The following is a 115,343-nucleotide window of genomic DNA, read 5'->3' as shown; positions in this document are numbered from 1 at the left end:
CCGCCGTCGGCAGCAGGGTGTCGAGCACCAGCTTGGTCACCGGCACGTCCCCGAGGCGCGGCCAGTGCAGGACCGCGTCCATCCCGCGCCGGGCGGCGGCGTGGAAGTTCTCCTCGGCCGAGCTGAAGGTGAGCTGGCTCCAGATCGGCCGGTCCGCCTCGGCCAGGCCCCGGGCCAGGCCGAAGTAGAAGGCGGCGTTCGCGAGCATGTCGACCACGGTCGGGCCGGCGGGCAGCACCCGGTTCTCCACGCGCAGGTGCGGCCGACCGTCCATGATGTCGTAGACGGGCCGGTTCCAGCGGTAGACCGTGCCGTTGTGCAACCGGAGCTCCGCCAGCTCGGGCACGCCACCGGCGTGCAGGACCTCGACCGGGTCCTCGTCCCCGCAGATCGGCAGCAGCGGCGGGAAGTAGCGGACGTTCTCCTCGAACAGGTCGAAGATCGAGGTGATCCAGCGCTCGCCGAACCAGACCCGGGGGCGTACGCCCTGGGCCTTCAGCTCGTCGGGGCGGGTGTCGGTGGCCTGCTGGAACAGGGCGATCCGGGTCTCGGCCCAGAGCTGCCGGCCGTACAGGTAGGGGGAGTTCGCCCCGACGGCGACCTGCACCCCCGCGATGGCCTGGGAGGCGTTCCAGTAGTCGGCGAAGCTGTCCGGGGCGACCTGGAGGTGGAACTGGAGGCTCGTGCAGGCGGCCTCCGGCGCGATGGAGTCGGTGTGCGTCTGGAGCCGCTCGACGCCCCGGATGTCCAGCTCGATGGCCTCGCCCCGCGCGCCGACGATCTGGTCGTTGAGCACCCGGTACCGGGCGGCGGTGGAGAGGTTGTCGGCCACCAGGTGCCGCTCGGTCAGCGTGGGCAGGATGCCGACGAGGACGATCCGCGCGTCGGACGCGGCCGCCCGCGCGTCGGCCCGGTCCAGGCTGCTGCGCAGGTCTCGCTCGTAGTCGGCGAAGCCGCTGCCCCCGATGAGCCGGGGCTCGGCGTTCAGCTCCAGGTTGAACCGCCCCAGCTCGGTCTGGAAGAGCGGGTCGGCGATGTCCGCGAGGATCTCGTCGTTGCGCATCGCCGGCTCGGCGGCCGGGTCCACCAGGTTGAGCTCGATCTCCAGCCCCGTCATCGGCCGGTCGGCGTCGAAGCCGAAGTCGTCCAGCATCAACGCGAAGACGTCCAGGCACCTCCGGACCTTCTGCCGGTAGTGGAGCCTGTCCTCTCGGGAGAAGGCGCCCTGCTCGACGTCCCTGCCCATGTGTCCTCCCGGCGCGAGGCGCGGCGGGGCATGCCGCCCGCAGCGCACATTGTGAACCTTCTACGGTAAAAGCACCCCCCGCGCCGGGCCAGAGGTCGACGCCGGACGGTCACCCCGGCGGCGACCGCGACCGGCCCGGAACGCGCTCCCGACGCCTCTCTACCCAGGTGACGGCACGCGCCACCGCCCCCGCCGAGGGGCCGACCGTGACAATTCGCACGCTCCCATTGGGAGGACCGCGGCGGGACGACTGCGGGCCCGCGTCGACTGGTGCGACGCGGGCCCGGGTCTCGGGGAGCGGGGCGGTCAGCCCTGGCGGACGCCCTCGCCCTCGATCTCGATCTTGATCTTCTTGCCGACCAGCACGCCGCCCGTCTCCAGGGCGACGTTCCAGGTCAGGCCGAAGTCCTCGCGGTCGATCTCGGTGCTGGCGGAGAAGCCGAAGATGTCCTGGCCGAACGGGCTGCGGCCGACGCCCTCGAACTCGACCTCCAGCTCCACCGCGCGCGTCACGCCCTTGATGGTCAGCTCACCGGTGAGGACGAACTCGTTGCCGTCGCGGGACTTGACGCCCGTGCTGCGGTACTCCAGGGTCGGGAAGGCCTCGACGTCCAGGAACTCGGGGCTGCGCAGGTGGGCGTCCCGGTCGGCCTGGGCGGTGCTGATGCTGGCGGCCTGGATGGTCGCGGAGACCGACGACTGCATCGGGTCCTCGGCGATCGTGATGGTGGCGCTCGCGTCGGCGAACTCGCCGCGCACCTTGCTGACCATCATGTGCCGGGCGACGAAGCCGACCCGCTTGTGGGCGACGTCCAGCAGGTAGGTGCCGGCCGCCGGGATCGTGAGGCCCTCCCACTCGCGGGTAACCGATCCGTTGCTGCTGGTCATGGTGCTGTCCTCCAGGAGAGAGTTCGTTAAGTGCCCCAACGACTGACGGAGCAACTATAGACAGAGCAATATTCCGTGTGTCAAGTATTGCTATGATGAACTCGTGGACCAGAACGTGTTCGACGACCCCCGGATCACCGCCGTCGGTCTCCTCGTCGAGGCGCACGCCGGGCTGTCGGCCCGGTTCGCCGCCCAGTTCGAGGAGCACGGGCTCTCTCCGGTCGAGTTCGAGGTGCTCACCCGCCTCGCCCGCTCGCCCGGCAACCAGCTGCGCATGACCGACCTCGCCGCGCAGACCTCGCTCTCCACCAGCGGCGTGACCCGGGTGGTCGACCGGATGGAACGCGACGGCCTGCTCTGCCGCCGGGCCTGCCCGTCGGACCGACGCAGCTCGTACGCGGTGGTCACCGCCGCCGGGTTGCAGCGCCTGGACCAGACCCTCCCCGGGCACCTGAAGATCATCGAGGAGTGGTTCACCGGCCAACTGGAGCCGGAGGAGCTGCGCGCCCTCCTCCACGGCCTCCGGCGCGTACGCGACGCGGTGCATCCCGGCGCGACCGCCGGCAGCACCGATCCGGTCCCGCCGGAGGCCGCCCCCTCCTGACGCCCCGGCGAGCGGGACCTGCACGTCGACGAGCCCGGCCGCACCGCGCGGGAGGGGCACCGGCAGAAAGACCGGCAGAACCGCCCCACCAGCGGCAACAAACGGCATTAAGCGGGCAAATCTCCCCGCCGGGAGTGGCTACTGTTCTCTCAGCGGGGGCGCACCGGGGGGTGCCGGCGCGGGCGATGAGCGAGGGGTAAAACCAGGGGGCTTCTTCGCTCGCGCCGCCCCCGCGTCAACATCTCCGGGCGGGCCCGGTCGGCTCCGGCCGACCGGGCCGCCGCAGTGGAGCCAGCACCTCGGCCTCCCGGGGCAGCAGGCTGATCCCGCTCCGCCGACAGGCGGCGTCGAGACGGTCGAGCACGGCCGCGTCCCGGGTGCTCGCCGCCAGCCCGACGAGCGCCTCCACCAGGTCCCGCCGGTCCTGGCCGGTGCCGGTGCCCTCCGCCGCGGCGGCGAACCACTCGGCGGCCAGCTCACGATCGGCCCGGTGCAGGGCGATGTTCGCCTCGATGAGCGCGCAGATCCCGTCCTCGAACCGGGACTCGCCCGGCCGGCCGCCCAGCAGCTCGGTGCCCAGCGCCGCGTCACCCGCCGCGCAGGTGCGCAGCCCCGCCAGCACCTCGGCCGCCTCGTCGGGCCGCCCGTCCTGGGCCAGCGCCAGGCCGATCGTGCCGAGGGCCCGCCGCCGGTGCCCCGGGTCGCCGACCTCCACCAGCCCGGCGGCCACCCGGTGGCCCTGCTCCACGGCGTCGGCGTACCGGCCCTCCAGGCGGGTGACCTCGGCCAGGTCGGCCCGCGCCAGCAGGCGCAACCGCCGGTCGCCGGACTGGGCGGCCAACCGGTCCATGGCCGCCAGGCGACGCCGCGCCCCGGCCAGGTCGCCCACCCGGATGTCGTGCCAGGCGAGGCTGTGCTGCGCCACGGCCATGTCGCGCAGCCGCCCGTGCCGGGTGGCCAGGGCGAGGACGGCGGCGGCCTGGTCGCGCGCCTCGTCGTGCCCACCGGTCGCGCCCAGCAAGGCGCAGAGCACCGCCCGCGCCTCCAGCTCCCCGGCCACGTCGCCGGCCCGGTGCAGGATGGCCCACGCGTCACGCGCCGCCGGCAGCTCCTGCTCCGCCGCGCCGTGCTCGACGGCGAGCCGGGCCGCGCCCAGCACCGCCCGGGCGCGCAACCCGGGATCGGCGGCGGCGGTACGCGGGTCGGCCAGCAGCCGGCGCAGCCACTGCCGCCCGACGACGTCCCGGCCCCGGAACCGCCACCAGCGGGCCAGCCCGACGGCCAGCCGGAGCGCCGTCGTCGGGTCGTCGACGGCGGCGTGGGCCAGCGCGGCGGTGATGTCGCCGGTCGCCTCGTCGAGGCGGCGCACGGCCGAGGTCAGCAGCGGGCCGGCCAGGTCGGGAGCGGTCCGGGCCACCAGCCGCGCGAAGACCTCGGCGTGCCGCCGCCGGACGTCGTGCCGTTCCCCGGCACCGATCTTCCGCTCGGTGGCGAACTCCCGGACCGCGTCGAGCAGCCGGAACCGGAACGGGCCGGTCCCCCGCACACTCAGCAGGCCGAGCTGGAGAAACCGGTCCAGCAGCGGCACCGGATCGATCGAGACCGTGCCCTCCGGGTCGGCGTCGTCGGCCAGCATCTCCTCGGCCAGCTCCACCGACCAACGGTTGCGGAACACGGAGAGCCGACGCAGGGCGGCCCGCTCGTCCGGGGCGAGGAGGCGGTAGCTGGCCGCCACGGCGTCCCGCAGGGTGACCGTCGCCCCGCCTCCCGGCGTCCACCCCGGGTCGGGCCGCTGGGCCGGCGAGGTGGCGAGGTCGAGGACGCGGTCGCCGTACCGGTCGAGCAGCTCGTTGAGGTCGAGGATGCGCCCCCGGGCGGCCATCAGCTCGATGGCGAGGGGCAGCCCACCCAGCCGGCGGGCCAGCGCGGCGAGGGCCGGCAGCTCGTCCGGGTCCGGCGGCTCCCGCCGCACCCGGGCCAGCCGCGCCGTGAACAGCGCCACCGCCGGGTAGCCGGCCAGCACGTCCGGCCCGGCCGGGTCGAGCTCGGGCGGCGGCACGTCCAGCGGCGGAACGGGCCAGACCCGCTCGCCGGGCACGCCGACCGGGTGCCGCCCGGTGACCAGCACCCGCAGCGTCGGCACCGCCCCCGCGAGCCGGTGCAGCGCCCCGGCCACCGGGTCGGGCGCCCGCTCCACCGCGTCGATCAGCAGCAGCGCCGGGCGGGCCGCCAGTTGCACCGCGAGGTCGGAGGCGCGGGCCGCGCCGAAGGCCGCCGCCGCTGCGGAGAGCACGTCGGCCGGGTCCGAGCCCTCCCCGACGAGCACCCCGGCGACCTCGCGGGGAGCCCGCCCGGCGACGGCGTGGGCGACCGCCAGGGCCAGCGCCGTCTTGCCCACGCCGGCCAGCCCGACGAGGCTGACCACCGGCGGGCCGTGGTCGGTGGTGAGCAGCTCGACGAGCTCGGCGACGTCCCGCTCCCGGCCGATCAGCGCGACGGGCGGCGGGAGCGCGATCGGCGTACCCCCGGGGTGGGCGGCCGACGACGGCCCGACGCCGACCGGGTGGGTGACCGACGGCGGCGGGGCGGCGGGTGGCTCGTCGGCCGCGCGGGCGGGGTCGGCCGGGGCCGTCCCCCGGGCGGCGGCGACGAACGCCGCCCGGGCGGGCCCGGCGAGGCCGAGTGCGCCGGCCAGCAGGTCGACGGTGGTCCGCTGCGGCCGCGCGGACCGGCCCCGCTCCAGGTCGCGGACCGTCCGCACCCCGACCCCCGCGCGGGCGGCCAGGTCGGACTGGGTGAGGCCGGCGGCGTGCCGGTGCGCGCGCAGCAGGGCGGACAGTCCGGTACGACCGTCCGCGCCCGGCGGACGGCCATGATCGGGAGCCATGGGCAGGAAGGGTACGGATCGGGTGTGACTGTCGTCAGCCAACCGTCGCCCTGCCGACGCTGACCGGCACAAATATCCGACAGCGCCCCGCGCGGGAGCTTACCGGCGTGAGAAGGGGACCCTTCTCTACCTCAGGCGTTAAGCGCCTGGCCAGAAGTTCTGTCGGTAATTGTGGGGTAGCCATGGGCTGGTCCAGGGTGCGGCGGTGGTGAGGTTCTGGTCGGGTGTGCGGTGGTGGAAGAAGGTGTGGGCTTGTCGGAGTCGGTCGTTGAGGGTGGTGACGGCGGTGTTGGCGATGTGGTGTTTCAGGGCGGCCCAGATGCGTTCGACGGGGTTGTCCTGGGGGCTGTAGCGGGCGCCGGTGATCAGGTGGAGGCGGGGATGCTGGTCGAGCCATGTTCGGGTGTGGCGGCTGGTGTGGGTGGTGTCGTTGTCGCAGAGGACGACGACGGCGGGGGCGTGGGGGTAGGTGTCGAGGAGGTGTTGCAGGAAGTGGCAGAACACCTCGGAGACGGCTTTGACGCTGGGGTGGTGGTGGAAGGTGCCGGTGGTGAGGTTGACCGCGCCGTAGATGCTGCGGCGTTGGTTGCGTCCGGGGGTGAGGATGCGGTGGCGTAGGCCGTGGGGCTGCCAGCAGGCGCGGACCTTGGCCAGGAGTTCGAGGTAGGTTTCGTCCTCGGCCAGGAGGACCGTGCCGGCGGGCAGGGTCCGCAGGTGGGCGCGGATGCGGGTGCAGATGGTGTCGTGGTCGGGGTCGGTCCGGGCGATCAGGCGGGGCCGGCGCCATCGGGCCTGTTCGCGGATGCGCCGGTAGGTGGTGTGCAGGCTGATCGCGGGGCGTCCCAGAGCCCGCCAGATGCGGATGGTGGTCCACGCTTTCGGGGTGGCCAGGAGGGCGCGGATGCGTTCGCCCAGGCGTGCGCTGCCGTGGCGGGGGCGACCCGATCGGGGCCGGTCGGGCAGGCCGGGCAGGCCCTCGGCGTGGTGTCGCCGGATCCATCGGCGCACAGTGACCGGATCGTCGTAGTGCAGGAGTTCGGCGATCTCGGCCGGGGACATGCCGTCGGCGGAGAGCAGGATCACCACCGCCCGCAGGGCAACGCGCCACTGGTGGTGCAGCACGGTGAGTAGGTCCTGGTACTCGGCGTCAGTCGGGTTGGCGTAGGTCTGTGGCGGTCGCATACTGATCGTGGCCTCGCTGGTGTTTGCACGTTGTCTGCAAACTCCATGCAAACCCAGCGAGGTCCACACCGCACGACGAGCCTCAACCCACCGGCTTACCGACTGGACTTACGGCAACCTGCTTAACAGGGGGCCCTTCCTTTCACAGGCCGAGGTCGCGGGCGATGATCATGCGCTGGACCTCGCTGGTGCCCTCGCCGATCTCCAGGATCTTCGAGTCGCGCCAGAACCGGGCCACCGGGTACTCGTTCATGAAGCCGTAGCCGCCGTGGATCTGGGTCGCCTCCCGGGCGTTGTCGACGGCGACCGTGCTGGCGTGCAGCTTGGCGATCGCCGCCTGCCGCTTGAACGGCTCGCCGGCCAGCATCCGGGCGGCGGCGTCGTAGTAGGCCAGGCGGGCGGTGTGCGCCTTCAGCTCCATGTCGGCGATCTTGAACTGGATGGCCTGGTAGTTGCCGATCGGCTGGCCGAACGCCTGGCGCTCCTTCGCATACTTGATCGACTCGTCCACGCAGCCCTGGGCGAGGCCGACGGCCAGGGCGGCGATGGCGATGCGGCCCTCGTCGAGGATGCGCAGGAACTGGGCGAAGCCCCGGCCGCGCTCGCCGAGCAGGTTGGCCGCCGGCACCCGGCAGTCGTCGAAGGTCAGCTCGTGGGTGTCCGAGGCGGTCCAGCCGACCTTCGAGTAGCCCGGGGCGACCGTGAAGCCGGGGGTGCCGGACGGGACGATGATCGTGGACAGCTCCTTGCTGCCGTCCGGCCGGGTGCCGGTGACGGCGGTGACCGTGACCAGCGCGGTGATGTCGGTGCCCGAGTTGGTGATGAACGCCTTCGAGCCGTTGATCACCCACTCGCCGGTGGACTCGTCGAGGACGGCCCGGGTCCGGGTGCCGCCCGCGTCCGAGCCGGTGCCGGGCTCGGTGAGGCCGAAGCCGGCGAGCGCCTCGCCGCTGAGCAGCCTCGGCAGCCACCGCTCCCGCTGCTCGGCCGTGCCGAAGCGGAAGATCGGCATCGCGCCGAGGGAGACGGCCGCCTCCAGGGTGATCGCCACGCTGGAGTCGACCCGGGCCAGCTCCTCCAGGGCCAGGCAGAGCGCGAAGTAGTCGCCGCCCATGCCGCCGTGCTCCTCGGGGAAGGGCAGACCGAACAGGCCCATCTTGCCCATCTGCCGGATCACCTCGTACGGGAAGGTGTGCTCCTCGTAGTGCTCGGCGATGACCGGGGCGACCACCTCGCGGGCGAAGTCCCGCACGCTGGACCGCAGCGCCTCTTGCTCCTCGGTGAGCCGGAAGTCCATCGGTTCCTCCTGTACGCAGTCCTCCGCCGGGCGCTCGTGACGCCGACGGGGTGGGGTGGCCCTGGGTCGCGGTGGCGGCGCCGGCCGGGGCGCGGCGGGTCAGACCGGGGTGACGCCGTGCCGGCGGCGGGAGAAGCTCCGGTCCTTGGTGCGGGCGGCGGCGTAGCGGCGGACCAGCTCGGCGCGCAGGTCGTGCGGCTCGACGATCGCGTCGACCACCAGCTCGCTGGCCAGGCGGACGACGTCGATGTCGCGCTCGTACTCGGCGCGCCTGGCGACGACGAAGGCGGCCCGTTCCGCCTCGTCGGCGATGGCCGCGATCTTGTTGGCGTAGACGGCGTTGACGGCGGCCTCCGCCCCCATCACCGCGATCTTCGCGGTGGGCAGGGCGATCGTCGCGTCGGGCTCGAACCCGGGGCCGGCCATCGCGTAGAGGCCCGCGCCGTACGCCTTGCGGACCACCACGCAGATCTTCGGCACCGTCGCCTCGGAGATCGCCGTGATCATCTTGGCCCCGTGCCGGATGATGCCCTGCTTCTCCACCGCGCTGCCCACCATGAACCCGGGCACGTCGGACAGGAACAGCAGCGGGACGTTGAACGCGTCGCAGAGCTGCACGAACCGGGTCGCCTTGTCGGCCGAGTCGACGAAGAGCACGCCGCCCTTGAACATCGAGTTGTTGCCGACGACGCCGACGACCTCGCCGTCGAGCCGGCCGAAGCCGATGGTCAGCTCCCGGGCCCAGAGCGCCTGGATCTCGAAGAAGCTGCCGTCGTCGAGCAGGCCCTTGACGTACCGGCGCATGTCGAACGCCTGCCGCTCGCTGGCCGGCACGAGCGCGGCCAGGTCGGCCTTGGCCGGCGCGGGGGCCGCCTCGGCGGCCGGCGGCGGCTGGGTCCAGTTGGCCGGGAGGTAGGACAGGTAGCGGCGGACCACGTCGAGCGCCTCGGCCTCGGTCTTGCAGAGGAAGTGCCCGACGCCGGACTCGGCGCAGTGCACCCGCGCCCCACCCATCGCCTCCAGGGTGGTCTTCTCGCCGGTCACCATCTCGACCATCCGGTCGGAGCCGAGATACATGCTGGCGTTGCCCTCGACCATCGCCACCACGTCGCAGAAGGCCGGGATGTAGGCCCCGCCGGCCGCGCTCGGGCCGAACAGCGCGCAGACCTGGGGGATGGAGCCGGAGGCGCGGACCTGGTTCCAGAAGATCTTCCCGGCGCCGCGCCGGCCGGGGAACAGGTCGACCTGGTCGGTGATGCGCGCGCCGGCCGAGTCGACCAGGTAGACCATCGGCACGCCGGTCGAGTAGGCGCGCTCGATGATCCGGATGATCTTCTCGACGGTACGCGCGCCCCAGCTGCCCGCCTTGACCGTGGAGTCGTTGGCCATCAGGCAGACCGGCCGGCCGTCGATGGCGGCGGTGCCGGTGACGACGCCGTCGGCGGGCAGGCCGTCGGCCAGGGCGTTCGCGTAGAGGCCGTCCTCGACGAACGAGCCCTCGTCGACCAGGAGCGCCACCCGCTCGCGGGCGAAGAGCTTGCCCTTGGCCGAGTTGGCCGCGTGGTATTTGTCCGCACCGCCGGCCCTCGCGCGCTTGCGCAGCTGCTCCAGTGCCTCACCGTCGAGCGTCACGCCGACTCCCCATCGCCGCCACCGCGCCGGCCGCCGCACGGGCACGCCGGCCACCCTGAACGATCGTTAGGTTAGCTCATCCGCCGCCCGATCGGCGACCCCGGGGCACACCCGACGCCGGCGCGCCACGAATCGACCGATCGTGATCCAAATATTGAAATGCGTAGATGATTCTCGTTAGGCTCCCGTCACCCCCTCCCGGATTGGAGTCAGCGATGGCCTCACGAATCAGCCGGACCCTGGTCGCGATGCTCGCCACGGCCGGTGCGACCCTCGGCGTCACCCTCGCCAACCCGTCGCCCGCGTCCGCTGCCATGACCATCTGCTACAACACCAGCCAGGCCCCGAGCTACGCCAGCATCGCCAACCAGGCCGCCACGATCTGGAACAACGCCACGTCGAACCTGACGCTGACCGCGAACTGCGGCACCAACCTCCGGATCTACCAGATCACCGGCGGCGGCTCGTACGCCGTGCGGACCAGCCTCGGCAACGGGCGGGTCTACATCGACACCCAGCAGGCCGCCCAGTACAGCCCGCTGCGGATCATGACCCACGAGATCGGGCACATCCTCGGCCTGCCCGACAACTACAACGGCAACTGCGCGATCCTCATGTCCGGCGGCAGCGCCGGCACGAGCTGCACCAACCCGTACCCGAGCAGCGCCGAGGCGAGCCGGGTGACCAGCCTGTTCGCCGGCACCCGCAGCACCGAGCGGGGCACGGACAGCGGGGCGACCGTCTTCCAGGACAGCTGGCCGGCCGCGCTCGCCCCGGTGAGCTGACCGAGCGGGAACACCGGAGGGGCCGGCGCACCGCCGGCCCCTCCGCCGCGTCTCCCGGCCCCTCCGCCGCGTCTCCCGGCCCCTCCGCCGCGTCTCCCGGTCCTCCGCCGCGTCTCCCGGCCCCTTCGCCCGGTCGGGCGGGCAGGGGCGTCAGGCCGGCAGGGGCGTCAGCCGGGTGCGCGGGCCCGCCCGCAGGACGCCGGAGGGCAGCTTCTTGCCGAGCAGCTCCTCGGCCAGCTCCGCCACCTCGACCAGGGCCGCCAGGTCGATGCCGGTGTCGATGCCCATGTCGTGCAGCATGTGCACCGCCTCCTCGGTGGCCAGGTTGCCGCTGGCCCCCGGCGCGTACGGGCAGCCGCCGAGGCCGCCGACGCTGGCGTCGAACTCGGTCACCCCCAGCTCCAGCGCCGTCAGCAGGTTGGCCAGCGCCGTGCCCCGGGTGTTGTGGAAGTGCAGCAGCACGGGGACGTGCGCGTCGCGGTCGCGTACCGCGCTGATCAGCTCGCGGACCCGGCGCGGCGTGCCCATGCCCGTGGTGTCGCCGAACGCGACCCGGTCCGCGCCGTCGCGGACCACCCGGTCGACGATGGCGGCGACCCGCGCCGGGTCGACGTCCCCCTCGTACGGGCAGCCGAAGCTGGTCGCCACGATCACCTCGGCGGTGGCCCCGGCGCCGTGCAGCAGGTCGATCAGCTCGGCGATGTCGTCGAGCGACTCGGCGGTGGACCGGTTGACGTTGCGCCGGTTGTGCGTGTCGCTGGCCGAGACCACCACCTCGATCTCGGTGAACCCGGCCGCCAGGGCCCGCTGCGCGCCCCGGGTGTTCGGCACCAGCGCCGAGTAGCGCACCCCGTCGACCTTCGCCGCCCGCCGCCACACCTCGTCCGCGTCGGCCATCTGCGGGATCGCCCTGGGGTGCACGAACGACACCGCCTCGATGCGGCGCACGCCGGTGCCGGAGAGCGCGTCGAGCAGCCGCACCTTGGCATCGGTCGGGATGGGCTCCTCGTTCTGGAGCCCGTCGCGCGGCCCGACCTCCCGGATCGAGACCGCCGCTGGCATCTGGCTCATGGTCACCTCGCTGTGACGTCGGGCCGCCGGTGGTGCCGCACGCGCCGCCGCCCCTCGTGAGGGCGGCCGACGGGGCGAAGCCGGACGGCCAATGGGTCCCTCCAGACAACCAGAACGCCGGGACCCGCCGCCAGGCCGCCCCGCCCCTGGCCGGACGGCGGGGCGGGGCGGTCAACAGCGGCGATCAACAGCGGCGGTCAGCGCATGCGGGAGACGATGCCCGTGTCGTAGTCGCCGGAGAGGAACTCGTCGTTCTCCAGCAGCTCGGCGAAGAACGGCAGGTTGCACTTGGGGCCGGCCACCTCGAACGCGGCGACCGCCGCGCGGGCCCGCTCGATCGCCTCCGCCCGGTCGCGGCCGTCGACGATCAGCTTGGCCAGCAGGCTGTCGTAGAACGGGGTGACCGTGTTTCCGTCGACGTAGCCGGAGTCGACCCGCACGCCCTCGCCGGCCGGCTCGCGCCACGTCGTGATCACGCCGGGGCCGGGCAGGAAGCGCTTCGGGTCCTCGGCGTTGATCCGCAGCTCGATGGCGTGGCCGCGCGGGGCGAGCGCGTCCGGGTCGAACGTCGGCGCGAGGCCGGCGGCGACCCGGAGCTGCTCCTCCACCAGGTCCACGCCGTAGACCAGCTCGGTGACGGGATGCTCGACCTGGAGCCGGGTGTTCATCTCCAGGAAGAAGAACTCCTGCGTGGCGGGGTCGAAGAGGCACTCCACCGTGCCCGCGTTGCGGTAGCCGACCGCCTCGCCGGCCCGCACGGCGGCGGCCAGGAGGCGGGCGCGCAGCTCCGGCGAGACCGCCGGGGACGGGGACTCCTCGACGAGCTTCTGGTTGCGGCGCTGCACCGAGCACTCCCGCTCGCCGAGCGCCACCACCCGGCCGTCGGCCAGGCCGAGGATCTGCACCTCGACGTGGCGTACCCGGGGGAAGTAGCGCTCGATCAGCACCGACCCGTCGCCGAACATCCGCTCGGCGAACGCGCGCACCTTGTCGTACTCGCTGCGCAGCGCCGCCTCGTCGGCGGCCACGCCCATGCCCATGCCGCCGCCGCCCGCCGCGGCCTTGACCATCACCGGGTAGCCGATCTCCGCGGCGGCGGCGACCGCCGCGTCCAGGTCGGCGGCCGGTTCGGTGGTGCCGGGGGCGACCGGCACCCCGGCCGCCGCCATCAGGTTCCGGGCGTTGATCTTGTCGCCCATCGCGGAGATCGCGTCCGCGCCGGGCCCGACCCAGATCAGCCCACTGCTCTCGACGGTACGGGCGAAGTCGGCGTTCTCCGACAGGAAGCCGTAACCGGGGTGGATCGCCTGCGCGCCGGTCGACTTGGCGGCGGCGAGGATGGCCTCGACGTTGCGGTAGCTCTGGGCCGGGTTCGCCGGTCCCACGCAGACGGCCTCGTCGGCCTCGGTCACGAACGGCAGGCCGGCGTCGGCCTCCGAGTGGACAGCGATCGCGCGGATGCCGAGCCGGTTCGCGGTTCGGATGATCCGACGGGCGATCTCGCCGCGGTTGGCCACCAGCAGCGATTCGATCATGTTCTCCTCCAGCGTCCAGGGGTGGGGACGATGCCAGGGAACCATGGGTGACGGAGCGTCCACGAGTCAAGCGCGTGGCGGCGGGGCGGGTTCAGCCGCCCGTGTCGAGCTGCTGCGGACACAGCACAGGCCCCGGCGGGTGCGAGGGCCTGCGGGTCGACGGGGTTGCGGGCGGAAGGACTGCGGGTGGAGGTGCTGTAGGCGGGAGGGCTGTGGGGCGAAGGGCCGCCGGGTGAGCGGGTCAGGCGACGCGCTTCGCCAGCGTGAGGAAGCCGCGCCAGGAGGCCGGCGAGAAGGAGAGGGTGCCGCCGTCGCGGTCCTTCGTGTCGCGGACCAGGACGACGCCGGGCAGGTTGTCGGCAACCTCGACGCAGTTGCCGCCGTTGCCGCCGCTGCGGGTGCTCTTGCGCCACTGCGCGCCGGTCATGTCCATGCTGCTGCCGCCTCCCTCAGGAGATCCAGGGACTGCGACCGTGACAGGGCCTCGCCCCGGATCCGCTCCCACCGTCGTTCGAGCGTAGCAAGTTGGGCGGCCTGATCGATGATCTGCGCCTGGGCCTGACTGTCCACGTGGGCCACCCGCGTCCCGCCGGGAAGCTCGGCGATCGTGAAGGGGCCGTCGAGCCCCGGATAGGTCGGGGCGTCGCGGGGGACGATGTGCAGTTGGACGGCCGGCAGCTCCGCGCAGGTCACCAGGCGGGCGAGCTGGGCGGCCATGATCGCCCGCCCGCCGGCCGGCACCCGGCGGATCACCTGCTCGTCGATGACGACGACGGTCATGGGTGCCCGGTCGCAGGTGAGGATCGCCTGCCGGGCGATGCGGGCCACCACCAGGTCGTCGACCTCGGCCGGCGAAAGGGGCTGCCCGTGGAACGTGGCGCGGGCGTACGCTTCGGTCTGCACCAGGCCCGGCACCCAGGCCAGTTCGAAGGCGCGCATAGCGACCGCCTCGCGCTCGATGTCGACCCACGGCCGGAACCACACCGGCTCGCGGCGCAGGGCATCCGGCCAGAGGTCTGCCACATCCTTGCCGAGGATCCTCGCGACCTCGCCACGATGCCGGGTCTGCGGAATGCGCCCGGGATTGGCCCAGCGGGCGACGGTCTTCGGGTGGAGCCCTATGCGACCTGCCAAGCTCTCGGCGGTCTCCGACGCCTCGGCGAGCGCCGTGACGAACGCATGATTCATGCCTGAGTCCCTTCAGGAACCGACGGAACGTCCGAAGGAAATCATCTAACGCTGTGTGATTGCACCGCAACCCTGGGCAGGCTGTCATCGGGACGGCGTAGGTCGGGAGGGCGGAGAAGCCCCCGCCCGCGTTCGTCGAGGGGGCCGCCCGGCCGGTCCTGCGCACCAGGCGCGGGCGGCCCCCTCTCCACCGGCCACGGACAGGGGAAGCAGATGCCGAACCGAGCAGGACCCACCGCGCCGACGACCGCCGGGGCCGGGAGACGGCGGTGACCGGCAGGCGGCGGGGCCGGGAGGCGGCGGTGACCGGCCGGTCGATCGCTCCGGGCGACGTGCTGCGCCTGACCCGCGCCGCGAGCCCGCAGTTCGTCGAGCCGATCACGGTGCGGGTCATCCGCGAGGTGCCGGACCGGCACACCTACCACGGCTGGACGTGGATCGAGGCGTACGAGCTGGACGCCCGGGGCGACGCCGTCGCCAAGCGCGAGCTGTTCGTGCTGCGCGAGGGGTTGCACCGACTCGCCGGGACCCCGCGGCAGGCCCCGCCGGCCCGGGGCACTAACCCGGCCCTGCGGCAGGCCGCGCCCGCCCGGGGCACGAGCCCGGCCCGGGTGCGCTGATGTCCCGCCCGGGTCCCCCGGTGCCCCGCGCTCGTGCCGTGATGCCCCGCCGGCACCTACCGATGCGCCCCGCCTGGCTCTGCCGGGTCTGCGCCGCTCAGTGGCCCTGCCCGGCCGCGCGGCTCGACCTGCCCGTCGAGTTCCACGGCCACAGCGTCGCGCTCGCGTTCTACCTGGCCGCCGCGATGCGGGACGCCATGGACGACACGTACCGGCTCGGCGGCCGGCCCGACAGGGCGACGATGCACGCCCGCTTCCTCGGCTGGCTCTCCCCGACCCGCCCTCACCGGACCGAGCGCCACTGACCGTCCGGGGCGATGAGGCCAGGGCTGGTGTCGACATACTCGACATACCGGGCGACGCAGGCAGAAGATCGTGCTCGATCCTGGAAAGAGTGGCATCCGCCGGGGAACGACATCACTGTTTCCCTGATCGAGCACGATCTTGTCCCGGTCGAGCCCGGCGCGGAGCGACTTGTCCCGGTCGAGCCCGGGTGGGGCAGGGGCTCAGGCGTCGGCGTCGGCCTCGGCGAGGAGGGCGGCCAGCGTGGCGGCGCGCAGCAGCGCGGCCCGCCGCTGCCGATCCACCTCGCCGCCGAGGAACGGCGTCGAGTTCATCAGGCCGAACGCCGCGTGCGCCAGCACCCGCGCCTCGCCGTCGGGCAGGCCCGGGTGCAGCGCGGTCAGCACCGTCACCCACTGCTCCACGTAGAGCCGCTGGAGGCGGCGGATGCGGCGGCGCGGCTCGTCGGGCAGCCGGTCCAGCTCGTGCAGGTGCAGGGCGATCACGGCCGGGTTGGCCAGCGCGAACTCGACGTGGAAGTCGATCAGCGACTCCAGCGCCGCGCGCGGATCGGCGGAATGGCCGGTGACCCGTTCCCGCCCGCCGTCGAGCAGCCCCTCGCTGACCGGGATCAGCGCGGCGGCCAGCATCGCCTCCTTGCCGGCGAAGTGGTGGTAGAGGGCAGGGCCGGTGACGCCCGCCGCCGCGCCGATGTCGTCCATCGACACGCCGTGGTAGCCCCGGGCGGCGAAGAGCCCGACCGCGATCTCCAGGATCTCGTCCCGCCGCGACCGTCTCCTGCCAGTGCCCGCCACGCCGCTCGCCGCTCCCCGTGCCCGCTGTTCCACCGTCACCCGGCAAGCCTAGACCCGCCCGGACGCCTAGGTTACCCGCCGGTCGGCCCCCGCCAGCCGTGGTCGCACCATCAGTCGTCGTCGACTCGTCAATCGTCGTCGCCCAGGCAGCCGCAGCCGTCGTCGGCCCGTCAGTCGTCGTCGCCCGTCACCCGTGCCGTCAGGCCCCGTCAGTCGTGCCGTCGGCCCCGTCAGTCGTCGTCGCCCAGGCCGTGCTCCGCCCGGACCGCCTCCGCCTCGTCCGGGCGGCCCAGCTCGTCGAGCACCCGGGCGAGCAGCCACGCCGCCTGGGACGCCGGCCGGGAGCCCGGGGGCAGGCCGCCGAGCACCTCCCGCAGGCGCGGCTCCGCCTCGCCCGGCCGGCCCGCGCGCATCAGCAGCTCGCCACCGAGCAGCTCCACCCGGGCCGCCTCGCCGAACGCCTCGATCGACCGCAGCCGGGCCGGCACCCCGGCCAGCCGGTCCAGCCCGTCGTCCGGCCGGTCGTCGGCGGCCAGCACCCGGGCACCGACCTCCGCCGCGAGCGCCGCCTCGTACGTCACCACCGGCGGCACCTCCGGCCGACCGGTCAGCGCGGCGGCGAGCCCGTCCACCACCCCGACGGCACGCACCGCCGCCGGCACGTCCCCGGACCAGTTCAGGGCGTCGGCCTCTCGGCGGCGGGCGCGCAGCTCGTCGACCGGCGCGCCGGCCAGCCGGTAGGCGGTGGCCGCCTCGGCGAACCGCTGCGCGGCCAGCGCGTCCCGGTCGGCGTCGTAGAGCAGGCCCCCGGCCTCCTCCAGCACCTGCGCCCGGTGCGGCAGGTTGTCGGGGCCGTCGAGGTTGCGGGCGAGCTGGTCCAGCAGGGCCAGCGCCGGCTCCAGCTCACCGAGGTCGACGTAGATCCCGGCCAGCAGGTGCCGGCAGCGGTCCGCCTCGGCCTGCGCCCCGAGCCGGTCCAGCCCGAGCACCGCCTCCTCCGCCACCTCGGCCGCCTCCGCCGGCCGCCCGGCCGCCCGGTAGGCGTTCGCCAGCTCCCAGCGCAGGAAGGCGTCCCCGTCGGCGCCCTGCTCCACGCAGAGGGTCACCGCCTCGGCGAAGTCCTCCACCGCCTCGGCCGCCCGGTCCGCGCCCAGCAGGGCCCGCGCCCGGAACACCCGCACCGGCAGCCGGGCCTGCGCCGGGGCCGTCTCCAGCGCCTCGTCGCAGGCGGCCACCCGCTCGGCCGGGTCGTCCGTCGCCCGCGCGTACGCCAGGGTGGCGGCGGTGACCAGCTCGCCCACGCCCACCTCGCGGGTGAGCCGGCGGGCCAGCTCGGCCGCCGCCCGGAACTCCTCCGGCCGCTCCAGCTCCTCCAGCACGTGCGCGCGGTGCAGCGCCACCCGGGCGGCCAGCCACGGGTCGACGTCGGCCTCGGCCGCCGCCCGGTCGGCGGCGGCCAGCGCCTCCTCCCAGCGCTGGAGGTGCGCCAGGGCGAGGGCGAGCCGGTCGTGCGCGGCGGCCCGCTCCCGGGCGTCGCCGTGCCCGGCGAGGAAGTCGGCGGCGTCCCGCGCCAGCGCCAGCCCCTCCTCGCCGTCGCCGGTGAGGCAGAGCAGCGCGCCGAGCCGGCCGGCGACCACCTGCTCCCGCACCGGGTCCGGCAGTTCCCGGTACGCGGCCAGCGCCGCCCGGTTCGCCTCCTGCGCCGCCTGCGGGCCGTCGGCGTCGGTCAGCTCGCCGGCCCGCAGCTCCAGCCGTCGCGCCGCCGTCCGGGGCGGCTGCCCGGTCGCCCCGAACCGCTCGTCGTAGGCGGCCAGCGCGGCGGCGAAGCCCGCCCGGTCGTGCGTACGCCAGCGCTCGTCGGCCAGGTCGAGCAGCTCGTCGGCGGTGGCCCCGGCCGGCACGGTGGCCGCCGGGGCCGGCGTCGCCGGCGGCTCGGGCCGGCGGCTCGGGCGGCGGCGGAGGCTGGCCGACAGCGGCAGGTGCTCGCCGTCGGGGGCGGCGGCCAGCCGCCGGGCGATCCACTCCGACTGGTGGGTCGTGCCGTTGCGGGCGTCGAACCGCGCGGCCAGCGCGGTCGCCGTGTCGGTCAGCTCGGCGGCAAGCGCGGCGGCGGACACCTCGCCCGCCGGCCGGTCGCCGGCCGCCCGCCGGTGCAGGGTGACGTCCCCGGCTGCGGCGGCGCGGCGCAGCGCGGCGGCAGCGGTGGCCGCGAAGTGCATCGCGGCGGCCGGGGTGGGCGCGCGGTCCAGCCAGTCGAGGTGCCGCTCGACGATCTCCACGGCCCGCGCCTCGTTGCCGGTCAGCGTGCAGAACTCGACGTGGTCGCCGATGTCCCACAGGTCCGACAGGTTGCCGCGCAGCCGCCGGTACGCCTCCCGGTGCGCGTCCCGCGCCGCGTCGCCCCGCCCCGAACGGAGGTAGGGCAGCAGCAGCGCGGTGAGGATCGCCTGCGGCTGCTCCGTGCAGGTCAGCCGGCCGGCGAGGACCGGCTCGGCCACCGCCACCGCCTCGTCGTGCCGGCCCGCGTGGGCCAGGTGGGCGACCTGGGTGGTGGGATCGCAGCCGGCGCAGTCGGACAGCTCGTCGCGCGGGGCGGTCAGCCACTCCTGGTACCACCGCTGCGCGGCCTCGGCGTCGCCCACGTGGTCGGCGACCAGGTAGCGGTGCTTGTGCACGGCCTGGAGGCTGTGCCCCGCGCTGGCGTACCGGCGCTGCATGTCGTCGAGCACCGCGTACGTGCGGTCCAGCGGCAGCTCGGGGAACTTCAGCATCGCGTTGACCATGTACTTGAAGTGCCAGAGGAGCTGGTGGGCGTAGCGCTCGTGGTAGGGCTGCGGGTCCCGGTCGAACTCGGCCAGGCACCAGGAGAAGGTGACGAAGGACTTCGCCGGCTCGCCGCCGTAGACGTACGCGGTGGTGGCGTGCATCCGCACCGCGAACGCCAGGTGCCGGTCGTCGCCGGTGTCGGCGCGGCGCAGCAGCTGCTCCAGGGCGGCCGTGCGCCCGGCGCCGTACGGCATGTCGCTGCTGTCGTGCAGCATCCGCCACAGCTCGTCGTCACTCATCGATGCCACTCACTCCCGTCCCGGTACGGCCCGGCCGAGCAGGCCGAGGAAGGAACTGTTCAGCAGCGCGGCGTCGGCCGCGCGGATCGGGTGGTGCCCGAGCAGCAGGGCCTGCCCGTACAGCGCCTCGACGGCGAGCCCGACCAGCTCCGGGTCGTCGAGGGTGGTGACCCGGCGGACCAGTGGGTTGCGGTGGTTGAGCACGAGCTGCGGGCGGTCCGGCGGGGCGGACGCGGCGAGCGCGTCGAGCACCCCGCCCCACAGCTCGTCGGCGGCGTCCCGGGTCGCGGCGAGCTGGTCGTTGAACGCCGCCGACCGGCTGACCAGGTAGAGCGCGGGCAGCGACACCGGGTCGTACGCCCGCACCACCACCTCGCAGCCGAGCCGCTCCAGGGCCCGCTGCGCCGCGGCGAGGAACGGCCGCAGCGCCAACTCGACGGCCGGGTCGACGGCGTCGAAGCGGGTGGTCAGGTCGCTCGGTTCCAGCCGCTCGATGAGCACCGACCGGTCCACCGTCGGCAGCCGCTCGATCAGCTCCGTGTCGTAGGTGTAGCCCGCGTTGACCACCGCCAGGTCCTGCGCGGCGGCGACCGCGGCGAGCTGGCGGAACTCGTCCAGGCTGGCCGCGTACCGGAGCACGCCGTGGCGTTGCCGGAACTCGGCCAGGGTGAGGGTGCCGACGTTGGTCTCCATCGGCCACCACCGGTCGACCAGGCGGAGCATCTCGTCGTCGTGCACGGCGAGCGCCTTCACGCCGAGGTGGTGCACCTGGAGGAACTCGCCGAGCCGGCGCGGGTCGTGCCGGGCCAGCCGGACCAGCCAGCCGCGCACCTGCTCGCCGAGGGCCTCCCGGGTGGCGGTGAGCAGGGCGTCCTCGTAGAGCGCCTCGCGGCTGGCGGTGGGCCGCAGCTCCCCGGCGTCGATCACGCAGTGGGCGAAGAACGCCCAGTCGGGCAGCAGCCCGTCGGCGTGCTCGGTGAGCAGCATCCGCTTGAGGTAGACCCGGTGGCCGGCGCGGGCCGCCGGGTTCACCGGGGTCGGCAGGATGAACGCGACGCCGGTCAGGCCGGCCTCGGGCACCGACAGCGGCACCACGTCGAACGGGTCGACGCCGAGGAGCTGCCGGGCGTAGCGGGTCAGGGCCGGCCGGTCGACGCCCGTGCCCGGCGCGGTCGGCCAGGGCGGCCCGCCGGTGGTGGTGACCGTGTCGCCGACCCGCACGGTGACCGGCAGCAGCGACCCGTAGAGCCGGGCCAGCTCGGTGACGGTCGCGGTGGCGAACCACTGGTCGGCGTCGCGGCGCGGGACCAGCGTCACCGTCGTCCCGGTCTCCGGGCGCTGCTGAGCCGCCGGGGCGACCTCGACGGCGTACCGGCCGTCGGCGTAGCCCGTCCAGAGCACCGTCGGCTCGTCGGCGTGCCGGGTGACCACCCGGATCTCGTCGGCCACCAGGAAGCAGGAGAGCAGCCCGATGCCGAACTGGCCGAGGAACTCGTGCCGGGAGAAGCCCAGCTCGTCGCGCTTGGAGCTGCGGCCGATGGTGGCCAGCAGCTCGTGCACCTGCGCCTCGGTGAGGCCGATGCCGGTGTCGTGCACCCGCAGCGTCCCGTCGCCGGTCAGCTCGGGCGGGAAGATCCGCACCAGCGCCGGGGCGTCGGGCTCGCCCGCCCGGCGCGCGGTGATCGCGTCGACGGCGTTCTGCATCAGCTCACGGACGTAGACCCGTGGGCTGCCGTACAGGTGATGACTGAGCAGGTCGACCACACCCCGGAGGTCGACCTGGAAGGTGCGGTCCAACGCTGCTGCTCCCCGGTCCGATGCCGGCGCCCACCGTACCGGTGATCACTGACGCCCGGCTGCCCCCGTTCGCCCGGAACTTGACCCTCGACCCGGTGACCCGTACCGCTCCCCTTCGCCCTCTCCACCCTCCTGCTCCTCCGCCTGCCGGGTTCGCCGCCCACCCCCAAGCGGCGATCTTGCACTTCCGGCCCCGGCGAATCCCCGCAAGCCGGGCGCAAGAGGGGCCGCAAGTGCAAGATCGCGCAGGAGGCTTTGGTGGGGGTGCGGTGGGTGGTAGGGATCCTGTCTCGGGTGGGTCGTCGGGATCGCCGCACTGACGAATCTGGCGATCGGCCGCCCGTCGCCTGCGGGGAGTCGACCCCGGCTCCCCCCGGTGATCGGCGGACACCCGGCCGGGCGGCCCCTAGCCTGAAGCCCAGAGGGGGCGGAGCCGACGGCCGGGCCGGGGGCCCTCGGGAACGGCCGGACGGGGGGCACGGTGGTCGACGGCGGCACGAACGAGCGCCCGCTGGTGCTGGCGGGGATCCTGCTCGGCGGGGCGGGCGTCTTCGACGTGCTGGCCGGCGTCGGCGACCTCGTCGGCGACCCGTACGTCTCCATCGAGGGCGGCGCGATATACCACTACGACGTCACCGGCTGGGCCTGGGCGAGCCTCGCCGCCGGGGTGCTGCTGGTGGTGGCGGGGGCGCTCGTCCCGCTGGGCCGGCGCTGGTCCGCCCGGCTCGCGTTGTTCGCCGTCGCCGCAGCCGGCGCGACGCACCTGCTGATCCTGACCTACCACCCGCTCCGGGTGCTGATCGTCCTCGGGCTGGCCCTGGCCGCCGCCCGCCTGGTGCTGCGGCACCGGCGCTCGCCGACGCGCGCCTGACCACCGCACCGGCTCATCGGGCCGGTCGGGCCCGAGCAGGGCCGGTCGGGCCCGAGCAGGGCCGGTCGGGCCCGAGCAGGGCCGGTCGGGCCCGAGCAGGGCCGGTCGGGCCCGAGCAGGGCCGGTCGGGCCCGAACACCGGCGCTACCCGGGTTCCCGGGTCGGCTGGCAGACCTTGCCGGTCAGCGCCGGGTCCGGCTGCTCGCTCTCCTCCCACACCGGGTTGGCCGAGATCGCCAGCGGGGGCGCCTGCCAGGCGGCCCCGAGCCGCTGGAACAGGGAATACTCCCGCCGGGTCCGCTGGACCGGCTCGCCGCTGAGGAAGTTGACCAGCCGGTCCTGGACGAGGGACCGGTTGAGCAGGCCGCCGTGCACGCCCGGCGTCTGGAAGACCGGGATGCCGGTGTAGTCGCCCGGCGGCGCCTCGGCGGCCGTCGTGTACGGCAGGAAGGCGACCATCCGCACGCCGGGCACCGGGCACATGAGCTGGTTGCGGTAGAACGGCGCGTCGTCGAGCAGCGACCGGATGAACGGCTCGTCCGGCCCGTTGCCGGGCGCGCCGGCCAGCCGTCCCAGCTTGAACATGGCCCGCAGCGTCCAGCCGGTGACCACGCCCCACCCGTGCTCCCGCCCCTGCGGCGGGTAGTAGGCCCGGCCGGCGTTGATCAGCGGGCTGAACATGACAAGCGCGTCCACCGCCGGATGGGGCCGCCGGGCGAGGTAGGTGCGGGCCACGATCGCCCCCTCGCTCTCCCCGACCAGGGCCACCTTCCGGCCGGTACGCCGGTGCAGCCGCTCCACCTGCGCGGCGAGCAGCCCGACGCTGTCCGCCACCGAGATGGTGGTGTCCTGCGGCCGGTAGGGCAGGGGACGGCCGTCGGGGCCCAGCCCCCGGTAGGAGAACCGTTCCACCCTCGGGTCGCGCGGCGGCTCGCCCCCGTACGCGGAGCCGTAGCCGGCCAGCACCACCACCGCCTCGGTGACCCCCGCCGGCAGCGGCCGGGTGAGCAGCACGTCCTCGGTGCGCAACTGGTTGCCGGGCACCGTGCTGACCAGCGACGGGATCAGCAGCGGCACGACGAGCGCCAGCAGCGCCGCGATCGGGGCCACCGGCACCCGGGCCCACCGCAGCCGGGGCGCGAGCACCGCCGCCCGTACCGTCCGGTTCCACAGCACGCCGTTGAGCACGCCCGCCGCCGCTGCCACCGGCACCGTCCACCAGCCGGGCACGCTCCACGCCACCGCCCCGGCCATCGTGAGCACCACGAAGTTCAGCAGCGTCCACCCCACCAGGGACAGCGAGGGCAACCCCCGCCACCACGGCCCGACGGCGGCGGCCCGTTGCAGGAACGGCGCGAGCAGGAACATCGGCAGCAGGGACGCGAGCAGCACCCAGGACAGCGCCACCACCGACGCGGCCACCGAGATCACCGCCCACGGCACGACGAGGACCGTGACCGCCACGGAGATGCCGACGTTGCGCTTCAAAAGCTGGCGTACGGGCGGCCGGGGCACCTCGACCGGCCAGGCCAGCGCGACGAGGACGGTGGTCAGCGCGCCCCGGGTGAGCGCCACGTAGACCAGCCAGAGGACGAACTCCGGCCACCACTGGTGGTAGACGAACAGCCACCGCAGGTCGTGGTACGTGTCGTACGGCCAGACCGCACTCACCTGGGGCGCGATCCCCTCGGCCGCCACGAAGCCCATGGCGACCAGGACGGTGGCCTCGACCGCCGGGAACACGGCGGTCAGCACGAGCAGCGTGACGAGCCTGCGATCCAGGGTCAACCCGGCCTCCTCGCCACCGTCGCGGATCCTGCTCCTCTCGCAGGTTCCACCGGTGGCGGGCCCGGTGGCGGCGCATCCGGCACATTGCCCACCGCAGGACCCGACCGGGACGGCGACGGCCCGGCCCGGGCCGCTGGTCGTGGCCGGGACGGGACGGCGGGTCGCGCCCCGACGGCAGGTCAGCCGGCCAGGCCGCCCGGCTGGTCGCCCTTCACGACGGGGGCCCGCACCAGGTTGCCCCACTCGGTCCACGAGCCGTCGTAGTTGCGCACCTGCGGGTAGCCGAGCAGGTGGTGCAGCACGAACCAGGTGTGGCTGGACCGCTCGCCGATCCGGCAGTACGCCACCACGTCGTCGGACGGGCTCAGCCCGAGCTGGTCGGCGTAGATCGCCCGCAGCTCGTCGGCCGACTTGAAGGTGCCGTCGTCGTTCGCCGCCGACTTCCACGGCTTGCTCACCGCGCCCGGGATGTGCCCGCCGCGCAGCGCGCCCTCCTGCGGGTAGTCCGGCATGTGCAGCATCTCGCCCGTGTACTCGCCCGGCGAGCGCACGTCCACCAGCGGCCGGCCGGCGGCGACGTGCGCCATCACCTGCTCCCGGTACGCCCGGATCGGCGCGTCGTTGCGCTCCGGCACCGGGTACGCGGCGCGCGGCCGGGTGGCCTTCTCCCGGGTCAGCTCCCGCCCCTCGGCGACCCACTTCTGCCGGCCGCCGTCGAGCAGCCGCACGTCGGCGTGGCCGAAGAGGGAGAAGACCCAGAGCGCGTACGCCGCCCACCAGTTGAAGTTGTCGCCGTAGAAGACGACCGTGTCGTCGCGGCCGATGCCCTTGGCGGCGCACAGCTCGGCGAAGGCGGCCGCGTGCAGGTAGTCCCGGGTCACCTGGTCGTTGAGCTCGGTGTGCCAGTCGACCTTCACGGCGCCCGGGATGTGCCCGGTGTCGTAGAGCAGCACGTCCTCGTCGGACTCGACCACGACGAGGCCCTCGTCGCCGAGGTGCTCGGCGAGCCAGTCGGTGGTGACGAGCCGCTGCGGGTCGGCGTACGACTGGAGGCGGGGATTCGGATCACTCGGCACAGGCATGAGCCCAACCTACGCCGGTTCCCCCGCCCCAGGGTGATGGTCGCGGTCAGGCGCGGCGGTGCACGAGGCGGCCGGCGACCACCGTGGCGAGGCAGCTCCCGTCGTCGGCGAAGACGGCCAGGTCGGCCCGGCCGCCGACGGCCAGCTCGGGCGGGCGGGCGGACGCGAGCAGCGCGACCCCGTTGCGGGCGGCGGCGGCCCGCACCCCGGGGTCGGTCACCTGGTCGGCGAGCGCCGCGGCGGCCCCGAGCCGGAACAGGGCGTGCACCCGTTCGCGCGGGGTCGGTGCGGGCGGCAGCGGCCCGTCGTGCACCAGCGCCGGCCCGAGCACGCCGGCCCACCGCCGCACCCGCGCCCCCGGGTACGCGGCCGTCAGCTCGCCCGCCGACGCCACCGCCTCGATCCGGTCCCCCGTCACCAGCACCGCGCCCTCGACGACCGGCCGGTCGTCGAGGGTGCGCCGCAGCAGCGGCGCGGCGTGGATGGTCCGCACGTCAGTCGGCGACCGGGCCGAGCACGGGCCGCTTCGCGGTGACGGAGTCGCCGGACGAGCGGCCGGTGAGCCGGCGCTTGACCCACGGGGCCAGATGCTGGCCCGCCCAGCGCAGGTCGGCGGCGCGGGCGGCCAGCCACGGCGTCGGCGCGGGGTGCGGCGGGACCAGCAGCCAGTCCTCGTCGCAGCCGACGCCGAGGGCGCTCAGCACGTGCGCGGCGACCCGCCGGTGCCCCGCCGCCGACAGGTGCAGCCGGTCGGCGCTCCACAGCAGCGGGTTTCCGAAGGCGTCGTCGGCGTAGAGGTCGACCATGATCGCGCCGTGCCGCTCGGCGGTCTCCCCGACGGCCCGGTTGAGCACGTTCACCCGGGGCGCGACGAGCCGCTGCCCGGGCAGCCGGGCCATCAGGTCGGCGAACCGGAACAGCACCACGTCCGCGCCCCCGGAACGGAGCTGCCGGACCACGTCGTCGAAGCGGGCGATCAGCGCGTCGGGGTCGAAGGTGCGGCGCAGCACGTCGTTGCCGCCGGCCGCGAAGCTGATCAGGTCGGGCTTCATCTCCAGCGCCGCCGGCACCTGCTCGGCCACCACGTTGGGGAAGAGCCGGCCCCGGATCGCCAGGTTCGCGTACCGGAAGTCGGGGCCGGCCTCGGCGGCGAGCCGGGTGGCCACCAGGTCCGCCCAGCCCCGGTAGGTGCCGTCCGGGTACGCGTCGTCCATGCCCTCGGTGAAGCTGTCCCCCACCGCCACGAAACTGCGCCAGCCCACCGAACCCTCCGCCTCGCCAGCAAGGAAGGGCCCCCTGTCAACGCATCCGGTCGTGCAGGGGCCCCTGCTCAACGTCAGACAGTCTGGCACCGGCCACCCGCGCACATCGTCCCGGCACCGGGAACGTGAGGGAGTTCATCGACGGCGAGGACGCCTCCGGTCGGCCACGCCGGTAAACCGCGTCGCCCGGCCGGTCACCGCGGCCGTACGCTGCGCTGATGTTGTTGCGCATGTCGACCCTGCTGCTCCGGACCCTGCGCGAGGACCCGGCGGACGCGGAGGTGCCGAGCCACCGGCTCCTGCTGCGCGCCGGCTACGTCCGTCGCGCCGCCCCGGGCGGCTACACCTGGCTGCCGCTGGGCAAGCTGGTGCTGGACCGGGTCACCGAGATCGTCCGCGGCGAGATGACGGCCATCGGCGACCAGGAGGTGCACTTCCCGGCGCTGCTGCCGGCCGAGCCCTACCGCGCCAGCGGCCGGTGGACCGAGTACGGCGACGACATCTTCACCCTCGCCGACCGCCGGGGCGCCGAGCACCTGCTCGCCCCGACCCACGAGGAGCTGGCCGCGCTGCTGGTGAAGGACCTGTTCACCTCCTACCGGGACTTCCCGGTGACGCTGTTCCAGGTGCAGACGAAGTTCCGCGACGAGGCCCGCCCCCGCGCCGGGCTGCTGCGCGGGCGCGAGTTCCTGATGAAGGACGCGTACTCGTTCGACCTGGACGACGCCGGGCTCCAGGCCGCCTACGGCCGGCACCGGGCGGCGTACCGGCGGATCTTCGACCGGCTCGGGCTGGAGTACACGGTGGTCCGCGCGACGTCCGGGGCGATGGGCGGGTCGGCGTCGGAGGAGTTCCTGGCCGCCACGGACGTCGGCGAGGACACCTTCGTCGGCTGCACCGCCTGCGACCACGCCGCCAACACCGAGGCGGTCGTCACCCGGCCCCCGGCGGCCGGCGACCCCGACGCGCACCCGGCGTCGGCCGTGCACGACACCCCCGAGACGCCGACCATCGCCGCGCTGGTGGACCTGGCGAACACCCGCCGGCTCGCCGGCCGCGCCGACTGGACGGCCGCCGACACCCTGAAGAACGTCGTGCTGACCGTACGCCGGCCGGGCGCGGCCGAGACCGAGCTGCTGGTGGTGGGCCTGCCCGGGGACCGCGAGGTGGACCTGAAGCGGGTCGGGGCGGCGCTCGCCCCGGCCACCGTGGCGGTCTTCGACGACTGGGCCGCCCACCCGGAGCTGGTACGCGGGTACATCGGGCCGCAGCGGCTGGCCAAGCTCGGCGTCCGCTATCTCGTCGATCCCCGGGTGGTCCCCGGGACGGCCTGGCTGACCGGGGCCAACGAGCCGGGCCGGCACGCCACCGACGTGGTCTGCGGCCGGGACTTCACCCCGGACGGGACCGTCGAGGCGGCCGAGGTACGCGCGGGCGACCCCTGCCCCGCCTGCGGCTCCGGCACCGTCACCATGCGGCGCGGGATCGAGATCGGGCACATCTTCCAGCTCGGCCGGCGCTACACGGATGCGTTCGCCGTCGACGTGCTCGGCCCGGCCGGCAAGCCGGTCCGCCCCACCATGGGCTGCTACGGCATCGGGGTGTCCCGGGCGGTCGCCGCGATCGCCGAGCAGCACCACGACGACCGGGGCCTGGTGTGGCCGGCGGCGGTCGCCCCGTGCGACGTACACCTGGTGGCGGCGGGGAAGGGGCCGCAGCTCGACGCGGCGCTGGAGCTGGGCGGACGCCTCGCCGCCGCCGGCCTGCGGGTGCTGGTCGACGACCGCACGCACGTCTCCGCCGGGGTGAAGTTCACCGACGCCGAGCTGGTCGGCGTCCCGCGTGCCGTCGTGGTCGGCCGCCGCCTCGCCGACGGGTACGTCGAGCTGCGTGACCGGGCCACCGGCGAGCGGACCGAGCTGCCGCTGGCGGGGCTGGTCGACCGGCTGCGCGACGACGCGCTACGCGCCCGGGGCGAGCTGGTGTAGCGGGCGGCGCACTGGGTACCGGTTACCGATCGGCACAGGTGTGTATTCGGAGGCGCAGATGACCGGTTACCGGGTCAGCGACGTGATGACCAGGCAGGTGGTCTACCTGCCCGCGGAGACCACCCTGGACGAGGCGGCCAGGGTGATGAAGGAGGCGGACATCGGCGACGTGGTGGTCACCGACGGCGCGAGCCTCGCCGGCATGCTGACCGACCGCGACATCGTGGTCCGGGCGGTGGCCGAGCGCAGCGACCCGGCCACCACCACGATCGGTTCCGTCATCACCCGGGAGGTGGTGATGATCGAGCAGCACGCGACCGCCGGGGAGGCGGCGGCGCTGATGCGGGAACGCGGCATCCGGCGCATCCTGGTGTGCGACGGCGAACGCAAGCTCGTCGGCATCGTCTCCCTCGGCGACCTCGCCATGCAGCTCGACCCCAACTCGGCGCTGAGCGAGATCAGCGAGCAGGCCCCGACCGTGTGAAAGGAGGGGCCCCCTGTTAACGCCTCCGGTAGAGCAGGGGCCCCTTCTTAACCACCGTCGGGCTGCCGCCGGCACCACCGTCGGGCTGCCGCCGGCACCACCGTCGGGCTGCCGCCGCCCGACCGTCGGTAGCCTGAACGGATGCCCGAGATGCCGACCAAGCTGGCCGAGATCGTCGACGAGTTCGCCGCAGCCCCCCGCGACGTGGTGCTGGAGATGCTGCTGGAATACTCCGACGTCATCCCGCCGCTGCCCGAGGAACTCGCCGGCCGGGAGGGCATGGAGCAGGTCCCCGAGTGCCAGACCGCGTTCTTCCTGCGCGCCGAGGTCAACCCGGACCGGACGGTGACCACCTGGTTCGACTGCCCGCCGGAGGCGCCGACGACGCGCGCCTTCGCCGGCATCCTCGCCGAGGGGCTGGCCGGGGCGAGCGCCGACGAGGTGCTCGCCGTGCCGGACGACCTCTACCAGCGGATGGGGCTGGCGCAGGCGATCAGCCCGCTGCGGGTCCGGGGCGGCACGGCCATCCTGGCCCGGCTCAAGCGCCAGGTCCGGGAACAGATCTCCTGATCGACGGGTTGTCGCTGGTCATGGAGATCGAGATCTACGCCGACGTCGTCTGCCCCTGGTGCTGGATCGGCAAGCGCCGGCTGGAACAGGCACTGGAGTCCTACGACGGTGAGGTGACCGTCCGGTACCGGCCGTTCCAGCTCGACCCGTCGCCGGTTTCCGAGCCGAAGCCGCTGGTGGAGGCACTGGCCGCGAAGTTCGGTGGCCGGGAGCGGGCCGAGGGCATGTTCGCCCAGGTGACCCGGGTAGCCGCCGGCGTGGGGCTCGACATGCGCTTCGACCGGGCGGTGCACGCCAACACCTTCGAGGCGCACCGGCTGATCCGGTTCGCCGCCGAGCGGGGCCGCTCCGCCGAGCTGGTCGAGGCGCTCTACCGGGCGCACTTCGCCGACGGTGTCGACATCGGCTCGCGGGACGCCCTGGTGAAGCTGGCCACCGCGGTGGGCCTGGACGAGACCGAGGCCCGGGAACATCTGGAGTCGAACCTCGACCGCCGCGAGGTGGCCGCCGACCTGGCCGCCGCGCGCGAGCTCGGCGTCTCCAGCGTGCCGACCTTCGTGCTGGCCGGGAAGTACGCCGTCACCGGCGCGCAGGAGCCGGAGACCCTGCTCGCCGCCCTGCGCGAGGTCGAGCAGCGCGAAGCCTGACGCGCAGGGTCACGACCCGGGCGGCCAACGATCAGCGTCGACCTCGTTCCACGTGAAACGACATCGAGCTACGCCGTGGGCTGGGCGGGCCTGGCCAGCCCCTCCACCACCCGGGCACCGGGGAGCGCGCCGAGCGCCGGCCCGGGCAGGGCGATCTTGCTGTGCCGCACGCCGGAGCCGACGATCACGTGCGGTGCGGCGACCACCCGCGCGTCGACCAGGATCGGCCAGTCCCCGGGCAGCCCGATCGGGGTGATCCCGCCGTACTCCATGCCCGTCAGCTCCACCGCCTCGGCCATCGGGGCGAAGCTCGCCTTGCGCACGTCCAGTGCCCTGCGGGCCACCCCGTTGATGTCGGCGCGGGTGGTGGCGAGGACGACACAGGCGGCGTACCGGGTCTCGCTCCCGCGTTTCCCGGCGATCACGACGCAGTTGGCCGACACCTCCAGCCCCACCCCGTACGCGGCGCAGAACGCGGCGGTGTCGGCGAGGTCCGCGTCGATCGGCGCGACCAGCACCTGATCGACGTCCACCGGCGCGTCGGCGGGCCACTGCCCGAGCGCGGCGGCCACCGGCGACGCCAGCAGGTCCGATCGGTTCCGGGCGGGCTCGGTCTTCAGCGTTCCCATCACGGCTGTGATCCTCGCACCCCCGGACCCCGCCCGCCCGTGGGACGCCCACCACAGGTGATGGCACCGCGGGCCCGGTCCAGCCCCGTGCCCGGACCGGCCCCGCGGTGCGTCCCCCCGCCCCGCCGGGGGAGTCGTCCGGCCCCGCCCCCGTGGGGACCGGTGCCGGGTCAGCCGTTCGCGACGAACGGGTTCTCCCGGACGAACGTCCGGTCCTGCGCGGCGGCGACCTCCTGGGAGCGCAGCAGGCCGGGCCGGCGGGCCTCCAGGTCTTCGAGGGCGTGCCGTACGGCGAGCCGGATCACCCCGTAGAGGAAGACGAAGCCGGCGACGTAGAGGATCACGGTGGAGACGAGGACCAACATGGCGACACGGTAGGCAGACGTCGAACGGGGGGACTTCTCATCTACGGTCGGTTCCCCCGTACGTGGCGGCGAGGTGGTCCGCCCAGGTTCCGGGTGCCCGTCGGGTTCGCGGCGGTGGCGGGGCCGCCCGCCCGCCGGGCGGCTCGCCGCCCGGGGCTCACGGCAGGGAGCGCGCCGCTGGCCCCGCCGGAACGACCCGGCCGGCGAGCAGGACGCCCAGCCCCGCCAGGGCCGCCGCCAGGACCAGGGTCGCCGCGTAGCTCGACCGGCCGGGATGGGCGCTCGCCGCGAGCACGGCACCGGTCAGCGCCAGCACGGTCGCCGCGAACAGCGAGTCGCCCAGTTGCAGGGAGGAGCTGTTGCGGCCCTGCTCGCCCGGGGCGGACAGCTCCAGGGTGAGCACCGACAACGACGGGTAGAGCAGCCCCATCCCGAGCCCGGCGGCGGCCCAGCCGAGCACGCACACCGCCAGCGGCACCGCCGGCCACACCGCGAGCGCCACCGTGGCGGTCCCGCCGGTGATGCACGCCAGCCCGGCGCGCACCAGCGTGGCGGGCGACCGGGGCGCGAGCCGGTCCCGCAGCCCGGGCAGGAGACCGCGCCGGGAGACCGGTGCCGTGACAGGCGCTGCGGAGCCGGGCGCGGGCAGCCGGCCCTGCAACCAGGAGCCGGCCGACCAGGAGAGCGCGCCCACGGTCAGGACCAGGCCCGCGCCGGTCGGCGTGAGCCCGCGCTCCCGGGAGAGCATCAGCGGGATCACCACCTCCGCGCCGGCGAACGCGGCCGAGGCCAGCCCGCGCAGCCCCACCACCGTGGGCAGGCCCCGCCCGGCCCGCAGGAAACCGGCCGGCAGCAGGCGTGGGGCGCAGCAGAGCAGGCCCGCCAGCGCGGCACCGACCAGGCCGACCGCGAGCACGCCGCGCTGCTGCCCCCCGTAGTGCAGCAGTGCGGCGCTCGCCCCCGCCCCGAGGGCCCAGCCGACCCGGGCCCCCGCGCCGGTCGACGGGCGGGCGACGGCGGCGGAGGAGGGGCTGTCGACCGTCGACGGGCGGGTGACGGCGGACGGTGCGAGGCTGCGCAGGCCCGGCTGGACGAGCAGCAGCGCCGGCACCGCCACCGCCGGCACCGCCAGGAAGACCCATCGCCAGCCGAGGTGCTCGACGACGAGCCCGGCGATCGCCGGCCCGACCAGCGACGGAACCACCCACGCGGCCGCGAACGCGGCGAAGATGCGCCGGTGCAGCGCCTCCGGGTACGCCCGCCCCACCACCACGTAGAGGGCCACCGACAGCAGGCCCGAGCCGAAGCCCTGCACCATCCGGCCCGCCACGAGCACGCCCATCGTCGACGTGGTGCCGGCGATGAGCAGCCCGGCCACGAACCAGGCCACCCCGTGCCACACCGGTGCCCGGGGGCCGCGCGCGTCGCACCACACCCCGGAGACCACCATCCCCACCACGCCGGAGGCGAACGCGCCGCCGAACGCGAGCCCGTAGAGGGACAGCCCGTCGAGGCTGCGGGCGACGGTCGGCATGGCGGTGCCGACGGCCAGCGCCTCGAAGGCCAGCAGCGACACCAGGGCCACCACGCCCACCGTCATGGCGCGCAGCGCGGGGGCGAACAGGTGCTCCGGGGCGGCCGGGGGCGCGAGGGCGGTCACCGCCGGCCGGCCGTGCGGAAGACCCACGCCGGTGGCGCGACCGGAGGCTTCCGCCGCCGATCGCCGGCCGGTCGTTCCCGGTTCGCCTCGATCCTCAGCAGTTCGATGAGCATGCGCCCAGCCTGCGACCTCAACCCGGATTCAGGTCAAGCCGGACGTGACCGGGCTCTCACACCCCGCGAACGGTCCACCGTCAGGCGGACTCCAGCGCCTCCCCGACCCCCTTCGCCAGCCCGGACAGGTGCTGGTCGGCGAGCAGGTGCCCGGCGGTGATGACCAGCGCGAGCGGCCACTCGATGACCTGGAGCGCGGCGAGCACCCCGAGGCCGGCGTAGTAGGCGATCTTGTCGGGCGGCGGCACGGCCACCTCGCCCAGCATCGGCACCTCCACCCGGCGGCTGTACGTCCGCACCATCTCGTGCGCCCCGCTGAGGTGTCGCGTGATCGTGCTCATCCCGGCCTCCCCTGTGTCGTCCGCGCTGGCCATGACCCGAGCCGCGTTCCACCGTCGGCCGCATCCATGCCAGCGACGGAGGAACTTCTCCGGCAACCGCCGAGAAATTCCCGGACGAAGGGGGCATGACGCCCGGGCGGGCGGGAAGTCAGCCCGCCGGGACCGAGCGTGGGAGGCGAGATGGCGTACGGCGGGAGCAGCGGCGGCACCGGGAGAGCCGGCCGGCGGCGCTCCGGCCGTACCGCTCGATGACCTCGCTGGGCCGGCTCGCCGGCCGCCTCCTGCCGTCGGTGACGATGCCCCTGGTCGGCGACGCGACCCGGACGGTGCCGCACCTGGTGGGCGACGCGTCCCGCAGCGTCGGCGGCGCCGCGACCCGGCTGGCCCGGGCGGCCGGCCTGACCAGTCGCCGGGTCTGGTCCCGGCCGGGCCGCCACCACATCGAGGTGCACGGCGTCGGCCAGGACGGCGGGGACCGGCTCGCCCGCCAGGTGGAACGCACGCTGGAACGGCTGCCCGGGGTCGCCTGGGCCCGGGTGAACTCGCCCTCCGGCCGGGTGGTCGTGGCCGTCGAGGAACCGGAACCGAAGCTGCGCGACCTCATCACCACGATCGCCCGCTGCGAACGCACCTGCGACCACGAGCCCGACCCGGAGATCCCGCCCCCGCACCCGCCCGAGGACGGGCCGCGCACCCCCCGCACCCTCGGCGCGCTCGCCTCGGACGCGCTCGGCCTGACCATCTCGGCGGCCACCCGGATCCTGCCGTTCACCCCGGTCCCGGGCGAGGTGTCCGGCCTGCTCACCGCCGTCGATCTGCACCCCAAGCTGCACGCCCTCGCCGGGCGGGGACTGCGCGCCGACCCGCGCGCCGACATCCTCTTCCCGCTCGCCGAGGCGGTCGTGCAGGGCCTCACCGGCGGCTGGGCCGGGATCGTGCTGGACGGCGCGCAGCGCGTCGTGCAGTGGGGCGAGGCCCACGCGCAGCTCAGGGCCTGGGCGAAGGCGGAGCCCCGGCTCACCGGCGACCCGGACCGGGCCGTCGCCCGCGTCCCGACGGCCGAACGCCCGAACGCGAAGCCGGACGGGCCCGCCGAGCGATTCGTCGCCCGGATGCTGGCGGCGGGCACGGCGGCCGGGGCGGCGGCGGCGCCGGTGCTCGGGGGCAAACGGGCCGCCGCGCTCGGGCTCTCCAGCCTGCCCAAGGCCCCGGGCAGCGGCCGCGAGGGGTACGCCGCCCAACTCGGCCGCATGCTCGCCCGGCGCGGCGTGATCGCCATGGACCGCAGCGTGCTGCGGGAACTCGACCGGATCGACACGGTGGTGCTGGACGCCGCCGTGCTCGGGTCGCAGCGGGCCGTCCTCGCCGACCTCGCCCCGCTGTCCGGGGCGGACACCGGGCAGGTGGCCGCCCGCGCCTTCGCGCTGTTCGACCCGGCCGCCCCCGGCCAGGTGCAGCGGGCCGACGGGTGGCGGCTCGGCCCCCTGGACGCCGTCGACGCGACCGACCCGGGCGACACCGACGACAGCCGGCGGCTGCGCTCCGGTGGCGGCACGCTGCTCGGCCTCGCCGAGGCGGACCGCCTCGTCGCGCTGCTCCGGGTGGAACCGGAGCCCGCCCCCGGCGTGGACGCCCTGCCCACCGCCGCCCGGCAGGCCGGCCTACGGCTGGTGGTCGCCGGTGACGACGACGGCCGGTACGCCTTCGCCGACGCCGTCCTGCCCGGCGGCCTGCGGACCGTCGACACCGTGCGCCAGTTGCAGCGCGACGGCGCGGTGGTGCTGCTGCTCTCGGCCGACCGGGCGGCGCTGGGTGCGTCGGACTGCGGGCTCGGGGTGGCCGGGCCCGACGACCTGCCGCCGTGGGGGGCGCACCTGCTGGTGGGCACCGACCTGCGGGTCGCCGCACTGATCATCGAGGCGGCGGGGGTGGCCCACCGGATGACCGCGCAGAACATCCGGCTGTCCCTGGCCGGCACCGGGCTCGGCGCGCTCGGCGCGTTCACCGCCGACCCCCGGCAGCTCCCGGGCCGGACGCTGGCCGCCGTGAACGGGGCCGCCGCCCTGGCCTTCCTCAACGGCGTGTGGCGGGCGGGCCGGCTGCCGGACCGGGCCGACAGCGCGCCGCCGGCCCCGACCGCGTGGCACCTGATGCCGGCCGACGCGGTGCTCCACCAGCTCGGCACCGGCCCCGCCGGCCTCGACGACGCCGAGGCGCAACGCCGCCTGGCCAGCCGCACCGGGGACACGCCGGGCCCGTCCGGGCTGCTGCGCGCGTTCGTCGACGAGCTGGCCAACCCGCTCACCCCCGTGCTCGCCGCCGGCGCGGTGCTCTCCGCGAGCTTCGGTTCGCTGGTCGACGCGGCCCTCGTCGGCGGGGTGGTCGGCGGGTCCGCCCTGGTCGGGGCCGTCCACCAGCGCAACACCGAACGGTCGCTGGCCGAGCTGCTGTCCCGTTCGGCGGTCACCGCCATGGTCCGCCGGGGCGGCACGGAACGGACCGTCGCCGCCGAGGAACTGGTCCCCGGTGACGTGATCGTCCTCGGGCCCGGCGACGCCGTGCCGGCCGACTGCCGGCTGCTCGCCACGGACGGGCTGGAGGCCGACGAGTCGTCGCTGACCGGCGAGTCGCTGCCGGTGGGCAAGTCCACCGACCCGGTGGTCGCCGCCGCCGTCGCCGACCGGCGTTCCATGCTGTACGAGGGCACCACCGTCGCCACCGGCCACGGCACCGCCGTCGTCGTCGCCACCGGCGCGGACACCGAGGCGGGACGCAGCCTCGCGCTGGCCCGGCAGTCGCCCCCGGCCAGCGGGGTGGAGGCCCGGCTCGGCAACCTCACCAAGTCGGCCGTCCCGTTGGCCGCCGGATCGGCGGTGGCGGTGGCCGGGGCGGGACTGCTGCGCGGCGTACCCCTGGCGGAGACGGCGGCGACCGCCGCGAACCTGGCGGTGGCGTCGGTGCCGGAGGGCCTGCCGTTCCTGGTCAGCGCCGCCCAGCTCGCCGCCGCCCGGCGGCTGGCCGAGCACGGGGCGCTGGTCCGCAACCCCCGCACCATCGAGGCGCTGGGCCGCGTCGACGTGCTGTGCTTCGACAAGACCGGCACCCTCACCGAGGGCAAGCTGCTGCTCGCCGGCGTCGGCGACGGCAGCGGCACCCGGTACGCCGCGCCGGAGGCGCTGGACGGGCCGCTGCGGACGACCCTGGCCGCCGCGCTGCGCGCCACCCCGGCCGGCGACCCCGACGAGCTGCCCCAGCAGACCGACCGGGCGGTACGCCGGGGCGCGGCGGCGGCCGGCGTCGACGAGCGGACCGGCGCCGACGGCTGGCAGGCGGCGGGGGGCCTGCCGTTCGAGCCGTCGCGCGGCTACCACGCCACCGTCGGGCGGACCGGCGGCGGGCTGCTGCTCAGCGTCAAGGGCGCCCCGGAGACGGTGGTGCCCCGGTGCGCCGCCCGGCGCGCCGCCGACGGGCACGACCGGCCGCTGGACGACGCCGGCCGGGCCGAGCTGCACCGGATGCTCGCCGAGCGGGCCGGCGCCGGGCACCGCGTCCTGGCCGTCGCCGAGCGTCCCGTCACCGCCGAGGCGGTGACCGACGACGACGTGACCGGCCTCGTCTTCGTCGGCCTGCTGGCGATCGCCGACGGGGTACGCGAGTCCGCCGCGCCCGCCGTCCGCCGGATCCGGCAGGCCGGCGTGCACACCATCATGATCACCGGGGACCACCCGGCGACGGCCGAGGCGATCGCCGCCACCATCAGCCCCGACCACGGCGAGCAGCGGGTGGCCACCGCCACCGACCTGGACCGGCTCGACGACGACGCGCTCGCCGAACGACTGACCCGCGTCGACGTGGTGGCCCGCTGCACCCCCGCCCACAAGGTACGCATCATCCAGGCGTTGCAGCGCAACGGCCGGACCGTGGCGATGACCGGCGACGGGGCCAACGACGCCCCGGCGATCCGGCTCGCCGACGTCGGCATCGCCCTCGGCCAGCGGGGCACCCCCGCCGCCCGCGCCGCCGCCGACCTGGTGGTCACCGACGACCGGCTGGAGACCATCATCGCCACCCTCGTCGAGGGACGGGCCATGTGGTCCTCCGTCCGGCACGCGCTGAGCATCCTCGTCGGCGGCAACCTCGGCGAGATCGCGTTCAGCGTGCTGAGCGCGGCCAGCACCGGCCGGTCCGCGCTCAACGGTCGGCAGTTGCTCCTGGTCAACCTGCTCACCGACCTGGCGCCGGCGCTGGCCATCGCGGTCCGGCCACCCGCCGACGGCCACGCCGACCACCTGCTGCGGGAGGGCCCGGACAGCTCGCTCGGCGAGACGCTGACCCGGGAGATCGCGCTGCGGGCGGCGTCCACCACGCTGGGCGCGACGGTGGGCTGGACGCTCGCCCGGTACACGGGGCGACGACGGCGGGCCGGCACGGTCGCGCTCGCCTCGCTCGTCGGCACCCAGCTCGGGCAGACCGTGTTGGCCGGCGGCACCAGCCCCACGGTGCTCGTGTCGACCGCCGCCTCCGTCGGGGCGCTGGTGCTCGTGGTGCAGACGCCGGGGGTCAGCCAGTTCTTCGGCTGCACCCCGCTCGGGCCGGTCGGCTGGAGCATCGCGGCGGGCTCGGCGCTCGGCGCGACCCTGGCCAACGGCACCCTCACCCGCCTCCTGGGTAAGGAAGGGCCCCTTGTTAACGCCTCCGGTCGAGAAGGGTCCCCTTCTCACACCTGATCACAGCGTGCGCTCGGAGATGGCCTCGATCAGATCGCCCACCGCCCCCTCGGGCAGCGCCCGGGCCACGTCGGCGACGGCGACGATGCCGACGAGGTCCTGACCGTCGACGACCGGCAGCCGGCGCACCCGGTGCCGACCCATCGTGCGCAGCACCTCCGCGGCGTCGTCGTCGGCGTCGATCGTCACCGCCTCGCCCTGGGCCAGCTCGCCCGCCGTCACCATGGCCGGGTCCCGGCCCTCGGCCAGCACCTTCACCACGATGTCCCGATCGGTCAGCATGCCCGTGAGCCGGTTGTCGTCGCCGCGGATCGGCAGCGCGCCCACGCCCAACCGGGCCATCTGCCGGGCGGCCGTCCGGAGGTCGTCCTGCTCGCTGACGCAGGTCACGTCGCTGGTCATGATGTCGCGTGCGGTCGGCATCGGCACGCACCTCACTTCCGGGAGGGTGTCCAGGGGTCGCCGCCGCTTCTCCTACCCCGGCCCCGCCGGCCCATGCGCGACCCGACCGCCCCGCCGGCCCATGCGCGACCCGACCGCCCCGCCCGCCCATGCGCGACCCGACCGCCGCGAAGGGCCCGCCCGACCGCCCCCGTCAGCCGTCCGACCGCCAGGTCGCCGCCGCCCGACCCAACCGGTCGTTGACCGCCCGCCCCACCCCGACGTCCGGCACCCGCTCCGCGACGATCTCCGCCACCCCGGCCGCGTCGAGCCGGTGCAACGCGTCGAAGAGCCGGGCCGCCGCCACCGTCAGGTCACCCCCGGGCGACAGCACCTCGACCGCCGCCCAGTCGCCGCCCGCCGGCCGCTCCCGGAAGGCCAGCAGACCCCGCCGGGCACCGTCGCCGGCCGCCGGCTCCGTGCCGTCCACCACCCGCAACGGGGTACGCGGGGCGTAGTGCGCGGCCAGCGTCCCGGGTGCCACCGGCTTGCCGGAACTGCCCGGGCGTACGGCCACCGGGCCCACCGCCTCGACCAGGGTCTCCACCGGCAGCGCGCCGAGACGCAGCACCACCGGCCGCCCGCCCCGGGCGTCCACGATGGTCGACTCGATGCCACAGCGCGTCGGCCCGCCGTCGAGCACCACGTCGACCGCGCCGCCCAGCCCGGCCACCACGTGCTCGGCGCGGGTGGGGCTGAGCTGCCCGAACCGGTTGGCGCTCGGCGCGGCCACCGGCACTCCCGCCGCCGCGATCAGCGCCCGTGCGGACGCCTCGTCCGGCACCCGCACGGCCATCGACTCCAGCCCCGAGGTGACGATCGGCGGGATCGCGGCGGGACGGTCCACGATCAGCGTCAGCGGCCCCGGCCAGAACCGCTCGGCCAGCGCCGCCACGGCCCCGGGCACCGGCCCCACCAGCCCGGCCAGGTCGGCCGCGTCGGCGAGGTGGGTGATCAGCGGATCGAAGCTCGGCCGCTGCTTCGCCTCGAAGATCCGGGCCGCCGCGCGGGCGTCGAGGGCGTTCGCGCCCAGCCCGTAGACGGTCTCGGTGGGAAATGCCACCAGCCCCCCGGCCCGCAGGACCGAGGCCGCCTCGGCGATGCCGCTCTCGACGGGCAGGACGCGCGGGGATCCGGTGCTCACCCCCCGACGCTAACCTGCCCGCCCCGGGGGCGGCGGCTCGCCCCTTCTCCTCTCCCCGCCGGTACGAAAGGATGCGGGCATGCTCCGGACACCGCGTGCGCTCCTGCTCGACTTCGGTGGGGTCCTCGCGGACGCGCCGTCACCGCCACCGGACCCGCCCGAGCTGGTGCAACGGCTGTTCCGGCTCGTCGACGGCGCGGTCCCCGCCGAGCAGATCGCCCGCGACCTGACGGCCGGCGCCCACGCGTACGGGCGGTGGCGCGACGAGGAGAGCGCCGGGGAGCACCCCGTCGAGCTGAGCCACCGGCAGGTGTGGGCCAGGTTCGTCACCGGCGGCTGGCCGGCACCGGCCCGGGCCGCCGTCGACCGGGAGGCGACCCCGCTGGCGTACGCCTGGACGTGGCACCCCGAGTGGGACGTGCGCCCCGGCATCCCCGCGGCCCTCGCCGCCGCCACGCGCGCCGGCCTCCCGCTCGCGGTCGTCAGCAACACCACCTGCGGTGCCGCCCCCCGCGACTTCCTGGCCGCCGCCGGCCTCGGCCCGCTGTTCACCGCGCAGCTCTACAGCGACGAGGCGGGGATGCGTAAGCCGAACCCGGAGCTGGCCCGGCTCGCCGCCCGGGCGCTCGGCGTGCCGGTCGCCGACTGCTGGTTCGTCGGCGACAGCCGGCACCGCGACGTCGCCTGCGCCCGCCGCGCCGGAGCCGGGGCGGCGGTGCTGATGCGCTCACCGCGCACCGACCGCGAGGAGCCCCTGCCCGAGCTCGCCCCGGACGCCGTTGTCGAGGACGGCCACGGCCTGCTCGCCCTGCTCCGCGCTTGCGAGGTCACCGAACGGCCGAATGACCGCCCTCGTTGAAGACGCCGACACGCCTCGTCACCACGGGGCGAGGGCTCGCCGCTGGACAGCTTGAAACGCTGGGCTGTACGGATGGCTGCGCTCGGGGCCGAGATCAACCAAGGAAAGTGCTGGTGGAGCCCAGGGGACTCGAACCCCTAACCCCTGCCTTGCAAAGGCAGTGCTCTGCCAGTTGAGCTAGGGCCCCGAGGGCGGGCGGAACCGCCCGGAGCTGGCAGTCGAAGAGACGGTCAGCGCAGGTCGGGCGCGGTGGTCGCCTCGTGCCACAGGGCCCGCTCGTCGTTGGAGGCCTTGACCTTGCGAGCGACCAGGGCAGCCACACCGACGACGCCGGCCAGAATCAGAAGCTTCTTGAACATGGGGCGACCCCTTGCGCTCGACAGCCGTCGGAACGATGTGCGGTGGGGCTAGCTGGAATCGAACCAGCGACCTCAGAGTTATCAGCTCTGCGCTCTAACCGACTGAGCTATAGCCCCGCGTGGCGACGGCCAAGGTTAACGCATCCGCCCGCCGCGCCCCAAATCGGGGGCCGCCGAGCAGCACGCGCCCCGCCGTACCCCCGAAACTACCCGGACGCACGACGCCGGGGCGACCGCTTTACGCGGCGCGCCCCGGCGTCGGACTCGTGTTTTGACCATCGGGGGGATTTGTGGTGGTCGAGGTCTAGCGGAATGGGGAGGACCCTGTCCATGATCTGAGTTCTCACACAAAGATCATCAATGGGCAGGGTCCTCGATGAGGAGAGTAACGGCTACTGGTGCTGGTGACGGCGAGCTGGGCCGGATCTTGTTGGATGCGTGGCGGCGGGAGTTGTACGAGGGCGTCCTGGTGTCCCGGTCACGGACGTTGTTCACGCTGGTCGACGAGCTGGCCGCCGATCAGGGCCGGTGTGGCTGTCCGGCGCATCTGTCGCTGGGCGCCGTCACCGGGCACGCCGCGGCGTACAGGGCGTTGCGCGACGGTGAGGTGGACACCGGCCGGGCGTTGCGGGCGGCGTGTCGGATCGCCGCTCGGTCCGGCCTGCCCCGGGTGTATGCCGTCGACACCACCGCGTGGCCACGGCCGAACGCGGCCACCAGCCCGGACCGGCAGCCGCAGTACACCCCGGGCGGCCCGCGTGGCGCGGCGCTGATCAGGACCGGGTGGCGGTATCAGCACGTCGTCCGGTTGACGCTGACCCCGGACTCGTGGGTCGTGCCGGTCCTGACCGACCGGATCGCCTCCGGCGACGACCTGGTGGAGGTCACCGTGGACCACATCGCCCGGGTCTGCGCCCAGGACGGGGCCCGCCCGGCCGATCCGTCGCTGTTCCTGCTGGATTCCGGCTATCCCGCGGCCCGGATCACCCATCTGCTGCGCGAGCGCGGGATTCCCGCGGACGTCCTGGTCAGGCTGGCGACCTCGCAGACCATGTGGACCCGACCCGAACGCCGGGCCGCTCACCCACTCGGAGGCCGGCCCCGCCGGCACGGGTTCCGGCTGGCCCTACGCGAACCCGACCTGACCCCGGACGCCGGTGTCAGCGGACCACTCGACATCTACGGCATCGTCACCGTTCGGGCCTGGCATCAGGTCCACCCCAAACTCACCCGCGCCAGCCGCGGATTCACCGACCCGGGTACCCTCCCGATCGTCGAGGGCACCGTGCTACTCGCCCGGGTCCAGCACCTGCGCCCCAGCCGCCGCGCCGGCGACCTCGCACTCTGGTACTCCGGCCACCGCCGCGACCTGCTCACCCTGGTCATGACCTACCTGGCCCGCTTCGACGTCGAGCACTACTTCCGCTACTTGAAAACCACCGCCCAGGCCCCGGACTTCCACCCCCGCCAGCCCGGCACCCTGACCACCTGGCTCCGCCTGCACGCCTACGCCTACCTGCACCTGTTCTGCGCCCGCAACCACATCACCCACCACCGGCTGCCCTGGGAACCCGCCACCACCACAACCCCGACCCCCGGCCAGACACGCCGACAGGTTTCGCCCGCTCTGCGCAACGCCTGGCAACCACCAGGACACGCGAAACCCGGGCACCCCGGACCCGGACGCCCTGCCGGAAGACGCCGCAAACGCCGCACTCGCTATCCGGTCATCCGCAAGAACGCCGTCCACAAGGGCAAATGACAGCCCTCAACCACACCACCACGAACACACCCACACCACACCGCCAGACCACCCTGCCCACAGAACGGTCAAAACACGAGACGACGCCGGGGCGACCGCTTTACGCGGCGCGCCCCGGCGTCGGACGCGGTCAGTCCCGCTCGGCGAGCGTCAGCTCGATCCCGCCGACCAAGTCGGCGCAGACGTTGTAGACGAACGCGCCGAGAGTCGCCAGCGCGGTGAACAACACGACGTTGACCAGGCCGATCAGGGCGGAACTCAGGATCACGCCCTTGGCGGTGATCTGGAAGGTGCTGCTGCCCTGCCCGCCTGCGGCCACCAGGTCGGTCAGGCTGTCGTTGACGCTCTGGAACACGCCCATCGCGTCGAGCGCCAGGTAGAGCACCGACGTGGCCACGACCACCACGATGAACAGCACGACGGAGACGGCGAACGCGAACTTCATCACGGACCACGGGTCGATCCGCTTGAGGTTCAGCCGGGCCCGGCGGGGCCCGCGCGACGCGGCCGAGCTGACCGACGTACGCGCCGCGCGCACCGCGTCACCCACGCGGGCGGCCCCGACGGCCGACGCACCGGCCACCCCCGGCGGCAGCCCGCCCCCGGTGGCGGGACGACCGAGGCCGGCCGGCCGGGCACCGTCCGGCTGCGGCTTCGTGGTGGTGGTGCCGCCCCCGATGCGCGGCAGGGTGCCCGTGACGGCGCTGCTGCCGGCCGCCGGCTGCCCGCCGCCGGTCCTGATCGGCTGGGTCGTCGCCGGGCGGGCCGCACTGCCCGCCGCCACGGCCGGAGCCGCCGCGGAGGTGGGCGCGTCGATGCCGGATGTCTCGGTCTTGTCGCTCGCCCCCGAATCGTCGCCGGGTGAGTCCGGCGGCGGCGCCATACCGGGCGCCCGGGTGAACTTCGGGGCAGGCGCGTCGGCGGGGACGGTTGCCCGGCCCACGGCCGCGCGGCCGGTCGCTGGTGCGCCGCCCTTCGCGGCGGCCTCCTCGTCGACCGGGTTGGCCGAGGTCCCCTTGTTCCCCGACTTCGCCTGTGTCTCCGTCATCAACTAGTCCTGTTCGTCAGGCTCGTCGGCATTGCGAGCAATCGCCACGATAGTCACGCCGTCCGGGAGGTCCATCAGCTTGACCCCCATTGTGTTCCGGTCACGCGTACGGCGTACAGGCTTCACCGGAGTCCGGATGACGCCACCGTTGCTCGTGATCGCGAACAGCTCGTCGTCCGGGTGGATCACCACAGCGCCGACCAGACCACCGCGGCGCTCGGTGATCTTCGCAGTCAGCACGCCCTTACCTCCCCGGCCCTGCACCGGGTATTCCTCGATCGGGGTACGTTTCGCGTATCCCCCGTTCGTGGCCACCAGGACGTCCAGCCCCTCGCGGACCACCTCCATGGCCAGCAGGACGTCGTCGTCGCTGAACCGCATGCCGATCACGCCCGACGTGGCCCGGCCCATCGGCCGCAGCGCCTCGTCCGTGGCGTTGAAGCGGATCGCCTGCGCGTTCTTCGACACCAGCAGCAGATCGTCGGACGGGGCGACGAGGGCAGCACCGACCAGCTCGTCCTCATCGCGCAGGTTGATCGCGATGACTCCGCCGGAACGGTTGGAGTCGAACTCCTCGAGCCGCGTCTTCTTCACCAGGCCGTTCTTCGTGGCCAGTACCAGGTAGGGGGCCACCTGGTAGTTCGGGATTTCGATGATCTGCGCGATCTGCTCGTCCGCTTGGAACGCGAGCAGATTGGCCACGTGTTGGCCCTTGGCTACCCTACTGGCTTCCGGAAGCTCGTACGCCTTGGCCCGGTACACCCGGCCCTTGTTCGTGAAGAACAGGATCCAGTCGTGCGTCGAGCACACGAAGAAGTGGCTGACGATGTCGTCCTGCCGCAGCGTGGCCCCGCTGACGCCCTTGCCGCCGCGCCGCTGCGAGCGGTACAGGTCGACCTTCGTCCGCTTCGCGTATCCCGTCCGGGTGATCGTGACCACCACGTCCTCGCGGGCGATCAGGTCCTCCATCGAGACCTCGCCGTCGAACGGCACGATCTTCGTACGCCGCTCGTCGCCCCACTTCGCGACGATCTCGCCCAGCTCCTCCGAGACGATCCGCCGCTGCCGCTCCGGCTTGGCCAGGATGTCCTTCAGGTCGGCGATCTCCAGCTCCAGCTTCGCCAGGTCGTCGAGGATCCGCTGCCGCTCCAGGGCCGCCAGCCGACGCAGCTGCATGTCCAGGATCGCGGTCGCCTGGATCTCGTCGATCTCCAGCAGCCGGATCAGGCCCTGCCGGGCGTCCTCCACCGTCGGCGACCGCCGGATCAGGGCGATCACCTCGTCCAGGGCGTCCAGCGCCTTGCTCAGACCGCGCAGGATGTGCGCCCGCTCCTCGGCCTTGCGCAGCCGGAACGCCGTCCGCCGCCGGATCACCTCGATCTGATGCTCGACGTAGTAGCGGATGAACTGGGCCAGGTTGAGCGTGCGCGGCACCCCGTCGACCAGCGCCAGCATGTTCGCGCCGAACGTCTCCTGGAGCTGGGTGTGCTTGTAGAGGTTGTTCAGCACCACCTTCGCGACCGCGTCGCGCTTGAGCACGAGCACGATCCGCATGCCCGTACGCCCCGAGGACTCGTCCCGGATGTCGGCGATGCCCCCGAGCTTGCCCTCCTTGATCAGCTCGGCGATCCGCTCGGCCAGGTTGTCCGGGTTCACCTGGTACGGCAGCTCGCTGACCACCAGCGCCGGGCGGCCCCGCTTGTCCTCCTCGACCTCCACCACGGCCCGCATCCGGATCGACCCACGACCCGTGCGGTACGCGTCCCGGATCGCCTGGGTGCCCACGATCAGACCGTGGGTGGGGAAGTCCGGACCCTTGACGATCTCGATGAGCGCGTCGAGGGTCGTCGCCTCGTCGACGTCCGGGTTCTCCAGGCACCACTGCACCGCCGCGCCGATCTCGCGCAGGTTGTGCGGCGGGATCTTCGTGGCCATGCCGACCGCGATGCCCTCGGAGCCGTTGATCAGCAGGTTCGGGATCCGCGACGGCAGGATGGTGGGCTCCTTGGCCCGGCCGTCGTAGTTGTCCTGGAGATCGACGGTGTCCTCGTCGATGTCCCGCAGCATCTCCATCGCCAGCGGGTCGAGCTTGCACTCCGTGTTGTGGCTGACGAAACCGTCGGAGACGAACGAGTGGTCGTCCGTGTCCACCCGGATGCTGTAGACCGGCTGCACCCCGGCGTCCGTGACGCTGGCCACCTCGGCGTAGTAGAACCGGCCGTCGACCAGCGGCTCGACCACGTCGAGCACCTCGCGCTCGGTGATCCGGGCCACGATCTCGTCGCGATCCCGCTCCCAGCGCTCGATCCGGTCCACGTTGTGCCGGCGCAGCCAGTCCCGCTCGGTCCACCGGGTGGCGCCGTGCTCGCGGACGAAGTCGCCGACCAGCGGCACGTAGTCGCCGGAGAGGGCGGTGCTGCTCGCCGGCACCTGGGCCAGCTCCGACTCCAGCTTGGCCTGCTTGCGGCCGAGGAAGCCGACCTGCTGGGCGAAGATCCGGGCGTCGCGGCGGTTGGTCACCACGACCTTGATCTCGCCGTTGTCGTACCGGCACTGCCGGCTGATGACACCGAACTCCAGCAGGAGCTGCTGCACCTCACGGGCCAGCCGCTCGCTGCGGGTCGAGTACGAGATCTGGATGGTGTTGCGGGGCAGCAGCGACGACGAGCCGTCGCCCTCGAAGAGCGCCTGGAGGAAGGCCCGCTTGATCGCCGCCGGCCCCCGCCAGACGAACTCCGGCACGAACTTCGCGGCACTCCGCGCCCCGACCAGCTCGCCGAGGATGCTCTCCCGCAGCGCGGAGAGGTCCTGGACATCGAGCTCGTGCAGCAGGCTGCCGGAGGCGATGGTGCGCTGGCTGACGTAGCGCGGGCCGCCGACGGCGAGGTCGTAGGCCGCGAGAACCCGGACGAAGAACTCGCGGTCGGTGTTGTTGAAGCCGGCCCGGCCCTCGGACACCCAGCCCTCGCTGACGAACGCGCCGGCGAGGACGGCCGCCTCGACGTGCTCCAGCATCGGGTAGCCGATCTCGTCCGGCACCGTCCGCTGGATGACCACCCGGTCGCCGGGGCCGATCTCGGCGAGCAGCTTCCACAGCAGGGTCGGCACGCCGGCCACGTCGACCAGGCAGAGGACCGGGTGGTTGTGGGTGCCGGTCAGCTCGTACCCCTCGCGGGTGCGCAGCCGCAGCGTCGGGTGCTCGCCGGAGTGGAAGAACTTGCTGGCGCGGACCAGGTCGCCGTTGCGGTCGCGGACCTTCAGCTCGATGTCGGTCTCGCTGCTCGGCGCGGCGTCGGGAACGACGTCGCCGATCCGGACCGCGCCATCGGCGGTACGAATACGGACATTTGCGGTGATGCAGTATCTCATCGCCGCAGCCGGGTCGTTTCCGGGCGAACCGAAGTTGCCGTTGCCGTCGACCAGCGGGTAGCGCAGCGACCAGGGCTGCGCCATCCGGACGAGCGCGTCGTAGATCGCCGAGTCGCCGTGCGGGTGGAACTGACCCATCACGTCGCCGACGACGCGGGAGCACTTCACGTAGCCGCGGTCCGGCCGGTAGCCGGAGTCGAACATGGCGTAGAGGATCTTGCGGTGGACCGGCTTGAGCCCGTCCCGGACGTCCGGCAGCGCCCGCCCGACGATGACGCTCATGGCGTAGTCGAGGTAGGAGCGCTGCATCTCCACCTCAAGGCCGACCGGCTCGATCCGGTCGTGCGCCACGACTGCGGCGGCGGGGGTCTCGGGGACCTCGGGCTCGCTCGGGGTGGACTCGGGGGAATCGGTCACTGTTAACCCTTATCAGAATCAGAGTCGGTTTCGTGCTGTGGATAACCGCTGTGGAAACCGGCCGAGCTGTGGATAACTCTGTGGATCGGCGGGCCGCCGGCGGACGGCCGGGCGGGCCCGCCGGCTCCGTCAGATGTCCAGGAAGCGGACGTCCTTGGCGTTGCGCTGGATGAACGAGCGGCGTGCCTCGACGTCCTCACCCATCAGCACGCTGAACAGTTCGTCGGCCACCGCCGCGTCGTCGAGCGTGACCTGACGCAGGGTGCGGGTCGCCGGGTTCATCGTGGTCTCCCAGAGCTCGGGGTAGTTCATCTCGCCGAGGCCCTTGAAGCGCTGGATGTCGTCCGGCTTGGCGTTGGGCTTCTTCTGCTGGCGCAGCGCGATCAGCCCGTCGCGTTCGCGGTCGGAGTACGCGTACTGCGCGTCGTCGCCCTTCTTGTTCCACTTGATCTTGTAGAGCGGCGGGGCGGCCAGGTAGACGTGGCCCAGCTCGACCAGGGGCCGCATGAAGCGGAACAGCAGGGTGAGCAGCAGCGTCTGGATGTGCTGGCCGTCGACGTCGGCGTCGGCCATCAGCACCACCTTGTGGTAGCGCAGCTTCTCCATGTCGAAGTCGTCGTGGATGCCGGTGCCCAGCGCGGTGATCAGCGCCTGGACCTCGTTGTTCTTCAGCACCCGGTCGATCCGGGCCTTCTCCACGTTGAGGATCTTCCCGCGGATCGGCAGGATCGCCTGGGTGCGCGGGTCGCGGCCCTGCTTGGCCGAGCCGCCGGCCGAGTCGCCCTCGACGATGAAGACCTCGGACTCGCGCGGGTCGGTGGACTGGCAGTCGGCGAGCTTGCCCGGCATCGAGCCGGACTCCAGCAGCGACTTGCGGCGGGCCAGCTTGCGCGCCTGCTGGGCGGCGATGCGGGCGCGGGCGGCCTGGGACGCCTTGGTGATGATGATCTTCGCCTCGGCGGGGTTCCGGTCGAACCAGTCGACCAGCCACTCGTTGCAGACCCGCTGCACGAAGCTCTTCACCGGGGTGTTGCCGAGCTTGGTCTTGGTCTGGCCCTCGAACTGCGGGTTGGCCAGCTTGACCGAGATGATCGCGGCGAGGCCCTCGCGGATGTCCTCCCCGGAGAGCTTCTCGTCGCCCTTGAGCAGCTTCTTGTCCGCTCCGTAGCGGTTGACCACGCTGGTCAGCGCCGCGCGGAAGCCCTCCTCGTGGGTGCCGCCCTCGTGCGTGTTGATCGTGTTGGCGAAGGTGTAGACCGACTCGCCGTACGACTCGTTCCACTGCATCGCGATCTCGACCGACATGCCCTCCTCCTCGGCCCCGAACTCGACCACCGTCTTGTGGATCGGGTTCTTCGAGGCGTTGAGGTGCCGGACGAAGTCGGCGATGCCGCCCTTGTAGCAGAAGGTGACCTCGCGGGTCTTGCCCTCCTCGCCCTCGGGGACCCGCTCGTCGAGCAGGTGGATGGTGAGGCCCCGGTTGAGGAAGGCCATCTCCTGGAGGCGGCGGTAGATGGTCTGGAAGTCGAAGTCGACGGTCTCGAAGACGTCGGCGTCGGGCCAGAAGGCGACGGCCGAGCCGGTGCGGTCGGTGGTCTCGCCCTTCTCCAGCGGCGACGGCTTGGAGTTGGCGTACTGCTGCCGCCAGACGAAACCGGACTTGTGGATCTCCACCGCCATCTTCGTGGAGAGGGCGTTGACGACGGACACGCCGACGCCGTGCAGACCGCCGGAGACCGCGTACGCCTTGCCGTCGAACTTGCCGCCGGCGTGCAGCACGGTGAGCGCGACCTCGACGCCGGGCTTCTTCAACTTGGGGTGCAGGTCGACCGGGAAGCCACGCCCGTTGTCGGTGACCCGGACCCCGCCGTCGGCCAGCAGCACCACGTCGATGGTGTCGCAGTGGCCGGCGAGCGCCTCGTCGACCGCGTTGTCGACGACCTCCCACACCAGGTGGTGCAGACCACGCTCGCCGGTCGACCCGATGTACATGCCCGGCCGCTTGCGAACCGCCTCCAGCCCTTCGAGGACGGTGATCGACTCGGCGCCGTACTCCTGCTTGTCCTGCGCTGCCACCCTCGGCCACTTTCTCGCGCCGCCGCGCCGCAAGCGGCGAGTCGGGCGCGGGTTCGGCGGACAGGACGCGACGTCGGCGCGCGGACCGGCACCGGGCGTGAACCGGGGCACGGGCCGGAGCGCCGGTCGCCGCGGATGCCCGCGGATCGCGATCGGCTCGACCCGACGTGGGACAATTGATCTCGGGCCCGGTGGGCCCGTGTCCGTCGCACCGTGTCGGGTCTTCGTCTCGCTCTCAATCTTACTGTGCGCAGACGACAGAACCGCCACTCGGCACCCCTTCGCGGCGGCTGAGAACTCCGTAGCCGGCCGATCCGCGCCACCCGCGACTCCCCCTACACGCGAGCCCCGGATCGGGTGGCGGCGCCGCCGCCGGGACGCGGGGGGTCGGGGTCGCGGCGGGAGGGACGGTGGGCGTAGGTTTGCGGCGCCCAGCGTGGCTGGTCTTGATCTTTTCCGGTCGGAACCGGACGATCGACCCGAACGCTTCGACACGTGCTCTCAAGGGGTGACGCCAGATGGGGCTGGACAACGTCGCGGTGCACTGGCCGCGGACCGGCCGCTTCTACGATCCGGTCGCACCGGCCGAGTTCGTCGACTTCGGCGAGATCGTCGACCTGCCGCGGATCTCCGCGCCGACGGCGGCCCTCGCCGAACACATCGCCAAGACCGGCACGGTCCGGGCGACCGCGTACACGGAGCTGGTCGACCTGCTGCTCGGGCTGGAGAATGTGCTCTACGCCACGGAGGCCGCCGCCGAGGACGAGGACCCGGTGATCGACCCGGACGGCTGCGCCTGGATCGCGGGCGGGATCGAGCGCTTCGTGGCCGGGCACCGGCCGCACGGGGAGACGGTCACCTTCGACTCGGTCAGCACCGTGCTGCGCGGGCTGCTCGGCGACGGCCGCCTCGCCGAGCAGCAGTTGCGCTGGCTCGACACCCGCCTCGACGCCCTGCGTGACGAGAACGGCGACCCGCCGCAGTGGGACTTCACCTGTGCCGAGCTGGGCGTGCTCGCGGCCTTCTACCGCCGTTGCGCCGACCGGGGCTTCGCGGTCTACGCCGACGCCTGACCGGGCAACGCGCCGGGCCGTCCCACGCGTGGTGATCGACTCCGGGTCGGCGACATGGCGGTATCCGGGCGACGGGACACCGCCATGTCGCCGACATCGCGCAGCCCGGCGCGGGCGCGGCGGCCCGAGGCGGCCCGGGGCGTCAGCCGTACGTGTCGCGGGGGCCCCGGCCCCGCACGCGGCGCGGCCCTCGGGACCACGACGGTGCGGCCGGCCCGTGGATGTGCAGCTTGCGCACCACGTTGTGGCCCACCTCGCTGGCGATCTGCCGCAGCAGGGAGGCGGCGAGCAGCCGCAGCTGGGTCGCCCACGCGGTGGACCGGGCCTCGACGGTCAGCTCGCCGTCCTCCAGCTTGACCGGGCGGCTGTTCTGGGCCACCTCGGGGCCGACGACCCGCTCCCACGCGCCGAACACGGTCGCCTCGGCGGCCGGCTGTTCCCAGCCGCGCGCCTTCATCAGCCGGCCCAGCACGACGCCCAGCGGCTGCGGGTCGCGGGGGTCCGGACCGGGCCCGGAGTAGCCGCGTAGCCGCCGGCCGCCATCGCCGTCGCCGGAGACGACGCTGCGCCGGCGGGTCTTGGCCGCCGCCTCGCGGCGGGCCCGCGCGGCGTCCAGGACCGCCCGGGCCAGCTCCGGTCCCGCCGGCCCGCCGGCCGCGTCGCCGCCGCCCTCGGCGGCCGGGTCGGCGGGCGGTCCCGCCCCGTCGGCCGCCCGGCCTGCGCCGCGTGCGCCGCCGCCCCGGGCGGCGGCCTCCCGACCACCCGGCCCGACAGCGGGGGTACGCGGCCCGAGCCGGGCCGGCGGCAGCCCCTGCTCATCCGGCACGGCGCACCTCCCCCTCGCCGACCTGGTAGCGGACGCCGTGCAGGCCGGCCGGCACGTCGTCGTCGACGGCGCAGGTCACCAGCAGTTGGCTCGCCCCGCCGACCAGCCCCGCCAGCCGCTCGCGGCGGCCCGCGTCGAGTTCGGCGAAGACGTCGTCGAGCACCAGCACGGGCTCGATGCCGTCGGACCGGAGCAGGTCGTATCCGGCCAGTCGCAGGGCCAGGGCGAACGACCAGGACTCGCCGTGGCTGGCGTACCCCTTGGCGGGCAGCGGGCCGAGGGTGAGGGCCAGGTCGTCGCGGTGCGGGCCGACGAGCGTGGTGCCGCGCTCCACCTCGGCGGACCGGGACTCGGCCAGCGCCGCGAGCAGCGCCTCGGCCAGCGCCGCCCGGTCCGCCACCGGGTCGGCCAGCTCCACCGACGGCCGGTACGCGATCCCCGCCGCGCCCTTGCCGGCGGCGACCGCGTCGTAGGCCTTGGTGACGTGCGGGCCGAGCGCGGCGACGAGTTCCAGCCTGCCGGCGAGCAGTTCGGCACCGTGCCGGGCGAGGTGGGTGTCCCAGACGGCGAGGGTGGACAGGTCGCCGCCGCGCGACCCGCCGGTCTTGCGGGCCAGGTACGCGGTGCGCAGCAGGGCGTTGCGCTGCTTGACGACCCGCTCGTAGTCGGCGCGCACCCCGGCGTACCGGGGTTGGCGGCTGACCAGCAGGTCGTCGAGGTAGCGGCGGCGTTCCCCCGGGTCGCCGCGGACGAGTTCCAGGTCCTCCGGGGCGAACAGCACCAGTCGCAGCGCGCCGAGGACGTCGCGGGCCCGCCGGGCCGGTGAACGGCCCAACCGCGCCCGGTTGGCCTTGCCGGGGACGATCTCCAGCTCGACCAGCAGCTCCCGCCCGTCGTGCGCCACCGCGCAGCGGATCACGGCCGAGGTGGCCCCCAGCCGCACCAGCGGGGCGTCCGTGGCGACCCGGTGCGAGCCCAGGGTCGCCACGTAGCCGAGCGCCTCGACGAGGTTGGTCTTGCCGGTGCCGTTGGCGCCGACCAGGACGTTGGGGCCGGGTTCGAGGTCGACGGCGACCCGCTCGTAGGAGCGGAAGTCGACCAGTTCGAGCCGGCGGACGTACACGGGTGGTGGACGCCGCTCAGCGCTTGTGGACGGCGTGGCCGCCGAACTGCTGGCGCAGGGCGGCGACCGCCTTCATGGCGGGGGAGTCCTCCTGCCGGGAGGTGAACCGGGCGAACAGCGAGGCGGCGATGACGTTCAGCGGCACGGCCAGGCGGATGGCCTCGTCGACCGTCCACCGGCCCTCGCCGGTGTCCTCCGTGTAGCCGCTGAGGTCGGACAGGTCCGGGTCCTCGTCGAGGGCCCGGTCGAGCAGGTCGAGCAGCCAGGACTGGACGACGGTGCCCTCGCGCCAGGACTTGAACACGCCCGGCACGTTGGTGACCAGCTCGGACTTGGTCAGCAGCTCGTAGCCCTCGGCGTAGGCGTGCATGAGGCCGTACTCGATGCCGTTGTGCACCATCTTGGCGTAGTGGCCGGCGCCGACGGGGCCGGCGTGCACGAAGCCGTGCTCGCCGGCCGGCTTGAGCGCCTCGAAGATCGGCATCAGCCGGTGCACGTGCTCCTGCGCGCCGCCGACCATCAGGGCGTAGCCGTTCTCCTTGCCCCAGACCCCGCCGGAGACGCCGACGTCGAGGTATCCGATGCCGCGGGTGGCGAGGCGCTCGGCCCGGGGGGCGTCGTCGCTGAACCGGGAGTTGCCGCCGTCGATGACGATGTCGCCGTCGCCGAGGTGCTCGGCGACGGCGTCGATGGTGGTGTCGGTGACGCCGGCGGGGACCATCACCCAGACGGCCCGGGGGCCGTCGAGCTTCTCGGCCAGCTCGGCCAGGCTCGTGACGTCGCTGCGGTCGGCGTTGCGGTCGTAGCCGACCACCTCGTGACCGGCGGCGCGCAGCCGCTCGCGCATGTTGCCGCCCATGCGGCCGAGTCCTACGAGGCCGAGCTGCATGTGTTCCTACCTCCGCTGCGTCCGGGTCGGGTGTGCGCGATCAGCGGGAGACGCGGATCGGCATGATGAGGTACCGGTACCCGGGGATGACCTCGCCATCCTCACCTGCGGGGGAAATCACCGCCGGCTTGAAGGCGTCGACGAACGCGAGCTGCGCGAACTGGGCGCCCAGGTTGGCGAGCCCGTCGATGAGGTACTGCGGATTGAAGCCGATGGTCAGCGGGTCGCCGGTGAAGGTGGCCTCCATGGCCTCGCTGGCCCGCGCCTCCTCGGTGCCGCCCGCCTCCACCACGAGGCCGTCGCTGCTGAAGCTGAGCAGCACGGGGGTGGTGCGCTCGGCGACCAGCGCGACCCGCTTGACGACCTCGATGAGGGTGCTCACGGCGAGGCGGGCCTCGGCGTTGTGGCTGGCGGGAAAAAGCGACCGCACCGGCGGGTAGTTGGCGCCGTCGAGCAGCCGGCTGGTGGTGCGCCGGGTGCCGCCCGAGAAGCCGATCATGCCCTCGCCGGCGGACCCCTGGGAGAGGGCCATCGTCACGTGGCCGCCGAGCGGGCCGAGGGCCTTGGCGGTGTCGTGCAGGGTGCGCGCCGGCACCAGGGCGTTGACGCTCACGCCGGGGTCGTCCGGGTGCCATTCCATCTCGCGCAGGGCGAGGCGGTAGCGGTCGGTGGCGAGCATGGCCAGGTTGCCACCGGAGAGCTCGATGCGGACGCCGGTCATCATCGGTAGCGTCTCGTCCCGACCGGCGGCGACGGCGACCTGGGCGACGGCGGCGGCGAACGCGACCGCGTCGACCGTGCCGGTGCTCTCCGGCATCTCGGGCAGGGCGGGATAGTCCTCCACCGGCATGGTGGGCAGGGTGAACCGGGCGCTGCCGCAGACCAGTTCGAGGTGCGCGCCGACCGCGGCGATGTCCACCGGCTTCGCCGGGAGCGCCTTGGTGATCTCGGCGAGCAGCCGGCCGGAGACCAGGGCGGCCCCGTCGGCGTCGCCCTGCACCTCGACGGTCACCTGGCTGGAGACCTCGTAGTCGAAGCCGGAGACCTGCAGGTTGCCGTCGGTCACCCGGAGCATCACGCCGGCCAGGACTGGCACGGACGGCCGGTTGGGCAGGCTCTTCGCGGTCCACGCCACGGCCTCGGCGAGCGCGTCGCGCTCCACTCGGAACTTCATCAATGCCTCCGCGTCGACGTCAGCGACAACTCTCTCATGCCGACCGCTGCCCACCGTCCCGCCCGACTGTGCGGGTTCCCATCGCACCTTAGGGCGCGCGGGCATCGGCTGTGCGCCCGACCCCGTGGATCGGGCCGGTGCCGGAGCGACCGTCTCCGGCCGTTCCGGCCCCATCCACAGGAAGTCCAACGGTGATGATTGGTTTTTGTTCTCTTAGAAGAACAAACTCATCGTCTTCGTAGCACCTGTGCAAACTGTGGAAAACCCGCGTCTGCGCAGGTCAGACACGTTATCCACCGGTGGTTAGCCTGTGGAGAACCCGGGGGGAAACCCGGCCGGTCGTCCACAGGCCCGCCGATCCACCGAGTTGTCCACCGCCGTCCACCGGTTATCCACCGGTTATCCACCGACTTTCTCCCCAGTCCTGTGGACGGGCCGTAACGGTCTTCACGTCGTTGTCCCCAGAACCTTCAACAGGAAGCCCACAGCCCTCCGCCCGCCTGTGGGCGACGGGCGTCGTCGTCCACAGCCGTCCACAGCCGTCCACAGGACCGTCCCCAGGGTTTGTCCACAGCCTGTGGGTAACCGGGGTCGGACCGTGCGTAGTTTTCCACCGCCGGTGGACAACCGCCTGTGGACAGCGTGTGGAAACTGTGGACGGGCATGCGCCGATCCTGGGGCCTGAACCGGGTCGAGGGTCAACACGAGGCGTCCCGGCACGCCTGTGGACGACGGCTCCGGGGGCGGGAAGTGACCGGCGTCACGTCGACCCGGGTGGTCGGGCGCGGGGGTCGACGCCGCCCCGGAATGCGAGAACGCCCGGCCGTGGTCGGCCGGGCGTCGGTCGCCGCTGCGGGCGAGGGCGTGGTGGGCGTACGCCTCAGGTGGTCTGCTTGATCCGGTTGGTCAGCTCGGCGATCTGGTTGTAGAGCGAGCGGCGCTCCGCCATCTGCTGACGGATCTTGCGGTCGGCGTGCATGACGGTCGTGTGGTCCCGACCGCCGAACGCCTGCCCGATCCGGGGCAGCGACAGGTCGGTCAGCTCCCGGCACAGGTACATGGCGACCTGGCGGGCGTTGACCAGCACCCGGGAGCGGGAGTGCCCGCGCAGGTCCTCCAGGCTGACCCCGAAGTAGTCGGCGGTGGAGACCATGATCTGGTCGGCGGTGATCTCGGGGCCGGCGCCGTCGGGGATGAAGTCCCGCAGCACCTCCTCGGCCAGCGACAGCTCGACGGTGGACCGGGTGAGGCTGGCGAACGCGGTGACCCGGATCAGCGCCCCCTCCAGCTCCCGGATCGAGTTCGACACCCGGGACGCGATGAACTCCAGCACGTCCGGCGGCGCGTAGAGCCGCTCCTGGGCCGCCTTCTTCTGCAGGATCGCGATCCGGGTCTCCAGGTCGGGCGGCTGGATGTCGGCCAGCAGCCCCCACTCGAACCGGGTGCGCAGCCGGTCCTCCAGCGTCGCGAGCTGCTTCGGCGAGCGGTCGGAGGTGACGACGATCTGCTTGTTGGCGTTGTGCAGCGTGTTGAAGGTGTGGAAGAACTCCTCCTGGGTCCGCTCGCGGTTCTCCAGGAACTGGATGTCGTCGATCAGCAGGATGTCGACGTCGCGGTAGCGGCGCTGGAACGCGCTCGTCTTGTCGTCGCGGACCGAGTTGATGAAGTCGTTGGTGAACTCCTCGGTCGAGACGTACCGGACCGAGCGGGCGTTGCCGAGCGTCGTGGCGTAGTGGCCGATGGCGTGCAGCAGGTGTGTCTTGCCCAGCCCCGAGCTGCCGTAGATGAACAGCGGGTTGTACGCCTTCGCCGGCGACTCGGCGACCGCGACGGACGCGGCGTGCGCGAACCGGTTGGACGAGCCGATGACGAACGTCTCGAACATGTACTTCGGGTTGAGCCGGTTCCCCCCGGTCTCCGCCCCGCCGGGCAGCCGCCGGTCGTCCCGGCCGCCCGGACGGTGATCCATGCCACTGCGACCCGGTCCGCTGTCGGTGCCGCCGTCGCGCGGCAGCCGCTGGGGCCCCGGCCCGGCGGCCGCCGGGTACCGCACCTCGTAGGGCCGGGCCCCGCCGCCGACGTCGAGCCGGGGCCGCTCCTCGAAGGCGCGGCGGTCGGCGCCGGGCAGCAGCGGTTCGGCGAAGGCGTCGCCGAACAGGGGCTCCTGGGCGTCGCGGGCGGTGGGGACGAGCCCGGGGCGGTGCCCCTCGTCGGCGGGGACCGGCCCCGCCTGCCCGGGCTCCGCGTCCCCGTGCCCGGGATGCCCGGGGGCGTCGCCCTGACCCGGGCGGGGTGGCCGCGCGTGGTCGACGCCCGACTCGTCGTGACCGGGGTGGGCCGGGGCGGGAAAGCCGAGCGCCGGCCCACCCCGGCCCGCGCCGGGCTCGTCGTAGCCCCGGGGGTCGAACGCCGGCGGGGCGGCGAAGCCGACGGACCCGTCGAGGGCGGGCTGTTCGCCCGGACCGGCGTCCGGGGTGCTGCGGTACACGGTGCCGGCGGGGCGGCCCGAGGGGTCCTCGGCGACCCGGACGGTCACCGCCACCTGGATCGGGCGGCCCAGCCGCCGGGTCAGCGCCTCGGTGATGGCCGGGCGCAGCCGGGACTCGATCACGTCGCGGGTGAAGGCGTCGGGCACGGAGAGCAGGGCGGTGTCCTCGACGATCGCGCGGAGCCGGGTGAGCCGCAGGTACGCGCGTTGCTGCGCGGAGATGATCTCGTCGGCGAGTTCGTCCGTGGTCGCCGTCCACACCGCGGCTAGGTCGGTCGTACCGGCCACCGTCGTGCCACCCCCCTCGCTTCTGCTCCCGACCGCCGCGGTGGTCCAGCCGGACGACTCACCGGCCGTCGTCCACAAGTTATCCACAGCCTGTGTGTACTGACCGATTGTGGCCCCCCGCCCGAAGCGGGTGGGACCTGCCCCCTGTCTGAACGGGCGCTGAAGCGGGTTTCACCGTGCCGAACGATTCACTGCCTGGTCGGGTCTTGCCCGAGTCCGGTCCTGCTCGACGACGACCGTCTCGCCCGACGACGGGAACGGGGCGACGACGCCGACCGCAAACGCGCACGCTAACAGCGCGGGGCCGGGGCCATCAACCGTCGACGCGGTGGCGCCCTTGGCGACATCAGTGAAAAGCAGCGCTTCGGTCGTGGTCAGGGGCGTTGCGGGACGTTTGACGCTCACTACCCCGCTGCGTAGGCTGGAACGGCTGCTCTGCCGCCCTCTGCTAGGGTGGTGCGTGCTTGCTGTCCGCGGTCGCCTGCCCCGCATCGTCGAGGTCCCGCGCCGCCGGGCAGCACCGATCGGGGGCCACCGCCGAGGTGGCCTGGACCACCACACGACCCCGGCGGTCCTGCGCCCGGGGCGTACGAAAACGGAGAGCCTGACGTGAGCAAGCGCACCTACCAGCCGAACAACCGCCGGCGCGCGAAGACCCACGGCTTCCGGCTGCGCATGCGCACCCGGGCCGGCCGCGCCATCATCTCGACCCGTCGCGCCAAGGGCCGCGCCCGCCTGTCGGCCTGAGGCCGACCGAGGCCGGTCCGGGGGACGTGGGCAGTCGTGCTGGCCGCCGCGCAACGACTGCGGCGCAGCAGTGACTTCGCCGCAGCGGTCCGGGCTGGTCGCCGGGCGGGCCGTGGCGTGCTCGTCGTCCACCTGACCCTGCCCGGCACATCGGGGACACCGACGGACGTCTCGCCGGAGCCGGCGCGGACCACCGCTGCGGAGCACACCGCCGCAGCGACCCGCGCCGGCTTCGTCGTGTCCAAGGCCGTCGGCCCGGCCGTGGTCCGTAACGCGGTCCGGCGTCGGTTGCGGCACCTGGTCCGCGAGCGGCTCGCGGCCCTGCCCGAGGGCAGCACCCTGGTCGTACGGGCACTCCCGGCCGCAGCCGAGGCGTCCTACCCCCGGCTCGGGGCCGACCTCGACGCGGCGATCGCCGCAGCCCGCGCCCCCCGAGGGCGGCGGCCCCGATGAGCAGCGATTCCACCGCTTCGCGGCCGACGGGCTTGGGTGCCCGGGTGCTGACCGGCCCCATCGTCGCGTACCGTCGTTGGATAAGCCCGGCGCTGCCGGCCCGCTGTCGGTTCTACCCGTCGTGCAGTGCGTACGCCCTTGAGGCCGTGGCCCGGCACGGGGCGATCCGGGGGGTCGGCCTGACGGTCCGACGGTTGTTGCGCTGCCACCCCTTTCACCCTGGTGGACACGACCCGGTGCCCGAGCCGGGCGGTCGCCGCCGTGCCGAAGTGACTGGAGCCTGAGAATTGTTCAGTCTGGACTGGATCTACTACGCGATCTCGTGGATCCTGCTGACCTGGCACTCGGCCTGGGACGCCATCGGAGTGCCGGTCGACGCGGTGATCGGGACGAACTGGGCCTGGATCCTGGCCATCGTCTTCCTGGTGGTCACCGTACGGGTGATCCTGTTCCCGGTCTTCGTCAAGCAGATCAAGTCCCAGCGGGCCATGCAGGCGCTCCAGCCCAAGGTGAAGGAGCTCCAGGAGAAGCACAAGGGTGACCGGGAGACGCTCCAGAAGGAGATGATGGAGCTCTACCGGAAGGAAAAGGCCAACCCGCTCATGGGCTGCCTTCCGATGTTCCTCCAGATCCCGGTCTTCCTCGGCCTCTTCCACGTGCTGCGCCGCCTCGACCCGGCCAAGGTCAACAAGACGCTCTATGGCTGGACGGTCGAGCAGTTCGACAGCGCCTCCAGCGCCAAGCTCTTCACCGCGCCGATCGCCGGCAAGTTCGGCTCGACGGCCAACGAGCTGGCCCGCCTCGGGGCCAACGGCACCACCGTGAAGGTGATCGCCGGCATCCTGGTCCTGGTGATGATGGGCACCACCTACCTCACCAGCCGCCAGATGATCCTCAAGACCGGCTGGGCGGAGGACCCGCAGCAGAAGATGGTGCAGCGCCTGATGCTCTACGGCATCCCGCTGTCGCTGCTCGTCTCCGGCGCGATCTTCCCGATCGGTGTGATCATCTACTGGGTCACGAACAACCTCTTCACCCTCGGCCAGCAGCAGTGGGTGCTGCGCAAGTACCCGCCGCCGCCCACCCCGGGCCGCACCGGCGTCAAGTCCACCAGCCCGGTCCAGCCGGCCAAGACCGCCGGCCTGTTCGGTCGCAAGGCCGCCCCCGCCCCGGTCAAGCAGGCCCCGGCGACGCCGAAGGTCGCCGGCCCGAAGCCGGGCGCCAAGCCGGTCAACCCGAAGAAGAGCGGCCCGGCCAAGCGCCAGGGCTGACGCCTCCCCCGTCCGCGCCGGCCGCCCGGCGCGGACGGGACCGGGCCCTGGCCGCCGTCCGTGGGGCAGCGCCGGGCCCGGACCCACCGCGCGCAGCGCGGCCGCGGGCGACAGCCGCCCGTACAGACGTGCCCGTGGGCACCGGCGACCTCCCGCCGGCCCCGGGGAACCAGCGGACCCGACGGTCCGGCCGAGCGAGTACGGAGATGAGACCGTGACCGAGACCAGCATCCCCAGCGCTGACAAGTCAGTGGACGAGGAGAGCGCGCCGATCGAGGCCACCGACGACACCGAGGAGGAGGCCGAGACCGGGGCCGCCCCCCGGGAGAAGAAGGCGCCGGCCGAGAGCGAGCTGTTCCGGCAGAGCGAGATCGCCGCCGACTACGTCGAGGGGCTGCTCGACATCCTCGACTACGACGGGGACATCGACGAGCTGGTGTCCGGTGGGCGTCCGGTGGTCGAGGTCGTGGGCGGCCGGCTGCAGAATCTGGTCGGGCAGCGCGGGGCCACCCTGGAGGCGCTCCAGGAGCTGGCCCGGCTGGCGGTGTTCCGGCAGACCGGGACCCCGAGCCGGCTGCTGCTCGACGTCGGCGGATACCGCGCCACCCGGCGCAAGGAGCTCGCCGCCGTCGCCAAGAACGCAGTGGAGAAGGTCAAGGAGTACGGGGAGCCGGTGCGCCTCGAACCGATGTCCGCCTTCGAGCGCAAGTGCGTCCACGACGTCGTCAACGCGATGAGCGGCGTGGAGAGCGAGTCCGAGGGCGTCGAGCCGAACCGTCGCATCGTCGTCCGGCCCGCGGACTGACCGGGTGACCCACGACGACACCACGGCTGACACCGTGTCCGGCCCGGGCGGCACGCCGCCCGGGCCGTCGCCTGCCCGGCCCGGGTCGGCCGACGAGGTGCCCCGCGCCGGGGCCGCGCCGTCCGGCGTGACCGCACCGGTCCCCGGGGACGATTCGCCCCACCCGACCGGAGAGGCGCCGGATCCGGCAGCCGCGACGCTGCCGCCGGAGCTGGCGGAAGCCGCCCGTGCCCTCTTCGGCGACCGGCTCGACCTCGCCGCCGCGTACGCGGAGGTGCTCGCCACCGACGGGGTGGTCCGTGGCCTGATCGGGCCCCGGGAGGCGCCGCGGATCTGGGACCGGCACCTGCTCAACTGCGCCGCGGTGGCGGAACGGATCCCGCCGGACGCGTCGGTGCTCGACGTCGGCTCGGGTGCGGGCCTGCCCGGGCTGGTGTTGGCCATCGCGCGGCCCGACCTGACGGTCACCCTGGTCGAGCCGCTGGCCCGCCGCACCTCGTTCCTCGTCGAGGTGGTCGAGGAGTTGGGGCTGGCGAAGACGGTCCGCGTCTTCCGGGGGCGGGCCGAGGAGGCGGCGACCGGCTCCACCGGGGTCGGTCCCTTCAGCGCGGACGTCGTGACCGCCCGCGCCGTCGCCCCGCTCGACCGCCTCGCCGCGTGGTGCCTGCCGCTGACCGTGCGCGGGGGGCGGCTGGTGGCCATGAAGGGTGTGTCGGCCGCCGAGGAGATCGCGGAACACGCCGAGGCCGTCGCGAAGCTGGGCGGCGGCGAGCCGAGCGTGCAGCTCTGCGGGGCCGGCGTGATCGAGCCGCCGGCGACGGTGGTGGAGATCGTGCGTGAGCGGGTGGTGAACCAGCCCCGCGTCAAGTCGGCGGCGAAGCGCTCGCGCGGCGGGCGTCGCCGGGGCCGCTGAGCCCGCTTCCTCCCCTCGGTCGGCTTCCCACCGCAGCTCGGGTCGTTGATCCGGGTGCGGGTACGCGCGGCCGGGAAAACCCGGCGTGGACCGGCCGCGCCCGTCCGCCGTAGGCTGACCGCGCGTCGATAGTGTGGAGCGGACGGCATCTGGCCGCCAGGGGGTCCCGGCCGCTCCCGCCGGGCCGTAGGCTCCGTGATGCGAATGAGCGTGGCCAAGACGACGGGGTGCGGACCGACCATCCGGAGCGGGTAGGGATGACAGGTGCATGACGACGGCAGGTACGACGATCCACGGGTGAACGGGCGCGGGGAAGGGGCCGCAGTTGGCCCTGTTTCACGTGAAACAGGCGCGCCCGGCTGGCCCGGTGACCCGTACGGGGCTGCGGCGTACCCGCACGGCAGCGACCCCGTTCCCCGCGGCGACGCCCCGCCAGCCGGCCCCGGCGCGGGAGGCGGTGCCGCCTCGCAGGCGGAGGCGACCGGGACGGTCTACGGCAGGGCCGGTCAACCCGGCGACGCCCCGGAGGCTGACCGTCCCGATCCCGGGTTCTCCGCTCACGTCGGGTCGACACCCCGGCCTGCCGCCGTCCTGCCCCAACAGTCCGCACCGCACGTGGTGCCCGGCGCGACCCCGAGGGCCGCCGTTCCAGTCGACACGCCGGCGTCGCCGGGCGGAGCCTATGGCGCCGAACCGGCCGATGCCGCGTACGTTTCACGTGAAACCCCGACGCGCGAAGAGGATGACCCACCGTTGGCTATGGAGGCAATGCGCGCCGTGCAGATCCTTAATCCGAGTGGCGAGGTGACCATGCCGCGTCCGGAGCGGACCCGGGTGATGTGCGTCGCCAACCAGAAGGGCGGCGTGGGGAAGACCACGACCACGGTGAACCTGGCGGTGGCGCTCGCCCTGCACGGCAACCGGGTCCTCGTGGTCGACCTCGATCCGCAGGGCAACGCGTCGACCGGGCTGAACGTCCCGCACCACACCGGGGTGCCGGACGTCTACGACTGCCTCATCAACAGCGTTCCCCTGGAGGAGGTGGCCCAGGGCGTCGAGGGCATCCCCAACCTGTGGTGCGTGCCGGCCACGATCGACCTGGCGGGCGCGGAGATCGAGCTGGTGTCGGTCGTCGCCCGGGAGTCGCGGCTGTCCCGGGCGATCGAGGCGTACCCCGGCCACTTCGACTACGTCTTCATCGACTGCCCGCCGTCGCTGGGTCTGCTCACCGTCAACGCGCTGGTGGCCGCGCAGGAGGTGCTCATCCCCATCCAGTGCGAGTACTACGCGCTGGAAGGGCTGAACCAGCTGATCAACAACATCAACCTGGTCCGGAAGCACCTCAACCCCAGGCTCGACGTCTCCACCATCCTGCTCACCATGTACGACCGGCGGACGCGGCTGGCCGACGCGGTGGAGCAGGACGTCCGCAACCACTTCGGCGACAAGGTCCTCCAGGCGGTGATTCCCCGCAACGTCAGGGTCTCCGAGGCACCGAGCTACGGCCAGTCGGTCATGACCTACGATCCCGGATCACGGGGGGCGACGAGTTACTTCGAAGCCGCCCAGGAGATCGCCGAGCGTGGGGTCAAGGAGCCGGTGAGCCGGAATGCGTAGTGGTGCGGACAAGTCGCTGGGAGGCATCGTATGAAGAACCGTCCTCGGGGCGGTCTGGGTCGAGGGCTCGGGGCGCTGATCCCCACCGGCCCGGTCCAGCCCGTCGAGACGACGACGGCGATGCCCGAAGACGACGAGGCATTCGTCCCGGCCTCGGCACCGGCCCCGGTGATGACGCCGGCCGACGTCGAGGTCGCCGCGGCCGTGCCGCTGTCCGAACCGCAACTCAGCCCGGTGCCCGGTGCCCGGTTCGCCGAAGTGCCGGTCGACGCGATCGTCCCCAACCCGAAGCAACCCCGCCAGGTCTTCGACGAGGACGCCCTGGAGGAGCTGAAGACCTCCATCCAGGAGGTCGGCTTCCTCCAGCCGATCGTGGTGCGGGCCCTGGACGGCGAGAAGTACGAGCTCGTCATGGGCGAGCGCCGGTGGCGGGCCGCGCAGGCGGTCGGCCGGGAGAACATTCCCGCCATCGTCCGGGACACCCGTGACGACGCCATGCTCCGGGACGCGCTGCTGGAGAACATCCACCGGGCCAACCTCAACCCGCTGGAGGAGGCCGCCGCATACCAGCAACTGCTGGAGGAGTTCGGCGCGACCCACGAGGAGCTGGCCCGCCGGATCGGCCGGAGCCGCCCGCAGATCTCCAACACCATCCGGCTGCTGAACCTGCCCGCGCAGGTGCAGCGGCGCGTCGCCGCCGGGCTGCTCTCCGCCGGCCACGCCCGCGCGCTGCTGAGCCTGGACGAGGCGCAGGCGCAGGAGCAACTCGCGGCGCGCATCGTCGCCGAAGGGCTCTCCGTCCGCTCGACCGAGGAGATCGTCGCGCTGGCCCTGGCGGACGGGCCGGCGAAGGCCCCGGCCGCGAAGCGGCGGACCACGGCGCACGCCCCGGCCCTCACGGACCTCGCGGACCGGCTCTCCGACCGGTTCGACACCCGGGTGAAGGTGGACATCGGCCGGAGCAAGGGCAAGATCACCATCGAGTTCGCCACGGTCGACGACCTGGAGCGAATCGTCGGCATCATCGGGGTCGGCCAGGAGGAGGAGACCCCCGAGGACTGAGCCGCCCCTGCCCGCCCCCGTCGGCCGCGCCGTCCCACCCGGGGCGACGCGGCCGACGCGTCCCGGGCGACTGCGTCGGGCAGGGCCGCCGTCGGGCAGGGCTGCCGTCGGGGCGGGCGGGCCGCCGGGCCGCGCTGCGGGGCACCGCCGCGATGAGCGCGTAGGCGGCGGCGGTGCGGAACGCCCCGGCCGTCCTGCGGAGCGCCGCCTCCCGGCGCGGTATCCTCCGCACCGGCCGACGCCAGGCGACCCGGGCATCTTGCTTGCTGGGGCGGTGAAGGGTTCGCCCACCCTCGCGCCCCGGCCCTTCCTGCGGTGCGGCGAGGACCGCGCGCCGCGGTTGCCGGCACGTTCCACGTGAAACCTTCCGGCCGTTGGCGGGCGGGCTCGGTCCCACGATGCCAGGAGACGGGACAGGCCCGCCCGGCGATCGGCTCCAGGCTCTGGGGTACGGCCACAGCGTTGGCGACGGTCGTTGGCGACAGGGCGAGCCGGTTCGCTGCTCGGCCGGCCCTGGATCGCCCTGTCGGCGACATGGGGGTGCCCCGAGGCCCCGACACCGCAACGTCGCCGACAGGGCGGCGGGCCGCCGGACGATCCCGGAGGCCACCCGCAGCGCGCTCGCCCAGCCGGCACCGGACGCCACCCGCAGCGCCGCCCCGCCGGGTCCCGGAGCCAGGTACCGGGTCCGGGCGGGCCCCCAGGCCGGACCACCGCCTCCCGGGCGCGGCGTCCCGGCTCTGCCCCGCCGGTGGACTCCGGATGGCCGCCCAGTCGACGTGCGCACCCGTTTGCCTCGGTCCTGCCGCCCGCTGGTTCCACGTGAAACGGGCCTCCGCCGCTCCGGGGACTCGGTGCCGCAGGTGGAGCCTACGGTCGCCGCAGGCGCACGGAGAACGTCGACGGTGGTGACCCGTGACGGCGCCTGGCTCCGGGCACCCTCTGCGCGGGTGAGCCGTCCGACTCGTCCAGCGCCGGAAGGCGACGCAGGGGCGGCGATCCCGGCCGTGCGGGGCGAAGCTCTGCCTCCGTTTCACGTGGAACCGAGAGCCGGAAGACTTCACCGCAGAGATCGCCGACGCGCAGCACGCCAGACCCAGGGTCGCGCCCCGAGGTCGACTCCGGCCCGCACTGTCCGCCCACCGGAGCCCACGGGTCCGGACCCTCCGATCCGCAGGCACACAGGCGGCGGGGGCGCGGAGTGCCAGAACAGAGAGGTGCCGCGGGGCCGGGGGCGCGGAGGGGCAGCGCGCAGGGCGTAGAGCGCAGGGCGTAGAGCGGAGGGCAGCGCGCCGGGCACAGGACGGAAGGATGCCCTCGGGGACATTCGCCTGATGGCCTGGGGCCGAGAAGGCGGGTCCCCAGGACGACAGCGGCGGCGGCCCTCGTGTCCGTCCGGCGGCCCCGAGGAGAGCTGGGCTCGGCATCCCGGCCTCGATGCCCCCGCAGCCCCTGCTGGCAGGCGCACCTGCGCCCGTACCAGCGCGACCCGAGGGACAGGGACGGGCCAAGGCCCGCACCCGTGAGGCGGCAGACCCCAGACGGTCCGCACGCCGTCGCGGACTGCGTCCCCACCCCCAGGGCACCCGACTGGTCGGTTCGGACCCGCACGGCCCTCTCAGCCGGCTGGCCCGATCTCTCCCATGCGATCGCGCCGCGCCGGGTCGTTCGCCGCCGCACCGACGGCGCTCTCTCCGCCCGCCCTCGGCCGGTCCCCGGCGGTCCCGCCGCACCCGACGATGACGAGTTCCCACTGACCGACGACCACTGAAGGAAGGTCGAGCACCCAGATCGGGCACCGGCACCGTCGCCTGCCACCTGTTCGGCCGGACACCCACGGAGAGCCGGGGCCGTCAACACCGCCGGACGACCGGCCGGCTCTCCGTGGCCCTCGCGGCGTCCGGCGGGTCGGCCGGCGCACCAGACGACGCGGCCCGGCACCCCTGCGGCGGCGAAAGGACGGCGTCGTCCGGCCCGGAAGACGCCGGCGATCGGGATCATGTTCGGGCGCTCAGGCAGCGACCCGCAGGCCGCCGGCTCGTTAGGAACGAGGGAGACAAGAGGCTGTGCACAACTCTCGCCGAACGGCGTGGAGTTATCCACAGCGGTTTTCCACAGCCCCACCCCGTTTCACGTGAAACCCCGCGTGAAACGCGTTGTCAGCCTGTGGACGACGGGTAGTGGCGACCGCCTTGGCGGCCTGTGGATAACGTGTGGACAACGGTGGGGGACGCGCCCGGGACGGACCTGCGCGGGGCCGCGGCGGCTGCCTCGCCCGGCGGTTGCCACCGGGTCCGACGAGGGGCCGGGCCGCCCCTGGACGCTGGACGAATCAGGTAGGGACAGGGCCCGTCTGCTCGGTTAGGGTCAGCGTCGTGCACGACACCCCTCCCGCAGTCCCCGACTTCACCTCCTGGCCCTCCTTCCCCTTCGAGGGCGACCTCCGGGTCAAGCACCTTGACGACCCCGTCCCGGTGGAACCTCCGCGCAAGGGCGAGGGGAACCGGGAGTGCACGGCCTGCGCCGCGCCCGACGACGCGTACATCTGGGTCGGCGAGCGGTGGCGTGTCCGCGCCATGGACCGGCCCACCGGGCTGCCGATGGTGCTGATCCTGGAGTCCCGCTCCCACCTGGACCTGGGCGACCTGCCCAACCTGCTCGCCGCCGAGCTGGGCGTGATGACGGTGCGGCTGGAGAAGGCCATCCGCTCACTCGACGGCGTCGCCCGCGTCCACGTGAACCGGTGGGGCGACGGCTCGGCCCACCTGCACCTGTGGTTCCTTGCCCGGCCGTACGGGCGGCTCCAGTTGCGGGGCACGTTCCTGTCGCTGTGGGACTCCATCCTCCCGCCCATCTCCGAGCAGCAGTGGCGGGAGAACCTGGCCATGGTGGCCGCCTGGCTGGCGGAGTTCGGTGGCCGGCCGCTGGCCGAGCCGCCGCGCATCCAGTGGCAGGCGCCGTCGAGCATCGGCACCCAGGCGTCCCCCGACCCGGTGGGCGAGGACGACGGCGTCGGCGTGATCGAGGCCGCCGAGGAGATCCCGGAGCCGGTGGACGGGCCGACCGACGCCGCCCGGTAGCCCGGAGACAGCAGGGGCGGGCGGCGTCGGAGGCGGAGACCGGTCAACCGCGCCGGGCGGCGGCCCGGGTGACCAGGGAGCCGATCAACCGGCCGAAGTCCAGCCCGGCGGCCTGGACGGCGAGCGGCAGCAGCGACGTCTCCGTCATGCCCGGCGAGACGTTGACCTCCAGCACGTGCGGCCGGCCCTCGGTGTCCACGATCAGGTCGACCCGGGACAGGTCGCGCAGTCCCAGCGCCGTGTGGGCCGCCACGGCCACCTGGGCCACGGTGGCGGCGACCTCCGGGTCGAGCCGCGCGGGGGTGTGCCAGGTGGTCCGGCCCGCCGTGTACCGGGCGGCGTAGTCGTACACGCCGTTGCGGGGGACGATCTCCACGGCGGGCAGCGCCTGCGGGCCCTCTCCGAGGTCGACCACCGACACCGCCACGTCCATGCCGGAGACGTACCGCTCGACCAGCGCCGTCGAGTCGTACGCGAAACAACCGACCATCGCAGCCGGCAGCGCCGCGGCGTCCCGGACCACGGCGGCGCCCAGGCCGGAACCGCCCTGCGCCGGCTTCACCATCAGCGGCAGCCCGAGGCGGTCGACGATGCGGTCCAGCACCGCCACCGCGCCCAGCTCGGAGAAGCGGTCGTGCGGCAGGGCCACCCAGTCCGGGGTGGGCAGGCCGGCCTCGCGGAGCACCGCCTTCGCCGACGGCTTGTCCCAGGCGACGCGGGACGCCCGGGCGTCGCAGCCGACGTACGGGACGTCGCACAGGTCGAGCACGCCGCGCAGCGAACCGTCCTCGCCGGTCGCGCCGTGCAGCGCGATCACCACGGCGTCCGGCGGGTCGGCGACCAGGGCCGGCAGCAGGGCCACGTCGGCGTCCCGCAGCTCCGCCTCCACCCCGACGGCGCGGAGCGCGTCCAGCACCCGGCGACCGGAACGGAGCGAGACGTCCCGCTCGTAGGAGAGTCCACCGGCGAGCACCAGAACGTGCAGGTCGGTGGTGCTGGCGGGGTCGGTCACGGTGATTCGCTCGGCAGGGATCGCAGCCATGCCGGAATCATGCCAAGTCGGGTCCCGGGGTGTCCGCGCCGGCCTGCCCCCGCCGCGAACCGGGACGCCCGACGGTGTTCCCGAAGACCCGGCGCATGGCGATCTCCTGCTCCATCACGCCGGCCAACCGGCGCACCCCCTCCCGGATCCGCTCGGGCGTGGGGAAGGAGTAGTTGAGCCGCATGTTGCCGGTGCCGGTGCCGTCGGCGTAGAAGCCGGTGCCCGGCACGTACGCGACCCGGGCCGCGATCGAGCGCGGCACCATCGCCTTGGCGTCCAGGCCGTCGGGCAGGCTCGCCCAGACGAAGAGGCCGCCGGTGGGCCTGGTCCAGGTGGTGCCGGCCGGCATCAGGTCCTCCAGCGCGGTCAGCAGGGCGTCGCGGCGCTCCCGGTAGACCTCCCGGTAGGTCTTGAGCTGCTCGCGCCACGGCATCGTCCCCAGGTAGGTCGAGACGGCGGCCTGGGCGAACCCGCTGGGGCAGAGGATGTTGGCCTCGCTGGCGATGACCAGCTTGTCGCGGACCGCGTGCGGAGCCAGGATCCAGCCGACCCGCAGCCCCGGGGCGAAGGTCTTGGAGAAGGTGCTGAGGTAGAAGACGCCGTCGCGCCGCCGGGCCCGCAGCGGCCGCGGGGCGTCACCCTCGAAACCGAGCTGCCCGTACGGGTCGTCCTCGATCACCAGCAGGCCCGCGCGCTCGCAGATGTCGAGGACCCGTTCGCGCCGTTCCTCGCTGAGCGTCACGCCCATCGGGTTCTGGTAGGTCGGGATGGTGTAGAGGAACTTCACCCGCCGCCCGGCCCGGGCCAGGTCGGCGACCGCCGTCTCCAGCGCCTCCGGGATCAGCCCGTCGTCGTCCATCGGCACGTGCACGACCTGGGCCTGGGCGGCCTGGAACACCCCGAGCGCGCCGACGTAGGTCGGCCCCTCGGCGAGCACCACGTCGCCCGGGTCCAGGAAGAGGCGGGCCACCAGGTCGAGCGCCTGCTGCCCACCGACGGTCACCACCACGTCCTCCGGGGAGGCCCCGCACGACGCGTCGATGCCGGAGAGGGCCATCACCTCGCAGATCCGCTCGCGCAGCTCCAGGGAGCCCTGCCCGATGCCGTACTGGAGGGTGGTGACGCCGTGCTCGGAGCCGAGCCGGCCGAGCATCTCGCCCACCGCGTCCAGCGGCAGCGCGGCGATGTACGGCGCGCCGCCGGCGAGGGAGACCACCTCGGGCCGGCTGGCCACCGCGAACAGTGCGCGGATCTCCGAGGCGGTCATGCCCCGGACGCGCCGGGCGTACCGGTCGGTGTAGTCGTCGAGCGTCGTGCCGGTCATGACATCACCTCGATCGCGTGTCGGGCGGCTCCCGCCCCCCGGGGGTACCCGGGACACCGCAGACCATGGCGGCACGGGACGCAGACCACCGATGGTAGTCCCTCCCCGCCCGGCCGGGCCGGTCCATTTGCCGGCCGTCCACATCCCGGACCGGCCGCGCGGCGGAACGGCAGGCCCGGATGGGCGGTGCGGGGTGTTTCGCGCATCCCCTCCCGTACCGTCGTCCGGCGGCGTACGATCGCTCGTCGGAGGTACCGAAGGCGGCGGCGTCGATCTCGCCTCCGAGCCTATTGTGGGGATGCGCCGATGTCGCGACGTCTGGTCAGTTTGACCCTCGACACCCTGGAGGACCTGCCCCGGCCGTGCCGGCAGTGCGTCCACTGGGAGCTTGATCCGGTTTCGGCCGACCGGGCGTGCGCCGCCGGCGACCCGGGGCTGGAGAAGGAGGCCTGGGTCTCGCAGACACTGCTGGAGTGGGGCTCCTGCGGCAAGCTCGCGTACGTCGACGGCATGCCCGCCGGGTTCGTGATGTACGCCCCGCCGGCCTACGTGCCCCGGTCGATGGCGTTCCCCACCTCCCCGGTCTCCGCCGACGCGGCGCTGCTGATGACCGCGCACGTGGTCGCGCCCTTCGCGGGCGGCGGGCTCGGCCGGATGCTGGTGCAGGGCGTCGCCCGGGACCTCACGAAGCGGGGCATCAAGGCGATCGAGGCGTTCGGCGACGCGAAGTTCGGCGACGAGGGCGACCCGGCGGGCGGCTGCGTGGCCCCCGCCGACTTCTTCCTGTCGGTGGGCTTCAAGACGGTCCGTCAGCATCCCCGCTTCCCTCGGCTGCGGCTGGAGCTGCGCACCGCGCTGAGCTGGAAGTCCGACGTCGAGTACGCCCTGGAGAAGCTGCTCGGGTCGATGAGCCCGGAGACCCTGCTCCGGCCGGTCCGGCCCGCCCCGGCGACCCGCTCCACCGGCGGCTGACCGGCCGGGTGTCGACCGGCCCTGCGGGCGGCGGCCCCGCACGGTGCCGGCTGCCGCCGTGGCGGGCGGCTCAGTTCGCGCCCACCCGGCGGCCGGCGGCGACCGCCGCGCGCAGCGCGCCGACGTCGATCGAACCGGTGGGCACGTCCCGTTCGATCGGGAAGTACATGCGCTGGACGGCGGCGACGATCGCCTCGACCAGCCGGTCCCGGAACCGGGGGTCGACCAGCCGTCCCCGGTCGGTGGGCGACGTCAGGTAGCCCACCTCCACCCGCACCGCCGGCATCCGGGTCAGCCGCAGCAGTTCCCACGTCTTGGCGTGCGTACGGCAGTCCCGCAGGCCGGTGCGCGCCACGATCTCCCGCTGCACCAGCCCGGCCAGCCGCTCGCCGGTCGCGGAGGTGACCCCGTTGCCGGTGCCGTAGTGGTAGGTGGCGACCCCCTCCGCCTCCGGGTTGGCGTGCCCGTCGGTGTGCAGCGAGATGAACACGTCGGCGCCGAGGGAGTTGGCCAGGTGCGCCCGCTCGGCGTCCGGCAGGCAGCTCTGCGGCGTCGGGCCCCGGGTGAGCTGCACCCGCACGCCCGCTGCCGCGAGCCGCCCCTCCAGCCGGCTGGCCAGGTCGTGCACCAGGTCGGCCTCGGTCCAGCGCAGCGGGCCGTCCGGCACCACCACCCCGGGATCGGTGCCGCCGTGCCCCGGGTCGACGACCACGGTCCGGCCGACGAGGGTCGGGCCGGCCTGCCGGATCGCGTCGGACTCGCGCAGCCACTGCGGCCGCCCGCCCACCACCTTGCGCCCCAGCCTGCGCAGCGTCCCCATGGTCTGCGGGCCGCAGGAGCCGTCCGGCTTGAGCCCCATCTCGCGCTGGAACTGGGCCACCGCCCGCGAGGTGCGTACGCCGTAGACGGCGTCGGCGCGTCCCACGTCGTACCCCATCTCCAGCAGGCGTTCCTGGAGCGACCGGACGTCCTCGCCGGTCAGCGGCTCCGGCACGGCGTGGTAGAGGGTGCGCGCGCCGAGCCGCCAGCGGGCGGCGTCCAGGGCGCGCCAGGTCTCCGCGCCGACCCGCCCGTCGACGCTGAGCCCCCGGGACTGCTGGAACGCCCGCACGGCGCGTTCGGTGTCGGCGTCGAACTCGTCGCCGGCCGGGGGCCCGGCCGCGAGCAGGTCGAGACCGGTCAGGACGGCGCGGATCTCGCGCACCGCCGGTCCGCGGTCACCGGGTCGGATCGGACGCACGCTCGCCCCCTTCGCAGGGTCGCCGGCCGGCGGCTCCCGGGTTGAGGCTATGCGGTCGGGCGGGCCGAGGTGGCGGTGTCCGCGCAGGTCACGGCCGGGAAACGCGAAACCCCGCGCCCAACGGACGCGGGGTTTCGCACGGCGGCTGTCAGAGCGCGGACTGGATCAGCTTGACCAGCTCGCCCTTCGGCTTGGCGCCGGCGATCGACTGGACCGGCTCGCCGTTCTTGAACACGGTCAGGGTCGGCACCGACATCACCCGGTACGCGCGCGCGGTCTCCGGGTTCTCGTCGATGTTGAGCTTGACGATGCTGACCTGGTCGCCCATCTCGCCGGCGATCTCCTCGAGCAGCGGCGAGACCTTGCGGCACGGGCCGCACCACTCCGCCCAGAAGTCGACGAGCACCGGCTTGTCGGACTTGAGCACGTCGACGGCGAAACTCGCGTCGGTGACCGCCTTTGTCGCTCCCACTATGACCCTCCTACGGTCTTGCGATGTGTTCCTTCAGTCGTTTCGGTGCGCCGCCCGGGAAGCCGGGGGCACGGCGCTCAGCCTTCGAGCGTGGCGATGAAGCGCTCGGCGTCGAGGGCGGCGGCGCAGCCGGTGCCGGCCGCGGTGATGGCCTGCCGGTAGGTGTGGTCCACCACGTCACCGGCGGCGAACACGCCCGGGACGCTGGTGCGGGTGCTGGGGGCCTGCACCTTCACGTAGCCCTCGTCGTCCAGCTCCACCTGGCCCCGGAAGAGCTCGCTGCGCGGGTCGTGGCCGATCGCCACGAAGACGCCGGTGACGTCGAGGACCTTGCTCTCCCCGGTGTGCACGTTGCGGACGCGGACGCCGGTGACCTTGCCGTCGTCGCCGAGGACCTCCTCGACCACGCTGTTCCACTCGACCTTGATCTTCTCGTTGCCCAGCGCCCGCTCGGCCATGATCTTGCTGGCGCGGAACGAGTCGCGCCGGTGGATGATGGTGACCGACTCGGCGAACCGGGTGAGGAAGCTGGCCTCCTCCATCGCCGAGTCGCCGCCGCCGACGACCACGATGTGCTGGTTGCGGAAGAAGAAGCCGTCACACGTGGCGCAGGACGACACGCCGTGGCCGAGGTATTCCTGCTCGCCCGGCACGCCCAGCGGACGCCAGGCGGAGCCGGTGGAGAGGATGACCGCCTTCGCCCGGTAGGCCGTCTCGCCGACCCACACGGTGCTCACCGCGGCGGAGCCGATCTTGCCGGTGTCGGTCAGCTCGACCCGGGTCACGTCGTCGGTGAGGAACTCGGCGCCGAACCGCTCGGCCTGCTTGCGCATGTTGTCCATCAGCTCGGGGCCGAGGATGCCGTCGGCGAAACCGGGGAAGTTCTCCACCTCGGTGGTCGTCATCAGCGCGCCGCCGGACTGCACGCCCTCGATGACCAGGGGCTTGAGGTTGGCGCGCGCGGCATAGACCGCCGCCGTGTAACCGGCCGGCCCGGAGCCGATGATGATCAGGTTGCGGACCTCGTCCACTGCCGTCTCCCGATGTGTGTGGTCGCCATCGGCACGCGCACCGATGCCGGTCGGAGCGTCGACGCCGCGCGGACGCCGACTACTGACTTGCAGAACGTCATCGTACGAAGTGGGGATTCCCGAGCCGGTCATCCGGTGGGTCACGTCACGTGGAAGAACGGCAGAGGTGAATCAGGCGCAGCCGGTGGAGGCCCGCCGGGCCGGCGGCGGCCTCACCCTACCCGCGTCCGGTAGCGGGTGTCGGCACCGGACCCGGGCACCCCGCACTCGGGGCCGCTCACCCACGCCCAGCGCTCCCCGGACGGGTCGACGAAGCGCACGACCAGCGCCGGCGCGCCCTGGAAGCGCGCATAGTCGACGAGGTCGACGGTGAGCGGACCGGCACCGTGCTCGGCGCTGACCGCGGTGAGGCAGTCGGCCAGGGCGCCGGTGCCGGTGAGCCGGCCCAGGCCGCCGACGGCCGGCAGCCGTCCGTCGTCGTCGCCTCCGGCCGGCGCGTCCGGCCCCGCCCCGAACGACCTCGGCGGCTCGCTGGCGGGAGACAACCGGCCGCCGGCGGCCAGGGACTCCGGCGTCCAGTCGGTGCCCGAGCGTCGTGGCGTGCCGGCGAGGGTGAACCCGCCGCCGCCCGACTCCGCCTGCGCGTTGACCGGCCGGTCGGCCGCGCCGCCGCTCTGGTCGCTGCCGCCGACCACCTGGTTGAGCCCGAATCCGACGGCGACGACCGAGGCCGCGGCCAGGGCCACCGGCCCGGCGAGCCGCGCCCAGCGTCGCCCGCGACCGCCGGGGCGGCCGGTCGTCGGGCCGGGACCGCCGGCGGGCCGCCGCGTGCCCCCGGTGGGCTGGGCGGGCACCCGGCCGAGCCGGGCCTGGTCGGCGAGGCCCGCCCGGTCGGGCTGGTCGGTGGCACCGGCGGGCGTGCCGGGGCCGGCGCCGGCCAGCGCGGCGGTGATCCGGTCGGCGACGACCGGCGGCATCTGCGGTGCCGGCCCGGCCCAGGCCGCGAGGGCGTCGCCGACCGGGGCCAGGGCCGCCGCCAGCGCGTCGTGGGCCCCGGCCCAGGCCGGGTCCTCCGCGACGAGTCGCGCCACGACCGCCTCGTCGGGGGTGCCGTCCAACGCGCCGCCGAGGTAGTCGGCGAGCAGGTCGAGGTCGACCTCCCTGAACCCCCCGGCAGTCACGAGTCCTCCTGGTTGGCGACGCGCCGGGAGCGTCCCGACCCTGATCGGACGCCGTCGGTCGGCCGGGGGTTCCCCTGGGTGACGGCGGGCACGTCCGGGCCATGGGAGCCGTCGACGCCGGCGCGCGGCGAGGCCAGCCGCACGGCGTCGGGCTGTCGGCCCGCCCCTGCGGCGTCGCCGGCCGGGCCGTCGGGCAGCGCGCCCGTACGCAGGTGCCCGAGCGCCACGGCGAGCCGGGCCCGGCCCCGGGCGCAGCGGCTCTTGACGGTGCCCTCGGCGACGTCGAGGATGCGGGCCACCTCGGCCACCGGGTAGCCCTGCACGTCCACGAGGATCAGCGCCGCCCGTTGCTCGACGGGCAGCTCGGCGAGCGCCTGCCGGACCACCAGGGCGGTGTCGTGGTCCTGGACGGGGGCGGCGGGCTCCGCGCCGCCGGTCGACGGGCCGCCGTCGACGCCGTGCGTGCCGTCGGGCAGCGGGACGGTCGGGTGCGCCTGCCGGCGGCGGATCCGGTCGAGGCAGGCGTTCACCACGATCCGGTGCAGCCAGGTGGTCACCGCCGAGTCGCCCCGGAACCGGGCCGCCGCCCGGTGGGCGGACAGCAGCGCGTCCTGGAGGGCGTCGGCGGCCTCCTCGCGGTCGCCCAGGGTCCGCAGGGCCACGGCCCAGAGCCGGTCCCGGTGCCGGTGGAACAGCTCGGTGAAGGCGTCCCGGTCACCGGCGACGTGGGCGCGCAGCAGGTCGGCGTCGCTGGCGCGCTCGTCGTGACCGTCCATCACCGCGCCCGATCGCTGCGGTGCCCCGTCACCGGGCCCCGGTTCACGACCCCTGGACCGTGATCTCCTGGACGCCGATCTGGTAACCCCGGTCGTTCGGGGGCAGCTCGGTGATCCAGAACAGCAGGTAGCGGTACTTCGCGTCGGCGTCGAAACCGTTGAAGGTCATCGTGGTGCCGTCGTGCTGCTCGAAGGGCTGCCCGATCGGGTTCTTCTTGTAGTTGTTGAAGAGCTCCTTGTCGCCCGACGAGGTGGGCGGCGGGTCGACGGTGCCCGCGAAGAGCTGGGCGGAGGCGCCGGTCGCGGAGAGGCTCACCTGCACCGACTTGACGGTGCGCTCCTCGCCGAGGTCGATCCAGACGCCCATGCCGCTCTTGGTGTTGCCGAAGTTCGACCGCGTGTAGGTGTCGGTGTCCCAGCCCTTGTCCGCATCGCCGTCGATCACCTTCTCGGCGCCGCCCAGCTCGTCGCGGAGCTTGCTGTCCGGGTCGACGATGCGGACCTCGGTCACCGACAGCTTGCGGACGGCGGCGGCGGGGGTGGCCTCGGTGGCCGGGGCGCTGCTGGACGGCCGGGCCACCGGCTCGGTCTGCGGCGTGTCCTCGTCGTTGCCGAGGACGCTGATGCCGATGAGTAGGCCGACGAGGGCGACCGCCAGGAGGCCGGCGATGCCGACGGCGACCTTCCGCCCGGCGACCGAGGCCAGCGGCGACGGCTCCTCGCCGTTGTCGGCGGCGAACCGCAGCGGGCCGGTGGGCTCCAGGTAGGTGTCGTCCTCGACCGGGATGTCCAGGCGGGCCAGCTCGGCCGAGAGCACGTCCGACGGCGGCGGGGCGATGCCGGCGTCGAGCAGGTCCATGGTGAGGTCGTCGAGGTAGGCCGGCACGCCGGCCCGGACCTGGCGGGGCGCGGCGATCGCGCCGCTGGCGTCGCGGACGGCGTCGGGGATCGCGGCCCGGCCGTGGCCGGCGGTGGCGCCGTGCAGCGGGGCCTCGGCGTGCGGCCAGTGCCCGGTGAGGGCGAAGTAGAGGATGCCGCCGATCGCGCGGACGTCGTTCTCCTGGCTGTCCGCGCCGTCGGTGCGGGCGTCGGCCAGGACCACGCGGCCCTCGTCGCTGATCATGACGGTGCCGGGGTGCACGTTGCCGTGCACCATGCCGGTGGCGTGCACGGCCGCCAGGGCGCTGGCCACGGCGTTGCCGACCGCGGTCGTCCGGCCCGGGTCGAGGGGGCCGTCGGCCACCATCTCCCGCAGGGACCGCCCGTCGACCCACTCGCGGACCACGTACGCCCGCTCGGCCTCGTCGATCGCGTCGTACACGCCGACCAGGTTGGGGTGGATCACCCGGCTGGCCGCGACGGCCGCCTGGAGCATCTCGGTGGCCGAGTCGCCGCCCGGGTAACGCAGCACGACCGCGACCGGGCGGCGCAGCACCACGTCGACCCCGCGCCAGACCAACCGGCCCGCGCTGTCGTTGTTGATGTGCTCGACCAGCTCGTACCGCTCGGCGAGGATCTCACCGGCCGTGGGAGCACCGAAGGTCATGATCGGCGGAGCGCTCTCCTCCGCCTGCTGACCCTCGCCGACCTGGGTCACCCGTCCTCCCTCGGTGATCGTGTCGATCGATGGACCCGCGCTGCTGGGCATCTGGCTTCCCGCTCTGCCTGTTGAGGAACCGGCCGACGGTCTCGACGCGGAGCGCCGGGGGTCAGCCGTACCCGTCGAGAGCGACCTTACCCGGGTTGCCGGCCTCCCCGACATGTCATCTTCCCGGCGTACCCGGCTGAGGTGCCGGGAGTGGCCGCGCCTGTCCGGTTACGACCGTTGTCGGCCGCGTTGCTGGCACATGTACTAGCCAATCTAGAGGTTGACGGCAAGTAGTCGTTGCAGGGGCCACGCCGGTGTGGCGTCCGGGTGGCGACGGGGGATTCCCCGCCGAACGGCCCGCCATGCTCAGCCTTACGGTTGGTTGTCCACAGGGACTTATGGCTGCTGACCGGCGAATCGCTGAGTTATCCACAGGGCTGTCCCCAGCCTGGTGATCCTCGATCACGCTCCGTGTCTGCCGGTCGGAGCGCCCGGTGCGGCCGGGGGCGTCGGCCGGTCGGAGAGGCCCGGGTCGGCCGGGTCGGTCGGCGGGCCGGCGGTCAGCGGCCGAGGCGGCGGCGGACCATCCCGACCACCTCGGTGATCTCGCCGATCCGCAGGACCATGGCCAGCCCGAGGTACGTCCCGACGATCACCGCCCCGCCGAGGACCAGCCGGAACACGGCCTGCGGCCAGCTCAGCGTGTCGCCGCCGGGCAGCAGGTTCACCACCAGCAGGCCGACCAGCGCGGCGCCGAGCGCGGCCACCACGACCTTGCCGAGCGTACGCATGATCGCGCCCAGCCCGATCCGGCCGACCCGGGGCCGCAGCAGCAGCGCGGAGAACACGGCGGCGGCCAGGTAGGAGACCGCGTTGCCGATCATCATCCCCGCCGCGGCGAAGGTGGCGGAGAAGGCGGCGAACAGCCCGATCTGCACGCCGATCCGCAGCGCCACCACCGGGATGTTGATCAGGGCCGGGGTGCGGGTGTCCGGGAGCGCGTAGAAGGCGAAGGTGAACAACTGGCTGACCGCGAACGGGACCAGCGCCAGCGCCGCCACCAGCAGCACCAGCGAGGTGGCGGTGGCGTTCTCGTCGCTGAACGCCCCGTAGCGGAACAGCGTCACCGACAGCGGGCCGGCGAGCACCGCGTAGCAGACCGCGATGGGGGCCAGCACCGCCGTGACCGTGCGGGTGCCCCGGGACAGGTCGGCGGCGAGGTCGGAGTATCGGCCGTCGGCGGCGGCGGCGCTCATCCGGGGCATCAGCGCCGTGATGATCGACACCGCGATGATGCCGTGCGCCATCATCAGCAGCAGGAAGACGTTGTTGTAGATCAGCGGGCCGGCGGCGTTCTCCCGGCCGGCGCGGTTGAGCAGGTTGAACAGGACGATCAGGCCGATCTGGCTGACCGCCACGTAGCAGAACATCCACGCGCCGAGCCGGCCCAGCTCGCCCAGGCCCAGCGCCCGGAAGTCGAACCGCAGCCGCCAGCGGAACCCGACCTTGCGCAGGGCCGGCAGCAGCCCGGCCGCCTGGATCGCCACCCCGAGCAGGGTGCCGCCGCCGATCAGCAGGATCCGCCCGGTGGTCATCTGCTCCGGCTCGACGATCTCCGCGCCGAAGATGGCGATGTAGAGGCCGGCGGTGGCGATCACCACGATGTTGTTCAGGATCGGCGCCCACATCGGGGCGGCGAAGTGCCCCCGGGTGTTGAGCACCGCGCTGATCAGCGCGCTGAGGCCGGTGAAGAAGATCATCGGCAGCATCAGGTACGACAGGTCGGTGACCAGCGACTGGTAGGCGCCGCTGGACTTGTCGCTCGCGTACAGCGAGGTCAGCAGCCCCGCGCCCAGGACGGCCAGCAGCGCCGCGACGGCCAGGGTGAGCACCGCGAGCGTCAGCAGCCGTTGCGAGTACGCCTGTCCCTGGTCCGCGTCGGCCTTGCGGCGGCGCACCAGCACCGGGATCAGGACGCTGGTGAGGATGCCGCCGAGCAGGAACTCGTAGACCATCCCGGGCAGGATCTGCGCCGTGGTGTACGCGTCGCCGACCAGCGCCCCGCCCAGCGCGGCGGTCAGCGCCAGCGTGCGCAGGAAGCCCGTGCCCCGGCTGACCAGGCTGCCGATCGCCATCACCGCGCTGTTCGTCGCGGCGCTGGCCTCGGCGACCTGCTCCTGCGGCGGCGCGGTCGACTCGATCGCGGGCTGGTTCAGCGGCTCCGCCGAGATGAAGGTGGCGTCGTCGCCGGGGGGCCGGCCGCCGCCCTGCGCGGCGTTCGCGCTGCGGTAGAGACCGCCGCTCATCTCCAGCCTCCCAGGGTACGTCGGAGCCGGGCACCGGCCCGCACACCATGACCATAGTCAACACCTGCTGCCTACCCGCGCCCGGCGGATCAGGCCCCCGACCCGACCGATAGGCTGGCGATCCCATGTCCGAAGCCTCCGCACCCCACGCCGCCGACCGCCGCGAACTCACCGCCGCGCAGCGCAACGCCGTCGCCGAACTGCTCCGCGTCTCGCCGGTCGCCGACGAGTTGGGCCGCCGGTTCGCCGACGCCGGCCACGAGCTGCACCTGGTGGGCGGCTCGGTGCGCGACGCCCTGCTCGGCCGCCTCGGCGACGACCTCGACTTCTGCACCGACGCCCACCCCGACCAGACCCTGCGGGTCGTCAAGGGCTGGGCCGAGTCGATCTGGGAGACCGGGCGCGAGTTCGGCACCATCGGCTGCCAGCGCGACGGGCTGCGGCTGGAGATCACGACGTTCCGCGCCGAGGCGTACGACCAGGTCAGCCGCAACCCCGTCGTGGAGTACGGCACCAGCCTCACCGAGGACCTCAGGCGGCGCGACTTCACCATCAACGCGATGGCGGTGAGCCTGCCCGCACACCGGTTCACCGACCCGCACGGCGGCCTCGACGACCTCGCCGCCCGGGTGATCCGCACCCCCGGCACCCCCGCCGAGTCCTTCGGCGACGACCCGCTGCGGATGCTGCGCGCCGCCCGGTTCGCCGCCCAGCTCCGCTTCGCGGTGCACCCCGACGTGCGGGCCGCGATGAGCAGGATGGCCACCGACCTGGACCGGATCACCGCCGAGCGGATCCGCGACGAGTTCACCAAGCTGCTCTGCGGCGCGGACCCGATAACCGGCCTGCGGCTGCTGGTCGACACCGGTCTGGCCGACCGCTTCCTGCCCGAGCTGACCGGGCTGAAGCTGGAGATCGACGAGCACGCCCAGCACAAGGACGTCTACGAGCACACGCTCACCGTGGTCGCCAACGCCGTGTCGTACGAGACCGACGGGTGCGACTTCGTCCTGCGGATGGCCGCGCTGATGCACGACGTCGGCAAGCCGGCCACCAAGGCCGTCGGGTCGGACGGCCGGGTCAGCTTCCACCACCACGAGGTCGTCGGCGCCCGGCTGACCAAGGCCCGGATGAAGGCCATGCGCTACCCGAAGGACGTCACCGCCCAGGTGGTCAAGCTGGTGGGCCTGCACCTGCGCTTCTACGGGTACGGCCGGGGCGAGTGGACGGACTCGGCGGTGCGCCGCTACGCCACCGACGCCGGTGACCTGCTGGCCCGCCTGCACAAGCTGACCCGTTCGGACTGCACCACCCGCAACCGGCGCAAGGCGGCGGCCCTCGCGGCCGACTACGACGCGCTGGAGGAGCGGATCGCCCGGATCGCCGCCGAGGAGGACCTCGCCCGGGTCCGCCCCGACCTCGACGGGAACGCCATCATGGAGCTGCTCGGCGTGCCGCCGGGGCCGGTCGTGGGCCGGGCCTGGAAGCACCTCAAGGAGCTGCGTCTGGAGCGCGGCCCGCTGGACCGCGACGAGGCCGAGGCGGAGCTGCTGCGCTGGGCCCGCGAACAGGGCATCGGCGGCTGATCACAGGGCCTGCGGACCCGGGGCCCGCCGGCGTGGCCTGTCGGGAAACTGACGACGCGACGGTAGCGTATCGACCGATCGGCTGAGGTAATTCCGTTCGACCAACGTCCATGATGATGCAACATCATCGCGGCCTCCTGTCCATTTCAGTGTGAGGCCGGATTCATTGTTCTCGGCCGTCCGAGGCGGACGGTCGATGCTGCAACGGGGAGATCTCTTTGACACGTCGTGGCGTAATGCGCCGCTCTGCGGTGGCCGGGCTCGCCCTCGCCTCCGCGACCTCCATCGCCCTCGCCACCACTACCGGCGCGGCGATGGCCGACCCGACCCCCCAGCCCGGCCCGGATGCGGCCGGCGTGGCGGCGTCCAGCCTGGACGCCGCCGGCAACCCGGTGCGGCCGAACCTGACCGCGCCGAAGCGGTCGCAGGCGCGTGACGCCTCGACCAAGGGCGTCGTGCCAGGCCGCTACATCGTGAAGCTCAAGAACGGCAAGGCCAGCGCGAGCGCCACCCGCAGCACCGTCAAGGCCCTGTCCAAGGCCAACGGCGGCACGGTGCGCAAGGTCTTCACCGGGGCCCTGCGCGGCTACTCCGCGCAGCTCACCCCCGCCCAGGCGAAGCGGCTGGCGGCCGACCCGGACGTCGCCTACGTCGAGCCGGTGCGCAAGGTCTCGGCGAGCGGCACCCAGACCAACCCGCCCTCGTGGGGCCTGGACCGGATCGACCAGACCACCCCGGCGCTGAGCAAGTCCTACACGTACCCGTCGTCGAGCGGCGTCACCGCGTACATCATCGACAGCGGCATCAACGTCAACCACCAGGACTTCGGCGGCCGGGCCAGCTCCGGGTTCGACGCGGTCGACGGCGGCGACGCCGCCGACTGCAACGGCCACGGCACGCACGTGGCGGGCACCGTGGGCGGCACGACCTACGGCGTCGCCAAGGACGTCGACCTGGTCGCGGTGCGCGTGCTCGACTGCTCGGGCTACGGCACGACCGAGGGGGTCGTCGCCGGGATCGACTGGGTGACCACCAACGCCCAGAAGCCGGCGGTGGCGAACATGAGCCTCGGCGGTGACGTCGACCTGGTGCTGGACGACGCGATCGCCACCTCCATCGGCGAGGGCATCACCTACGTCGTCGCCGCCGGCAACGAGGCCGACGACGCCTGCTTGCACTCGCCGGCCCGCGCGCCGGCCGCCATCACCGTCGGCGCCACCGACCGGGTCGACATGATGGCCGGCTTCTCCAACTACGGGACCTGCCTGGACACGTTCGCCCCCGGCGTCGGCATCACCTCGGCGTGGATCGGCGGCACCACCGCGACGCAGACCATCAACGGGACGTCGATGGCCGCGCCGCACGTGGCCGGCATCGCCGCCCAGCTGCTCGCGCAGAACCCGGGCTGGAGCCCGCAGCAGGTGCGCAACGCCGTCGTCACCAACGGCGTCTCCGGCGCGGTGCTCGGCCCGGCGGGCAGCATCGACCGGCTCGCGCACGTGGGCGCGGCCCCGGTGGCGCGCACCAACGTCGGCCTGCGGGCCCGGGTCAACGACTCCCTCGTCGTGGCCGAGAGCGGCGGCTCCAAGCCGCTCATCGCCCGTAGCTGGCAGCTCGGCGGGTGGGAGAAGTTCGACGTCGTCTCCGTCAGCAGCGGGGTGGTCGCCCTCAAGTCGAAGGCCAACGGCAAGTACGTCGCGGCCGACGGCAGCGGCAGCAAGCCGCTGATCGCCAAGAGCACCGCGATCGGCGCGTGGGAGAAGTTCGCGCTCGTCAACAACACCGACGGCAGCATCAGCCTCAAGGCGCAGGTCAACGGCAAGTACGTGGCCGCCGACGGCGCGGGCAGCAAGCCGCTGCTTGCCAAGAGCGCCAGCATCGGCGCCTGGGAGAAGTTCGACTTCGAGGCGCCCAACCCGATCGTCAGCGTGAAGGCCAAGGCGAACGGCAAGTTCGTGGCGGCCGACGGCGGCGGCAGCAAGCCGCTGCTGGCCCGCAGCACCTCGGTCGGCTCCTGGGAGAAGTACGAGCTGGTCGACCTCGGCTACGGCTGGGTCGCCTTCCGCGCGCTGGTCAACAACAAGTACGTGACGGCGCAGAGCGGCGGCTCCCAGCCGCTGCTGGCGAAGGCCGGCTCGATCAGCGACTGGGAGGCGTTCTTCGTCGGGTGGCACCACCCGGACGGCACCGTCCACCTGTACGCGAACGCGAACAGCAAGATCGTCAAGGCCGACAGCGGCGGCAGCAAGCCGCTGATCGCCAAGAGCACCTCGGTCGGCTCGTGGGAGCAGTTCACCATCGGCCTCGCCTGACCGGCCCCGCACCACATCCGACGCCCGTCGGCACCGCCCCCACCGGGGTGGTCCGGCGGGCGTCGGCCGTTGCCCCGCGAGCCGGACACCCGTACCCCTCCGGATGCCGGAACCCGCCGGGTGCCCGTACCCGAAAGCGAAGCCGGCCGGGCCCACGACGGGCCCGGCCGGCAACGGGTCGCCGGACGAGAGGGTCAGCGGTCGACGGCGGTGCCGTCCACGGTGGCCGCCTCGGAGCCGTTGCGCGCCGCGCCGAGCTTGGCGAGCAGGCCGGCCAGGTCGATGCCCGTCAGGTCGGTGCCGAGCTGGAGGCCCTGCGCCACGTTGCTCGCCACCGACTTCGTCAGCGTCGACGCCCCGTCGGTGGAGATGACGGTCATCTTGTCGATCGCGCCGATCGGCGCGCTGGCGGCCTCGACCACCTGCGGCAGCACCCGGACGAGCAGGTCCAGCACGGCAGCCTCCCCGTACGCGGCGAACGCCTCGGCCTTGCGGGCCATCGCGTCGGCCTCGGCCTGGCCCTTGGCCAGGATGGCCGCAGCCTCCGCCTGGCCCTCCCGCTCGACGGCCTCGGCGATCGCGGACCGCCGGCGCTGCTCGGCCTCGCCCTCCTTGGCGCCCTCGATGGCGTTCGCCTCGGCCAGCGCGGCCCGGCGGGCCCGCTCGCCCTCACCGGTGAGCCGGGACTGCTCGGCGGCGGCCTGCGCGGCGGCGATGGTGGCCTGGCGCTGCGCGTCGGCGTTGAGCACCGCCGCGTTACGGGCCGCCTCGGCCTCCTGCTCCACCTTGTACCGGGCGGCGTCGGCCGGCTTGCGCACCTCGGTGTCGAGCTGGCGCTGCTTCAGCTCGGCGTTGCGCTCGGCCACCTTCTGCTGCTCGGAGAGGATCGCCTGGTCCCGCTCGGCCTGGGCGAGCGGCCCAGCCGCCGCCGACTTCGCCTTCGCCGCGTCGATCTCCGCCTGGATGGCGGCCTGCTTGAGCGACAGGTTCCGGTTGGCCTCGGCGATGGCCTCCTCGGCGAGCAGCCGCTCCTGCTCGGCCTGCTGCCGGGCCCGGGCCTCGGCGATCGCCGCGTCCTTGAGCACCCGGGCCGCCTCCGGCCGCCCCAGGTCCTGGAGGTACGAGCCCTCCGCCACGATGTCCTGGAGCTGGAAGGTGTCCAGCACCAACCCCTGGTTGGTCATCGAGTGCTCGGCCTCCTCGGCGACCGCGCTGGCGAACGCGGCCCGGTCCCGGATGACCTCCTCGACGGTGAGCCGGCCGACGATCGAGCGCAGCGCGCCGGCCAGCACCTCACGGGTGAAGTTGTCGATCTCGTCCTGCTGGTGCAGGAAGCGCTGGGCGGCGGCGCGGATCGCGTCCTCGGTGCCGCCGACCTTGACGATGGCGACGCCGTGCAGGTCTGCCCGGATGCCCTGCTTGCTGACCGCGCCCTTGATGCCGACGTCGATGCGACGGCTGGACAGGTCCAGCGACTGGATCTTCTGCACCACGGGCAGCACGAACACCGACGCGCCGAGGACGACCTTCTGCCCGGAGTTGTCGGTGGACCGGCCGCCGTCGGCGGTCTGCGTGGTCCGGCCCTTGCGGCCGGTGACGATGAACGCCTCGTTGGGCCCGGCGACCTTGATCCGGGACAGCACGAACAGGATGAGCACGACGACGAGGAGTACCGCGCCGCCGATGGCGATGAGAAGGGGCATGCGACTTCCGCTCTGCGACAGGGGAGGGTGGTGGGGTCAGTAGGTTTCGACGTGCACGCTGGTCTCGCTCAGGGCTTCGACCACGAAGATCTGCTCGCCCATCCCGATCGGCCGGTCGGCACGGGCGTTGAGCTTGACCGGCTGGCCGGCGACCCGGACCCGGACCTCGCCGTAGCCGTCCACGGGGATCGGGGTCACGACGAGGCCGAGCGCGCCGACGAGGTGGTGGCGGGTGGGCGTGGGGTCGGTGCGCATGGTGCGGGCCGCCCGGCTCAGTCGGGCCGCGACCCACGCCGTGGGCACCGCCGCGACCGCGCCGCCGGCCGCCGCCGCCGCGACCATCCCGGGGGTACGCGCACCGAGCAGCTCGTTGACGATCGCCGCGCCGAAACCGAACGCGCCGGCGAACCCGGCGACCGCCTCCAGGGACACCGGCCCGTCGGCGCCGGGATGGGCGAAGTGGAACAGCTCGGTGCCGAGCAGGGCCAGCGCCAGCACGCCGACGCCCGCCCCGCCGATGATCAGGAAAATGAGCGTTCCGGTGGCCACGACCTGCACGGTAGCCGCCCTGTGCAAGGTCATCCGGCGTGCCGGGGCCCGGTGAACCGGTGCGACGGCGCTCTTCCGGCCCACCGGTCCGGCCGGAACCGGCGGCGGTGTCCGGCGGCGTCGGAGACGCCGAGGCCAATCACACCCAAAGCACCTTCCGCTGCGATACCGCGTAAACCAGCCTTCCTGGATCTGCAATTCCCGGCGGTGCCGGGAGTTGACCATATGGTGCTGCGGGTAAACCCTTGCCATCGCTGGGAGTTCCTACTTAACATATTGACACTCTCGAATTTAATCGATCAAGAGAGATTCTTCTGATTCGAAACCCTGACGCCCCCTCTCCTTTTCTTGAGATGCCGTCAGGGGAATTTGTCGTGCGCGAGGAGGAGCGATGAGAGAGATCAGGATCAGCCGCCGGGGAGGGCTCGCCGCGCTGGGCGCGGGCCTGGGCGCCGCCCTGCTCGGCACCAGCCGCACGGACCAGGCGAGGGCGGCGTCGCGCGGGGCCCCGTCGCACGACAGCCGGGCGAAGAAGGACGCCGTCGGCTACAGCGTCACGATTTCGAACGCTTCCGCGCTGGACGGCATGAATGCCATCCTCTTCCAGGAGAACCCCGTGCTTCCGAGCGACGCGGTCACGCTCGCCTGGATGTCGAAGATGTGCCACCCGTCGACGACGATCGAATACAAGTGGACCATCGACTACAACTTCGTCTGGGGGCAGGTCGGCACGCTCGTCCCCGGGACGCAGTTCGTGGCGGGCCAGATCCTGGCGGCCGACCTGACCCAGAACAATCAGGTCGGCCTCTCCTACGTCGACGGTGGTTTCGAATTCGGCCCGACCGGCCCGTCGGGTAAGAACGGGAGCCTGATAATCAAGCAGGACGACAGCGTTCCGGGGCCGGGCAACGACGACCAGGGAAGCGTGGGAATCGGAATGTCGGGAGCCGGCACGTTCGTGGTGCCGACGGTGCCGAACCTCGGGGTCGAGTTCGACCCCAAACCGACCTACTGGCTCGCCTTCGGAAGCTTCGCGAGCAGCGAGGTGATGGACATCTCCGAGCTCACCCAACCGGCCAAGTTGGTGTACCCCGTCGGCATGACCAGCGCCAAGGCCGTCTTCGACGGCAAGGAGTGGAACATCTCCTACGGGAACTGACGGCCGGCCGGGCACGGTGCCGAGCGCCCGCCCCGTCAACCGGGCGCGACGGTGACGGCCCGGTCGACCAGCTCGGGCGGGAGCGGCTGCCGCACCAGCTCCCGCCCGGTCGGGTCGGCGAGCACGAAGTCCCGGTCGCCGTACGGGCGGCGGTAGAGCAGGCGGTCGTCGGTGACGAAGGCGGCATCGGCGGCCGGCAGGGCCCGGACGACCCGGCCGTCGGCGGTCTCGACGAGCAGCGGCTCGTGCTGGCCCTGCACCACCACGAGCCGCCCGTCGGGCGACCAGGCCCACGGGCCGGCCGGGTCGCCGGGCACGGCGACGAACCGGGTCGGCCTGCCGTCGTCGGCGGAGAAGAGCTGCACGCCCCGCCGGGGATGCCGGGCGGACTCCGACTGCGGCCCACCCGATCCGGTCTGCTGGAGCACCACCTCCCGGCCGTCGCGGGTCCAGGTGAAGAAGCAGGAGTCGGTGCAGAAGTAGCGGTCGGTGTCGACGGGGAACGAGTCGAGCGCGCCCTTGCCGTCGAGCCCACCGGCGGGGTCGAGCACACCGATGCGCATCGGATCGCCCTCCGCCCGGAGGGTCAGCAGGAGGCGGCGGCCGTCCGGCGACCACTGCGGCTGCACGAGCCACACTCCGGTCCGGAACCAGGTCGTGCGCCGTCGGGCCGCGTCGGCCAGGCCGATCTCCCCGGGCCGGTCCTCGTCGGCCAGGGCGGTGAGCGTGCCCTCCGGCGCGGGCCACACCCCGGTGTATCCCTGGACGGGGAGGTAGCGGCCCTGGCTGCGGTCGAGCACCCAGCCTGAGCCGCCCTGGTTGGAGCCGCCCCGACCGGCGCCGGTGACCACCCAGCCGCCGGGCAGGGCCAGCGGCGACGTGCTCCAGCTCGGCCCGGGGGTGGGCAGCAGCTCCGGGGTCGCAGTGACCGAGGCCGTCGGCTCGGGCACCGCCGGCCGGACCGGCGAATCCGGCCTCAGCAGCACGAACGGCAGCGCCACGGCGGCGACGGCGACCAGGGCGGCACCCGCTGCCGCCGCCGCCCGCCGCCGGGCCCGCAGCCGCCGGCCGCGCCGTATCGCCCCGGCCGCCAGGTCCGGCACCGGTCGCGCCTGGCGGGCGAGATCACGTACGGCCGCCTTCAGCGCCTCCTCGGCCGGGGAACTCATCGGGACACCTCCGGGCGATCGGCGTACTCGGCGAAGGCCGGCACGAGCCGGCGCAACTTGGCCAGGGCCCGGGACGCCTGGCTGGCCACCGTCCCCGTCCGGCAGCCCAGCAGCGCGGCGGTCTGCTCGACGCTCAGGTCCTCCAGGTAGCGCAGGGTCAGCACCGCCCGTTGCCGGGGCGGCAGCGTCAGCAGGGCATCCCGCAGCAGCATCCGCAGGTCGGCGTCGTGGCCGCTGTCCCGCTCCGCCGGCACCTCGGGCAACGCGTCGAGCGGCACCTCGGGCCGTCGGGCCCGCCGACGCCAGCCGGAGACCTGGTCGTGGTAGAGGATCCGACGCACGTACGGCTCGGCGTCGCCCCGGATCTGCGGCCAGCGCGTGTACGCCTTGGCCAGCGCGTTCTGGAGCAGGTCCTCCGCGCCGTGCTGGCTGCCGGCCAGGGCGTACGCGACACGCAGCAGGGCCTCGCCGCGGTCGTTGACGAACGCGGTGAACTCCCCGTCGGTCACCTCAGCCACCGTCCACCTCCGATGGTCAAGACGCCGGCCGGGACCGGAAGTTTGCCTCACCCGGCGGGCGGATCGGGCCGGAGCTGGTGGGCCGGGTGGGCGGGGTCGGGGCGCGTCGCGCTGGCGGGGTCGGGGCGCGTCGCGCTGGCGGGGGAGAATGGGGTGTGCGCTGGACCGTGCTCGACTCCCCGATCGGCGAGTTCTCCGTGGCCACCGACGACGCCGCCGTGTGCGGCGCGCACTTCGGGCGGGTGGAGAGCGCCGTCGACGTCCCCGGCGACGAGCTGTCCGGCCGGGCCGTGGCCGAGCTGCGGGCGTACTTCGCCGGGGAGCTGACCGAGTTCACCGTGCCCGTGGCGGCGCGCCGGGGCTCCGAGTTCGAGCGCGCGGTGTGGCGGGAGATGACCCGCATCCCGTACGGGGAGACGTCTACCTACGGCGAGGTGGCCCGGCTGGTCGGCGACGGCGACCCGGGGGCGGCGCGGGCCGTCGGGGTGGCCTGCAACCGCAATCCGATCCCCGTGATCGTCCCCTGCCACCGGATCGTGGGCGCGGGGGCGAAGCTGGTCGGGTTCGGCGGCGGCCTGCCGCGCAAGGTGAAGCTACTGGAGCTGGAGGCGGGCGTCGCCCTGCGCCGCGCCTGGTCCTGACCGGATTGAGCAACATCTAGTAGATCTTGGTAGATTTCGGCCCCTCTGGGGGCCGTTTCGTACCAAGATTGCCGAGCTGCCGAGCTCTTCGGGGCCTAGAGGGGCCAGTTGGGCCGGAACAGCGTGGAAGATCGTGCTCAATCGTGGATTGAGTGGCGTCAGGCTTGGGGCGAGGCCACTGAATCACTGATCGAGCACGATCTTGACCGGCCAAGAACGGGCCGGGTCGCCGGGGATCAGGCGAATCGTCCGGCGCGGAGGCCGGTGAGGAAGGCGGTCCAGTCGGCGGCGGGGAAGAGCAGCGTCGGGCCGGTGCGGTCCTTGCTGTCGCGTACGGCGAACCGGCCGCTGCCGTCACGCACCGGCCCGGCCTCGACGCAGTTGCCGCCGCCGCTGCCGCTGCGGGTGCTGACGTGCCAGGCCACCGGCAACCCGGTGCTGGTCGATCCGCCGATGCTCGCCATGTGCTCACTCCAGACGCGCTTCCAGATCGAACAGGATCCGCTGTGCGGCACCGTTGCGCAGCGCCGCCCGGCGCAGCCGATCGTAGCGCTGGTGCAGCGATTCGGCCTTCTCGCCTTCCACGACCACAGTCCCGACGGCGGTGGAGATGCAACCGGCCGGCGGGTAGGGGCGGCGCATCCGGAAGACGTCGAAGGTGCCGTCCGGGCAGGCATGGGCTCCCGCGCCAGCCGGCAGGATCATGACCTCGACGTTCGGCCAGCCGGCCACCTTTCGCAGGTGGGCCAGTTGGGCGCGCATCACCGCGGGGCCGCCGACGACCCGCCGGAGGGCGCCCTCGTCGATCACCGTGGAGAGCCGGACCGGCTCGGGCTCCTCCAGCCGCTGCTGACGCTGCATCCGCACCTCAACGAAACGGGCGATCTGCTCGTCGTCGGCGGAGTCGTCCCAGGCTCGGATCAGGGCCTCGGCGTAGGCGCGGGTCTGCAACAGGCCGGGGACGACGGCCATTTCGAAGGATCTGATCTCGGTCGCGCGGCTCTCCAGCCAGATCCAGTCGATCAGCGACCCGGCGAGGTTGGCGCTGAACCCGTCCCACCAGCCCTTCTGCCAGGCATCCTGGGCCATGGTCTTCAGGTCCTCGCGCCGGCGCGAGTCGTCGACGCCGCACAGGTCGAGGTAGGCGAGGACCTCAGGCACCCGGGGCGGGATCGTCCCGGACTCCATCCGGCTCACGGTGGATGCGTTCCGGTTGATGTAGTCGCCCATGTCCTTGAGCGTCAGCCCGGCGCTCTCCCGCATCGCCCGGAGCTGCTGGCCGATCCACTGTGCCCGGAGCGTCGCCGCCTGCTCGTTGACCATCCCGCGCTCCTTGCCCCATTGAGCCTTCGCCGCCATGCAGGAAAGCATGGTCCGAGAAACGCGGATTCGCAATCTTGCGTAATCGCGATTCGCCATGCATTCTGCGTGCGGCTGTGGTTACCGAAGGTGATCGACGGTCCGAGGTAGGGCGGACCGGGGTGGGTCGGCTTGGCGGCATGCCCACCCCGGTCCGGGAACGAGCCGAACGGGAGACACATCGCGCTGGACGGCGTCCCGGGGGTACGACTCCCCGACTGTCTACCACGCCGCGCCCGCCACGAGCGGGCACCGGCGCGCGTGCATTGTGCGTACCGCTTCGGTTGTCGGCCGGGGGGTGCGCTGACCCGACAGCGCATCCCCGGCGTCGAGCCGGGCGGGCGCGCGGACCTCGCCGCGAATCCCCCTCGCGGCGGCGTCGGACCGCGCGCCCGCCCCTTCCGGCGAGGGGTACGCACGAATGGGGCTGCACGAGAACTGGCCGGGGTCGTGACCGGGCGGAAGCTCCCGGTGCTGGTGCGGGCCGCCTGGTTGGTGTTGGAGCACCACCGGCACCGCCGGTGCCGGGCGTGCCGCGACGGGGATGGCTGTCCCGCCGTCGAGGTGGCGCGGTCCCGGATCAGGGCGTGGCGGCGGTACGGGTCGTGAGCGCCGGGGCCAGGGCCGGCGACGTGGTCCACGTGACCGGGGCCGCCAGCGTCCAGTTCGTCAGCCGGCCGATCGTGGCCCGGGTGATCCGGGTGCGGGACGACCTGGTCACCTATCACGGCTGGTGCTGGCTCGACGTCTACCAGCTCGACGCGAGGGGCGAGGCGGTCGAGCGCCGGACGATCTTCGTGCGGCCGGACGGGCTCCGGCGAGGCGCGATGAATACGTGACGACTGTTACACATCCCGCTGCCGGTGCGGCCGCATCAGACTTCCCCGTCGGCCGTTGGCCGGGTATGCGCGACGTAAGGAGAAGCAGTGCCCAGCTTGGTTGACGTGACCCCTGACAAGCTATACAAATCTGGTATGGCCTTCACTCTGACGCTCAAGCCCGAAGTGGAACAGCGGCTCCGTGAGCTCGCCGAGGCCGAGCACCGCTCGATGCACAAGACCGTCGAGGTGGCCATCGAGGCGTACCTGGATCGCCAGGAGCGCGACGAGTGGACTCGCCAGGCCGCCCGGCGGGTCCTCGAGGAGGACGCCGAGTTCTTCGAGATGCTGGGAGACCGGTGACTCAGCCCTGGCCCGAGCCGGAAGACCTACTGATTCTCCTGTCGGAGCACACCGGTCCGCAGAGTCGGGTGCGGGACCCCGGCATCCTCGTGGCTGCCGCAGCCCGTCCGCATGCCCGGATGCTGGGGCGTGCCGTCTACCCCACCGTGTTGGACAGGTCGGCTGCGCTTCTGCACGGAGTGATGATGTGGCGACCACTCGACATGTGGAACGCCGGGCTCGCCTGGGCGGCGATGCGGGTCCTCATCGCGCGTTCTGGCTTCGTGCTCAACATGCCGGCCAAGGAGCGGATGGCGTTGACCGATGCGATGGCCAGCGGCGAGGTCGACTCGGTCGACGAGATCGCGCTGCGGCTGTCGCCGTACCTGGGGATGCCGGCCTGAACGAACCACGGAGGGCCGGGTCCCGACGGACCCGGCCCTCCGTGATCGTGCTGGGGTCAGCGCGTCAGCGCTCGACCTCGCCCTTGATGAAGGACTCGACGGCGGCGTGCGCGTCGTGGTCGGCGTACTGCACCGGCGGGGACTTCATGAAGTACGACGAGGCCGACAGGATCGGGCCGCCGATCTTGCGGTCCAGGGCGATCTTCGCGGCCCGGACGGCGTCGATGATGACGCCGGCTGAGTTCGGCGAGTCCCACACCTCAAGCTTCAGCTCCGCGTTGAGCGGGGTGTCGCCGAAGGAGCGGCCCTCCAGGCGGATGTAGGCCCACTTGCGGTCGTCGAGCCACGGCACGTGGTCCGACGGGCCGATGTGCACGTCGCTCTTGATCATCTCGTGCGGGATCTGGGACGTGACCGACTGGGTCTTCGAGATCTTCTTCGAGACCAGCCGGTTGCGCTCCAGCATGTTCATGAAGTCCATGTTGCCGCCGAAGTTGAGCTGGTAGGTGCGCAGCAGCTCCACCCCGCGGTCCTCGAACAGCTTCGCCAGGGCCCGGTGCACGATGGTCGCGCCGACCTGGCTCTTGATGTCGTCGCCGACGATCGGCAGGCCCGCGTCCTCGAACTTCTTGGCCCACTCGGGGTCGGAGGCGATGAAGACCGGCAGGGCGTTGACGAACGCGCAGCCGGCGTCGATCGCGGCCTGGGCGTAGAACTTGTCGGCCTGCTCGGAGCCGACCGGCAGGTAGGAGACGACGACGTCGACCTGCGCGTCGCGCAGCGCCTTGGCCACGTCGACCGGCTCGGCGTCCGACTCCTCGACGATCTCGCGGTAGTACTGGCCCAGGCCGTCGAAGGTCGGGCCGCGCTGCACGCTGACGCCGGTCGGCGGCACGTCGCAGAGCTTGATCGTGTTGTTCTCGCTGGCGACGATCGCCTCCGCGAGGTCCATGCCCACCTTCTTGGCGTCGACGTCGAACGCCGCGACGAACTCCACGTCCGAGACGTGGTAGTCGCCGAAGGTGACGTGCATGAGACCCGGGACGCGGTCGTTCGGGTCGGCGTTGCGGTAGTACTCCACGCCCTGCACGAGGGACGAGGCGCAGTTACCCACACCGACGATGGCGACGCGGACGGAGCCCATAGCGTCTGCCTCCTTCTTCTTCATCACGGCCGCTCTTTCCTGGACTCTCCAGGCGGAGGCGGGCTGTCGTTATCTCGTCGGCCGCCGGCCGTCCCGGTGTCCGGGACCGTCGGGGCACGGCCGGAGCGCTCGTTGGCGATGAGCTCCTCCAGCCAGCGGACCTCGCGTTCACAGGCGTCGAGGCCGTGGCGCTGAAGTTCCAGGGTGTACGCGTCGAGGCGCTCGGCCGCCCGGCCCAGCACGTCGCGAAGCCCTTCGCGGCGTTCCTCGATCTTGCGGCGGCGGCCCTCCAGGATGCGCAGCCGGGTCGCCTGGTCGGTGCGGGCGAAGAACGCGAAGTGCACGCCGAAGCCCGTGTCGTCGTACGTCTCGGGGCCGGCCTGCGCGATGAGCTGGGCGAAGCGTTCCTTGCCCTCCGCAGTGATCTTGTAGACCACCCGCCCCCTGCGGCTGGTCAGTGCGGGGACCTCCTCGGCGGTGGCGGGCGTCTCGTCGGCCTCGGTGATCCACCCAGCCGCCTGCAGTCGGCGCAGGGTGGGGTAGAGCGAGCCGTAGCTGATCGCCGCACGGATCGCGCCCAACTTGGCCGTGAGCTCCTTGCGGAGCTCGTAGCCGTGCATCGGGGATTCCTGGAGGAGGCCGAGGATGGCGAGATCGAGCACGGGCCACCCTTCCTTACCCCCGACGCGGAGACTCAACCACCGCGATGTATCGGACCGATACATCGCACGTTAGCGGCTCACCCAGGATCAGGGCAAACCCCCACGCCGAATTCTCGGGGTCACCGATTGTGACGGCGGTCGCCTCGCCGCGCCGGACCGCGTACCCTTCTCCGCATGCGTACGCAGCGCCAGGTCGTCGACTACTCGCTCCGGAAGCGAGCGGTGCTGCGTGAACTCCTCGCCGGCCGGGTGGGCACCTACGACGTCTGCGACGCGTCGCCGTACCTGAAGAACGCCGCCCGCTTCCACGGTGAGGCCACCGAGGAGCGCTGCCCGATCTGCCGCAGCGAGAACCTCACCCACGTCCACTACATTTACGGGGACGAACTCAAGCAGTCCGCCGGGCAGGCGCGTACCCTTGCCGAGTTGCCCGTCCTGGCGATGACGCTGCGTGAGTTCCAGGTGTTCGTGGTGGAGGTGTGCCTCGGCTGCGGCTGGAACCACCTCGTCGAGCAGTTCCTGCTGGGCCGGGACGGGCTGGCCGGCGGCGTGGAGGACGGGTCCGACCAGGGCGCGGCCGGTGCTTCGGCCGCCACGGCCCCGGGTGCCGGCCCGGCCGTTCCGCGGAGGCGAGAGGCGCAACGGTGAACCCAGCTGACTCGGTTGGCCCGGTGTGGAGGAGGCGGGACGACCGACAGCTTTTAGGACCGATAGGTCCGATTGATCCGGAAGTGATGCCCTCGGCCCGACTCGTTCGGGCGGCGGCGTCCTGTGTTTCAGCTCACGGCAAACCGGTGGCGGCGCGATCGCGTCCCACCGCGACCGGCAGGGTGTGAGGAATGAACTCGTACGGCGATCCCAGCTCCTCGCGCGGGCGCGCCCAGATACCGGGCGCCAACGGCGACCCCGGTGCGGGCCCGGCCGACGCGTACCGTCGCGGCGACGACGCCCGCGGCAGCTGGTCAGAGGGTACGGCACAGCCGGGCCGCGCCTCCGTGCCGCCCCGCGGCCAGGCCGCGGGAGGCCGCGCCCCGGTGGGTGGCTCGGCGGCCGTGCCGCCGCGCGCCGGCTCCGCGGCGGTGCCGCCACGCGCCGGTTCGGCGTCGGTGCCGCCGCGCGGCACAGCCGCCTCCGGCTCCGCCTCGGTGGGCTCGGCGTCGGTCGGGCGCGCGGTGCCCGGCCGGGCCTCGGTGCCCGTCTCCCCCGCCCCGGGCGGGTCGACAGCCGGCCGGGCCGGCGCGGGCCGCGCCTCGGTGCCGGTCTCCCCGGCGCCCGTCTCCCCGGCGGGCCGGGCCTCGGTCGGTGTCGGCTCCGCCGGACGAGCGAGCGTGGGCGCCGCGTCCGTGGGCGCCGCCTTCGGCGGCCCCGCCGGCCGAGCCTCCGTGGCCCGCGCGAGCGTCTCCCCGACCTCGGGCATCGGCGCGCCACCCGGCGGGGGTGACCGCGGCGGCCCCGGCGGCCGGGGCCCCGACGGCCGGGCGAAGTCGGCGCGGGCCCGCAAGCGCCGGCGGGCGAACATCCTCATCGCCAGCTTCGCGGTCTTCATCATGCTCGCCGGCATCGGCGTCGTCGGCTTCACGTACTACTCGACCAACGTCGTGCTGCCCGAGGACACCACGCCGCCGCAGGCGACGACGCTCTACGCGATGGACAACAAGACCATCATCGCCAAGGTGGGCGAGCAGAACCGCACCCTGGTCACCATCGACCAGATCCCGCAGCACGTGCAGGACGCGGTGGCCGCAGCCGAGGACCGCAACTTCTACCGGCACTCCGGTGTGGACTACAAGGGCATCGCCCGCGCCGCGTGGAACAACGTCTCCGGCGGCGACAAGCAGGGCGCGTCGACCATCACGCAGCAGTACGCCCGCAACGCGTACGACAACCTGAAGGACGACACCTACGCCCGGAAGGTCAAGGAGGCGATCCTCGCCTCCAAGCTGAACGACAAGTATGGCAAGCCGCAGATCATGCAGCACTACCTCAACGTGATCTACTTCGGCCGGGGCGCGTACGGTATCGAGGCGGCGGCGCAGACCTACTTCGGCAAGCCGGCGAAGAGCCTGACCGTCGCCGAGGGCGCGGTGCTCGCGGCGCTGATCAAGCAGCCGGTCGCCAGCGAGACCCACAAGGGGTTCGACCCGGCCGTCAACCCGGTCGACGCCAAGTCCCGCTGGGACTACGTCATCAACGGCATGGTCGAGGAGGGCTGGCTGAACGCCCCCGGCCGGCCGGAGCGCCCGACCGAATACCCGAAGAACATCAAGAGCCCCAAGAACGGCGGCGCCGGCATCGACTTCGGCGTGAACACGCCGTACGGCAACGTCATCAACTACGTCAAGGTCGAGATGCGGGAGAAGGGCCTCTGCGTCGACAAGGAGGCCGAGGTCACCGACAAGAAGCCGCTCTGCTCGCAGGCGCTGATGGCCGGCGGCTACCGCATCCGCACCACGATCGACACCAAGATCCAGAAGGCGGCGGTCGAGGCCGCCCAGCGCAAGACGAAGGGCTCGGAGCTCGCCGGCCAGCCCAAGAACCTGATGGCGGCGGTCGTCGCCATCGAGCCGGATACCGGGCGCGTCGTCGCCTACTACGGCGGCGACAACGGCACCGGCACCGACTACGCCGGCAAGAACACCGACTCCAACGGCACCGTCACCGGCGGCCACTCCCCGGGGTCGAGCTTCAAGATCTATACCCTGGCCGCCGCGCTGAAGGCCGGCAAGGCGCTGGAGTCGCGCTGGAAGGGCCGGGGCTTCACCCCCGAGGGCACGAAGTTCAAGGTCAGCAACGCGGGCGTGGACAACCCGTCCTGCGGCAACTCCTGCACCCTGAAGGTCTCCACCCTCAAGTCGCTGAACGTGCCGTTCTACCACGTCACGCAGGAGATCGGGCCGGACAAGGTCATCGACATGGCCAAGCAGGCCGGCGTCACCACCATGTGGCGCACGGACACCGACCCCGCCAAGGCGTACGACCTGACCAAGACCGACCCGAAGGACATCGCGCCGTCGCCGTTCTTCCACGTCGTCGGCTACGGCCAGTACCCGATCACCGTCCTCGACCACGCCAACGGAGTGGCCACCTTCGCCAACGGGGGCGTCTACAACAAGGCCCACTTCCTCTACTCGGTGGAGAAGCAGAACGAGACCACCGGCAAGTGGGAGAAGGTCAGCAGCGAGAAGCTCGACCCCAAGCGGCGGATCGACAAGGACGTCGTGGCCGACGTGACCTCGGTGCTGAAGGAATACCCGGGCCAGGTCAACCACCGGCTCGCCGACGGCCGTGAGGCGACCGCCAAGACCGGCACCTGGGAGCTCAAGTCCGACAGCCCGGACAACGGCGACGCCTGGATGATCGGCTACACGCCGCAGCTCGCCACGGCCGTCTGGGTGGGCAACGTGCAGAAGCGGCTGCCGCTGAAGCTGAACGACGGCCGCAAGGTCAGCGGCGCGAACCTACCCGGCGGCATCTGGGAACGGTTCATGAACGACGCCCTCAAGGGCAAGCCGAAGGAGACGTTCCCGCCGGCCGCGAACATCGGCGACCCGGAGGCGGGCAACGGCGACCCGCCGCCCCCGCCGCCCGCCCCGGACCCGCCGGCGTGCAACCCGCTGGACATCTTCTGCCAGAACCCGAACACCCCGAACACCCCGAACAACCCCAACACCCCGAACAACCCGGGCGGCGGGACCCCCAACAACCCGGGCGGCGGCGGCCCCGACACGCCGACGAACCCCGGGAACGACAACGAGGGGGGCACCGGCGGCGGCCTGCTACCGACGATCACCCCCCGCACCAGGGAGTGAACCCACCGCACTGAACACCCGCCGTCGGCGGCCGGACACCACGTCCGGCCGCCGACGGCGTTTCGTCCATCGGAATGTTTTGCGTGGGGGCGGGACGTGAGGGCCATCGGTACGGGATGATTCCTGTCCATGAGCACCCAGTCGACGGCAGACATGGACGACGCCGGTCCCGGCGACCACCCGTCCCGGTCGGACGGCCTCGTCCGGGGGGCCTCCGAGCTGATCGGTGGCCCGCTGGGCGACCACGCGGTGGCGCTGGACCGGCCCGCCGACCGGGAGAGCCGGTTCTGGACGGCCGCCCGGATCGTGCTGGCCCTGGCCTGCCTGACCCTCGCCCTGCACTGGGTGCAGAAGTCCCCCTGCCAGGACGGCGCGTGGCAGAACAACATCCAGTACACGCGGATGTGCTACACCGACGTGCTGGCGCTCTACTACGCCGAAGGGCTCAACGAGGGCAAGGTGCCCTACCGGGACCACCCCGTCGAGTACCCGGTGCTGACCGGCTACTTCATGGGCGCCCTCGGGCTGCCGGTGCACGCCCTCGGCGTCGACAACCCGGAGATCAACCAGGGGCGGTGGGCGTACAACGCCAATGCCCTGGTGCTCAGCGCCCTCGCCGTGGCGACCGTCGCCGTCATCCTCGCCCTGCGCCGCCGACGACCCTGGGACGCCGCCCTCTTCGCGCTGGCCCCCGCCCTGTTCCTCACCGCCACCGTCAACTGGGACCTGCTCGCCATCGGGCTGGCCGCGTTCGGCTTCCTCGCCTGGGCGCGCAGCCGGCCGGCGCTGGCCGGGGTGCTGCTCGGCCTGGCCGGCGCGGCGAAGATGTGGCCGCTGTTCGTCCTCGGGCCGATCCTCGTGCTCGCGCTGCGCGCCAACCGGATCCGCGCCGGCCTCACCGCCGTCGGCACGGCGCTCGTGGCCCTCGTCGCCGTCAACCTGCCGGCGGCCGTGGCCTACCGCGACAACTGGGACCGCTTCTTCGAGCTGAACACCACCCGGCCGATCGACTGGGGCACGCTCTGGTACATCGGGCGCTACCTCGACGGCAAGGTCAACACCGGCGGCCCCGGCTCGATGGGGCCGTTCGAGTGGCTCAACGCCAACATCCCCACCCTGAACTGGCTCTCGTACGCCCTGTTCGGGCTGGCCTGCCTCGGCGTCGCGGTGCTGGCCCTGCGCGCGCCGAAGCGGCCCCGGCTGGCCCAGCTCGCCTTCCTCGTCGTCGCCGCGTTCCTCATCTTCAGCAAGGTCTGGTCGCAGCAGTTCGTCCTCTGGCTGCTGCCGCTGGTCGTCCTCGCCCGCCCCAAGTGGGGCGCGTTCATCGCCTGGCAGGTCGCCGAGATCGGCTACTTCGCCGCCTTCTACGGGGAGCTGCTCGGCTCGGCGACCAGCCGACCCGTCTTCCCCGAGGGCGTCTTCGTGCTGGCGGCGTCGCTGCGGCTGGGCACCGTCGTGCTGCTCTGCGTGCTGGTGGTGAAGGAGATCCTGCACCCCGAGCGCGACGCGGTACGCGACACCTACGCCGACGACCCCGACGGCGGGGTGCTCGACGGCGCGCCGGACGCGCCCTGGGTGGACCGGTGGCGGCGGCGACCCGCCCCCGCCGAGCCCACCACCGTGCCGGCCCCGACGGCGGCCTGACGGCCCTCGGCGCGACCCGGTCGGGGCCGAGGCCCCCGTGCCGGGCCGCGCCGCCCACGGCGGCCCGGCACGGCAGCTCGGCCCGGCCGGTCGTCAGAGGCGGAAGACCACCGCGTTGTCCACCTGCTCGCGGGTGATGCCGAGCGCGTCGACCGGGGCGTCGATCGTGGTGGCCCACGGCGTGTCGGCGATCCGGTCGCGCAGCACCACCACGTTGCGCACGCCCAGCGCGCGCAGGTAGGTCACGCTCGCCTGGTCCGGGAAGGTCTCGGTCGCCTTCCGGATCTCGGCCTGCCGCGTCGGGATGAACCCGCTGCCGCCGTTGACCACGTCCTGGAACCGACTGGTCGACCACAGCATCACCAGCTGGTCGGAGCCCTGGTCGCTGGGCAGCACCAGCAGCGGGCCGTCCACCGACCGCAGCGCCGCGGGCTGGACCGGCACCACCGGGTGCGGGGTGACGTTGAGGCCCTCGGCGATCACCAGCAGCAGCGGCAGCACGGTGGCCAGCCGCAGCCACGGCCCCGGCCACGGCGGGACCCGCTCGGCGGCCCACTCGCGCACCCGGATCGCGAAGGCGCTGACCGCCCCGGCGGCGAGCAGCCCGAGCAGCAGCGTCGTCCAGAGCATCATCCGGCCCGGCGTGCGCAGGCCGTTCCAGCCCGGCAGATACTCGAAGAGCAGCCCGTAGGTGAAGGTGCCGCCGAAGAAGCGGGTGCCCATGGCCAGGACCGCCGTGACCACCACCCCGGCGAGCAGCAGCAGCCGGTGCCGCAGCCGCCACACCGAGAAGAACAGCCCGCCCGCCGCCAGCGCGTAGAGCACGAAGCCGGGCAGCAGGGTCATCTCCGGGGAGTTCCAGGGCAACCCGGCGCGTGCCCCCTCGTGCAGCGTGCCCCAGACGCGGGACTCGGCCGGGGCGGTGAAGAAGCCCGAGAGCGGTGGCGAGTAGATGCCGACGTCGTCGAGGGTGCGGGCCGCGTTCGGGTGCAGCTCGGCGACCTTGAAGTAGGGGACGGCCAGCAGGGCGCCCACCCCCGCGAACAGCAGCGCGCCGACGACGTCGGCGACGAGCAGCCGCACCCCGAACGGCCGCCGCGCCGACCGCCGCCGGACGAACCAGGTCACGGTGGCGACGAGCGTCGCCACCGCCAGCACGTACGCGAACGGCAGCCCGATGCCGAAGCCCAGGCTGAGCTGCCAGGCCGCCACCACCCAGCCGGCGTACGCCCACCCGGCGTGCCGCCGCTCGGGGCGGTAGCCGTGGCGCAGCGACCAGCCGTGCCCCCGGGCCAGCATGGCCAGCGCCAGCGGGATGCCGCCGTTGGAGATGATGTGCAGGTGCCCCGCCTGGGCGAGCAGCCAGGGGGCGTACGCGTAGCCGACCCCGGCCACCGCCGCGCCCGCGCGCCCCGAGCCGAGCTGCCGCGCCAGCGCGTACGCCCCGAGCGTGGCGAGCGCGTGGGCCAGCACGAACATGATGTTGTAGCGGAGCAGGGCCGCCTCGGGACCCGTGCCGATCATGCCGGCCGGGGCGTAGCCGAGCAGGGTGTCGGAGAAGGCGAAGCTCCACGGCTCCGGGAAAAAGGTGTTGGAGTGCCACAGCTGCGCCGGATTGGTCAGCAGGATGTGCCCCGACCAGGCCATCTGCCAGGTCTGGAGGCTCGGGTCCCAGTAGTCCTGCGGGAGCGTGTGCAGCGGGTAGCGCAGCGTCGGCCAGGTGAGCGCGACGGCCAGCGCCAGCGAGCCCAGCACGGCCAGGGTCCACTCGTGGACGCCGAAGCGGCCCACCGCCCGCAGCCCGCGCCGCAGTCGCCCGGGCACCGGCTCCGGGGCGGGGGCGAACGCCTCCCAGCGGTCCGGCTTCCGGTCGTCCCCGGCGTCGCGGTCGCCCTGCGCGTCGTCGCCGTCCTCGGCCTCGCTGTCCTTGGTCTTACCGTCCTTGGTCTTGCCGTCCTTGGTCTCGCCGTCGGCGTCGTCCGCCTTCGCGGTGCCGACGCCCTTCATGCTGCCGTCGGCCTTCGTGGCGTCGATGTCCTTCGCGGTGCCGGCGTCCTTCGTGCCGCCGTCGGCCTTCGCGGTGCCGACGGCTGCTGTGGCGTCGGCGTCCTTTGTGGAGCTGGCGTCGTTTCCGGCCCCGTCGTCCCCGCGGGCCGCCGGGTCGCCGGGGACGGCCTCGTCCGTGACGCCGGACTGCTCGGTCGTCATGCGACCGGGCTCCCCACGGCGAGCCGGTCGCGGAGGAAGGCGATGTCCGCGCCCTGACCGTCCGCGCCACCCGGGGTCTCCACGATCGCCGGGGCGTCCGCCGCCTGGATCACGGCCACCAGCAGCTCCGGGTCGATGGTGCCGCCGTCGAGGTTGTCGTGCCTGTCCCGCCCCGAACCGAACGTGTCCTTCGAGTTGTTGGCGTGCACCAGGTCGATCCGACCGGTGATCGCCTTCACACGGTCGACCAGGTCGAGCAGCTCCTCACCCCCGGCGTGGGCGTGACAGGTGTCGAGGCAGAAGCCCACCTCGTAGTCGCCGAGCGCGTCCCAGAGCCGGGCCAGCGCGTCGAGGCGTCGGGCGCAGGCGTTGTCCCCGCCGGCGGTGTTCTCGATCAGCACCGGCAGGGCGAAGCCCCCGGCGTCCGCCGCGTACGCGAAGGTCTTGCGCCAGTTGTCGAACCCGACCGCCAGGTCGTCGCCCGCGTTGACGTGCCCACCGTGCACGATCAGGCCCTTCGCGCCGATCTCCGCCGCCGCCGTGGCGTGGCCGAGCAGCAGCTTCCGGCTCGGGATGCGGATCCGGTTGTTCAGCGTCGCCACGTTGATCACGTACGGCGCGTGGACGTAGAGGTCGACCTCGGCGGCGCGCAACCGGTCGGCGTCCTCCCTGGGTTTCGGGGCCTTCCAGCCCTGCGGATCGGAGAGGAAGAACTGCACGGCGTCGGCGGCTCGGGCGGTCGCCTCGGACAGCGGGTCGGCGGAATCGACGTGGGCTCCGATACGCATGCAGGCGAGCCTACGTCGAGGCACCGACGTGCGGGGTGGTGGCGGGGCCGGGTCGTGGTGTCCCACCGTGGGCGGCGGTCGTCACCCGGCCGGCCCGCCGGTCGTTGGTCCGGACGGGGATCGACGATTGGCCGACGCCGATCATCGGGCAAAAGCGCTGATTCTCTCCACACGTGACGAAATCGTTGTACCGTCGGATAACAACACAATGAAGCTCCGCGGGGCGTTTCGGTCCAACCTCATCGGTGTGGTCGTTCCTCCCCAGGTCCCACCCAAGGAATGCGGACGGGACGCCCCGCGGCCTCGTGACCGGGGGCCGAGGCCGACGCGCGTCGTCGGCCCGGCCCCCGGTTCCCGTACGCCTGCGGCGGGACGGCCGTGGCCGACCCGTGAACCGGCGAGGTGTGAACCGGCGAGGTGGGACCCGGCGTCGCGTGAACGACGACGCGTGGAGCGGCGACGGCGACCTGCCCGGGCATGATCGTCCGGGCCGGGTATCCTGGTCCGGTTGTCCGCGCCCGGTCGGGTTCCCCCGGTCCGGAGCGGCCACGACGCCAGACCTCCTGCCACGGAAGGACCGTGGCCGCCTAGCCCACAGGAGGTGAGCACGTCTTGCGTCATTACGAGATCATGGTGATCCTCGACCCCAGCCTCGAGGAGCGCACCGTCGCCCCGTCGCTCGACACGTACCTGAACGTGATCCGGACCGCGGGTGGCTCGGTCGAGAAGACCGACGTATGGGGCCGCCGGCGCCTCGCGTACGAGATCAACAAGAAGGCCGAGGGCATCTACGCTGTCGTCGACCTGCAGGCCACGCCTGCGGCGGTGGCCGAGCTGGATCGTCAGCTGCGGCTCAACGAGTCCGTGCTGCGCACCAAGGTCATCCGGCCGGAGATGCGCTAACAGTCCAACCCGGTTCACCACCCGGATCAGCCTCATCGAGGTTGTCGTAGGGCCCTGGGAGCCTGTACGGCGAACGATGAGTGCGCGAGGAGATGGTCATGGCAGGAGACACCACCATCACGGTCATCGGCAATCTGACCGATGACCCCGAGTTGCGTTTCACCCCCTCGGGGGCCGCGGTCGCCAAGTTCCGGGTCGCCTCGACGCCCCGGTTCATGGACAAGGCGTCCGGCGAGTGGAAGGACGGCGAGCCGCTGTTCCTCGCGTGCACGGTCTGGCGGCAGGCCGCCGAGCACGTCGCCGAGTCGTTGCAGCGCGGTGCCCGGGTGATCGTGTCGGGCCGGCTGCGTCAGCGGTCCTACGAGACCCGCGAGGGCGAGAAGCGCACCGTCATCGAGCTGGAGGTCGACGAGATCGGCCCGTCCCTGCGCTACGCCACGGCGAAGGTGCAGAAGATGTCCCGCTCCGGTGGCGGCGGCTTCGGCGGTGGCGGTGGTGGCAACCAGGGCGGCGGCGGAGGCAACTTCGACGACCCCTGGGCCTCGGCCGCGCCGGCTCCCTCGCGCGGTGGTTCGGGTGGCGGCAACTTCGACGAGGAGCCTCCGTTCTAATGGCGCCGAGCGCCCGCGACCGCAAACCAGGAGCCCGAGCAATGGCCAAGGCCGCTGCACTTCGCAAACCGAAGAAGAAGGTGAACCCGCTCGACAAGGACGGGATCACGTACATCGATTACAAGGACACCGCGCTGCTGCGCAAGTTCATCTCCGACCGCGGCAAGATCCGCGCTCGGCGGGTGACCGGCGTGACCTCGCAGCAGCAGCGGCAGATCGCCCGCGCGGTCAAGAACGCCCGCGAGATGGCGCTCCTGCCGTACACGGCCACGGCCCGCTGAGAGGAGGCACCGATATGAAGATCATCCTGACTCAGGAGGTGTCCGGCCTCGGTGCCCCGGGCGACATCGTCGAGGTCAAGAACGGCTACGGCCGTAACTACCTGCTCCCGCAGGGCTTCGCGATCGCCTGGACCAAGGGCGCGGAGAAGCAGGTCACGGTCATCAAGCGGGCCCGCTCGGCCCGCGAGATCCGCGACCTCGGCCACGCCAACGAGGTCAAGGCCCAGCTCGAGGGCCTGAAGGTCAGCCTCAAGGCCCGCGCCGGCGACGGCGGGCGGCTCTTCGGCTCGGTCACCCCGGCCGAGATCGTCGACGCCGTCAAGGCGGCCGGCGGCCCGGCCCTCGACCGTCGGCGGCTGGAGACGCCCGGACACATCAAGTCGCTCGGCGCGTACCCGGTCAGCATCAGGCTGCACCCCGAGGTGACCGCCAAGTTCGACCTCAACGTCGTCCAGGGCTGACACCCGACAGCGGCACCGGAAGGGCCCGCACCGGATCGCCGGTGCGGGCCCTTCCGCGTCCGGGTGTGGAAGCCCGCCCGGCGTGGAAGCCCCACCCGGCGACGACCGGGTTCGCGGGCGGCGACCCGCTCGGCGGCGACGCGGCGGAGAGCGCCGCGCGCCCGGCGACGGTCGGGGCGGTCAACCGATGGGCTGACCGGTCACCGCGCTGATCATCACCGTCGACAGCCCGCCGCCGACCACCGCCGCCGCCAACGCCACAGTCGCCGACCGCCACGTCGTGCCGACCCGCCGCAGCAGCAGCGCGACGACGAGGCTGCTGGCCAGCGCCAGGCCGAACCGGGGAGCCCCGTTCACCAGCGAGCCGAGGGCGTGCGACCGTGGCGAGTCGCAGCCGCCACCGCTGATGTCCGTGACGCAGCCGGCCGGCGCCTGACCGTCCAGCGTCAGCAGCCAGACGAAGACCAGCACGGCCGGGAGCAGGTAACACGCCGCGGTGTAGACCAACGGCCGGAACGGCCCGCCCGGATCCGGATCGAGCAGGTCGTCTTCGAGGCGGCGGCTCCAGGACCTGACGGGCACCGGTTCCGCGCGCCGTCGCGACGGCACACCCACCGCCCGCGCGTCGCCGACCGGCTCGCCCCTCCGCCGGCCCGGCTCCGCCCTGCGGCGTGCTGCCGAGCGCGGCCGGGGAGCGGTGTAGGGCACCACCGGCGACTGCGGCGCGGACGGCGGGGCGTCCATCCACCGGGGATCGTCGCCCGCGAGCCGGGTGCCCGACCAGAACCCCTCCACGTGCTCCGGCCAGGACCACCCCTCGGCCGGAGCGTCCCCGGACCGGGGCTCCACGGCCCGGTCCCAGCGCTGACCGTCGTCGACCCGGCCCCACTGCCCGGTCTCGGCGGTCGACCGCTCCCGTCGCCCGGTCTCCCCGATGCGGTCCCACCGGCCGATCTCACCGGTCTGGTCCCACCGGCCGACGTCCCCGGCCTCCTCCCAGCGCCCGAACTCGCCGGTGCGGTCCCACCGGCCGATCTCGCCGGTCTGGTCCCACCGGCCGAGGTCGCCGATCTCACCCGTCTGGTCCCAGCGGGCCGCACCGCCGGGTGACTCCCACCGGCTCTCGACCGCCGGACGGTCCCACGCGTGCACGCCGGAGGCGTCCCACGGGTCCACCGCCGGCTGGTAGGACGCCGCCTCGCCGGTGGTCTCCGGCGCGTCCACCGCGCCCCGCGCCCACGGATCCACGGCCTGGCGGGTGGACCAGGAGTCCGCGCCCGCCCGGCGGCTGCGGCGGGTCCGCCGCCCCCCGCCCTCGGCCGCGTCCGCGCCGGTCGCGGTGCCCACGTCCTCCAGCCCCGACCAGACCACCTGGGGACGGCGCGACGACGACCGACGGGGGCGCGCCGCCCGCGCCGCGCCCGACACCGGATCGTCCTCGTCGGCCCGCCTGCTGCCCACGTAGCCCCCGTCGCGGGAAGCGTCGTCGCGGAGAGCCTCGTCGCGCCAGCCGCCGGGCCGCTCGGGCTCCGGGGCCGCGCCGATCGCGGGCACGTCCCGCCAACCGCCGGGCCGCTCCCGCTCCGGGGCCGCCTCGATCGCGGGCACGTCCCGCCACGTCGTCTCGCTGACGCGCCGCCAACTCGTGGTCGTCTCGGTGGTGCGCCAGCCCGAGCCCGAGCGGGGGCGGGCGTCGTCCTCGTCGTCGGGAGCCGCGTGCCGACCACCACCGTCGGCCCGCTCGACACCAGAGTCCAGCGCCCACCGAGGCAGGTACGTCTCCACCGGCTCCTGCTGACCCCGGCGCGCCGCGCGGCGGCGGCTCGGGGTGCGGTAGCGCTCGACGGCCGAGCCGTGCGAGTCGGCCGGGGGCTGGTCGCCGGAGGCGTCCCACGGGAGGCTCGCCTGCCGCTCGCGCGGGCTGCCCTCCCCGCGTCCCCAGTCCCGGTGTCTCACGGCCGGAGCGTGACCCTTCTGAACCGAAAGTGCAATCCGCTGTCCAGGTGTAGCCGTTTGCAGGAGATAGTACGGGACGAAGCGCCCAGGAAGCTCACCAGAAATTTCTCCTCCACAGGGTGGGGACGGTGTCTATGCAGGTCACGGCGTTTCGGGCCGGAATTCCCCAACACTTATCCACAACCTGTGCACACCCTGCACACATGTTGTCCACCGGCGTCCACAGGTTGTCCCAAGGCTCATCCACTGGCCTGGTTGAGTCGCTGACCTCGGGTTCCGTATGGTTGCCTCTCGACCGACGGTGCGATGACCCCCCGATCGACCCGACCGGTCCGATCGGACGTCGTCGTGCCCGGCGGCGCAGCGGTAGTCAACGCCGACGCAGCGGAGGGGGGATCCCGTGTCGGTCACCGACGACATGCGGACGGAGCCACGGGGCGGCGGCCAGCCACCGGCACCCGCCCAGCGGGACGGCCAGTTCGAGAAGACCCCACCCCAGGACGTCGCCGCCGAGCAGTGCGTCCTCGGCGGCATGCTGCTCTCCAAGGACGCCATCGCCGACGTCGTCGAGATCCTGAAGTCCACCGACTTCTACCGGCCGGTGCACGCGACGATCTTCGACGCCATCCTCGACATCTACGGCCGGGGCGAGCCCGCCGACGCGATCACGGTGGCCGCCGCCCTGGCCGACTCGGGCGACCTCGCCCGCATCGGCGGCGCGCCCTACCTGCACACCCTCATCGCGACCGTCCCGACCGCCGCCAACGCCGCCTACTACGCCCGCATCGTCGGGGAGCGGGCCGTGCTCCGCCGCCTCGTCGAGGCCGGCACCAAGATCGTGCAACTGGGCTACGGCACCGGCAACAACGGCAGCCGCGACGTCGACGACATCGTCGACCTCGCCCAGCAGGCCGTCTACGAGATCACCGAGCGCCGGGTCAGCGAGGACTTCGCCATCCTGGCGGACATGCTCCAGCCGACCCTCGACGAGATCGAGGCGGTGGGCGCCCAGGGCGGCGTCATGACCGGCGTGCCGACCGGCTTCACCGACCTCGACCGGCTGCTCAACGGCCTGCACCCCGGCCAATTGATCATCGTGGCGGGCCGGCCCGGTCTGGGCAAGGCACTGGCGCTGGACACCCCGCTGCCCACCCCCGACGGCTGGACCACGATGGGCCAGGTGGCGGTCGGTGACCGGCTCCTCGCCGCTGACGGCACCCCGACCACCGTCACGGCCGCCTTCGAGGTGCGGCACGACCGCCCCTGCTACGAGGTCGAGTTCTCCGACGGCTCGGTCATCGTGGCCGACGCCGAGCACCTGTGGCGGACCACCGCCGCCCCGGAGGCGGTGACGACCGCCCGGATCGCCGCCACGCTGCACACCGACACGGCGGACCGGGAACCCCGCCATGCCGTCGGGAACTGCGCGCCGCTGCGGCTGCCCGCGCGGGATCTCGCCGTCGCGCCGTACACCCTCGGGGTGGGCGTCGGCGAGGGCAGCGCCGAGCCGCACCTCCCTCCGGACTACCTCCGCGCGTCGGAGGACCAGCGCCGCGAGCTGCTCGCGGGCCTGATGGACGCCGCCGGAACGGTGGGCCCCGACGGGACCCTCCGGTACGCCTCGACCTCCCGACGGCTGGCCGGCTGCGTCCGGGAACTCGTGGTCGGCCTCGGCTACCGGTGCACGGTCGGCGAGCAGCCGGCGCGGGAGGGCTCGCCCGTCGCGTACACCGTGGACTTCTCGACGCCCGACCCCGTCTTCCGCCTGGCGGACAAGCGGGCGGCCCACGCCGCGCGGCAGCGGACGGCCCCGGACGCCGGCGTCCGGTTCGTCGTGGACGTGCGGCCGGTGCCGAGCGTCCCGGTGCGCTGCGTGACCGTGGACAACCCGGACCACCTCTACCTGGCTGGCCGGTCCATGATCCCGACGCACAACAGCACCGCGAGCATGGACTTCGCCCGGAACGCGGCCATCCGGGCCAACCAGGCGTCGGCGATCTTCTCGCTGGAGATGAGCAAGGTCGAGATCGTCATGCGCCTGCTCTCGGCGGAGGCCCGCGTCCCGCTGCACGTGCTGCGCAGCGGCCAGCTCTCCGACGACGACTGGACCAAGCTGGCCCGTTGCATGGGTGAGATCAGCGAGGCGCCGCTCTTCGTCGACGACACGCCGAGCATGAACCTGATGGAGATCCGGGCGAAGGCGCGTCGGCTCAAGCAGAAGCACGACCTGAAGCTGATCGTCGTCGACTATCTCCAGCTCATGACGTCGCCAAAGCGCACCGAGAGCCGGCAGCAGGAGGTCGCGGACCTGTCCCGTGGCCTCAAGCTGCTGGCCAAGGAGGTCGAGTGCCCGGTGATCGCGGTGAGTCAGCTGAACCGTGGCCCGGAGCAGCGGACGGACAAGCGGCCGCAACTGTCCGATTTGCGCGAATCTGGGTCAATTGAACAGGATGCTGACGTAGTAATCCTTTTGCACCGGGACGACTACTATGACAAGGAGTCACCGCGCGCAGGCGAAGCGGACTTCATCGTCGCTAAGCACCGGAACGGGCCGACCGACTCGATCACTGTGGCCGCGCAGCTCCACCTGTCCCGCTTCGTCGACATGGCGATCGTCTGAGCCGACGGGCCGAGCCCGGCAGGACCACCCCCACCAGCGCCCGGCCGCTCAGCCGATCAGCGGGAACCAGCCGGCGGCCTCGCCCAGCTCCCACCGGTCCCGGTCGGTCAGCGGCACCCGGCCGGTGGCCCTGAGCAGGAAGTCCCGGTCGTCCCAGCCTGCCGGCCGGACGGCGTCGTCGCTGAGCAGCCCGCAGAGGCTCGCCACCGCGACCCGGGCGGGCAGCGCGGCCGGCGGCGGGGCGTCGGGCAGGTCGACGATCAGGTCGAGGTGGTGCACGACCGCCTCGGTGGTGAGCGTGGCCAGCAGGTCCGGCACCCGCAGCACGTGGCCCTGCGTGGTGACGAAGCCGTCCGGGTCGGCCGCGGCGGCGGCGCGGACGGCGGCCGGCGCCGTGTCGGCCCAGACCCGGAACACCCCGCTCGGGCGCTCGAAGGCGGCGACCGAGCGCCGGACCCACCCGGCGTGCCGGTCACTGCTGTCACCGCTGTCGCCGTCGTCGCGGGCCGCCCGCCGGCCGGTGCCCGTCCCCGTGGCGTCGGGCGGGGCGGCGAAGCCCCGCCAGTAGGAGACGTCGTCGCGGTCGGCCGGCCCGTCGGCGGGGCTGGCGAGCGCGACCAGCGCCCGCTGCGCGTCGCAGAGCACGTGGAACAGCAGGTCGGCGACGCGCCAGCCCCGACACCGGGTGGGCCGTCGCAGGCCGGCGTCGTCGAGCGGGGCCACGACGTCGGTGAGCCCCGCGTACGCCTGGGCCAGCGCCTCGGGCTGCGAAACGGCTGTCATGGACGCAGCCTCGCACGCCGGACGCGCCCGGGCATGTCGGCGACGTGGGGTGGTCACCCGGACCGGGCCTGCCCCACGTCGCCGACCTGGCGACCGCCGAACGGATCAGTCAGTCGAAGAGCTCGCCGAGGAAACCGCCGTGGTGCTTCTTGCGGCGGTAGTGGCCGTGGTAGCCGTAGTGCGGTTGGGCGTGCCCGCCGTACGCGGGGGCGGGCGGCGGGTAGCCGTGCGTGGGCGGCGGGGGCGGGGGCACCGCGCCGTAGCCCGGCTGCTGCGGCTGGTGCGCGGGTGGCGGAGGCGGCGGGTAGGCGCCGGGCGCCTGGGCCGGCCGGGCCGGGTTCGGGGCGCCCGCCGACTGCTGCCGGTTCCAGTTCGCCTCGGCCTCGAACAGTTTCTCCAGTTCGCCGCGGTCGAGGAAGATCCCCCGACACTCGCCGCACTGGTCGATGACGACTCCGCTGCGCTCGTACTGGCGCATGTCTCCGTGACACTTGGGACAGGTGAGCTGCATTACCCGAAGGTACCCGGTGAAGTCACCCGATTGCCGCGAGCGCGTCGGTCACCTCGTCGTCGGACACCTCGTGGAAGTCGAAGTAGTAGGCGCCGACCGCGCCGAAGTCGGCGGGCCGCTCGGCGCAGACGACCTCGTCGGCCTCGGCGGCGAGCATCTCGTACGCCTGCTGCGAGCCGACGGGCACCGCGACGACCACCCGGCGGGCCCCGAGGCGCCGGGCCACCTGGACGGCGGCGCGGGCGGTGGCTCCGGTGGCGAGGCCGTCGTCGACGACGACGGCGGTCCGGCCGGTCAGGTCGAGCGGGGGCCGTCCGGCCCGGTAACGGTGTTCGCGGCGGTCCAGTTCCGCCTGCTCACGCCGCTGCACCTCGGCGACCTCCGCGGCGTCGAGCCGGGCGGCCACCGTCTCGTTGAGCACCCGCACGCCGTGCGGGCCGAGCGCGCCGAAGGCGACCTCGGGGGCCAGGGGCAGGCCGAGCTTGCGGACCACCAGCACGTCGAGGGGGACGCCGAGCCGCCCGGCGACGACCCGGGCCACGGGCACGCCGCCCCGGACGAGCGCGAGCACGGTGACGTCGGAGCGCCCGACGAGGCCGGCGAGCCGGTCGGCGAGGACCCGGCCGGCGTCTTCCCGGTCGCGGAAGGTCGTCGTCATGTCTCAGGTGTACGCCGTGCCGGTCGACCGCGCCGGCCGTCGGGGGCGAAGCCCCCCGGTCAGGGGGCGGCGGGGGCCGGTGCGGGGCGGGTCAGGGCGGGTGCCCAGGCCAGCAGGGCGACCGGGTAGAGCAGGTAGCCGAAGCGGGTGGTGGGCATCAGCAGGATCGCCGCGAGCAGCCCGTACCCGCAGATCAGGGCGGCGGCGGTGGCCGTGCGGGGCGGGCGGCGCAGGAGCCGGACGGCGATGGCGGCCCCGGCGGCGACGAGCAGCGCGGCGGCGACGACCCGGCCGCCGGGCAGGGTGGTGGCGATCAGGTGACCCGGGAACGGGGACTGCGCCGGGCTGGTGACCAGGCCGTGCCCGAGCGGGAAGCGCAGCAGGTTCTCGACCAGCGCGTCGCGGTCGACGAGCAGGGCGGGCAGCAGGGCGAGCGCCGGCAGGCCGAGCGCGCCGGCGGCGAGCCGCCCGGCGCGGCGGTGGGTGGCGGCCCAGGCGATCAGCACGAGGGCGACCGGCCAGGCGAAGAGCTTCAGCGCGCCCGCCGCGCCGACGGCGAGGCCGGCGCGGCCCGGCCGGCCGGTGGCGGCGAGGGCGAGGGCCAGCAGGCAGGCGGCGAGCACCGGCAGGTCGTCGCCGCCGGTGGCGAGGGTGAGGGCGCAGACCGGCAGCACGGTCGCCGCCTGGATCCCGCGCAGCACGGCCGCCGCCCGGTCGCCGCCGCCGGCCGGGTCCCCGGCGGCGGTCGGGGTGTCGGCGGCGGTCGGGGCTCCGGCGCGCAGGACGCGCACCGCGAGGGCGAGGAGCAGCGCGGTGGCGACCGCGAACCAGACGCGGGCGTCGGTCCACCAGCCGTCCGCGACGGCGCGCGGCAGCCCGAACAGGGCCATGCCCGGCTGGTACGGGGTGTAGCCGAGCAGCCGCTCGTCGGCGGGAAGCGCGGCGATCGCGTCGTGCCCGAGGTAGGGCGTGCCGGTCTCGGCGAGGCGGTTGCCGCTGTGCTCGACGACGACCACCTCCTCCTGCGCCCGGTCGGTGCGGCCGGCGGCCCGCTGCACGCTCTGCGCCAGCAGCGGCAGCAGCGTGGTGGTGGCCCAGGCCAGCCCGGTGACCGCCCAGCGGGCCGGCAGGCCGGCGAGCGGCGCGGCGGCGTCCCGGCGGCGGGCGGCGAGTTGGCCGGCGACGGCGAGCGCGGCGGCCAGGTAGCCGAACGCGGCGATGCTCCCCCAGGCGCGGTGCGGCGGCAGGGTGGAGGTGGCGGCGGTGACGGCCGCGAACGCGGCGGAGGCAGCGTAGAGGCCGAGGTCGAGGGCGAGGCCGCCGGCGGCCCGGTCGACCCTGCGCCAGCGTGCGGGGGCACGGGCGGCCCGGTCGGCGGCGGCGGTCACGCGGGCAAGTGTGGCAGACGCTCTCCCCGGCTGCGTCCGCCCTGCCGCCGCCCGGCGGGGAGCCGGACCACGGTGCCCGCGTCGTGCAGCGGCGGGGCGAGGGTGCCGGTGCGGCCGCCGAAGCCGCGGTGCAGGGTGGACAGGAGGGTGCCGGCCGGCACCGGCCGGCCGAAGAGGTGGCCCTGCCCGGCGGTGCAGCCCAGCTCCCAGAGGGCGCGGCGCTGCGGTTCGCTCTCCACCCCCTCGGCGACGACGGTGAGCCCGAGGCTGCGACCGAGGTCGAGGGTGGACCGGATGACGGCGGCGGCCTCGGCGGACCCCTCCATGGCCGACACGAAGCTGCGGTCGATCTTGAGCTCGTGGACGGGGATGCGGGAGAGCAGGGACAGCGATGAGTAGCCGGTGCCGAAGTCGTCGAGGGCCAGCCGGACGCCCTCGTCGCGCAGCCGGCTGAGCACCCGGTCGACCACGTCGAGCTGGCTGAGGGTCAGCGTCTCGGTCAGTTCCAGGACCAGCCGGTCCGGCGGCAGGTCGTGGGCGCGCAGCCGGGCCAGCACGGAGCTGGGGAAGCGGGCGTCGAGGAGGCTGCGCGGCGACACGTTGACCGCCACGGGCAGGTCGAAGCCGGCGTCGCGCCAGCCGTTGGCGGCGATGAGCGCCTGGTCGAGGATCGCCTCGGCGAACGCGGGGAGCAGGCCGGAGCGCTCGACGGCCTCCAGGAAGCGCAGCGGGTCGATCACGCCGTGCACCGGGTGGTGCCAGCGCGCCAGCGCCTCCGCGCTGGTCACCTCGCCGGTGCCGAGGTCGACGATGGGCTGGAAGTTGACGGTGAACTCCTGGTCGGCGACGGCCCGGGGCAGCTCACCGCCGAGGGTGAGCCGGCCGAGGTCGGCGGTGTCCCGGGTCGACGCGTAGGTGGCGATGCGCTGGCCGGCGCGCTTCGCCTGGTACATCGCGACGTCGGCGCGGCGCAGCAGCTCGGGCATGCCGCCGCTGGCCGGGGCGATGGCGATGCCGCCGCTGGCCTCCACGCTGATCCGCATGCCGTCGAGGTCGAGGGGCTCGTGCAGCGCGGCGAGCAGGGCCTCGGTGCGGTGTGCGGCCACCGCCGGGGCAGGCAGGCCGCGCAGGAGCACGGCGAACTCGTCGCCGCCGAGGCGGGCCACCAGGTCGCCGCCCTGGGCGGCGCCGCGCAGCCGGTCGGCGACCTGGAGGAGCACCTGGTCGCCGGCGGCGTGGCCGAGGGTGTCGTTGACCTCCTTGAAGTGGTTGAGGTCGATCAGCACGAGCGCGGTCACCCCGTCGGCGTGCCGGGCGTTGAGCTGCTCGCTGCCCTGGTCCAGCAGGTGCCGCCGGTTGGCCAGGCCGGTGAGGGTGTCGTGGGTCGCCGCGTACGCGTGCTCGTTGGCGACGCGGGCCAGCTCGGCGTACGCCTGGGCGTTGCGGACGGCGGTGCACAGCGCCGAGGTGAAGGTGCGCAGGGTGTACTGCTCGCGTTCGGAGAACCGGACGGGGCCCCGGAACCGCAGGCGGAGGGTGCCGACGTCGACGGTGCGGTCGTGCCCCTCAAGGCGGGCGGAGATCACCGAACCCTCGGTCGGGCCGCCGGGACCGGTCGGCCCGTCGTAGGTGAGGGTGCCGGCGGAGCCGCGGACCGTCCGGCCCGTCCCGCGCAGGGAGATCTCGACCTCGTCGGCGGAGAACAGCTCGGCGGCCTGGGTGACGGCGGTGGTGAGGACCTTGTCGAGGTCGACGACGTTGAGCGCGTCGGTGGTGCGGGCCAGCCGTTGCCACGCCTGCTGCTCGGTGCGGGTGCGGACCCGGTTGGAGTAGAGCAGGTGCAGGCTCAGCACCAGGGGCGGGACGGCGAGGAGCAGGCGGCTGTCGGCCCGGAGGATGAAGACGGTGCCGACGATCACCAGGAGCCGGGCGGCGGCGGTGGCGGCCCGCAGGCCCCAGTCCTCCCGGAACAGGTCGCGCAGCCGCTCGCCGGTCGCCATCGCGATGACCGGGAGGGTGACCAGCTCGTCGAGGACCACGGCCGCCAGGTAGGCGACGGAGAGCGGCAGGACGAGGTGGACGAGCAGGTCGTCGCCGGTGCGCCAGCCGGCGGCGTGCAGGACCGTCCCCGCGACGGCGGCGACGAGCGTGTTCTTGCCGATGCCGAACAGCGTCTTGAGCGTGGTCTTCCGGTCCAGCCAGGTGGTGATCGCGATGCCGAGGGCGGTGGCGAGGACCACCACGGGGGTGGGGGCGACGGCGAGGCCGATGAGGATGGCGGTCTCGGTCCAGGCGATGTCGTGGTTGGTGGCTCTGATCCGGACCCGGACCTTCACCGTGACGCCGATGGCGACCAGCGAGACGAGCGCCGCCCAGAGCGCCAGGTTACCGGGGTCGCCCCCCGCCAGGAGCTGGTTCGTGGAGACGACGAGGGCGGCGGACGCGCAAACGACGACGAGACCGACTAGCGACTGGAGTCGCCGATCGGTCTCGGTCCGTCGATTCGTCGGAGCGGCCACCCATCGTCCTCGCGTTGTCACCGATGGCTATGCGTTCCTCAGGGTACTGGCCTTTATCCGCTCCGAGAAGTGCCCTCAACTCCACTCGTGCGACTTCATCACAGCCCCCACCCTTTCTGCCGTTCCTGTCCGACGAACGAAAGCTTAAGGCGGTGGACGTCCAATTCTGTACTGATAAATGTCGGTATGCGCAATATAAGCCAACCTGGGGATGATTTGTCACTTTGTGTTTACGGCACCTGTGCGGAGCGCTCTACAGGTAATTGCGTCGCGCTTGTCAGTTCCGTGTCGCGCGGCCACGTGGTCGGCAAAGAGTACGGCTCGTCCCCGTACCCAGTCTGGTGAGGTCCGCCCCCCGGTTCATCCCCGCTTCGGGTTTTTCTCTCCTGGTAGGTCCCGAATCGGCGGGGTGCGCGGCCACGCCGTGACGCGCCGGGACGGACCGACTCCCGACAGCCGCCCGGATTGACCCGGGCGGGGAAACGCCGCCCCGCCGACGCAATTCCTTTGGCCCCGGGTGCCCGTCCACCCCGGTGCCCGTCCATATGGTGCCGCACCGCGCGCCCGCCGAAGGTGGGACCGGGGCCGGGCGTACCGGAGGATAGGCTCGCGACCGTGACGGATCCCGCCCAGCTCACCCACGTCGACGCGGCGGGCGCGGCCCGCATGGTCGACGTCTCCGCCAAGGCGGTCGCCGGCCGGCTCGCCGTGGCCGCCGGCCGGCTGCGGACCACCGCCGAGGTGGTCGACCTGCTGCGCCGCGACGGGCTGCCCAAGGGCGACGCGCTCGCGGTCGGCCGGCTCGCCGGCATCATGGGGGCCAAGCGGACCCCGGACCTGATCCCGCTCTGCCACCCGATCGCGCTGCACGGCGTGACCGTCGACCTCGCGCTCACCGACGACACCGTCGAGATCACCGCCACCGCGCGGACCGCCGACCGCACGGGCGTGGAGATGGAGGCGCTGACCGCCGTCGCGGTCGCCGGCCTCGCCCTGGTCGACATGGTCAAGGCGGTCGACCCGGCGGCGTCGGTCGACGCGGTGCGGGTGCTCCGCAAGGAGGGCGGCAAGACCGGCCTGTGGCAGCGGCCGGCGGACCGGCCGTGATCCGCGCCCGGGTGGTGGTCGCCTCCAACCGCGCGTCGGCCGGGGTCTACGCCGACACCAGCGGCCCGCTGCTCGTCGCCGGCCTGCGCGAGC

97 protein-coding genes, 2 tRNA genes and 1 pseudogene (2 of these 100 only partly in view) are annotated in these 115,343 nt (G+C 73.5%); 40 read left to right on the top strand and 60 right to left on the bottom strand.

Annotated features, from left to right (window positions below):
* Both O7633_RS19280 and O7633_RS19275 read right to left on the bottom strand, forming a co-directional pair.
* Positions 1 to 1,246, bottom strand: partial view of a glutamate--cysteine ligase gene (locus O7633_RS19280; protein WP_282323420.1) — the 5' portion only. It extends 233 nt beyond the left edge of the window; 1,246 of the gene's 1,479 nt are visible here — the first part of the coding sequence; its start codon is at positions 1,244 to 1,246; its stop codon lies off the left edge, out of view.
* Between the two features lie 306 nt (positions 1,247 to 1,552).
* The gene (locus O7633_RS19275) at positions 1,553 to 2,134 is read right to left on the bottom strand and encodes a YceI family protein (protein WP_074475686.1); all 582 of its coding nucleotides are present in this window, start codon (positions 2,132 to 2,134) and stop codon (positions 1,553 to 1,555) included.
* A 103-nt stretch (positions 2,135 to 2,237) separates the two neighbouring features.
* Here O7633_RS19275 and O7633_RS19270 point away from each other — a divergent pair, with 103 nt between their 5' ends.
* Positions 2,238 to 2,738: a MarR family winged helix-turn-helix transcriptional regulator gene (locus O7633_RS19270; RefSeq protein WP_074475687.1), complete on the top strand. Its 501-nt coding sequence runs from the start codon at positions 2,238 to 2,240 to the stop codon at positions 2,736 to 2,738.
* A 235-nt stretch (positions 2,739 to 2,973) separates the two neighbouring features.
* Here O7633_RS19270 and O7633_RS19265 read toward each other — a convergent pair whose 3' ends face one another.
* From O7633_RS19265 to O7633_RS19250, 4 genes are all read right to left on the bottom strand, one after another.
* On the bottom strand, positions 2,974 to 5,625 hold the full coding sequence (locus tag O7633_RS19265) for a helix-turn-helix domain-containing protein (protein WP_282323419.1): 2,652 nt from the start codon (positions 5,623 to 5,625) through the stop codon (positions 2,974 to 2,976).
* Positions 5,626 to 5,763: 138 nt separating this feature from the next.
* The gene (locus O7633_RS19260) at positions 5,764 to 6,807 is read right to left on the bottom strand and encodes an IS630 family transposase (protein ID WP_282323418.1); all 1,044 of its coding nucleotides are present in this window, start codon (positions 6,805 to 6,807) and stop codon (positions 5,764 to 5,766) included.
* A gap of 142 nt (positions 6,808 to 6,949) precedes the next feature.
* Positions 6,950 to 8,104: an acyl-CoA dehydrogenase family protein gene (locus tag O7633_RS19255; RefSeq protein WP_282323417.1), complete on the bottom strand. Its 1,155-nt coding sequence runs from the start codon at positions 8,102 to 8,104 to the stop codon at positions 6,950 to 6,952.
* A 99-nt stretch (positions 8,105 to 8,203) separates the two neighbouring features.
* On the bottom strand, positions 8,204 to 9,736 hold the full coding sequence (locus O7633_RS19250) for an acyl-CoA carboxylase subunit beta (protein ID WP_282323416.1): 1,533 nt from the start codon (positions 9,734 to 9,736) through the stop codon (positions 8,204 to 8,206).
* A gap of 215 nt (positions 9,737 to 9,951) precedes the next feature.
* Here O7633_RS19250 and O7633_RS19245 point away from each other — a divergent pair, with 215 nt between their 5' ends.
* Positions 9,952 to 10,521 (top strand): snapalysin family zinc-dependent metalloprotease, encoded by a 570-nt coding sequence (locus O7633_RS19245; protein WP_282323415.1) that lies wholly within the window; start codon positions 9,952 to 9,954, stop codon positions 10,519 to 10,521.
* 150 nt (positions 10,522 to 10,671) lie between these two features.
* Here O7633_RS19245 and O7633_RS19240 read toward each other — a convergent pair whose 3' ends face one another.
* The 4 genes from O7633_RS19240 to O7633_RS19225 form a co-directional block, all read right to left on the bottom strand.
* Positions 10,672 to 11,592 (bottom strand): hydroxymethylglutaryl-CoA lyase, encoded by a 921-nt coding sequence (locus tag O7633_RS19240; protein WP_282323414.1) that lies wholly within the window; start codon positions 11,590 to 11,592, stop codon positions 10,672 to 10,674.
* 197 nt (positions 11,593 to 11,789) lie between these two features.
* On the bottom strand, positions 11,790 to 13,127 hold the full coding sequence (locus tag O7633_RS19235) for a biotin carboxylase N-terminal domain-containing protein (protein ID WP_282323413.1): 1,338 nt from the start codon (positions 13,125 to 13,127) through the stop codon (positions 11,790 to 11,792).
* Positions 13,128 to 13,368: 241 nt separating this feature from the next.
* Positions 13,369 to 13,554, bottom strand: coding sequence for a DUF397 domain-containing protein (locus O7633_RS19230; protein ID WP_178062745.1), 186 nt, complete (start codon positions 13,552 to 13,554; stop codon positions 13,369 to 13,371).
* On the bottom strand, positions 13,551 to 14,315 hold the full coding sequence (locus tag O7633_RS19225) for a DUF5753 domain-containing protein (protein WP_282323412.1): 765 nt from the start codon (positions 14,313 to 14,315) through the stop codon (positions 13,551 to 13,553). Before O7633_RS19225 ends, O7633_RS19230 begins: the two co-directional genes overlap by 4 nt.
* A 269-nt stretch (positions 14,316 to 14,584) precedes the next feature.
* Between O7633_RS19225 and O7633_RS19220 the strand changes: the two genes are divergently transcribed.
* A complete protein-coding gene (locus O7633_RS19220; protein WP_282323411.1) occupies positions 14,585 to 14,935 on the top strand; it encodes a hypothetical protein in 351 nt (116 codons plus the stop codon).
* A 41-nt stretch (positions 14,936 to 14,976) separates the two neighbouring features.
* On the top strand, positions 14,977 to 15,240 hold the full coding sequence (locus O7633_RS19215; RefSeq protein ID WP_278136296.1) for a hypothetical protein: 264 nt from the start codon (positions 14,977 to 14,979) through the stop codon (positions 15,238 to 15,240).
* A 201-nt stretch (positions 15,241 to 15,441) separates the two neighbouring features.
* Here O7633_RS19215 and O7633_RS19210 read toward each other — a convergent pair whose 3' ends face one another.
* The 3 genes from O7633_RS19210 to O7633_RS19200 form a co-directional block, all read right to left on the bottom strand.
* Positions 15,442 to 16,071, bottom strand: coding sequence for a TetR/AcrR family transcriptional regulator (locus O7633_RS19210; protein WP_278130506.1), 630 nt, complete (start codon positions 16,069 to 16,071; stop codon positions 15,442 to 15,444).
* Positions 16,072 to 16,262: 191 nt separating this feature from the next.
* Positions 16,263 to 19,097: a hypothetical protein gene (locus O7633_RS19205; protein ID WP_282323410.1), complete on the bottom strand. Its 2,835-nt coding sequence runs from the start codon at positions 19,095 to 19,097 to the stop codon at positions 16,263 to 16,265.
* A gap of 9 nt (positions 19,098 to 19,106) precedes the next feature.
* Positions 19,107 to 20,894 (bottom strand): HSP90 family protein, encoded by a 1,788-nt coding sequence (locus tag O7633_RS19200; RefSeq protein ID WP_282323409.1) that lies wholly within the window; start codon positions 20,892 to 20,894, stop codon positions 19,107 to 19,109.
* Between the two features lie 481 nt (positions 20,895 to 21,375).
* Here O7633_RS19200 and O7633_RS19195 point away from each other — a divergent pair, with 481 nt between their 5' ends.
* The gene (locus O7633_RS19195; protein WP_282323408.1) at positions 21,376 to 21,765 is read left to right on the top strand and encodes a hypothetical protein; all 390 of its coding nucleotides are present in this window, start codon (positions 21,376 to 21,378) and stop codon (positions 21,763 to 21,765) included.
* 144 nt (positions 21,766 to 21,909) lie between these two features.
* Here the strand turns inward: O7633_RS19195 and O7633_RS19190 are convergent, their stop codons facing one another.
* The 4 genes from O7633_RS19190 to O7633_RS19175 form a co-directional block, all read right to left on the bottom strand.
* Positions 21,910 to 23,553, bottom strand: a complete 1,644-nt coding sequence (locus O7633_RS19190) for a hypothetical protein (protein WP_282323407.1) — start codon at positions 23,551 to 23,553, stop codon at positions 21,910 to 21,912.
* 179 nt (positions 23,554 to 23,732) lie between these two features.
* Positions 23,733 to 24,635 carry a sulfurtransferase gene (locus tag O7633_RS19185; RefSeq protein WP_282323406.1) on the bottom strand — a complete coding sequence of 301 codons (903 nt, stop codon included), beginning with the start codon at positions 24,633 to 24,635 and terminating at the stop codon, positions 23,733 to 23,735.
* Between the two features lie 46 nt (positions 24,636 to 24,681).
* The gene (locus O7633_RS19180; protein ID WP_282323405.1) at positions 24,682 to 25,128 is read right to left on the bottom strand and encodes a hypothetical protein; all 447 of its coding nucleotides are present in this window, start codon (positions 25,126 to 25,128) and stop codon (positions 24,682 to 24,684) included.
* 1 nt (position 25,129) lies between these two features.
* Positions 25,130 to 25,897 carry an SGNH/GDSL hydrolase family protein gene (locus tag O7633_RS19175; RefSeq protein ID WP_282323404.1) on the bottom strand — a complete coding sequence of 256 codons (768 nt, stop codon included), beginning with the start codon at positions 25,895 to 25,897 and terminating at the stop codon, positions 25,130 to 25,132.
* Between the two features lie 218 nt (positions 25,898 to 26,115).
* Between O7633_RS19175 and O7633_RS19170 the strand changes: the two genes are divergently transcribed.
* The 4 genes from O7633_RS19170 to O7633_RS19155 all read left to right on the top strand — a co-directional run bounded on the left by O7633_RS19170 (position 26,116) and on the right by O7633_RS19155 (position 29,586).
* The gene (locus O7633_RS19170) at positions 26,116 to 27,885 is read left to right on the top strand and encodes a proline--tRNA ligase (protein ID WP_282323403.1); all 1,770 of its coding nucleotides are present in this window, start codon (positions 26,116 to 26,118) and stop codon (positions 27,883 to 27,885) included.
* A 58-nt stretch (positions 27,886 to 27,943) separates the two neighbouring features.
* On the top strand, positions 27,944 to 28,369 hold the full coding sequence (locus O7633_RS19165) for a CBS domain-containing protein (RefSeq protein WP_074475706.1): 426 nt from the start codon (positions 27,944 to 27,946) through the stop codon (positions 28,367 to 28,369).
* A 141-nt stretch (positions 28,370 to 28,510) separates the two neighbouring features.
* The gene (locus O7633_RS19160) at positions 28,511 to 28,939 is read left to right on the top strand and encodes a SufE family protein (RefSeq protein ID WP_282323402.1); all 429 of its coding nucleotides are present in this window, start codon (positions 28,511 to 28,513) and stop codon (positions 28,937 to 28,939) included.
* A gap of 20 nt (positions 28,940 to 28,959) precedes the next feature.
* Positions 28,960 to 29,586 (top strand): DsbA family oxidoreductase, encoded by a 627-nt coding sequence (locus O7633_RS19155; RefSeq protein ID WP_282323401.1) that lies wholly within the window; start codon positions 28,960 to 28,962, stop codon positions 29,584 to 29,586.
* Between the two features lie 68 nt (positions 29,587 to 29,654).
* On the opposite strand, the gene O7633_RS19150 is transcribed toward O7633_RS19155, so the two are convergent.
* From O7633_RS19150 to O7633_RS19135, 4 genes are all read right to left on the bottom strand, one after another.
* Positions 29,655 to 30,215, bottom strand: a complete 561-nt coding sequence (locus O7633_RS19150; RefSeq protein WP_282323400.1) for a YbaK/EbsC family protein — start codon at positions 30,213 to 30,215, stop codon at positions 29,655 to 29,657.
* A 170-nt stretch (positions 30,216 to 30,385) separates the two neighbouring features.
* Positions 30,386 to 30,580 (bottom strand): hypothetical protein, encoded by a 195-nt coding sequence (locus O7633_RS19145; protein WP_074475710.1) that lies wholly within the window; start codon positions 30,578 to 30,580, stop codon positions 30,386 to 30,388.
* Between the two features lie 157 nt (positions 30,581 to 30,737).
* A complete protein-coding gene (locus O7633_RS19140) occupies positions 30,738 to 32,267 on the bottom strand; it encodes an MFS transporter (RefSeq protein WP_282323399.1) in 1,530 nt (509 codons plus the stop codon).
* 166 nt (positions 32,268 to 32,433) lie between these two features.
* A complete protein-coding gene (locus tag O7633_RS19135) occupies positions 32,434 to 32,694 on the bottom strand; it encodes a hypothetical protein (protein WP_176734916.1) in 261 nt (86 codons plus the stop codon).
* Between the two features lie 248 nt (positions 32,695 to 32,942).
* On the opposite strand from O7633_RS19135, the gene O7633_RS19130 reads away from it, so the two are divergent.
* Entirely contained in the window at positions 32,943 to 37,421 is a 4,479-nt protein-coding gene (locus O7633_RS19130) for an HAD-IC family P-type ATPase (RefSeq protein WP_282323398.1), read from the top strand.
* Here the strand turns inward: O7633_RS19130 and O7633_RS19125 are convergent, their stop codons facing one another.
* Both O7633_RS19125 and O7633_RS19120 read right to left on the bottom strand, forming a co-directional pair.
* A complete protein-coding gene (locus O7633_RS19125; RefSeq protein WP_282323397.1) occupies positions 37,422 to 37,844 on the bottom strand; it encodes a CBS domain-containing protein in 423 nt (140 codons plus the stop codon). It abuts the gene before it with no gap.
* 172 nt (positions 37,845 to 38,016) lie between these two features.
* Positions 38,017 to 38,982 carry an L-threonylcarbamoyladenylate synthase gene (locus O7633_RS19120; RefSeq protein ID WP_282328597.1) on the bottom strand — a complete coding sequence of 322 codons (966 nt, stop codon included), beginning with the start codon at positions 38,980 to 38,982 and terminating at the stop codon, positions 38,017 to 38,019.
* Positions 38,983 to 39,085: 103 nt separating this feature from the next.
* On the opposite strand from O7633_RS19120, the gene O7633_RS19115 reads away from it, so the two are divergent.
* The gene (locus O7633_RS19115) at positions 39,086 to 39,865 is read left to right on the top strand and encodes an HAD family hydrolase (protein ID WP_282323396.1); all 780 of its coding nucleotides are present in this window, start codon (positions 39,086 to 39,088) and stop codon (positions 39,863 to 39,865) included.
* Between the two features lie 111 nt (positions 39,866 to 39,976).
* Here the strand turns inward: O7633_RS19115 and O7633_RS19110 are convergent.
* The 3 genes from O7633_RS19110 to O7633_RS19100 all read right to left on the bottom strand — a co-directional run bounded on the left by O7633_RS19110 (position 39,977) and on the right by O7633_RS19100 (position 40,341).
* A tRNA-Ala gene (locus O7633_RS19110) sits at positions 39,977 to 40,052 on the bottom strand.
* Between the two features lie 43 nt (positions 40,053 to 40,095).
* Entirely contained in the window at positions 40,096 to 40,224 is a 129-nt protein-coding gene (locus O7633_RS19105; protein WP_218107428.1) for a DLW-39 family protein, read from the bottom strand.
* A 43-nt stretch (positions 40,225 to 40,267) separates the two neighbouring features.
* Positions 40,268 to 40,341 (bottom strand) — tRNA-Ile (locus O7633_RS19100).
* Positions 40,342 to 40,600: 259 nt separating this feature from the next.
* Here O7633_RS19100 and O7633_RS19095 point away from each other — a divergent pair.
* Positions 40,601 to 41,986: a hypothetical protein gene (locus O7633_RS19095; protein WP_282323395.1), complete on the top strand. Its 1,386-nt coding sequence runs from the start codon at positions 40,601 to 40,603 to the stop codon at positions 41,984 to 41,986.
* 130 nt (positions 41,987 to 42,116) lie between these two features.
* Here O7633_RS19095 and O7633_RS19090 read toward each other — a convergent pair whose 3' ends face one another.
* The 3 genes from O7633_RS19090 to gyrB all read right to left on the bottom strand — a co-directional run bounded on the left by O7633_RS19090 (position 42,117) and on the right by gyrB (position 48,896).
* The gene (locus tag O7633_RS19090; RefSeq protein WP_282323394.1) at positions 42,117 to 43,034 is read right to left on the bottom strand and encodes a DUF3566 domain-containing protein; all 918 of its coding nucleotides are present in this window, start codon (positions 43,032 to 43,034) and stop codon (positions 42,117 to 42,119) included.
* A 3-nt stretch (positions 43,035 to 43,037) separates the two neighbouring features.
* On the bottom strand, positions 43,038 to 46,754 hold the full coding sequence (gene gyrA / locus O7633_RS19085; RefSeq protein ID WP_348776340.1) for an intein-containing DNA gyrase subunit A: 3,717 nt from the start codon (positions 46,752 to 46,754) through the stop codon (positions 43,038 to 43,040).
* 195 nt (positions 46,755 to 46,949) lie between these two features.
* Positions 46,950 to 48,896: a DNA topoisomerase (ATP-hydrolyzing) subunit B gene (gene gyrB / locus O7633_RS19080; RefSeq protein ID WP_282323392.1), complete on the bottom strand. Its 1,947-nt coding sequence runs from the start codon at positions 48,894 to 48,896 to the stop codon at positions 46,950 to 46,952.
* Between the two features lie 518 nt (positions 48,897 to 49,414).
* Here gyrB and O7633_RS19075 point away from each other — a divergent pair.
* On the top strand, positions 49,415 to 49,969 hold the full coding sequence (locus O7633_RS19075) for a hypothetical protein (RefSeq protein ID WP_074478268.1): 555 nt from the start codon (positions 49,415 to 49,417) through the stop codon (positions 49,967 to 49,969).
* A gap of 142 nt (positions 49,970 to 50,111) precedes the next feature.
* Here the strand turns inward: O7633_RS19075 and O7633_RS19070 are convergent, their stop codons facing one another.
* The 6 genes from O7633_RS19070 to O7633_RS19045 all read right to left on the bottom strand — a co-directional run bounded on the left by O7633_RS19070 (position 50,112) and on the right by O7633_RS19045 (position 57,162).
* A complete protein-coding gene (locus tag O7633_RS19070) occupies positions 50,112 to 50,795 on the bottom strand; it encodes a DciA family protein (RefSeq protein ID WP_282323391.1) in 684 nt (227 codons plus the stop codon).
* The gene (recF, locus tag O7633_RS19065; protein WP_282323390.1) at positions 50,785 to 51,918 is read right to left on the bottom strand and encodes a DNA replication/repair protein RecF; all 1,134 of its coding nucleotides are present in this window, start codon (positions 51,916 to 51,918) and stop codon (positions 50,785 to 50,787) included. Before recF ends, O7633_RS19070 begins: the two co-directional genes overlap by 11 nt.
* A 16-nt stretch (positions 51,919 to 51,934) precedes the next feature.
* On the bottom strand, positions 51,935 to 52,807 hold the full coding sequence (gene gnd / locus O7633_RS19060; RefSeq protein ID WP_282323389.1) for a phosphogluconate dehydrogenase (NAD(+)-dependent, decarboxylating): 873 nt from the start codon (positions 52,805 to 52,807) through the stop codon (positions 51,935 to 51,937).
* Between the two features lie 40 nt (positions 52,808 to 52,847).
* The gene (dnaN, locus tag O7633_RS19055) at positions 52,848 to 53,981 is read right to left on the bottom strand and encodes a DNA polymerase III subunit beta (protein ID WP_282323388.1); all 1,134 of its coding nucleotides are present in this window, start codon (positions 53,979 to 53,981) and stop codon (positions 52,848 to 52,850) included.
* Positions 53,982 to 54,861: 880 nt separating this feature from the next.
* Positions 54,862 to 56,757 carry a chromosomal replication initiator protein DnaA gene (dnaA, locus tag O7633_RS19050; RefSeq protein WP_282323387.1) on the bottom strand — a complete coding sequence of 632 codons (1,896 nt, stop codon included), beginning with the start codon at positions 56,755 to 56,757 and terminating at the stop codon, positions 54,862 to 54,864.
* A 171-nt stretch (positions 56,758 to 56,928) separates the two neighbouring features.
* A complete protein-coding gene (locus O7633_RS19045) occupies positions 56,929 to 57,162 on the bottom strand; it encodes a hypothetical protein (RefSeq protein ID WP_282323386.1) in 234 nt (77 codons plus the stop codon).
* Between the two features lie 204 nt (positions 57,163 to 57,366).
* Between O7633_RS19045 and rpmH the strand changes: the two genes are divergently transcribed.
* The 9 genes and pseudogenes from rpmH to O7633_RS19000 all read left to right on the top strand — a co-directional run.
* Positions 57,367 to 57,504: a 50S ribosomal protein L34 gene (gene rpmH / locus O7633_RS19040; protein ID WP_013736606.1), complete on the top strand. Its 138-nt coding sequence runs from the start codon at positions 57,367 to 57,369 to the stop codon at positions 57,502 to 57,504.
* Between the two features lie 36 nt (positions 57,505 to 57,540).
* Positions 57,541 to 57,957, top strand: a complete 417-nt coding sequence (rnpA, locus tag O7633_RS19035) for a ribonuclease P protein component (protein WP_074478256.1) — start codon at positions 57,541 to 57,543, stop codon at positions 57,955 to 57,957.
* Positions 57,954 to 58,241 carry a membrane protein insertion efficiency factor YidD gene (gene yidD / locus O7633_RS19030; RefSeq protein WP_074478254.1) on the top strand — a complete coding sequence of 96 codons (288 nt, stop codon included), beginning with the start codon at positions 57,954 to 57,956 and terminating at the stop codon, positions 58,239 to 58,241. Before rnpA ends, yidD begins: the two co-directional genes overlap by 4 nt.
* A 3-nt stretch (positions 58,242 to 58,244) precedes the next feature.
* A complete protein-coding gene (yidC, locus tag O7633_RS19025) occupies positions 58,245 to 59,228 on the top strand; it encodes a membrane protein insertase YidC (RefSeq protein WP_282323385.1) in 984 nt (327 codons plus the stop codon).
* Between the two features lie 214 nt (positions 59,229 to 59,442).
* Positions 59,443 to 60,033, top strand: a complete 591-nt coding sequence (locus O7633_RS19020; RefSeq protein ID WP_178066987.1) for a R3H domain-containing nucleic acid-binding protein — start codon at positions 59,443 to 59,445, stop codon at positions 60,031 to 60,033.
* 199 nt (positions 60,034 to 60,232) lie between these two features.
* Entirely contained in the window at positions 60,233 to 60,946 is a 714-nt protein-coding gene (gene rsmG / locus O7633_RS19015) for a 16S rRNA (guanine(527)-N(7))-methyltransferase RsmG (RefSeq protein ID WP_282328596.1), read from the top strand.
* A gap of 264 nt (positions 60,947 to 61,210) precedes the next feature.
* Complete coding sequence (locus O7633_RS19010) at positions 61,211 to 62,563, top strand: AAA family ATPase (protein WP_282323384.1); 1,353 nt, start codon at positions 61,211 to 61,213, stop codon at positions 62,561 to 62,563.
* A gap of 30 nt (positions 62,564 to 62,593) precedes the next feature.
* Positions 62,594 to 63,625, top strand: a complete 1,032-nt coding sequence (locus O7633_RS19005) for a ParB/RepB/Spo0J family partition protein (RefSeq protein WP_178066986.1) — start codon at positions 62,594 to 62,596, stop codon at positions 63,623 to 63,625.
* 2,375 nt (positions 63,626 to 66,000) lie between these two features.
* Positions 66,001 to 66,597, top strand: a pseudogene (locus O7633_RS19000) (hypothetical protein); the annotation flags it as partial.
* 151 nt (positions 66,598 to 66,748) lie between these two features.
* Here O7633_RS19000 and O7633_RS18995 read toward each other — a convergent pair.
* Both O7633_RS18995 and O7633_RS18990 read right to left on the bottom strand, forming a co-directional pair.
* Positions 66,749 to 67,747 (bottom strand): D-alanine--D-alanine ligase, encoded by a 999-nt coding sequence (locus O7633_RS18995; RefSeq protein WP_278130457.1) that lies wholly within the window; start codon positions 67,745 to 67,747, stop codon positions 66,749 to 66,751.
* 7 nt (positions 67,748 to 67,754) lie between these two features.
* Entirely contained in the window at positions 67,755 to 69,071 is a 1,317-nt protein-coding gene (locus O7633_RS18990) for a PLP-dependent aminotransferase family protein (protein WP_282323383.1), read from the bottom strand.
* 306 nt (positions 69,072 to 69,377) lie between these two features.
* Here O7633_RS18990 and O7633_RS18985 point away from each other — a divergent pair, with 306 nt between their 5' ends.
* Complete coding sequence (locus O7633_RS18985) at positions 69,378 to 70,043, top strand: GNAT family N-acetyltransferase (protein ID WP_074478242.1); 666 nt, start codon at positions 69,378 to 69,380, stop codon at positions 70,041 to 70,043.
* Positions 70,044 to 70,113: 70 nt separating this feature from the next.
* Here O7633_RS18985 and O7633_RS18980 read toward each other — a convergent pair whose 3' ends face one another.
* From O7633_RS18980 to murJ, 7 genes are all read right to left on the bottom strand, one after another.
* A complete protein-coding gene (locus O7633_RS18980) occupies positions 70,114 to 71,283 on the bottom strand; it encodes an N-acetylmuramoyl-L-alanine amidase (RefSeq protein WP_282323382.1) in 1,170 nt (389 codons plus the stop codon).
* A gap of 148 nt (positions 71,284 to 71,431) precedes the next feature.
* Entirely contained in the window at positions 71,432 to 71,755 is a 324-nt protein-coding gene (gene trxA, locus O7633_RS18975; RefSeq protein ID WP_043960991.1) for a thioredoxin, read from the bottom strand.
* Between the two features lie 77 nt (positions 71,756 to 71,832).
* The gene (trxB, locus tag O7633_RS18970; RefSeq protein ID WP_278130452.1) at positions 71,833 to 72,786 is read right to left on the bottom strand and encodes a thioredoxin-disulfide reductase; all 954 of its coding nucleotides are present in this window, start codon (positions 72,784 to 72,786) and stop codon (positions 71,833 to 71,835) included.
* 212 nt (positions 72,787 to 72,998) lie between these two features.
* A complete protein-coding gene (locus O7633_RS18965) occupies positions 72,999 to 73,967 on the bottom strand; it encodes a hypothetical protein (RefSeq protein WP_282323381.1) in 969 nt (322 codons plus the stop codon).
* Complete coding sequence (sigM, locus tag O7633_RS18960; RefSeq protein WP_282323380.1) at positions 73,964 to 74,743, bottom strand: RNA polymerase sigma factor SigM; 780 nt, start codon at positions 74,741 to 74,743, stop codon at positions 73,964 to 73,966. The genes O7633_RS18965 and sigM overlap by 4 nt, the downstream gene beginning before the upstream one ends.
* Positions 74,744 to 74,786: 43 nt before the next feature.
* Positions 74,787 to 76,391, bottom strand: a complete 1,605-nt coding sequence (locus O7633_RS18955; RefSeq protein WP_278130446.1) for a protein kinase family protein — start codon at positions 76,389 to 76,391, stop codon at positions 74,787 to 74,789.
* A 500-nt stretch (positions 76,392 to 76,891) separates the two neighbouring features.
* Positions 76,892 to 78,637 carry a murein biosynthesis integral membrane protein MurJ gene (murJ, locus tag O7633_RS18950; protein WP_282323379.1) on the bottom strand — a complete coding sequence of 582 codons (1,746 nt, stop codon included), beginning with the start codon at positions 78,635 to 78,637 and terminating at the stop codon, positions 76,892 to 76,894.
* 125 nt (positions 78,638 to 78,762) lie between these two features.
* On the opposite strand from murJ, the gene O7633_RS18945 reads away from it, so the two are divergent.
* On the top strand, positions 78,763 to 80,223 hold the full coding sequence (locus O7633_RS18945; RefSeq protein ID WP_282323378.1) for a CCA tRNA nucleotidyltransferase: 1,461 nt from the start codon (positions 78,763 to 78,765) through the stop codon (positions 80,221 to 80,223).
* A 236-nt stretch (positions 80,224 to 80,459) separates the two neighbouring features.
* Positions 80,460 to 82,535 (top strand): S8 family serine peptidase, encoded by a 2,076-nt coding sequence (locus tag O7633_RS18940; RefSeq protein WP_282323377.1) that lies wholly within the window; start codon positions 80,460 to 80,462, stop codon positions 82,533 to 82,535.
* A gap of 194 nt (positions 82,536 to 82,729) precedes the next feature.
* On the opposite strand, the gene O7633_RS18935 is transcribed toward O7633_RS18940, so the two are convergent.
* Both O7633_RS18935 and O7633_RS18930 read right to left on the bottom strand, forming a co-directional pair.
* Positions 82,730 to 84,238, bottom strand: coding sequence for a flotillin family protein (locus O7633_RS18935; RefSeq protein WP_074478223.1), 1,509 nt, complete (start codon positions 84,236 to 84,238; stop codon positions 82,730 to 82,732).
* Between the two features lie 36 nt (positions 84,239 to 84,274).
* Positions 84,275 to 84,820, bottom strand: a complete 546-nt coding sequence (locus tag O7633_RS18930) for a hypothetical protein (RefSeq protein ID WP_074478222.1) — start codon at positions 84,818 to 84,820, stop codon at positions 84,275 to 84,277.
* A gap of 358 nt (positions 84,821 to 85,178) precedes the next feature.
* On the opposite strand from O7633_RS18930, the gene O7633_RS18925 reads away from it, so the two are divergent.
* Entirely contained in the window at positions 85,179 to 85,946 is a 768-nt protein-coding gene (locus O7633_RS18925; protein WP_278130437.1) for a hypothetical protein, read from the top strand.
* 35 nt (positions 85,947 to 85,981) lie between these two features.
* On the opposite strand, the gene O7633_RS18920 is transcribed toward O7633_RS18925, so the two are convergent.
* A complete protein-coding gene (locus tag O7633_RS18920; RefSeq protein ID WP_282323376.1) occupies positions 85,982 to 87,115 on the bottom strand; it encodes a hypothetical protein in 1,134 nt (377 codons plus the stop codon).
* Complete coding sequence (locus O7633_RS18915; protein ID WP_091275974.1) at positions 87,112 to 87,633, bottom strand: SigE family RNA polymerase sigma factor; 522 nt, start codon at positions 87,631 to 87,633, stop codon at positions 87,112 to 87,114. The genes O7633_RS18920 and O7633_RS18915 overlap by 4 nt, the downstream gene beginning before the upstream one ends.
* 155 nt (positions 87,634 to 87,788) lie before the next feature.
* Here O7633_RS18915 and O7633_RS18910 point away from each other — a divergent pair, with 155 nt between their 5' ends.
* Positions 87,789 to 88,274 carry a methylated-DNA--[protein]-cysteine S-methyltransferase gene (locus O7633_RS18910; RefSeq protein WP_278130434.1) on the top strand — a complete coding sequence of 162 codons (486 nt, stop codon included), beginning with the start codon at positions 87,789 to 87,791 and terminating at the stop codon, positions 88,272 to 88,274.
* A gap of 236 nt (positions 88,275 to 88,510) precedes the next feature.
* On the opposite strand, the gene O7633_RS18905 is transcribed toward O7633_RS18910, so the two are convergent.
* Together O7633_RS18905 and O7633_RS18900 are read right to left on the bottom strand one after the other, a co-directional pair.
* The gene (locus O7633_RS18905; RefSeq protein ID WP_278130432.1) at positions 88,511 to 88,738 is read right to left on the bottom strand and encodes a DUF397 domain-containing protein; all 228 of its coding nucleotides are present in this window, start codon (positions 88,736 to 88,738) and stop codon (positions 88,511 to 88,513) included.
* Positions 88,739 to 88,742: 4 nt separating this feature from the next.
* Positions 88,743 to 89,597, bottom strand: a complete 855-nt coding sequence (locus O7633_RS18900; protein WP_282323375.1) for a helix-turn-helix transcriptional regulator — start codon at positions 89,595 to 89,597, stop codon at positions 88,743 to 88,745.
* Positions 89,598 to 90,238: 641 nt separating this feature from the next.
* On the opposite strand from O7633_RS18900, the gene O7633_RS18895 reads away from it, so the two are divergent.
* From O7633_RS18895 to O7633_RS18885, 3 genes are all read left to right on the top strand, one after another.
* Positions 90,239 to 90,472, top strand: coding sequence for a hypothetical protein (locus O7633_RS18895; protein WP_282328595.1), 234 nt, complete (start codon positions 90,239 to 90,241; stop codon positions 90,470 to 90,472).
* A 135-nt stretch (positions 90,473 to 90,607) separates the two neighbouring features.
* Complete coding sequence (locus O7633_RS18890) at positions 90,608 to 90,814, top strand: ribbon-helix-helix protein, CopG family (RefSeq protein ID WP_282323374.1); 207 nt, start codon at positions 90,608 to 90,610, stop codon at positions 90,812 to 90,814.
* Positions 90,815 to 90,999: 185 nt separating this feature from the next.
* Entirely contained in the window at positions 91,000 to 91,197 is a 198-nt protein-coding gene (locus tag O7633_RS18885) for a hypothetical protein (protein ID WP_282323373.1), read from the top strand.
* Positions 91,198 to 91,261: 64 nt separating this feature from the next.
* Here O7633_RS18885 and O7633_RS18880 read toward each other — a convergent pair whose 3' ends face one another.
* Positions 91,262 to 92,341 (bottom strand): inositol-3-phosphate synthase, encoded by a 1,080-nt coding sequence (locus O7633_RS18880; protein ID WP_282323372.1) that lies wholly within the window; start codon positions 92,339 to 92,341, stop codon positions 91,262 to 91,264.
* A gap of 23 nt (positions 92,342 to 92,364) precedes the next feature.
* The gene (locus O7633_RS18875; protein WP_074478207.1) at positions 92,365 to 93,003 is read right to left on the bottom strand and encodes a PadR family transcriptional regulator; all 639 of its coding nucleotides are present in this window, start codon (positions 93,001 to 93,003) and stop codon (positions 92,365 to 92,367) included.
* A gap of 174 nt (positions 93,004 to 93,177) precedes the next feature.
* Between O7633_RS18875 and O7633_RS18870 the strand changes: the two genes are divergently transcribed.
* From O7633_RS18870 to O7633_RS18860, 3 genes are all read left to right on the top strand, one after another.
* Positions 93,178 to 93,651 carry a DUF5318 domain-containing protein gene (locus tag O7633_RS18870; protein WP_178066971.1) on the top strand — a complete coding sequence of 158 codons (474 nt, stop codon included), beginning with the start codon at positions 93,178 to 93,180 and terminating at the stop codon, positions 93,649 to 93,651.
* Between the two features lie 191 nt (positions 93,652 to 93,842).
* Positions 93,843 to 96,812: a transglycosylase domain-containing protein gene (locus O7633_RS18865; RefSeq protein ID WP_282323371.1), complete on the top strand. Its 2,970-nt coding sequence runs from the start codon at positions 93,843 to 93,845 to the stop codon at positions 96,810 to 96,812.
* 129 nt (positions 96,813 to 96,941) lie between these two features.
* The gene (locus O7633_RS18860; protein ID WP_278130422.1) at positions 96,942 to 98,456 is read left to right on the top strand and encodes a glycosyltransferase 87 family protein; all 1,515 of its coding nucleotides are present in this window, start codon (positions 96,942 to 96,944) and stop codon (positions 98,454 to 98,456) included.
* A gap of 93 nt (positions 98,457 to 98,549) precedes the next feature.
* Here the strand turns inward: O7633_RS18860 and O7633_RS18855 are convergent, their stop codons facing one another.
* Complete coding sequence (locus tag O7633_RS18855) at positions 98,550 to 100,664, bottom strand: hypothetical protein (protein WP_282323370.1); 2,115 nt, start codon at positions 100,662 to 100,664, stop codon at positions 98,550 to 98,552.
* On the bottom strand, positions 100,661 to 101,452 hold the full coding sequence (locus tag O7633_RS18850) for a deoxyribonuclease IV (RefSeq protein ID WP_278130418.1): 792 nt from the start codon (positions 101,450 to 101,452) through the stop codon (positions 100,661 to 100,663). The genes O7633_RS18855 and O7633_RS18850 overlap by 4 nt, the downstream gene beginning before the upstream one ends.
* 612 nt (positions 101,453 to 102,064) lie before the next feature.
* Between O7633_RS18850 and rpsF the strand changes: the two genes are divergently transcribed.
* From rpsF to rplI, 4 genes are all read left to right on the top strand, one after another.
* Positions 102,065 to 102,355: a 30S ribosomal protein S6 gene (gene rpsF, locus O7633_RS18845; RefSeq protein ID WP_007073791.1), complete on the top strand. Its 291-nt coding sequence runs from the start codon at positions 102,065 to 102,067 to the stop codon at positions 102,353 to 102,355.
* Between the two features lie 80 nt (positions 102,356 to 102,435).
* Positions 102,436 to 102,966 (top strand): single-stranded DNA-binding protein, encoded by a 531-nt coding sequence (locus O7633_RS18840; protein WP_176734099.1) that lies wholly within the window; start codon positions 102,436 to 102,438, stop codon positions 102,964 to 102,966.
* 41 nt (positions 102,967 to 103,007) lie between these two features.
* Positions 103,008 to 103,247 carry a 30S ribosomal protein S18 gene (gene rpsR / locus O7633_RS18835; RefSeq protein WP_007073789.1) on the top strand — a complete coding sequence of 80 codons (240 nt, stop codon included), beginning with the start codon at positions 103,008 to 103,010 and terminating at the stop codon, positions 103,245 to 103,247.
* 14 nt (positions 103,248 to 103,261) lie between these two features.
* Entirely contained in the window at positions 103,262 to 103,708 is a 447-nt protein-coding gene (gene rplI / locus O7633_RS18830; RefSeq protein ID WP_007073788.1) for a 50S ribosomal protein L9, read from the top strand.
* A 180-nt stretch (positions 103,709 to 103,888) separates the two neighbouring features.
* On the opposite strand, the gene O7633_RS18825 is transcribed toward rplI, so the two are convergent.
* Positions 103,889 to 105,664, bottom strand: coding sequence for a hypothetical protein (locus O7633_RS18825; protein WP_282323369.1), 1,776 nt, complete (start codon positions 105,662 to 105,664; stop codon positions 103,889 to 103,891).
* A gap of 400 nt (positions 105,665 to 106,064) precedes the next feature.
* Between O7633_RS18825 and dnaB the strand changes: the two genes are divergently transcribed.
* Positions 106,065 to 108,284: a replicative DNA helicase gene (gene dnaB, locus O7633_RS18820; protein WP_282323368.1), complete on the top strand. Its 2,220-nt coding sequence runs from the start codon at positions 106,065 to 106,067 to the stop codon at positions 108,282 to 108,284.
* A 48-nt stretch (positions 108,285 to 108,332) separates the two neighbouring features.
* Here the strand turns inward: dnaB and O7633_RS18815 are convergent, their stop codons facing one another.
* The 5 genes from O7633_RS18815 to O7633_RS18795 all read right to left on the bottom strand — a co-directional run bounded on the left by O7633_RS18815 (position 108,333) and on the right by O7633_RS18795 (position 114,143).
* Entirely contained in the window at positions 108,333 to 109,067 is a 735-nt protein-coding gene (locus O7633_RS18815; protein ID WP_282323367.1) for a maleylpyruvate isomerase N-terminal domain-containing protein, read from the bottom strand.
* Between the two features lie 109 nt (positions 109,068 to 109,176).
* On the bottom strand, positions 109,177 to 109,578 hold the full coding sequence (locus tag O7633_RS18810; RefSeq protein WP_282323366.1) for a zf-TFIIB domain-containing protein: 402 nt from the start codon (positions 109,576 to 109,578) through the stop codon (positions 109,177 to 109,179).
* Positions 109,579 to 109,600: 22 nt separating this feature from the next.
* On the bottom strand, positions 109,601 to 110,236 hold the full coding sequence (locus O7633_RS18805) for a phosphoribosyltransferase family protein (RefSeq protein WP_282323365.1): 636 nt from the start codon (positions 110,234 to 110,236) through the stop codon (positions 109,601 to 109,603).
* Positions 110,237 to 110,295: 59 nt separating this feature from the next.
* Positions 110,296 to 111,624 (bottom strand): glycosyltransferase 87 family protein, encoded by a 1,329-nt coding sequence (locus O7633_RS18800; RefSeq protein WP_282323364.1) that lies wholly within the window; start codon positions 111,622 to 111,624, stop codon positions 110,296 to 110,298.
* Entirely contained in the window at positions 111,621 to 114,143 is a 2,523-nt protein-coding gene (locus tag O7633_RS18795) for a bifunctional diguanylate cyclase/phosphodiesterase (protein WP_282323363.1), read from the bottom strand. Before O7633_RS18795 ends, O7633_RS18800 begins: the two co-directional genes overlap by 4 nt.
* Before the next feature lie 615 nt (positions 114,144 to 114,758).
* Here O7633_RS18795 and moaC point away from each other — a divergent pair.
* Both moaC and O7633_RS18785 read left to right on the top strand, forming a co-directional pair.
* On the top strand, positions 114,759 to 115,250 hold the full coding sequence (gene moaC / locus O7633_RS18790) for a cyclic pyranopterin monophosphate synthase MoaC (protein ID WP_282323362.1): 492 nt from the start codon (positions 114,759 to 114,761) through the stop codon (positions 115,248 to 115,250).
* Positions 115,247 to 115,343, top strand: partial view of a MogA/MoaB family molybdenum cofactor biosynthesis protein gene (locus O7633_RS18785; protein ID WP_074478309.1) — the start only. It continues 374 nt past the right edge of the window; only the first 97 of its 471 coding nucleotides appear in the window; the start codon lies at positions 115,247 to 115,249; its stop codon lies off the right edge, out of view. The genes moaC and O7633_RS18785 overlap by 4 nt, the downstream gene beginning before the upstream one ends.

The sequence above is a fragment of the Micromonospora sp. WMMD712 genome, from assembly GCF_029581295.1.
GTDB classification, from domain to species: domain Bacteria; phylum Actinomycetota; class Actinomycetes; order Mycobacteriales; family Micromonosporaceae; genus Micromonospora; species Micromonospora carbonacea.
Note: the sequence above shows the minus strand (reverse complement) of the source record. Positions and strands in the feature narration are given on the sequence as shown.

Bases quoted from the DNA above. Each gene is read 5' to 3' on its own strand.
- O7633_RS19275 (WP_074475686.1), bottom strand. From the start codon at position 2,134: ATGACCAGCAGCAACGGATCGGTTACCCGCGAGTGGGAGGGCCTCACG.
- O7633_RS19265 (WP_282323419.1), bottom strand. From the start codon at position 5,625: ATGGCTCCCGATCATGGCCGTCCGCCGGGCGCGGACGGTCGTACCGGA.
- O7633_RS19260 (WP_282323418.1), bottom strand. From the start codon at position 6,807: ATGCGACCGCCACAGACCTACGCCAACCCGACTGACGCCGAGTACCAG.
- O7633_RS19255 (WP_282323417.1), bottom strand. From the start codon at position 8,104: ATGGACTTCCGGCTCACCGAGGAGCAAGAGGCGCTGCGGTCCAGCGTG.
- O7633_RS19245 (WP_282323415.1), top strand. From the start codon at position 9,952: ATGGCCTCACGAATCAGCCGGACCCTGGTCGCGATGCTCGCCACGGCC.
- O7633_RS19240 (WP_282323414.1), bottom strand. From the start codon at position 11,592: ATGAGCCAGATGCCAGCGGCGGTCTCGATCCGGGAGGTCGGGCCGCGC.
- O7633_RS19235 (WP_282323413.1), bottom strand. From the start codon at position 13,127: ATGATCGAATCGCTGCTGGTGGCCAACCGCGGCGAGATCGCCCGTCGG.
- O7633_RS19230 (WP_178062745.1), bottom strand. From the start codon at position 13,554: ATGACCGGCGCGCAGTGGCGCAAGAGCACCCGCAGCGGCGGCAACGGC.
- O7633_RS19225 (WP_282323412.1), bottom strand. From the start codon at position 14,315: ATGAATCATGCGTTCGTCACGGCGCTCGCCGAGGCGTCGGAGACCGCC.
- O7633_RS19215 (WP_278136296.1), top strand. From the start codon at position 14,977: ATGCCCCGCCGGCACCTACCGATGCGCCCCGCCTGGCTCTGCCGGGTC.
- O7633_RS19205 (WP_282323410.1), bottom strand. From the start codon at position 19,097: ATGAGTGACGACGAGCTGTGGCGGATGCTGCACGACAGCAGCGACATG.
- O7633_RS19185 (WP_282323406.1), bottom strand. From the start codon at position 24,635: ATGCCTGTGCCGAGTGATCCGAATCCCCGCCTCCAGTCGTACGCCGAC.
- O7633_RS19170 (WP_282323403.1), top strand. From the start codon at position 26,116: ATGTTGTTGCGCATGTCGACCCTGCTGCTCCGGACCCTGCGCGAGGAC.
- O7633_RS19165 (WP_074475706.1), top strand. From the start codon at position 27,944: ATGACCGGTTACCGGGTCAGCGACGTGATGACCAGGCAGGTGGTCTAC.
- O7633_RS19160 (WP_282323402.1), top strand. From the start codon at position 28,511: ATGCCCGAGATGCCGACCAAGCTGGCCGAGATCGTCGACGAGTTCGCC.
- O7633_RS19155 (WP_282323401.1), top strand. From the start codon at position 28,960: ATGGAGATCGAGATCTACGCCGACGTCGTCTGCCCCTGGTGCTGGATC.
- O7633_RS19150 (WP_282323400.1), bottom strand. From the start codon at position 30,215: ATGGGAACGCTGAAGACCGAGCCCGCCCGGAACCGATCGGACCTGCTG.
- O7633_RS19145 (WP_074475710.1), bottom strand. From the start codon at position 30,580: ATGTTGGTCCTCGTCTCCACCGTGATCCTCTACGTCGCCGGCTTCGTC.
- O7633_RS19135 (WP_176734916.1), bottom strand. From the start codon at position 32,694: ATGAGCACGATCACGCGACACCTCAGCGGGGCGCACGAGATGGTGCGG.
- O7633_RS19130 (WP_282323398.1), top strand. From the start codon at position 32,943: ATGACCTCGCTGGGCCGGCTCGCCGGCCGCCTCCTGCCGTCGGTGACG.
- O7633_RS19125 (WP_282323397.1), bottom strand. From the start codon at position 37,844: ATGCCGACCGCACGCGACATCATGACCAGCGACGTGACCTGCGTCAGC.
- O7633_RS19115 (WP_282323396.1), top strand. From the start codon at position 39,086: ATGCTCCGGACACCGCGTGCGCTCCTGCTCGACTTCGGTGGGGTCCTC.
- O7633_RS19105 (WP_218107428.1), bottom strand. From the start codon at position 40,224: ATGTTCAAGAAGCTTCTGATTCTGGCCGGCGTCGTCGGTGTGGCTGCC.
- O7633_RS19095 (WP_282323395.1), top strand. From the start codon at position 40,601: ATGAGGAGAGTAACGGCTACTGGTGCTGGTGACGGCGAGCTGGGCCGG.
- O7633_RS19090 (WP_282323394.1), bottom strand. From the start codon at position 43,034: ATGACGGAGACACAGGCGAAGTCGGGGAACAAGGGGACCTCGGCCAAC.
- O7633_RS19075 (WP_074478268.1), top strand. From the start codon at position 49,415: ATGGGGCTGGACAACGTCGCGGTGCACTGGCCGCGGACCGGCCGCTTC.
- gnd (WP_282323389.1), bottom strand. From the start codon at position 52,807: ATGCAGCTCGGCCTCGTAGGACTCGGCCGCATGGGCGGCAACATGCGC.
- dnaN (WP_282323388.1), bottom strand. From the start codon at position 53,981: ATGAAGTTCCGAGTGGAGCGCGACGCGCTCGCCGAGGCCGTGGCGTGG.
- yidD (WP_074478254.1), top strand. From the start codon at position 57,954: ATGAGCAGCGATTCCACCGCTTCGCGGCCGACGGGCTTGGGTGCCCGG.
- O7633_RS19005 (WP_178066986.1), top strand. From the start codon at position 62,594: ATGAAGAACCGTCCTCGGGGCGGTCTGGGTCGAGGGCTCGGGGCGCTG.
- O7633_RS18995 (WP_278130457.1), bottom strand. From the start codon at position 67,747: ATGGCTGCGATCCCTGCCGAGCGAATCACCGTGACCGACCCCGCCAGC.
- O7633_RS18990 (WP_282323383.1), bottom strand. From the start codon at position 69,071: ATGACCGGCACGACGCTCGACGACTACACCGACCGGTACGCCCGGCGC.
- O7633_RS18985 (WP_074478242.1), top strand. From the start codon at position 69,378: ATGTCGCGACGTCTGGTCAGTTTGACCCTCGACACCCTGGAGGACCTG.
- sigM (WP_282323380.1), bottom strand. From the start codon at position 74,743: ATGGACGGTCACGACGAGCGCGCCAGCGACGCCGACCTGCTGCGCGCC.
- O7633_RS18955 (WP_278130446.1), bottom strand. From the start codon at position 76,391: ATGCCCAGCAGCGCGGGTCCATCGATCGACACGATCACCGAGGGAGGA.
- murJ (WP_282323379.1), bottom strand. From the start codon at position 78,637: ATGAGCGGCGGTCTCTACCGCAGCGCGAACGCCGCGCAGGGCGGCGGC.
- O7633_RS18945 (WP_282323378.1), top strand. From the start codon at position 78,763: ATGTCCGAAGCCTCCGCACCCCACGCCGCCGACCGCCGCGAACTCACC.
- O7633_RS18940 (WP_282323377.1), top strand. From the start codon at position 80,460: ATGCGCCGCTCTGCGGTGGCCGGGCTCGCCCTCGCCTCCGCGACCTCC.
- O7633_RS18935 (WP_074478223.1), bottom strand. From the start codon at position 84,238: ATGCCCCTTCTCATCGCCATCGGCGGCGCGGTACTCCTCGTCGTCGTG.
- O7633_RS18930 (WP_074478222.1), bottom strand. From the start codon at position 84,820: ATGACCTTGCACAGGGCGGCTACCGTGCAGGTCGTGGCCACCGGAACG.
- O7633_RS18925 (WP_278130437.1), top strand. From the start codon at position 85,179: ATGAGAGAGATCAGGATCAGCCGCCGGGGAGGGCTCGCCGCGCTGGGC.
- O7633_RS18920 (WP_282323376.1), bottom strand. From the start codon at position 87,115: ATGAGTTCCCCGGCCGAGGAGGCGCTGAAGGCGGCCGTACGTGATCTC.
- O7633_RS18905 (WP_278130432.1), bottom strand. From the start codon at position 88,738: ATGGCGAGCATCGGCGGATCGACCAGCACCGGGTTGCCGGTGGCCTGG.
- O7633_RS18900 (WP_282323375.1), bottom strand. From the start codon at position 89,597: ATGGTCAACGAGCAGGCGGCGACGCTCCGGGCACAGTGGATCGGCCAG.
- O7633_RS18890 (WP_282323374.1), top strand. From the start codon at position 90,608: ATGGCCTTCACTCTGACGCTCAAGCCCGAAGTGGAACAGCGGCTCCGT.
- O7633_RS18885 (WP_282323373.1), top strand. From the start codon at position 91,000: ATGTGGCGACCACTCGACATGTGGAACGCCGGGCTCGCCTGGGCGGCG.
- O7633_RS18880 (WP_282323372.1), bottom strand. From the start codon at position 92,341: ATGGGCTCCGTCCGCGTCGCCATCGTCGGTGTGGGTAACTGCGCCTCG.
- O7633_RS18870 (WP_178066971.1), top strand. From the start codon at position 93,178: ATGCGTACGCAGCGCCAGGTCGTCGACTACTCGCTCCGGAAGCGAGCG.
- O7633_RS18865 (WP_282323371.1), top strand. From the start codon at position 93,843: ATGAACTCGTACGGCGATCCCAGCTCCTCGCGCGGGCGCGCCCAGATA.
- O7633_RS18860 (WP_278130422.1), top strand. From the start codon at position 96,942: ATGAGCACCCAGTCGACGGCAGACATGGACGACGCCGGTCCCGGCGAC.
- O7633_RS18855 (WP_282323370.1), bottom strand. From the start codon at position 100,664: ATGACGACCGAGCAGTCCGGCGTCACGGACGAGGCCGTCCCCGGCGAC.
- O7633_RS18850 (WP_278130418.1), bottom strand. From the start codon at position 101,452: ATGCGTATCGGAGCCCACGTCGATTCCGCCGACCCGCTGTCCGAGGCG.
- rpsR (WP_007073789.1), top strand. From the start codon at position 103,008: ATGGCCAAGGCCGCTGCACTTCGCAAACCGAAGAAGAAGGTGAACCCG.
- rplI (WP_007073788.1), top strand. From the start codon at position 103,262: ATGAAGATCATCCTGACTCAGGAGGTGTCCGGCCTCGGTGCCCCGGGC.
- O7633_RS18815 (WP_282323367.1), bottom strand. From the start codon at position 109,067: ATGACAGCCGTTTCGCAGCCCGAGGCGCTGGCCCAGGCGTACGCGGGG.
- O7633_RS18810 (WP_282323366.1), bottom strand. From the start codon at position 109,578: ATGCAGCTCACCTGTCCCAAGTGTCACGGAGACATGCGCCAGTACGAG.
- O7633_RS18805 (WP_282323365.1), bottom strand. From the start codon at position 110,236: ATGACGACGACCTTCCGCGACCGGGAAGACGCCGGCCGGGTCCTCGCC.